The sequence below is a fragment of the Nocardia sp. NPDC050710 genome (assembly GCF_040654375.1).
Lineage (GTDB): Bacteria > Actinomycetota > Actinomycetes > Mycobacteriales > Mycobacteriaceae > Nocardia.
Map to the genome: position 1 here is coordinate 56240 of NZ_JBFAHV010000011.1, position 115343 is coordinate 171582.

General features: G+C 67.1%; 97 protein-coding genes and 4 pseudogenes (1 of these 101 cut by a window edge). 52 read left to right on the forward strand and 49 right to left on the reverse strand.

The annotated features are described in order from the left end of the window. A pseudogene (locus tag AB0H61_RS20245) lies at window positions 1–908 on the forward strand (hypothetical protein); the annotation flags it as partial. A 77-nt stretch (window positions 909–985) separates the two neighbouring features. Beyond that, the gene (locus tag AB0H61_RS20250; RefSeq protein WP_357306634.1) at window positions 986–3997 is read left to right on the forward strand and encodes an ATP-binding protein; all 3012 of its coding nucleotides are present in this window, start codon (window positions 986–988) and stop codon (window positions 3995–3997) included. Between the two features lie 42 nt (window positions 3998–4039). On the opposite strand, the gene AB0H61_RS20255 is transcribed toward AB0H61_RS20250, so the two are convergent. Then, window positions 4040–4657: a TetR/AcrR family transcriptional regulator gene (locus AB0H61_RS20255; protein WP_357306636.1), complete on the reverse strand. Its 618-nt coding sequence runs from the start codon at window positions 4655–4657 to the stop codon at window positions 4040–4042. A 204-nt stretch (window positions 4658–4861) separates the two neighbouring features. On the opposite strand from AB0H61_RS20255, the gene AB0H61_RS20260 reads away from it, so the two are divergent. Beyond that, on the forward strand, window positions 4862–6925 hold the full coding sequence (locus AB0H61_RS20260) for a neutral/alkaline ceramidase (protein WP_357306639.1): 2064 nt from the start codon (window positions 4862–4864) through the stop codon (window positions 6923–6925). A gap of 13 nt (window positions 6926–6938) precedes the next feature. Here AB0H61_RS20260 and AB0H61_RS20265 read toward each other — a convergent pair whose 3' ends face one another. After that, complete coding sequence (locus AB0H61_RS20265) at window positions 6939–7178, reverse strand: DUF2530 domain-containing protein (protein WP_357306641.1); 240 nt, start codon at window positions 7176–7178, stop codon at window positions 6939–6941. 63 nt (window positions 7179–7241) lie between these two features. Between AB0H61_RS20265 and AB0H61_RS20270 the strand changes: the two genes are divergently transcribed. Continuing rightward, window positions 7242–7679, forward strand: coding sequence for a MarR family transcriptional regulator (locus AB0H61_RS20270; protein ID WP_357306644.1), 438 nt, complete (start codon window positions 7242–7244; stop codon window positions 7677–7679). Between the two features lie 7 nt (window positions 7680–7686). Here AB0H61_RS20270 and AB0H61_RS20275 read toward each other — a convergent pair whose 3' ends face one another. Together AB0H61_RS20275 and AB0H61_RS20280 are read right to left on the reverse strand one after the other, a co-directional pair. After that, window positions 7687–8097, reverse strand: coding sequence for a YccF domain-containing protein (locus AB0H61_RS20275; protein WP_357306646.1), 411 nt, complete (start codon window positions 8095–8097; stop codon window positions 7687–7689). Window positions 8098–8206: 109 nt separating this feature from the next. Further along, window positions 8207–9412: a GNAT family N-acetyltransferase gene (locus AB0H61_RS20280; protein WP_357306649.1), complete on the reverse strand. Its 1206-nt coding sequence runs from the start codon at window positions 9410–9412 to the stop codon at window positions 8207–8209. 70 nt (window positions 9413–9482) lie between these two features. On the opposite strand from AB0H61_RS20280, the gene AB0H61_RS20285 reads away from it, so the two are divergent. Next, on the forward strand, window positions 9483–10286 hold the full coding sequence (locus AB0H61_RS20285; RefSeq protein WP_357306652.1) for an RNA methyltransferase: 804 nt from the start codon (window positions 9483–9485) through the stop codon (window positions 10284–10286). A 33-nt stretch (window positions 10287–10319) separates the two neighbouring features. Beyond that, complete coding sequence (locus tag AB0H61_RS20290) at window positions 10320–10637, forward strand: DUF2537 domain-containing protein (protein WP_357306655.1); 318 nt, start codon at window positions 10320–10322, stop codon at window positions 10635–10637. An 18-nt stretch (window positions 10638–10655) separates the two neighbouring features. Here the strand turns inward: AB0H61_RS20290 and AB0H61_RS20295 are convergent, their stop codons facing one another. The 3 genes from AB0H61_RS20295 to serC all read right to left on the reverse strand — a co-directional run bounded on the left by AB0H61_RS20295 (window position 10656) and on the right by serC (window position 14379). Beyond that, window positions 10656–11411 carry a hypothetical protein gene (locus tag AB0H61_RS20295; RefSeq protein ID WP_357306657.1) on the reverse strand — a complete coding sequence of 252 codons (756 nt, stop codon included), beginning with the start codon at window positions 11409–11411 and terminating at the stop codon, window positions 10656–10658. 442 nt (window positions 11412–11853) lie between these two features. Beyond that, window positions 11854–12966 (reverse strand): septation protein SepH, encoded by a 1113-nt coding sequence (gene sepH / locus AB0H61_RS20300; RefSeq protein ID WP_357306660.1) that lies wholly within the window; start codon window positions 12964–12966, stop codon window positions 11854–11856. A gap of 288 nt (window positions 12967–13254) precedes the next feature. Beyond that, window positions 13255–14379, reverse strand: a complete 1125-nt coding sequence (serC, locus tag AB0H61_RS20305; RefSeq protein ID WP_357306662.1) for a phosphoserine transaminase — start codon at window positions 14377–14379, stop codon at window positions 13255–13257. Between the two features lie 469 nt (window positions 14380–14848). Between serC and AB0H61_RS20310 the strand changes: the two genes are divergently transcribed. Beyond that, window positions 14849–15493 (forward strand): hypothetical protein, encoded by a 645-nt coding sequence (locus AB0H61_RS20310; RefSeq protein ID WP_357306665.1) that lies wholly within the window; start codon window positions 14849–14851, stop codon window positions 15491–15493. A 7-nt stretch (window positions 15494–15500) separates the two neighbouring features. On the opposite strand, the gene AB0H61_RS20315 is transcribed toward AB0H61_RS20310, so the two are convergent. Continuing rightward, window positions 15501–16415 carry a polysaccharide deacetylase family protein gene (locus AB0H61_RS20315; RefSeq protein WP_357306668.1) on the reverse strand — a complete coding sequence of 305 codons (915 nt, stop codon included), beginning with the start codon at window positions 16413–16415 and terminating at the stop codon, window positions 15501–15503. Window positions 16416–16583: 168 nt separating this feature from the next. Beyond that, window positions 16584–17732, reverse strand: a complete 1149-nt coding sequence (locus AB0H61_RS20320; RefSeq protein ID WP_357306670.1) for a citrate synthase 2 — start codon at window positions 17730–17732, stop codon at window positions 16584–16586. Window positions 17733–17923: 191 nt separating this feature from the next. Between AB0H61_RS20320 and pdxH the strand changes: the two genes are divergently transcribed. The 4 genes from pdxH to AB0H61_RS20340 all read left to right on the forward strand — a co-directional run bounded on the left by pdxH (window position 17924) and on the right by AB0H61_RS20340 (window position 21932). Further along, a complete protein-coding gene (pdxH, locus tag AB0H61_RS20325; RefSeq protein ID WP_357306673.1) occupies window positions 17924–18652 on the forward strand; it encodes a pyridoxamine 5'-phosphate oxidase in 729 nt (242 codons plus the stop codon). Between the two features lie 67 nt (window positions 18653–18719). After that, window positions 18720–20012: an MFS transporter gene (locus tag AB0H61_RS20330; protein ID WP_357306675.1), complete on the forward strand. Its 1293-nt coding sequence runs from the start codon at window positions 18720–18722 to the stop codon at window positions 20010–20012. A gap of 193 nt (window positions 20013–20205) precedes the next feature. Next, complete coding sequence (locus AB0H61_RS20335) at window positions 20206–21510, forward strand: citrate synthase (RefSeq protein WP_357306677.1); 1305 nt, start codon at window positions 20206–20208, stop codon at window positions 21508–21510. A gap of 62 nt (window positions 21511–21572) precedes the next feature. Continuing rightward, a complete protein-coding gene (locus tag AB0H61_RS20340; protein WP_357306679.1) occupies window positions 21573–21932 on the forward strand; it encodes an FKBP-type peptidyl-prolyl cis-trans isomerase in 360 nt (119 codons plus the stop codon). A gap of 68 nt (window positions 21933–22000) precedes the next feature. Here the strand turns inward: AB0H61_RS20340 and AB0H61_RS20345 are convergent, their stop codons facing one another. The 5 genes from AB0H61_RS20345 to AB0H61_RS20365 all read right to left on the reverse strand — a co-directional run bounded on the left by AB0H61_RS20345 (window position 22001) and on the right by AB0H61_RS20365 (window position 28794). After that, window positions 22001–22699 carry an RDD family protein gene (locus tag AB0H61_RS20345; protein WP_357306682.1) on the reverse strand — a complete coding sequence of 233 codons (699 nt, stop codon included), beginning with the start codon at window positions 22697–22699 and terminating at the stop codon, window positions 22001–22003. Between the two features lie 182 nt (window positions 22700–22881). After that, window positions 22882–24054, reverse strand: coding sequence for a hypothetical protein (locus AB0H61_RS20350; protein WP_357306685.1), 1173 nt, complete (start codon window positions 24052–24054; stop codon window positions 22882–22884). 99 nt (window positions 24055–24153) lie between these two features. Continuing rightward, on the reverse strand, window positions 24154–25995 hold the full coding sequence (locus AB0H61_RS20355; RefSeq protein ID WP_357306688.1) for an ATP-binding cassette domain-containing protein: 1842 nt from the start codon (window positions 25993–25995) through the stop codon (window positions 24154–24156). Between the two features lie 42 nt (window positions 25996–26037). Then, window positions 26038–27249: a 3-oxoacyl-[acyl-carrier-protein] synthase III C-terminal domain-containing protein gene (locus AB0H61_RS20360; RefSeq protein ID WP_357306690.1), complete on the reverse strand. Its 1212-nt coding sequence runs from the start codon at window positions 27247–27249 to the stop codon at window positions 26038–26040. A 78-nt stretch (window positions 27250–27327) separates the two neighbouring features. Further along, entirely contained in the window at window positions 27328–28794 is a 1467-nt protein-coding gene (locus AB0H61_RS20365) for a fatty acid desaturase (protein ID WP_357306693.1), read from the reverse strand. A 441-nt stretch (window positions 28795–29235) separates the two neighbouring features. On the opposite strand from AB0H61_RS20365, the gene AB0H61_RS20370 reads away from it, so the two are divergent. Continuing rightward, window positions 29236–30066 carry an LppX_LprAFG lipoprotein gene (locus tag AB0H61_RS20370; protein ID WP_357306696.1) on the forward strand — a complete coding sequence of 277 codons (831 nt, stop codon included), beginning with the start codon at window positions 29236–29238 and terminating at the stop codon, window positions 30064–30066. A 90-nt stretch (window positions 30067–30156) separates the two neighbouring features. On the opposite strand, the gene AB0H61_RS20375 is transcribed toward AB0H61_RS20370, so the two are convergent. From AB0H61_RS20375 to AB0H61_RS20390, 4 genes are all read right to left on the reverse strand, one after another. Next, window positions 30157–31563, reverse strand: coding sequence for a HAMP domain-containing sensor histidine kinase (locus AB0H61_RS20375; RefSeq protein WP_357306699.1), 1407 nt, complete (start codon window positions 31561–31563; stop codon window positions 30157–30159). After that, entirely contained in the window at window positions 31560–32282 is a 723-nt protein-coding gene (locus tag AB0H61_RS20380; protein WP_357306701.1) for a response regulator transcription factor, read from the reverse strand. Before AB0H61_RS20380 ends, AB0H61_RS20375 begins: the two co-directional genes overlap by 4 nt. Window positions 32283–32437: 155 nt before the next feature. Continuing rightward, window positions 32438–32824 carry a hemophore-related protein gene (locus tag AB0H61_RS20385; RefSeq protein WP_357306703.1) on the reverse strand — a complete coding sequence of 129 codons (387 nt, stop codon included), beginning with the start codon at window positions 32822–32824 and terminating at the stop codon, window positions 32438–32440. A 126-nt stretch (window positions 32825–32950) separates the two neighbouring features. Beyond that, window positions 32951–34984, reverse strand: a complete 2034-nt coding sequence (locus AB0H61_RS20390; protein WP_357306705.1) for an AMP-binding protein — start codon at window positions 34982–34984, stop codon at window positions 32951–32953. Window positions 34985–35285: 301 nt separating this feature from the next. Here AB0H61_RS20390 and AB0H61_RS20395 point away from each other — a divergent pair, with 301 nt between their 5' ends. From AB0H61_RS20395 to AB0H61_RS20420, 6 genes are all read left to right on the forward strand, one after another. After that, on the forward strand, window positions 35286–38903 hold the full coding sequence (locus AB0H61_RS20395; RefSeq protein ID WP_357306707.1) for an ATP-binding protein: 3618 nt from the start codon (window positions 35286–35288) through the stop codon (window positions 38901–38903). Continuing rightward, window positions 38900–39313 carry a roadblock/LC7 domain-containing protein gene (locus AB0H61_RS20400; RefSeq protein WP_011207200.1) on the forward strand — a complete coding sequence of 138 codons (414 nt, stop codon included), beginning with the start codon at window positions 38900–38902 and terminating at the stop codon, window positions 39311–39313. The genes AB0H61_RS20395 and AB0H61_RS20400 overlap by 4 nt, the downstream gene beginning before the upstream one ends. Before the next feature lie 7 nt (window positions 39314–39320). Then, entirely contained in the window at window positions 39321–39695 is a 375-nt protein-coding gene (locus AB0H61_RS20405; RefSeq protein WP_357306709.1) for a DUF742 domain-containing protein, read from the forward strand. After that, on the forward strand, window positions 39676–40278 hold the full coding sequence (locus AB0H61_RS20410; RefSeq protein ID WP_357306711.1) for an ATP/GTP-binding protein: 603 nt from the start codon (window positions 39676–39678) through the stop codon (window positions 40276–40278). The genes AB0H61_RS20405 and AB0H61_RS20410 overlap by 20 nt, the downstream gene beginning before the upstream one ends. Before the next feature lie 114 nt (window positions 40279–40392). Next, a complete protein-coding gene (locus AB0H61_RS20415) occupies window positions 40393–41958 on the forward strand; it encodes a carboxyl transferase domain-containing protein (protein WP_357306713.1) in 1566 nt (521 codons plus the stop codon). Between the two features lie 113 nt (window positions 41959–42071). Next, window positions 42072–42914 carry an aldo/keto reductase gene (locus tag AB0H61_RS20420; RefSeq protein ID WP_357306716.1) on the forward strand — a complete coding sequence of 281 codons (843 nt, stop codon included), beginning with the start codon at window positions 42072–42074 and terminating at the stop codon, window positions 42912–42914. Here AB0H61_RS20420 and AB0H61_RS20425 read toward each other — a convergent pair. Beyond that, entirely contained in the window at window positions 42911–44011 is a 1101-nt protein-coding gene (locus tag AB0H61_RS20425; RefSeq protein ID WP_357306718.1) for an NAD(P)-binding domain-containing protein, read from the reverse strand. The two genes, AB0H61_RS20420 and AB0H61_RS20425, sit on opposite strands and share 4 nt — an antisense overlap. A gap of 90 nt (window positions 44012–44101) precedes the next feature. Between AB0H61_RS20425 and AB0H61_RS20430 the strand changes: the two genes are divergently transcribed. From AB0H61_RS20430 to AB0H61_RS20450, 5 genes are read left to right on the forward strand one after another with little or no spacing between them, the layout of a single operon-like run. Beyond that, window positions 44102–44830 carry an enoyl-CoA hydratase gene (locus AB0H61_RS20430; protein ID WP_357306720.1) on the forward strand — a complete coding sequence of 243 codons (729 nt, stop codon included), beginning with the start codon at window positions 44102–44104 and terminating at the stop codon, window positions 44828–44830. Window positions 44831–44865: 35 nt separating this feature from the next. Further along, complete coding sequence (locus AB0H61_RS20435) at window positions 44866–46008, forward strand: MBL fold metallo-hydrolase (RefSeq protein ID WP_357306722.1); 1143 nt, start codon at window positions 44866–44868, stop codon at window positions 46006–46008. Between the two features lie 51 nt (window positions 46009–46059). Continuing rightward, window positions 46060–46284, forward strand: coding sequence for an antitoxin (locus tag AB0H61_RS20440; RefSeq protein WP_357306725.1), 225 nt, complete (start codon window positions 46060–46062; stop codon window positions 46282–46284). A 49-nt stretch (window positions 46285–46333) separates the two neighbouring features. Then, window positions 46334–48658 (forward strand): ATP-dependent DNA ligase, encoded by a 2325-nt coding sequence (locus tag AB0H61_RS20445; protein ID WP_357306728.1) that lies wholly within the window; start codon window positions 46334–46336, stop codon window positions 48656–48658. Window positions 48659–48666: 8 nt separating this feature from the next. After that, a complete protein-coding gene (locus tag AB0H61_RS20450) occupies window positions 48667–48765 on the forward strand; it encodes an Rv0909 family putative TA system antitoxin (RefSeq protein ID WP_357306730.1) in 99 nt (32 codons plus the stop codon). A gap of 60 nt (window positions 48766–48825) precedes the next feature. Here the strand turns inward: AB0H61_RS20450 and AB0H61_RS20455 are convergent, their stop codons facing one another. Beyond that, on the reverse strand, window positions 48826–49473 hold the full coding sequence (locus tag AB0H61_RS20455) for a cysteine hydrolase (RefSeq protein ID WP_357306733.1): 648 nt from the start codon (window positions 49471–49473) through the stop codon (window positions 48826–48828). A 242-nt stretch (window positions 49474–49715) separates the two neighbouring features. Between AB0H61_RS20455 and AB0H61_RS20460 the strand changes: the two genes are divergently transcribed. Further along, on the forward strand, window positions 49716–50963 hold the full coding sequence (locus AB0H61_RS20460; protein WP_357306735.1) for a lipase family protein: 1248 nt from the start codon (window positions 49716–49718) through the stop codon (window positions 50961–50963). 57 nt (window positions 50964–51020) lie between these two features. Here AB0H61_RS20460 and AB0H61_RS20465 read toward each other — a convergent pair whose 3' ends face one another. From AB0H61_RS20465 to AB0H61_RS20490, 6 genes are all read right to left on the reverse strand, one after another. Further along, window positions 51021–51671, reverse strand: coding sequence for an ammonium transporter (locus AB0H61_RS20465; protein ID WP_357306738.1), 651 nt, complete (start codon window positions 51669–51671; stop codon window positions 51021–51023). Between the two features lie 339 nt (window positions 51672–52010). Further along, window positions 52011–52334: a WXG100 family type VII secretion target gene (locus tag AB0H61_RS20470; RefSeq protein ID WP_357306740.1), complete on the reverse strand. Its 324-nt coding sequence runs from the start codon at window positions 52332–52334 to the stop codon at window positions 52011–52013. Then, on the reverse strand, window positions 52335–52841 hold the full coding sequence (locus AB0H61_RS20475) for a YbaB/EbfC family nucleoid-associated protein (protein ID WP_357306743.1): 507 nt from the start codon (window positions 52839–52841) through the stop codon (window positions 52335–52337). 116 nt (window positions 52842–52957) lie between these two features. Beyond that, a complete protein-coding gene (locus AB0H61_RS20480) occupies window positions 52958–53695 on the reverse strand; it encodes an energy-coupling factor transporter transmembrane protein EcfT (protein ID WP_357306745.1) in 738 nt (245 codons plus the stop codon). Window positions 53696–53717: 22 nt separating this feature from the next. Beyond that, window positions 53718–55856, reverse strand: a complete 2139-nt coding sequence (locus tag AB0H61_RS20485; RefSeq protein ID WP_357306747.1) for an ATP-binding cassette domain-containing protein — start codon at window positions 55854–55856, stop codon at window positions 53718–53720. 55 nt (window positions 55857–55911) lie between these two features. Next, entirely contained in the window at window positions 55912–57402 is a 1491-nt protein-coding gene (locus AB0H61_RS20490; RefSeq protein ID WP_357306750.1) for an NAD(P)/FAD-dependent oxidoreductase, read from the reverse strand. A gap of 81 nt (window positions 57403–57483) precedes the next feature. Here AB0H61_RS20490 and AB0H61_RS20495 point away from each other — a divergent pair, with 81 nt between their 5' ends. Beyond that, a complete protein-coding gene (locus AB0H61_RS20495) occupies window positions 57484–58542 on the forward strand; it encodes an AraC family transcriptional regulator (RefSeq protein WP_357306753.1) in 1059 nt (352 codons plus the stop codon). A 34-nt stretch (window positions 58543–58576) separates the two neighbouring features. Here the strand turns inward: AB0H61_RS20495 and AB0H61_RS20500 are convergent, their stop codons facing one another. Together AB0H61_RS20500 and AB0H61_RS20505 are read right to left on the reverse strand one after the other, a co-directional pair. After that, the gene (locus AB0H61_RS20500) at window positions 58577–59356 is read right to left on the reverse strand and encodes a metallophosphoesterase (protein ID WP_357306756.1); all 780 of its coding nucleotides are present in this window, start codon (window positions 59354–59356) and stop codon (window positions 58577–58579) included. 163 nt (window positions 59357–59519) lie between these two features. Next, window positions 59520–59960 carry a MarR family transcriptional regulator gene (locus tag AB0H61_RS20505; protein WP_357306759.1) on the reverse strand — a complete coding sequence of 147 codons (441 nt, stop codon included), beginning with the start codon at window positions 59958–59960 and terminating at the stop codon, window positions 59520–59522. Between the two features lie 163 nt (window positions 59961–60123). Between AB0H61_RS20505 and AB0H61_RS20510 the strand changes: the two genes are divergently transcribed. After that, window positions 60124–60720 (forward strand): TIGR03086 family metal-binding protein, encoded by a 597-nt coding sequence (locus AB0H61_RS20510; protein WP_357306902.1) that lies wholly within the window; start codon window positions 60124–60126, stop codon window positions 60718–60720. A 15-nt stretch (window positions 60721–60735) separates the two neighbouring features. On the opposite strand, the gene AB0H61_RS20515 is transcribed toward AB0H61_RS20510, so the two are convergent. The 4 genes from AB0H61_RS20515 to AB0H61_RS20530 all read right to left on the reverse strand — a co-directional run bounded on the left by AB0H61_RS20515 (window position 60736) and on the right by AB0H61_RS20530 (window position 65489). Further along, window positions 60736–61500 (reverse strand): RNA pseudouridine synthase, encoded by a 765-nt coding sequence (locus AB0H61_RS20515; protein ID WP_357306904.1) that lies wholly within the window; start codon window positions 61498–61500, stop codon window positions 60736–60738. Window positions 61501–61770: 270 nt separating this feature from the next. Beyond that, window positions 61771–62787 (reverse strand): adenylate/guanylate cyclase domain-containing protein, encoded by a 1017-nt coding sequence (locus tag AB0H61_RS20520; RefSeq protein WP_357306762.1) that lies wholly within the window; start codon window positions 62785–62787, stop codon window positions 61771–61773. Between the two features lie 79 nt (window positions 62788–62866). Beyond that, on the reverse strand, window positions 62867–65194 hold the full coding sequence (locus tag AB0H61_RS20525) for a galactose oxidase-like domain-containing protein (RefSeq protein ID WP_357306764.1): 2328 nt from the start codon (window positions 65192–65194) through the stop codon (window positions 62867–62869). 106 nt (window positions 65195–65300) lie between these two features. Beyond that, window positions 65301–65489 (reverse strand): hypothetical protein, encoded by a 189-nt coding sequence (locus AB0H61_RS20530; RefSeq protein ID WP_357306767.1) that lies wholly within the window; start codon window positions 65487–65489, stop codon window positions 65301–65303. A gap of 469 nt (window positions 65490–65958) precedes the next feature. Here AB0H61_RS20530 and AB0H61_RS20535 point away from each other — a divergent pair, with 469 nt between their 5' ends. The 10 genes from AB0H61_RS20535 (at window position 65959) to AB0H61_RS20580 (ending at window position 70659) form a co-directional block, all read left to right on the forward strand. Then, entirely contained in the window at window positions 65959–66525 is a 567-nt protein-coding gene (locus tag AB0H61_RS20535; RefSeq protein ID WP_357306770.1) for a sigma-70 family RNA polymerase sigma factor, read from the forward strand. Continuing rightward, a complete protein-coding gene (locus AB0H61_RS20540; protein ID WP_357306773.1) occupies window positions 66516–67112 on the forward strand; it encodes an Asp23/Gls24 family envelope stress response protein in 597 nt (198 codons plus the stop codon). Before AB0H61_RS20535 ends, AB0H61_RS20540 begins: the two co-directional genes overlap by 10 nt. Continuing rightward, window positions 67109–67486: an Asp23/Gls24 family envelope stress response protein gene (locus tag AB0H61_RS20545; RefSeq protein ID WP_357306776.1), complete on the forward strand. Its 378-nt coding sequence runs from the start codon at window positions 67109–67111 to the stop codon at window positions 67484–67486. The genes AB0H61_RS20540 and AB0H61_RS20545 overlap by 4 nt, the downstream gene beginning before the upstream one ends. Beyond that, complete coding sequence (locus AB0H61_RS20550) at window positions 67483–67803, forward strand: hypothetical protein (protein ID WP_357306779.1); 321 nt, start codon at window positions 67483–67485, stop codon at window positions 67801–67803. The genes AB0H61_RS20545 and AB0H61_RS20550 overlap by 4 nt, the downstream gene beginning before the upstream one ends. A 95-nt stretch (window positions 67804–67898) precedes the next feature. Then, entirely contained in the window at window positions 67899–68363 is a 465-nt protein-coding gene (locus AB0H61_RS20555) for an Asp23/Gls24 family envelope stress response protein (protein ID WP_357306782.1), read from the forward strand. Continuing rightward, window positions 68364–68549: a hypothetical protein gene (locus AB0H61_RS20560; RefSeq protein WP_357306784.1), complete on the forward strand. Its 186-nt coding sequence runs from the start codon at window positions 68364–68366 to the stop codon at window positions 68547–68549. After that, complete coding sequence (locus AB0H61_RS20565) at window positions 68546–68869, forward strand: Asp23/Gls24 family envelope stress response protein (RefSeq protein ID WP_357306787.1); 324 nt, start codon at window positions 68546–68548, stop codon at window positions 68867–68869. Before AB0H61_RS20560 ends, AB0H61_RS20565 begins: the two co-directional genes overlap by 4 nt. Further along, window positions 68866–69396 carry a DUF6286 domain-containing protein gene (locus AB0H61_RS20570; RefSeq protein ID WP_357306789.1) on the forward strand — a complete coding sequence of 177 codons (531 nt, stop codon included), beginning with the start codon at window positions 68866–68868 and terminating at the stop codon, window positions 69394–69396. Before AB0H61_RS20565 ends, AB0H61_RS20570 begins: the two co-directional genes overlap by 4 nt. 46 nt (window positions 69397–69442) lie before the next feature. Beyond that, entirely contained in the window at window positions 69443–70033 is a 591-nt protein-coding gene (amaP, locus tag AB0H61_RS20575; RefSeq protein ID WP_357306792.1) for an alkaline shock response membrane anchor protein AmaP, read from the forward strand. After that, window positions 69934–70659 carry an alpha/beta hydrolase gene (locus AB0H61_RS20580; RefSeq protein WP_357306795.1) on the forward strand — a complete coding sequence of 242 codons (726 nt, stop codon included), beginning with the start codon at window positions 69934–69936 and terminating at the stop codon, window positions 70657–70659. Before amaP ends, AB0H61_RS20580 begins: the two co-directional genes overlap by 100 nt. A gap of 206 nt (window positions 70660–70865) precedes the next feature. Here AB0H61_RS20580 and AB0H61_RS20585 read toward each other — a convergent pair whose 3' ends face one another. After that, complete coding sequence (locus tag AB0H61_RS20585; RefSeq protein WP_357306798.1) at window positions 70866–71480, reverse strand: PadR family transcriptional regulator; 615 nt, start codon at window positions 71478–71480, stop codon at window positions 70866–70868. 116 nt (window positions 71481–71596) lie between these two features. Here AB0H61_RS20585 and AB0H61_RS20590 point away from each other — a divergent pair, with 116 nt between their 5' ends. The 5 genes and pseudogenes from AB0H61_RS20590 (at window position 71597) to AB0H61_RS20610 (ending at window position 75238) form a co-directional block, all read left to right on the forward strand. Continuing rightward, window positions 71597–72067, forward strand: a complete 471-nt coding sequence (locus AB0H61_RS20590) for a hypothetical protein (protein ID WP_357306800.1) — start codon at window positions 71597–71599, stop codon at window positions 72065–72067. Window positions 72068–72233: 166 nt separating this feature from the next. Beyond that, entirely contained in the window at window positions 72234–72959 is a 726-nt protein-coding gene (locus AB0H61_RS20595) for a ParA family protein (protein ID WP_357306803.1), read from the forward strand. Beyond that, window positions 72959–73819 carry a hypothetical protein gene (locus AB0H61_RS20600; RefSeq protein ID WP_357306805.1) on the forward strand — a complete coding sequence of 287 codons (861 nt, stop codon included), beginning with the start codon at window positions 72959–72961 and terminating at the stop codon, window positions 73817–73819. The genes AB0H61_RS20595 and AB0H61_RS20600 overlap by 1 nt, the downstream gene beginning before the upstream one ends. A gap of 321 nt (window positions 73820–74140) precedes the next feature. Further along, a pseudogene (locus AB0H61_RS20605) lies at window positions 74141–74272 on the forward strand (hydrolase); the annotation flags it as partial. Window positions 74273–74761: 489 nt separating this feature from the next. Then, window positions 74762–75238, forward strand: coding sequence for a C40 family peptidase (locus tag AB0H61_RS20610; protein ID WP_357306906.1), 477 nt, complete (start codon window positions 74762–74764; stop codon window positions 75236–75238). Window positions 75239–75398: 160 nt separating this feature from the next. Here AB0H61_RS20610 and AB0H61_RS20615 read toward each other — a convergent pair whose 3' ends face one another. Beyond that, window positions 75399–76055 carry a hypothetical protein gene (locus AB0H61_RS20615; protein ID WP_357306808.1) on the reverse strand — a complete coding sequence of 219 codons (657 nt, stop codon included), beginning with the start codon at window positions 76053–76055 and terminating at the stop codon, window positions 75399–75401. A gap of 412 nt (window positions 76056–76467) precedes the next feature. On the opposite strand from AB0H61_RS20615, the gene AB0H61_RS20620 reads away from it, so the two are divergent. Beyond that, window positions 76468–77337 (forward strand): alpha/beta hydrolase, encoded by an 870-nt coding sequence (locus tag AB0H61_RS20620; protein WP_357306811.1) that lies wholly within the window; start codon window positions 76468–76470, stop codon window positions 77335–77337. Between the two features lie 162 nt (window positions 77338–77499). Here the strand turns inward: AB0H61_RS20620 and AB0H61_RS20625 are convergent, their stop codons facing one another. The 4 genes from AB0H61_RS20625 to AB0H61_RS20640 all read right to left on the reverse strand — a co-directional run bounded on the left by AB0H61_RS20625 (window position 77500) and on the right by AB0H61_RS20640 (window position 80208). Further along, entirely contained in the window at window positions 77500–78012 is a 513-nt protein-coding gene (locus tag AB0H61_RS20625) for a hypothetical protein (protein WP_357306814.1), read from the reverse strand. Between the two features lie 77 nt (window positions 78013–78089). After that, on the reverse strand, window positions 78090–79316 hold the full coding sequence (locus AB0H61_RS20630; protein ID WP_357306817.1) for a cytochrome P450: 1227 nt from the start codon (window positions 79314–79316) through the stop codon (window positions 78090–78092). A 42-nt stretch (window positions 79317–79358) separates the two neighbouring features. Continuing rightward, window positions 79359–79559 (reverse strand): ferredoxin, encoded by a 201-nt coding sequence (locus tag AB0H61_RS20635; RefSeq protein ID WP_357306820.1) that lies wholly within the window; start codon window positions 79557–79559, stop codon window positions 79359–79361. A gap of 4 nt (window positions 79560–79563) precedes the next feature. Further along, window positions 79564–80208, reverse strand: coding sequence for a DUF4097 family beta strand repeat-containing protein (locus AB0H61_RS20640; protein ID WP_357306823.1), 645 nt, complete (start codon window positions 80206–80208; stop codon window positions 79564–79566). 363 nt (window positions 80209–80571) lie between these two features. Between AB0H61_RS20640 and AB0H61_RS20645 the strand changes: the two genes are divergently transcribed. Next, window positions 80572–83655, forward strand: coding sequence for a BTAD domain-containing putative transcriptional regulator (locus AB0H61_RS20645; protein WP_357306825.1), 3084 nt, complete (start codon window positions 80572–80574; stop codon window positions 83653–83655). On the opposite strand, the gene AB0H61_RS20650 is transcribed toward AB0H61_RS20645, so the two are convergent. Together AB0H61_RS20650 and AB0H61_RS20655 are read right to left on the reverse strand one after the other, a co-directional pair. Beyond that, window positions 83639–84400: an ABC transporter permease gene (locus AB0H61_RS20650; RefSeq protein WP_357306828.1), complete on the reverse strand. Its 762-nt coding sequence runs from the start codon at window positions 84398–84400 to the stop codon at window positions 83639–83641. The genes AB0H61_RS20645 and AB0H61_RS20650 overlap by 17 nt on opposite strands. Beyond that, entirely contained in the window at window positions 84400–85341 is a 942-nt protein-coding gene (locus AB0H61_RS20655; protein WP_357306830.1) for an ATP-binding cassette domain-containing protein, read from the reverse strand. Before AB0H61_RS20655 ends, AB0H61_RS20650 begins: the two co-directional genes overlap by 1 nt. 136 nt (window positions 85342–85477) lie before the next feature. On the opposite strand from AB0H61_RS20655, the pseudogene AB0H61_RS20660 reads away from it, so the two are divergent. Next, window positions 85478–85699 (forward strand): annotated as a pseudogene (locus AB0H61_RS20660) (IS1380 family transposase); the annotation flags it as partial. A 28-nt stretch (window positions 85700–85727) separates the two neighbouring features. Here the strand turns inward: AB0H61_RS20660 and AB0H61_RS20665 are convergent. After that, window positions 85728–85862: a hypothetical protein gene (locus tag AB0H61_RS20665; RefSeq protein WP_357306916.1), complete on the reverse strand. Its 135-nt coding sequence runs from the start codon at window positions 85860–85862 to the stop codon at window positions 85728–85730. Window positions 85863–86206: 344 nt separating this feature from the next. Between AB0H61_RS20665 and AB0H61_RS20670 the strand changes: the two are divergent. Continuing rightward, a pseudogene (locus tag AB0H61_RS20670) lies at window positions 86207–86572 on the forward strand (IS1380 family transposase); the annotation flags it as partial. Between the two features lie 238 nt (window positions 86573–86810). Here AB0H61_RS20670 and AB0H61_RS20675 read toward each other — a convergent pair. Next, window positions 86811–87248: a GtrA family protein gene (locus AB0H61_RS20675; RefSeq protein ID WP_357306908.1), complete on the reverse strand. Its 438-nt coding sequence runs from the start codon at window positions 87246–87248 to the stop codon at window positions 86811–86813. 374 nt (window positions 87249–87622) lie between these two features. Between AB0H61_RS20675 and AB0H61_RS20680 the strand changes: the two genes are divergently transcribed. The 3 genes from AB0H61_RS20680 to AB0H61_RS20690 all read left to right on the forward strand — a co-directional run bounded on the left by AB0H61_RS20680 (window position 87623) and on the right by AB0H61_RS20690 (window position 90052). Beyond that, the gene (locus tag AB0H61_RS20680) at window positions 87623–87850 is read left to right on the forward strand and encodes a hypothetical protein (protein WP_357306832.1); all 228 of its coding nucleotides are present in this window, start codon (window positions 87623–87625) and stop codon (window positions 87848–87850) included. A 754-nt stretch (window positions 87851–88604) separates the two neighbouring features. Then, window positions 88605–89780: a hypothetical protein gene (locus tag AB0H61_RS20685; protein ID WP_357306834.1), complete on the forward strand. Its 1176-nt coding sequence runs from the start codon at window positions 88605–88607 to the stop codon at window positions 89778–89780. Further along, on the forward strand, window positions 89777–90052 hold the full coding sequence (locus tag AB0H61_RS20690) for a hypothetical protein (protein ID WP_357306836.1): 276 nt from the start codon (window positions 89777–89779) through the stop codon (window positions 90050–90052). The genes AB0H61_RS20685 and AB0H61_RS20690 overlap by 4 nt, the downstream gene beginning before the upstream one ends. Window positions 90053–90441: 389 nt before the next feature. Here AB0H61_RS20690 and AB0H61_RS20695 read toward each other — a convergent pair whose 3' ends face one another. Then, complete coding sequence (locus AB0H61_RS20695; RefSeq protein WP_357306838.1) at window positions 90442–91629, reverse strand: alanine--tRNA ligase-related protein; 1188 nt, start codon at window positions 91627–91629, stop codon at window positions 90442–90444. Between the two features lie 765 nt (window positions 91630–92394). On the opposite strand from AB0H61_RS20695, the gene AB0H61_RS20700 reads away from it, so the two are divergent. Beyond that, window positions 92395–92682, forward strand: a complete 288-nt coding sequence (locus tag AB0H61_RS20700) for a hypothetical protein (protein WP_357306840.1) — start codon at window positions 92395–92397, stop codon at window positions 92680–92682. A gap of 305 nt (window positions 92683–92987) precedes the next feature. Here the strand turns inward: AB0H61_RS20700 and AB0H61_RS20705 are convergent, their stop codons facing one another. From AB0H61_RS20705 to AB0H61_RS20715, 3 genes are all read right to left on the reverse strand, one after another. Continuing rightward, entirely contained in the window at window positions 92988–93533 is a 546-nt protein-coding gene (locus AB0H61_RS20705; RefSeq protein WP_357306842.1) for a dihydrofolate reductase family protein, read from the reverse strand. Window positions 93534–93653: 120 nt separating this feature from the next. Then, window positions 93654–94547, reverse strand: a complete 894-nt coding sequence (locus AB0H61_RS20710) for a LysR family transcriptional regulator (protein WP_357306844.1) — start codon at window positions 94545–94547, stop codon at window positions 93654–93656. A 119-nt stretch (window positions 94548–94666) separates the two neighbouring features. Further along, the gene (locus tag AB0H61_RS20715; protein WP_357306846.1) at window positions 94667–95557 is read right to left on the reverse strand and encodes an alpha/beta hydrolase; all 891 of its coding nucleotides are present in this window, start codon (window positions 95555–95557) and stop codon (window positions 94667–94669) included. A gap of 113 nt (window positions 95558–95670) precedes the next feature. On the opposite strand from AB0H61_RS20715, the gene AB0H61_RS20720 reads away from it, so the two are divergent. Continuing rightward, complete coding sequence (locus AB0H61_RS20720; RefSeq protein WP_357306848.1) at window positions 95671–96213, forward strand: DUF3558 family protein; 543 nt, start codon at window positions 95671–95673, stop codon at window positions 96211–96213. Window positions 96214–96253: 40 nt separating this feature from the next. Here AB0H61_RS20720 and AB0H61_RS20725 read toward each other — a convergent pair whose 3' ends face one another. Further along, window positions 96254–96655, reverse strand: a complete 402-nt coding sequence (locus tag AB0H61_RS20725) for a winged helix-turn-helix domain-containing protein (protein ID WP_357306850.1) — start codon at window positions 96653–96655, stop codon at window positions 96254–96256. A gap of 319 nt (window positions 96656–96974) precedes the next feature. Here AB0H61_RS20725 and AB0H61_RS20730 point away from each other — a divergent pair, with 319 nt between their 5' ends. Together AB0H61_RS20730 and AB0H61_RS20735 are read left to right on the forward strand one after the other, a co-directional pair. Continuing rightward, window positions 96975–97226, forward strand: a complete 252-nt coding sequence (locus tag AB0H61_RS20730; RefSeq protein ID WP_327110119.1) for a CopG family transcriptional regulator — start codon at window positions 96975–96977, stop codon at window positions 97224–97226. After that, window positions 97223–97657, forward strand: coding sequence for a PIN domain-containing protein (locus AB0H61_RS20735; RefSeq protein ID WP_062993892.1), 435 nt, complete (start codon window positions 97223–97225; stop codon window positions 97655–97657). The genes AB0H61_RS20730 and AB0H61_RS20735 overlap by 4 nt, the downstream gene beginning before the upstream one ends. Window positions 97658–97691: 34 nt before the next feature. Here the strand turns inward: AB0H61_RS20735 and AB0H61_RS20740 are convergent, their stop codons facing one another. Together AB0H61_RS20740 and AB0H61_RS20745 are read right to left on the reverse strand one after the other, a co-directional pair. Continuing rightward, a complete protein-coding gene (locus tag AB0H61_RS20740; protein WP_357306852.1) occupies window positions 97692–97943 on the reverse strand; it encodes a hypothetical protein in 252 nt (83 codons plus the stop codon). A gap of 280 nt (window positions 97944–98223) precedes the next feature. Further along, window positions 98224–115343: the 3' portion of a LuxR C-terminal-related transcriptional regulator gene (locus tag AB0H61_RS20745; RefSeq protein WP_357306854.1), read on the reverse strand. It continues 13045 nt past the right edge of the window; only the last 17120 of its 30165 coding nucleotides appear in the window; its start codon lies off the right edge, out of view; its stop codon occupies window positions 98224–98226.

The following is a 115343-nucleotide window of genomic DNA, read 5'->3' on the forward strand; positions in this document are numbered from 1 at the left end:
CAGGTGCTGTGGCCGCTGCCGATGAGACGGTGGTCCTGCCGGAGGCCGTGGATGCGGTTGCCGAGGCAGGTGCTGTGGCCGCTGCCGATGAGACGGTGGTCCTGCCGGAGGCCGTGGATGCGGTTGCCGAGGCAGGTGCTGTGGCCGCTGCCGATGAGACGGCGGCCGAGCCGGACACCGCGGATGTGGCCGCCGAGGCGTCCGAGGACGCGACGGTGGCCCCCGTGGGCGACATCGAGTCCGCCGCGACCGAAGTGAACGCTGAGCCGGGCGCCGCGACCGTTGACGGTGGCACCGAGCCCGGTGCTACGACGGCTGTCGCCGACGCACCTGTCGACGCCGTTTCCGATGCGGAGGTGGTTGCCGAGGTTTCCGCGCCGGGTTCGGCTGAGGCGGCCCCCGAGTCGAATGCCGTGGGCACTGGCTCGAGCGTTGTAGACGATCGTTCGAATGCCGTTGTGGCCGAGTCGAAGGTGGAGCCCGCTGGTGCGGGGTCTACCGGTGGTGCGCCGGACGTCGTCGAGGAGTCGCGCGTCAGCGAGGTGGCGACCACCCCGGCCGAAGCGGTAGTCGAGCAGATTGCCGAGGCCGCCGACGACGGTATCGAGCAGGCGAGTGCGGCACCGGTTGCCGAGGGCTCGGCATCGGTGGATACCGCTGGGGAAGGGGCCGGAGCGGCTGGCCCGGACGCGAACCCGGCGGATGTGCGGATGTCCGGGTCCCCTGTCGTCGCGGAAGGTGACGAATCGGCTGTCGCGGAGCCGGAGGCCGAAGTGGCTGCGGCGGAATCGACTTCGGAGGATGTCGACGGCGCGGGCGAAGGCGCCGGTGCGGCCGCTGAGGCGGAGAACGAGGGCGGGCCGGGTTCCGCGGCACAGTCGGGGTTCGAGTCATCGCCACGAAGCTGAGCGACGCCGCCGATCCGTTCGGCACTTCGGCGCTGCGTACGGGTGTCCTTGCCGCCTGGCGTGATTCGCCGACCCGGTTGCGAGAGGATGCGGCCACCGAGGCGGATCTGGTCCGCGCGGGTTACCGCGACCGGCTGCTGACCGAGCTGGCGCAGAACGCCGCCGATGCCGCGGCGAAGGCGGGTGTCCCTGGTCGCCTGGTCGTCCGCTTGGACGGCCGCACCCTGCGCATCGCGAATACCGGTGCGCCACTGGACACCGAGGGCGTGCACGCCCTCACCGCACTGCGCGCCTCCGGTAAGGCGGATCCGGAGGCGACCGTCGGCCGCTTCGGTATCGGCTTCACCGCCGTCCTTTCGGTCAGCGATGACATCGAGCTCCGCTCCACCTCCGGCTCCCTCCTCTTCTCCCGCGCCCTGACCTGGGAAGCCCTGAGCGAGCACGCAATACGTCCTCCCGGTGGGATGCAGTCGGCTGCCTCGGATTTCGCTCCGCCCGTGCTGCGGCTGGTCTGGCCGAACGCGACACCACCCGCGGCGGAGGCCGATACCGAGGTGGTGCTGCGTCTGCGCGATGACGTGGACGCGGATGCCTTGATCGACGGTATGCGTGCCGAAGCCGTCGATCTGCTGTTGGAGCTGCCTGCCTTGCGGAGCATCCGGATCGCCGACGACGAGATCACCTCCACGGTGACCGATCTCGCGCACGGATTGCAGGAGCTCCGGGTGACGAGTCCGGGGCGGGAGCATCGGGTCTGGTGGCAGTACCGCACGGCGCGGGCGAGATGGCTGGTGCCGGTGCGCGACGGCAGGCCGGTCGCCGCCGCCCATGATGTATTGCGGGCGCCCACCCGCTCCGATGAGGAGCTGTCGTTACCCGCCCTGGTGATCGCCGATATCCCCATGCAACCGGATCGCAGGCGTCTGCTGCCCGGTGCCCGTATCTCCGAATTGGCGGTCGGGTACGCGGATTTCGCGAGAGCCCTGCCTCGCCCCGATCGGCTGGTGCTTGTCCCGGCCCCCGGATTCGCCCGCAGCGAGGCCGACGGCCTGCTCCGCGAGGCCATCCTGCGCGACTTGCAGACGCATACTTGGTTGCCGGTCGTCACCGCCGCTCCCGTCGCCGCGACCGAATCCCGTACCGGTGCGGATCCATTCGACTGGGATTTACCCACGCGCACCGCGGAATCGTCACCTGTCGACTCGCACCCGGCCCAACGACACCGCGCGGCCGATCCGCGGGCAACCCTCGAGGCGGGTGTTGTCGAACTGCCCACGCACGCTGCCGATTCGCCACAGGACGGGGTGATCAGTGCGGACGAAGAATCGGCGCGGGCCCTCGGCCGCATCGGTGCCGCCGCGAGTGGTAGTCCGGCCGACGAGCGGCGCTTCGAGGCCGAACTGCCGCTCCCCGGTGCCTCGGATGCGACGGCGGTCCCGACCCGGGCGAGCGTATTGCCCGGGCTGAGCTCGGATTTGGCGGAGTTGCTCGACGATGTGGTCGGGCCGCTGGTGATTCCGGAACTGTCCGCCAGGGCGCATACCGAGGCGCTGGCGGTGCTGGATGTGCATCGGCTGGGATTGGCGCGATTGGCGGAGCTCTCGGCCGGGTTGGAGCGGTCACCGGCGTGGTGGCGGGCGTTGTACGAGGCGCTGGAGTCGTTCGTGGTCGATCCGCTGTCCGCGGAGGAACTGGGTGCGCTGGCGGTGCCACTGGCCGACGGCAGGCTGGTCACCGGGCCGCGCACCGTCGTGCTCGGTGATCGGCTCGAGGTCGCGATTCCGCTGCACTGGGCGCGGCTGGTGCATCCGGAGGCGGCGCACCCGCTGCTGGCGCGGCTGGGGGCCCGCAGCGCCACCCCGGAGGATCTGCTGAACGATCCGGGTCTGCGGGCCGAACTGGAGGATCGTCCGGACGATCCGGATATCGCCGATGCCGTGCTCCGGCTGGCGGAGCGGGCGGATCCGCGGTCGCTGCCGCCGTGGCTCGGTCAGCTCGAATTGCCCGATGCCACTGGCGAATTGCGACCCGCCGACGAACTGTTGCTGCCGGAGGCGCCGCTGTACCCGCTGCTGACCGAGGATGCGCCGCTCGGCACCCTCGATCAGGATGTGGTGGACCGCTACGGCGCCGATGCGGTGAGAGCGGTCGGTGTCGGCTGGGATTTCAGCATCGTCGCCGACATCGATCCGACCGGCCCTGATCACCACCTGGATGACGAAGAGACCTGGTGGTCCACCCTGCCGGAGGATCCGCCGGAGCTGGCCGCGGTCCGCGATCTGGATCTGGTCGACGAGATCGCCTGGCCGGATGCCTTGTTGCAGTTGGTCTCCGAGCCGCGGACCCGCCGCCTGCTGACCGACCCGGACGGCTACACCGCGTGGTGGCTGCGCGCGCACGCCCGTGTCGACGGCATTCCGCTGGGGCTGTATCGCCATCCCGCCGATACCGAATTCGCCGGGCTGCTACCGGAATTCACCTTCGAGGGATTCACCCGCACCGATCTCGACGGCCTGCGCGCGGTTTTCGCGAATCCGGACGTCATCACCCCCGAGTTGGCGACGGCGCTGCTCGACGCCCTCGCCGATCCCGCGAAAACACCTGCTCCCGAGGTGGTTTCGCGTGCACACCACCGTCTGGCCGCCTCCGTCGCCGCCGAACACCTGGACCTCGCCGACCTCGATCTGCCGGAGCGGGTCCGCGCACTGTCCGGCGCGGTGGTCGACGCGGGCGATGCCATGGTGCTCGATCGCCCCTGGTTCGGCCTGGTGCTGCCACCGGATCGTCTGGTGCTCGGCGATATCGACACCGCGTCCGCTCTCGCGCGGTTACTGGATCTGCCGCTCGTCTCCGATTCCGTCACCGCCGAGGTGATCGGTACCGGCCGCCGCACCACCTGGTCCGCGGAGCCGCTCGGTGTCGTGCTGCGCCGAATCTTCGCGCTGCCACCGCAGGACGGCGATCTGGTGCTCCACGACGAGCTGCGCGTGCGACTGACCGGCGCGGTGACGGCCACGATCTCGGTGCCGTGGTGGCACGAGGGAAACACGACGCACGTGGGCGTGCCAAGGGCCCTTGACCACGCCTGAACGGTGTCCCGGATGGGTAGCCGCGCGCTACCCGGACGGTATCTACGTCGTCGAATAGCCCGCGAGCATCTCGCTCAGCAGGTCCAACTGCTGGCGTACCGCCTCGCTGTCGTTGTCGACCAGCCAGCGAAGCACCACTCCGTCGATGACATTGAGGGTGAACCGGCTCAGCGTCTGCACCGAGACCGCCCATTGGGTCGCGGTGGCATCGCGCGCGTGGTCGAGTATGTCGGCCACCGTGGAATCGTTGAACGCGTACTGCTCACGCGCGATGGCGAGTTTCGCGGGGGTCTGTTCCCCTTCGCGCAACGCATAAGTAGTGGTTTCGTAGGTGAGTAGTTGTCGTTCCGGTGTGGCCTCAATGTTGAGCCACATCAGTTCGAGTCCGGCGCGCACCAATTTTTGAAGTGCTTCTTTTCCACTTCCGACGTCTTGCCATACCGTTTCATTGGCGTCGACGGAATCGCGCAATTCCATCGATAGCGCCTTGACCAGCTCGGTCATCAGCGCGTCCTTATTTTCGAAACAGTAATGCACCACACCGAGTGAGACGCCTGCCGCCTGAGCCACATCGCGGGTGGTCACGCCTGCAACGCCCTTTTTTTCGGCAAGGCCGATGGCCGCCTCGATAAGGTGGGCCCGTCGTTCTTCGACGCTCAATCGGGAGGACACCTCAGGGAGTTAAGCGTCCGGGGCGCGCGCAGTCAATTCGCCGGGTCGAAAATCTCGCTCGTGGCGTGAACATCGGGCGGGGAAGGTGATGGAGAAGTATGTCCGTGGATGGGTCCGAGGGCGTCTCCGCTCCTGGACTGGACGATTGTCCAGTTGTGTGGTTCGCTGCCATCCAGACCTAAGGAGACGCGTATGCCTGTGTCACGCAGAACGGTTCTGGCCCGGACCGCGGTCGGTTCGGCCACACTGGCCACGGCCGCCGCGGCGGCCCTGCCCGGCGCGACCGCGGTATTCGGCGCGCCCGCCGCGGCCGCACCCGGCTCGGGCGGCTACCAGATCGGAATCGGCATCTCCGACATCACCGGTCCGGCCGCCGAATGCGGGATGATGGGCTATTCGCAGCTGGAACAGACCACCGCGGGTATTCACCTGCGCCCGCGCGTCAGGGCCTTCATCTTCGTCACGGGCGATCGGCGCATCGCCTATGTGGTGGCGGAGAACGGCATGATCTTCCAGTCCGTGCACCGCGGCGTGCTGCTCGAGCTGGCCCGTCGCTTCGGCGATTTGTATACCGAGCAGAACGTCATGCTCACCTCCACCCACTCACATGCCACCTGTGGCGGCTCCAGCCACGACTACGCCTACAACCTGTCCATTCTCGGTTTCCAGCAACAGGTTTACGACGCCGAGGTGCAGGGCATCGTGGAGGCGATCGAGGCGGCGCACGCCGATCTCGGCCCCGGATCGCTTGCCCTGGGCCGCGGTGAACTGCACGACGCGAGCGTGAACCGCTCCCGCGTCGCATTCGACCGCAACCCGCCCGCCGACAAGCAGTACTTCCCGGCGGGCATCGACCCGGCCGTGACCGCACTGTCGATTGTCAAGGGCGGCAGGCAGGTCGGCGCCATCACCTGGTTCGCCACGCACAACACCTCGATGAGCAATACCAACCGCTTGATCAGCGCGGATAACAAGGGCTACGCGTCCTACGCGCACGAGCATATGGAGCACGGCGTCCGATACCTGGACGGCCAACCGGACTTCATCGCCGCCTTCGCGCAGACCAACTCGGGCGATATGTCCCCGAACCTGAACCTGCGTCCAACCTCGGGACCGACCGAGGACGAGTTCGAGAACACCCGCATCATCGGCGAACGCCAGTACGGGGCCTCGAAAACCGCACTGGCGGGGGCGCGGTCGATCGGCGGCCCGGTCGACGCGCTGCTCTGCTATATCGACCTGGCCGATATCGCGGTGGACGGCCGTTTCACCCCCGACGGCCAACCGCGGCACACCGCTCCCGCCGCCGCGGGCGTCTCGCTGATCGCGGGCAGCGTGGAGGACGGTCCCGGTCTGCCCGGAATTCCCATCCCGGAGGGCGTGCGCAACCCATTCATCGACGCACTGGGCGACCCGAACGCGCCCGCGCCCGCCTGGCTCGCGGATGCCCAGGCGCCCAAGGCGATTATCGCGCCGCTGGGACTGCTGCCGCCGGTGCCATGGGTGCCGAGCGTGGTCCCGATCCAGATCATGCGGATCGGAGAGCTCTACCTCGCGGCGGCGGGCGGTGAGTTCACCATCGTCTCCGGCCTGCGCATCCGGCGCGCGATCGCCGCCGCCCTCGGCGTCGACCTGGAGCAGGTGCTCATGCAGGGCTACGCGAACGCCTACCACGAATATGTGACCACCCCGGAGGAATACGACACCCAGCAGTACGAGGGCGGGTCGACCCTGTTCGGCCGGTATACCCTTCCCGCGTATCTTCAGGAATTCACCCGTCTGGCAACGGCTTTCGCGGCTCGCCAGGCAGTGCCACGTGGTCCCGCCCCGCGCGATGTGTCGAATCTACAGCCGAATTTCGTGGCCGCGCCCGGCCCCGACGCCACCCCGCCCGGCCGCGGCTTCGGCGACGTGCTGACCCAACCCGCACCCTGGTACGGTCGCGGCGCCCAGGCGGCCGCCGAATTCGTCTCGGCGCACCCGAAACACCATCCGCGCCGTAACGGCACCTTCCTGGAGGTGCAGCGCCGCACCGCATCCGGGGACTGGGTGCGCGTCGCGAACGAGGGTGAATGGGCGGTGCGCTACTACTGGAGCAAGCGCGGCGCGGCCGCATCGGTGGCCAGGTTCACCTGGGATATCCCCGGCGACGCCGACACCGGTCGATACCGGTTCGTGCATTTCGCCGACAGCCTCGGCACGGACGGTGCGCTGCATCCGTTCACCGGGACCAGTGCGGAGTTCGAAGTGAGCTGAATCCAGGCGCGGGCTACAGCCCGGTCTGCGCGCCCTTATCACCGCGCCGCGCACCACGGCGCTGGATCAGGAAGATAGTCGTCCCGAGCAGGCCGACCACCAGGCCCATCAGGCATACCGGCAGCGCCGACTCCCAGCGCTCACCACTGGCCCACACCACCACCGTGGCGATCAACCACAGGGCGCTGCCGACCGCGAGCACGGGACGCGGATCGGTGAGGCGCGGCGGGATTTCCGGGACTTTCGGGGTCACGGCTTCAGCGTAGCGGCGAGAACAGCCGTCCCGCAGGGAGCGTGTCCCGTATCGTTTGCCTCTGTGACAACGCCATCGGATGTTCGAGCACTCGCCGGTGAGCTCTCGCTGGCGGTGGTTCGGCTGACGCGACATCTGCGGGGTCGCCGCGCCGACTCGCAGATCTCGCTGACTCAGCTCTCCGCGCTCGCCACCTTGAACCGGGAGGGCGCCATGACACCGGGCGCGCTGGCCGCCAAGGAACGCGTGCAACCGCCGTCGATGACCCGGGTGATCGCCTCGCTGACCGATCTGGACCTGGTCGAACGCAATCCGCATCCGACCGACGGACGTCAGATCATCGTCTCGCTCTCGCCCGCCGGTCGCGCCCTCATCGCCGATGAGACCAGCGCCCGTGAGGCCTGGATGACCGAGCAGCTCTCCACCCTGTCCGCCGATCAGCTGGTGGTGCTGACCCGCGCCGTCGGCATCATGAAGCAGATCGTCGCGGAATCGGAGTAATCGCCGACTACCGGCCCGCGAACGGCTGGTCGCTGGCGACGATGTCCTTGCCGAGCGGGAACAGCGATAGCGGGATGAATTTCAGGTTCGCCCAGCCGAACGGGATCCCGATGATCGACAGGAACAGCGGGATGCTGGTGAGCAGATGTCCGAGCGCCAGCCACCAACCGGCCAGGACGAACCAGATGATGTTGCCGATCAGCGACCCCGCGCCCGCCCCCGGTTTGTCCACGGTGGTCCGCCCGAACGGCCACAGTACATAGGCCGCGATCCGGAACGACGCGATGCCGAACGGGATCGGCACGATCAGGAAGAACAGTAGGAAGCAGATGATTCCCGCCACGATGTAGCCCAGCGCCATCCAGAACCCGGCGAAAATGAGCCAGAGGATGTTGAGGATCAGCTGAATCGGCTTCATACCGTCCAGCATGCCAGCCGACGCGAGGCACCGGCATCCTTTCCGTACCGGCGATCCGGCACCACCCGGGGCGTACCCGCGATGGTGCCGGTCGGCTCCGTGGAACTCCTCAGAAGAACCAGCCGAGCGCCGCGTCCTGCTCCGAGCCGAACGCCTCGTCCAGCGCGCGCAGCCGTGCGGGATCCTTGGCCTGTAGCCGGTTGGCCGCCGCGAAGGCCCGCGCCGGGTACGCGCCCAGGTACATGCCGGCAAGCACATCGATGCCGAGTTCGATGTCGGCGGCGCGGGTCGTCGGCACGCATTCGGCGACGCCGTTACGCACGATGAGTGCGAAGGTGCCGCCCGCGTCGCGGAAAGGATCGGAGACCGTGAGCACCACGTCCAGATCGCATCGGTAACCGCGGGCCGCGAGCGCGGCCGGCACGTCCATCAGGCGCAACCACAGCGCGTCGTAGCGGCTGGTGGTTCGCACCAGCCGGGAGTCGGTCAGCAGGTAGGGGAGCGCCTCGTTATCGCTGAGCACCGCCTCGACATGGGTGACGAGGTCCAGCCCGAGCACGGTGCGCCACAGCGCCGCGTACGCGTCGGCGGTCACCACTCGCATTTCGACCACCTCGACATCGACCTCGCGGCCGTGGTGGTGATAGCGGTACAGCACATACCCGTCCGGATGTACCAATGCGAAAAGGCTTGTGCCACCGCCACGCCAGTCGGCCGGTTCGTCGAATCGCTTCGCCCAGCTCGTCTCCGGTCGTACCTGCGCACCCGGTGTCAGCCTGCGCCACCGGTCGTAGATCGATCTGATCCGATCGGCCGCGGCGTCCAGCAAGACCATTTCCACGCCACCGGGATCCGGTGTGCTCGGCAGGAATTCGGCGAATCGCCGATCGATGCGGACCGCATTCTCGCGGATCGCCGGCCCGTACCCGAACCGCCCGTAGATGGTGGCCCGGCTCGCGGTGAATATCGTGATCGCGATGCCGTCCGCCTCGGTGCGCCGATGCTGCTCGGTGTACATGGCCCGCAGAATTCCGCGCCTGCGATGCGTCGGCGCGACCCCCACCCCGGCGATTCCGCAGGCCGGTACCGTCCGTTCGCCGGGCACCGTCAGCGTCATCCGCATGGAATTGGTGTGTCCGACGATCCGGTCGCCGTCGACGGCGACGAGCGCTCCACCGGGCGCGAATACCGGGGCGAGCCGGTCCTGCTCCGGCGGCTCGTAACCGAATCCGAACGAGGTGGCCAACAGCAGGCGAATCTCCTCCGCATCCGCTTCGGTGGCCGATCGGATCGTGATCCCGGGAACCACTGTCATCCGATGACCATCCCACGTCTCCGCCCACCCCCGCACCCGAATTTCCACCCGCGCCCGGCAGGATGTAGCCGTGGCCGAAGTGATCGATATCGACGACCCCGCCGATGGGAGGGTGGACGACTTTCGTGATCTCTCCTCCGCCGACCGCAGACCGGATCTGCCCGGGCGTAAGGGGCTGGTGATCGCGGAGGGCGTGGTTGTCGTGCAGCGGATGCTCGACTCGCGGTTCCGGCCCGGTGCGCTGCTCGGGTCGGGAAAGCGATATGAGCAATTGGCCGACGACCTGGTCGACGTCGATGTGCCGTACTACCGCGCCAGCGCCGAGGTGATGGCCGAGGTGGTGGGTTTTCACCTCAATCGAGGCGTACTGGCGGTGGCGCCGCGGCCGGCGGAGCTGAGTGTGGACGATGTGCTCGCGGGGGCACGCACGGTGGCCGTGCTCGAGGGCGTGAACGACCACGAGAATCTCGGTTCGATGTTCCGCAACGCGGCGGGGTTGGGTGCGGACGCGATCCTGTTCGGGGACCGGTGCGCGGACCCGTTGTACCGGCGGGCGGTGCGGGTATCGATGGGGCATGTGCTGCGGGTGCCGTTCGCGCAATTGCCGCAATGGCCCGCCGGACTGGAGCTGCTGCGGGACAAGGGGTTCCAGATCATCGCGCTGACCCCGGATCCGGCGGCGATGAACCTGGCCACCGCGATGACGGGGAAGCGGGTGGCGCTGCTGCTCGGCGCGGAGGGCCCCGGGCTCACCGAGGAGGCCATGGCGGCGACCGATATCCGGGCGCGGATCCCGATGTCGCCGGGCACCGATTCGCTCAATGTGGCGACGGCCGCCGCGATGGCGTTCTATGAACGGGTGCGGACGTCGTGAGTACGCGACGGGGCCGAGCAGCGAGGTGCGGTCGTGAGTGACAACGGGGCATATCAGCCCTACCAGAAGTATCCGGAATACCGGGATCCGACGCCGTGGGCCGCCGGTATCACCGTGGCGGTCATGGTCGCGCTGCTCACGGCCGTCGCGGTGTACGCGTTCGGCGATGCGCTGTCCCAGGTGCATCCGGTGCTCGCGGTCCTGGTCAATCTGGTTGCCGCGGGCGGCGCCGCGCCCACCGCCTGGCGTTGGCGGTCGACGCCGGTGACCCGGTGGGTGGTCGCGGGCGGCGCGGTGGGCGTGCTGCTGGCGTGGTTCGCGCTGATCGTCAGCGGGCTGTCCGCTCTCTAGGAAGGTCGCCGCGGTCGGCTAGGACACCCGGTCGCGTCCGCGTAGCCAGCCGAAGAGTCCGCGTCGCGATTTGCCGACGCCGTTCATATGCGTCTGCATGAGGTCGGGCGGTATCAGGTCGGCCGGATCCGGCGCCTGCCCCTTCGGATACAGCGTGAAACCGCAGACGGACAGATCGCCCGGCACGAGCGCGCCGTTCGTGGCCGGGACGCGGTAGTGGAATCCCAGCCATTCGCTATTGGCCGCGTCCGCGAAATCGGGCGGGTCGAAGGGCAGCGTCTGCGGGTCCGGCAGTTCGCCCGGCTGCCAGCGCACCGGACGCTCACCGGCCCAGTAGGGTCGTTCCCACACCAGCGGCAGCCCCTCGTCCTCCAGAATGTTCACCCGGGTGGAGCTGAAGGAACGCCGGAATTCGCCACGCTCCCAGTGCGCGAACGCGCCCCAGCCGTATGCCGTATCGAATGCGATCAGATAGGTGTGCTCCGAGGCCAGCGGCCGGACCAGCAATTCCGGCAGCGCGGTTGGATGCACCTGCGCGGCCTGGGTCGTACACACCACGGTGACACCGGGATAGCAGCCGATATACACCTCGTCCCGGTCCGGCCCCGCGCAACCGCCGAGCGTACCCACCATGATGGGCACCACATCGTGATCGGCGTAGAGCTGCTTCGCCAGTGCCAGTGCGGCTTCCGGGTCGGAGTCGTGGTCAGCGCGGAGCACCGACAGTGGGTCGGATGCGTCGACGTACCAGAGGGACGAAGCTTTGGACAGCATTTCCGGCACCTCCCGAATGGTTGCACGAAATGGCTCCGCGAACTTCGAGCAACTCCCAGTGGCGTCGAATACTCTCGGCGACCGCGAACTGCCCGACGCCGACCCTCACAGGCGACGTCACAGTAAAAATCTACTCGCCCCGAGTCGTAAACGACGGCGCTTCCGCCACCGAACACGCCAAAGGGCCCCAGAAATTCGTGGCCGACTGCTTCCCAGCTACCCCTCGTGGTCGTCAGCAAACTTGATCATGGTCCGGATCGGGTTGCACCACACCCGCGATCCGGGAAGGTCACCGTCCGGGCCGCTCTGAGCTCGCGGCGCCGGACCCGATATTCGCCGAACCGGAAGACGCCCCACACGCAACCGATTTCGCACGTGGGTAACTCGTCCAGGTCGACCAACGCACCACCGAGTCCGCGCCTCGCGGAAGCGGCGCGGCGAATCAGTGACCGGAGCTACGCACCCCGAGCAGCACGTCCTCCCAGGACGGCATCGGCGCTTTGCCCCGCTTGGTGCGGTTGGTCTTCGCGGGCGCGGGCTTGGCGTTGCCCGGCTTCACGGGTTCCTCGGCCTCCGCCGGCGATGTCGAGGATGCGGCGGGAGTGGCCGGGCCGGTGGGCGCGGCGGGAGTGGTAGGCGCGGTGCCGCCCGCGGTCGGAGCGGAACCGGTGCCCGCGGTCGGTGTGGCGGTGGTGCTCGCGGCCGGAATGGCCGCGGCGGTACCACCTGCCGCGGGAATCGCGGCGGAGCTACCACCCGCGGCGGGAATCGCGGCGGAGCTACCACCCGCGCCCACGGCGCGCTGTTCGTAGAACTCGTCCAGGGCCGGCTGCGTCTGCCGCGCCGCGGGGCGCGTGGGCGGGGTGACGGTCTCCTTGGTCGGGCGGGGCGCTTCGACGGGTGGTTCCGGCGCGACCGGCGCCTCGATCTCGGCCTGCGCGGGCAGGATTGTCGCGAGCCCGCGTAGTGCGCGACCGAAGTCCGGATCGATCAGATCGGAGGCGGGATCGTCGAGCGGGGAGACCGAGCCGCCGTGCGCGTCCGGCTGATAGCGCCAATGCGCGGCGATCTCGGAACGTCCGTTCTGCCACTGCAACTGGGCGACCCAGAAGCCCTTCTCGTCCTTCCAGGCGTCCCACTCGGCGTTCTCGAGGGTGTGTCCGCGTTCGGTGAAGGCGGCGGTGACGATGTCGATGAGGGTTTCGACGGCGGGACCGTCGGCGCGCACCGGGTGCGCCTTCTGCGCCAGTTCGGCGGCGCGAGCCCGCTCCAGCAAGACCGGGTAGGCGAAGCGCTCCACCCGGCTGGACGGCATCCCCGATTCCTCGGTGACCTGTTCCACGGAGGCGCCGGCGCGGATACGAGCCTGGATATCGCGAGGACGCATAGTTGCTTCCATTTCGATCTCTATCTGGCCGAATCGGGCAAGGTCTCCGCGGGCCGCGGCTCGAAGTTTGTCGTCGGCGGGCAGCCGGTATTTGTTGCCGGTCTCGGTGTCGATACACACGATGTGCGTGGAGTCGGGCGTCACCCCGATCACTCGAAGTTCACGCACCGTTACCTCCTTATCGCGTCGGCTCGCGACACCGCCCACTCTTTCGAAACAGTAGTGCACAGTTGATGATCTCGAGGCAAGACACGCGGGCCGAAAATCTGCCAATTATGCGCCGCACCCGCTAATCTGCTGTGTTCGATCGAGAGCGCCTGCCGCGCTGCGGGTTCGCGATCGGCTACCGCCACCTGGACGCGAGCCGGGCCGCGAACGGCGCTCGTAGAGCTCGTACCCGTGGGCACGAGTCCGGAGCTGTGTTCGCGGCCCGGAGTTGCTGTGGTGTCGCTGGTATCAGCCCAACTTCTCGACGACCCAGTCGATGCTGCGGATCAGCTGGCTGACGTCCTCGGGATCGATGGCCGGGAACATGCCGATGCGCAGCTGGTTGCGGCCCAGCTTGCGATAGGGCTCGGTGTCGACGATCCCGTTGGCGCGCAGCACCTTCGCCACCGCGGCCGCGTCCACCGAATCGGCGAAGTCGATGGTGCCGACCACCTGCGAGCGGTGTGCCGGATCCGTGACGTACGGCGTGGCGTACTCGCTCGACTCGGCCCACGAGTACAGCCGCGACGAGGAATCCAGCGTCCGCTTGACCGCCCAGTCCAGGCCGCCGTTGCCGTTCAGCCACTCGATCTGGTCGGCGAAGAGCAGCAGGGTGGCCAGCGCCGGGGTGTTGTAGGTCTGGTCCTTGGTGCTGTTGTCGATCGCGATCGGCAGCGACAGGAATTCCGGGGTCCAGCGACCCGAGGCCTTGATCTCCTCGACCCGGGCCAGCGCGGCCGGGCTCATCAGCGCCACCCACAGACCACCATCGGCGGCGAAGCACTTCTGCGGGGCGAAGTAGTAGACGTCGGCATCGGTGATGTTCACCGGCAGGCCGCCCGCGCCGGAGGTGGCGTCGATGGCGATCAGCGCATCACCCGAACCGGCCGGACGCTGCACCGGAATGGAGACACCCGTGGAGGTTTCGTTATGCGCCCAGCCGATGAGGTCGACGGACGGATCGGCCACCGGATCCGGCGCGCTGCCCGGCTCGGACGAGACCACGATCGGGTCGCCGATGAACGGGTTGCCCTTGGCGACCGCGGCGAATTTGCTCGAGAATTCGCCGTTGGTGAGGTGCAGCGAACGCTCGCGGATCAGGCCGAAGGCGGCGGCATCCCAGAACGCGGTGGTGCCACCGTTGCCGAGCACCACCTCGTAGCCGTCCGGCAGCGCGAACAGTTCACGCAGGCCCTTGCGCACCCGCGCCACCACATCCTTGACGGGCTTCTGCCGGTGGGAGGTTCCGAACACCGAGGCGCCGACATTTACCAGAGACTGCAACTGCTCCGGTCGCACCTTGGAGGGGCCACAGCCGAATCGTCCGTCGGCGGGCTTGAGGTCGTCGGGAATCGTCGGGAACGCAGTGGTCATGGGCAACAGGGTAAAGCGTGCCGGACCTGCGGGTTCGAGCGGGTCACCGGCAGTTGCGCGGGTGTTGCCCGATCCGGCCGCGGCGTCGGCTCCGCGGCGGCGGGGCCGATGTCGTCCGGATAGGGTGCGGGGCCAGCGCCTTCCCGTCGGCGCAGCGGGTTGCCCGCCGGGTGCTCCGCGGGTTCGGCGGCCCGGTGTGGGCCGCTGATCGATTATCCGGCGCGGAATGCCTGTGTTTGTTTTCACAGCCGAATCCCGGTGCCCGCCGCCGCGCGGTGTCGTAGTGCCGGGCCTTGCGAATGCCGGTTCGGCACACCCGCATTACGTCCGCGACTCGATTCCGGCCGTCGCGAGAATCATTCCGAGACGGTATTGATGTGGCGTGGGCCACAGTGCCGCTAACGTTAGCTGCCATGAACGGACGCAACGGGCGAGTCATGGCACAGCACGCTCGGTGCGAGGCGCGGGCATGAGTATCGCGTCGGCGGGCTCGGGCTGGCTGCTGCGGGCGCGGCGGCCACGGAACTTCGGCCTCCGGACCGGATCGCTATCCGGCGACGCGAGGCGCGAGCTACTCATCCACGGCACCGCCGGTACGGCGGCGATCCTCGGCGTACGGCCACGCCGCAACGAACCGGGCCATACCTTCTGGATTCGGGTACTTATCGACGACGCGCCGCCGTACGAGACCCGGATCGTCCAGCGGGTCGGCGGCGAAGACCTGGAATGGATGCAGCCGGGCGATGTGGTCTGCTGCCGGGTCGACCCCGGCGACCGGGACCGGCTGGTCCTGTACGTGCCGGATGCCGAGGAGGCGACCGGGGTGAGCATCGCGAAGATTCTCGCCGACGGCCGCCGCGCCGACGCCACCGTACTGGCCGCGGCCCCGGTGGCCGCCGACTACGTCGGCCGCGATGCCCCAGTGCTGCGCCTCGACCTCGAACTGCGCGCCTGGGACGAGCCCAAGCCATGGCGAGTGCGCCTGATCCAACCGGTCCCGCTGGCCGCCCTAGCCCTGGTCGACCTGGGCCAGCACCTGGAGGTCGCCTTCTTCACCGTCGACCGCGGCGCCTCGGTCGCCATCGACTGGGCCGCCTCGCTGGGCGAGGAATAGCGGAACATCAGATCTGCACGAAGGTGAAGCCCGCGGCGCGCAGGGCGGGCAGCGCCGCCATCATGCCCGCGCCCGTGCCGGACCCGGGCCGGTGCAGGTGGGCGAGAACAATCGAGCCGGGCGCGGCGGCTTTCATACTCGACTGGACCCGGCTCGCGGCGGCGGTGGCGCCGTGGTCGGCGTTGACGGTGTAGCCGACCGGGGTTTCGCCCAATTCGGTGGCGATGGCGACGGCCACATCGTCGTAATGCGCGGTGCCCGTGCGGAAGAAGCGCGGGGGTTTACCGGTCAGTTCGGTGAGCCGGACGTGATTGACCCACACCTCGTCGGCGGCCTCCCACGCGGAGGTGGTGCCCGCGATGCCGTAGGCGGCCCGGCCGTTCACCGACAATGGTTTATGCGCCACGCCGTGATTGGCGAGTTCGAACAGTGGATTGCCCGAAAGCTGTGCCACCCGGGCCGGATTGGCGTCAATCCAGCGTTTGTTGAGGAACAGCGTCGCCGGAATCTGCTGGATGACAAGAAAATCCACCAGCGATTGGTCGATGTCGTTATTGCCGTGCCCGCCGCAGGCATCGAAGGTCAGCGCGATCTGCTTACCGGTCGCGGCGAACGAACTGGTGATGCCTGGCATTTCCACACCCCACAGCCGGGGCTGCGCGCCGGCGTGCCGGGCGGCCACGGTGGCGGGCGTCGAAACCGGCGCCTGCGCCGGGACGGCAGCCGTCACGGGCGCCGCCGTCGCCGGGGCTGCCGTCGCTCGGGATGTTGTCGCCGCAACTGCGGTGGTGCTCGTTCCGGCGATCGAATTCCCGTGATCGGTGCCGCAGCCACCGGCGAATCCGCTGACCACAGCGGCGCCGATGCCGAGCAGCCCTCGCCGTGATATCCCTTTGTCCAGCACCCCTCGGACCTTCGTCATCCAGCGTTGTCGCGATGCTACGTGCGGATGACCTGGCGGGAAACCTTTCCCGACGGTCGCGTGCGGGCCGCCCGAGCGGTCGGACGGGCCCGGAAACGAAACGAGCCGGGCACCCGCGACGGGATGGATATCCCGCCGGAGTGCCCGGCTCGGTATGCCTCGAGGCTGTTACTTGTGGGAAATGCTCGCCCAGCCGCCGACCTCTTCCGGGCGCCGCGGCCCGGGGCCGGTGTAGATCGCGGCGGGGCGCACCAGCTTGCCCAGCTGCTTCTGCTCCAGAATGTGCGCGCACCAGCCCGCGGTGCGACCACAGGTGAACATGGCGGGCATCATATGCGCGGGCACCTCGGCGAAGTCCAGGATCACCGCGGCCCAGAACTCGACATTGGTCTCGATCGCGCGGTCCGGGCGACGCTCACGCAGTTCGGCCAGCGCCGCCTGCTCCAGCGCGGCCGCCACCTCGAAGCGCGGGGCGTCCAAGCGCTTGGCGGTGGCACGCAGCACGCGGGCGCGCGGGTCCTCGGCCCGGTACACCCGGTGCCCGAAGCCCATCAGCTTCTCCTTGCGGTCCAGGATGCCCTTGACCAGAGCCCGCGCATCGCCGGACTTCTCGACAGCCTCGATCATCGGGAGCACGCGCGCGGGCGCCCCGCCGTGCAGCGGGCCGGACATGGCGCCGATCGCGCCGGAGAGCGAGGCCGCGACATCGGCGCCGGTGGAGGCGATGACGCGGGCGGTGAAGGTGGAGGCGTTCATGCCGTGCTCGGCGGCCGAGACCCAGTAGGCGTCGATGGCCTCGGTGTGCTTGGGGTCCGGGTCACCCTTCCAGCGGGTCATGAACCGCTCGGTGACCGTGGTGCACTCGTCGATCTTCTTCTGCGGCACCGCGGGCTGGTAGATGCCGCGTGCGGATTGCGCGACGTAGGACAGCGCCATCACCGAGGCACGGGCGAGGTTCTCGCGGGCGGTCTCGTCATCGATATCGAGCAGCGGCTGGTAGCCCCAGATCGGGGCGAGCATGGCCAGACCGGCCTGCACGTCGACGCGCACGTCCCCCGTGTGCACCGGCAGCGGGAAGGGCTCGGCGGGCGGCAGGCCCCTGCCGAACTCGCCGTCGACCAACAGCGCCCACACGTCACCGAAGGTCACCTGGCCGCCGACCAGGTCCTCGATGTCGACGCCGCGGTAGCGCAGCGCGCCGCCGTCCTTATCCGGTTCGGCGATGTCGGTGGTGAATGCCACCACGCCCTCGAGGCCGCTGACGAAATCGCTCGGTACGGCGGCCTGACCGCCGGAAACCGCGGGGCTGGTAGTCATGTTGTGACTCTCCTTGCACTTCGGGTCGCATGGTTCTCGTCGTTGGCGACTGCTTGCAGGTCGCTCGAAACGACGCCGCCAGCGACTGCTTGCAGGTCGCTCGAAACAACACAGCTGAGGATGCCGCTCGCCGAGCACATGCCGATCACCAAAACCTTAACCCGCTGCTACCCCGGAGTAACGTCTGGCCCATGCGTGACCTGGACAATTCACCTCTCGGTCAGGAAACGGCCGACCTCTCCGTGACCAGCGATCTGGCTGCCATGCGCGTCGACTACGGCGCCGCTCATTTCGGTAGCGGCGAGGACACCGATCTGGACGAACACTGGCTGGCCGGTGGCTGGGAACCACTGCTGCGTTACTGGATCGAGCAGGCGACGGCCGTCGGCATCCCGGAGCCGAACGCCATGGTGCTCGCCACCGTGTCGATGGAAGGCGGCACCCCGCGACCGGTCGCCCGGACCGTGCTGTGCAAGGGACTCTCGCCCGACGGTGTGACTTTCTACACGAATTACGACTCTGCCAAGGGGACTCAACTGACCGGTGTCCCGTTCGCCGCGGCCACCTTCGTTTGGCCCGCGCTCGGCAGGCAGGTGCATGTGCGCGGTCCGGTCGAGCTGGTGCCGATCGAGGTCACGACCGTGTACTGGCGCTCCCGCCCCAGGGAGTCCCAGCTCTCGGCCTGGGCATCGCACCAGTCTGTTCCCATCGGATCGCGGGCCGAGCTGGACCGGATGTTGGCCGAGACCACCGCGCGCTTCGCCGAGGTCGACGAGATCCCGGTGCCGCCACACTGGGGCGGCTACCTGATACGACCCGACGAGGTCGAGTTCTGGCAGGGCAGGCGGGGCAGGCTGCACAACCGGATCCGGGTGCGCATCGCCGACGGCGAGCAGACCGTCGACCGACTACAGCCGTGAGGCGGGCACAGAATCGTGACGAATCCAACGCTGTTGTGTCGCTGACCGATTCACTACGCTGCCGCCGGTGAAACTGCTCGCCGACACCACACCGCTCCGATATCCGGACTATCGACGGCTGTGGACCAGCAATATCGTCACCGTTATCGGTGCGCAGCTGGCCGTGGTGGCCGTGCCGCAACAGATCTTCCAGATCACCGGCAGCTCCGGCTACGTGGGTCTGGCGGGTCTGTTCGGCCTGGTGCCGCTCATCGTCTTCGGGCTGTGGGGCGGCGCACTCGCCGATGTAATGGACCGGCGCAGGCTGATGCTCATCACCAATTGCGGCACCGGCCTGACCGCGCTCGCCTTCTGGGCGCAGGCCGCGGTCGGGCTGAACAATGTCTGGGTCGTGCTGGTGCTGTTCGCCGCGCAGCAGGCGCTCTTCGCGGTGAATCAGCCCACCCGCAGCGCCGCCATCCCGCGGTTGCTGCCCACCGAACATCTGGCCGCCGCCAGCGCGCTCAGCATGACGGTGCAGCAGGTCGGCGCCATCGCCGGACCGGTGCTCGCGGGCGTGCTGATCCCGGTGGTCGGCCTGTCCACGCTCTATCTGATCGACGCCATCGCGCTGCTGGCCACCATCTGGGCGGTCTGGAAGCTGCCTGCCATCCCGCCGACCGGATCCGCCCGCAAGGCCGGATTCCGGACCGTGCTGGACGGTTTCACGTACCTGGCAACCCAACGCATCCTGCTGGCCTCATTCGTGGTGGACGTGATCGCGATGGTGTTCGGCATGCCGCGGGCACTGTTCCCGCAGATCGCGCACGAGACCTTCGGCGATCCGGCCACCGGCGGTGTGGCGCTCGGCCTGCTGTTCGCGTCCATGTCGGTCGGTGCGGTGCTCGGCGGGGTGTTCTCCGGGTGGATCTCGCAGGTGCGGCGACAGGGCCTGGCGGTGGTGGTCTGTATCGCACTCTGGGGTCTGGCCATGGTCGGCTTCGGGGTCGCGGTCGGATTCACCGGTCACGGTCTCGGTATCGGTCTCGGGCTGTGGATCGCGCTGGCCTGCTCGGCCATCGGCGGCGCCGTCGATATGGTGTCGGCCGCGCTGCGCATCGCCATGCTGCAGACCGTGACCACCGACGAGATGCGCGGACGGCTGCAGGGCGTGTTCATCGTCATCGTCGCGGGTGGCCCCCGGATCGGTGATGTTGCCCACGGTTTCGCCGCGGCTAGCCTGGGTACCGCCGTCGCCGCGGCGGGCGGTGGAGTGCTGGTCGTAATCGGTGTCGTACTGGCGGCTTTGGCCTTCCCGGCATTCGTGCGCTACACCGTGGGGCGCTCGTACTCGCAACCGTTGCCGCTCGAGCGAGCGTAGTGAGCGAAATCATGTGTCGGAGAGGCACTGCGGTATGCATGAAATCCTCACGTGACAGGAGCGCGTTTGTGAGGTTGTCCGGTGGGCACCCTCGTGGTCGGGCCGCGTGGGCAACGACTAGCGTCTAGGTAATCGCACCGCCGTGCCGACCGCACTCCGATGCCGACGGTCCTAGCCTGAGAGGGATCCTTCCGTGCCCGAGAACGACCACATCAACGACGCCAAGCCGGTATTGACTTACCCCGGCGGCGAATACGCCATGACGATTACCGAGGCCTCCGAAGGCAACGACGGCGTCGATCTCGGCAAAATGCTGGCCAGCACCGGGTACGTCACCTATGACCCCGGATTCATGAACACCGCGCCCACCAAGTCGGCGATCACCTACATCGACGGCGAAGCGGGCATCCTCCGCTACCGCGGCTACCCGATCGACCAGCTCGCGGGCTCCTCGACCTTCATCGAGGTCAGCTACCTGCTGATCTACGGCGAGCTGCCGACGCAGTCCCAGCTGGAGGATTTCACCGACCGGATCCGCAGGCACACCCTGCTGCATGAGGATCTGAAGCGGTTCTTCGACGGCTTCCCGCGCAACGCGCACCCGATGCCGGTGCTGTCCTCCGCGGTGAACGCCCTGTCGGCGTACTACCAGGACTCGCTGGATCCGCGCGATCCCGAGCAGGTCGAGCTGTCCACCATCCGCCTTCTCGCGAAGCTGCCGACCATCGCGGCCTACTCGTACAAGAAGTCGGTCGGCCAGCCCTTCCTCTACCCGGACAACTCGCTGAGCCTGGTGGAGAACTTCCTGCGCATGACCTTCGGCTTCCCGGCCGAGCCGTACGAGGTCGACCCCGAGGTCGCCGCGGCGCTGGACATGCTGCTGATCCTGCACGCCGATCACGAGCAGAACTGCTCCACCTCGACGGTGCGCCTGGTCGGCTCGTCCGACGCCAACCTGTTCACCTCGGTCTCGGGTGGCATCAACGCGCTCTGGGGTCCGCTGCACGGCGGCGCCAACCAGGCCGTGCTGGAGATGCTCGACGACATCAAGGCCCAGGGCGGCAACGTCAAGGAGTTCATCCGCAAGGTCAAGGCCAAGGAAGACGGCGTGAAGCTCATGGGCTTCGGGCACCGCGTCTACCGCAACTACGACCCGCGCGCCGCGATCGCCAAGAAGCACGCCGACGCCATCCTGCAGAAGCTCGGCGGCGACGACGAACTCTTCGATATCGCCCAGGCGCTCGAAGAGGCCGCGCTCACCGACGAGTACTTCGTCTCGCGTCAGCTGTACCCGAACGTCGACTTCTACACCGGCGTCATCTACAAGGCGATGGGCTTCCCGACCCGCATGTTCACCGTGCTGTTCGCCATGGGCCGGCTGCCCGGCTGGATCGCGCACTGGCGGGAAATGCACAGCGAGCCGCTGAAGATCGGCCGCCCGCGTCAGATCTACACCGGATACGGCGCGCGCGACTATTCGGAGATCCACAACCGCTGAATCGATTGCGTTCAGCAATGATTCAAGATCCCACACCATCACCTATCGAAGGGGATAGTCGAATGACCAAGCCGGAGATCGAATTCCAGGAGGGCCCCGCGCCCACCGAGCTCGTGATCAAGGACATCGTCGAGGGCGAGGGCAAGGAAGCCGTGCCCGGTGGCACCGTCGAGGTGCATTACGTGGGCGTCGAATTCGAATCCGGCGAGGAGTTCGATTCGTCGTGGAAGCGCGGCGAGTCCATCAGCTTTCCGCTGCGCGGCCTGATCCAGGGCTGGCAGGAGGGTATCCCGGGTATGAAGGTCGGCGGCCGCCGCCAGCTGACCATCCCGCCGCAGCTGGCCTACGGCCCCGCCGGCGCGGGCCACCACCTTTCCGGCAAGACCCTGATCTTCGTGATCGACCTGCTCAACGCCAACTGAGCCGAAAACGCCGACGCGGCCCGCGTTCCCACTCCGGTGGGGCGCGGGCCGCGCTGGTTTGCGGCCTATCAGGCCTTCACGACGATGCTGCCGACGATCTTGTCGGCGAAGGTCTGGCTCTTGTCGTCCCACAGGGGCCAGAGGAAGCCGAGGTAGCAGGGGAAGGCATCGACCGCATGGCAGATCCTGCGCAGGAATGCCGTGCCGAAACCCAGTGGCTGGCCGGTGGCTTCGCGGATCAGGCGGATGCCGAGCATCTTCTTGCCCGGCGTCTGGCCGGTCGTGCCTTCCCGGTTGGCGAGAAATAGCGCGCCGCCGAAACCGACCACCGCCGCGAGCAGTATGAAGATGATGCCGATGGCATTGAAGCCGCCGCCGGTGCAGGAGTAGTCGAAACTGGAGGAATTCACGGTGCACTCGGCCGTTTCGACGCCCGCGGTGGCCGCGATGATGTACATGAGGCCGGCGGGCAGGCCTACGATCAGTCCGTCGACGAAGTAGGCGCCGACGCGCGCCCCCCAACTCGCGTACTGAGGAGCACCGTATCCCGGTGGGGGAGCGCCGAATCCCGGCTGCGGCGTCCCATATCCCGGCTGCGGCGCGCCGTAAGCAGGCTGCGGCGCACCATATCCCGGCGGCGGCGCGCCGTACGCGGGCTGTGGGGCGCCATATGCGGGTGCGGGCTGGGATGAGTACCCATATCCGGGCTGCTGAGGTTGCTGCGGGTACGGATTGTTCTGGGGATACGGGTTATTCGGGTAGGACATGCGGTTCCTTGCGGGAGTCGAATCAGACGGTGTGGCCCGCGAAGGCCAACCGAACTTTGTACCAGCGCAAGGGCACCCACGCCAAACCCCAAAATATGTGGTGCGGCACCACAGAGCGTTCACACACCCCACAGACGTTGTAACCGTTGTGAGGCGTGTGAACGCTCTGTGGGGAGCGGTTCTTACTCGCGGACGATTTCGACGGGGTCGGTGAGGGCGAGGGCGATGGCGGATTGCTGGGTGCTGCTGCGCATGGGCAGCGCTTCCATGGCCTTGCCGGTTTGGGTGTTCAGGTTGTTGACGATGGTCTGGAGTTGGGTGACGCCGCCGGTCAGCTGGCTCATTGCGTCGATGAGTTGGGCGCCGCCGGTTTCGGCGAGCTGGGGCAGGCCCTCGGCGAGCTTCGCGCCCTCGTTCAATTGGGCGCTCGCGCCCTGCAACCGGCCGACGACGGTGCGTAACAGGGTGCCCAGATCGGTATTCGGGTCGACCGCGCTGCCGACCAGTAGGTCGAGTCCGTCCAGCTGTGCGCCTGCCTGGCCCGAAACATTACGGAGCCCTTGGAGTTTGGTGATGATATCGGCCACGGCCGGATCGCCGGCGAAGGGCAGGGCGCGCAGTAGCGGCAGGATCTGATCCAACCCGGTGCTCACCGTGCTCGCCGTCTGCTGGATCTGGGCGATGGTGACGCCGGTCGAATCCAGCGCGGAGGCGAGCTGATTCGCCTGCGCGGCGGCGCCGTCCACGGTCTGGTTCAGGACCGCGATGGCCGAGGTGAGCTGAGCGGAACCCTCTTTGGCGAAATTCAGGAAGCCGAGCATCTGTTCGGCGCCGCCGCTGAATTGTTCGGCGCCCGCGGCAGCGGCATTCACCCCGGCGCCGAGCAGTTGCGCGGTGAACTGGACACCGGACAGCTGGCTGCGGGCCTGTGTGACGGCCGCGAGCGCGGCATCCACCCCGGCCGCGCCGATTCGGTGCGTCACTTCTTTGGTCGCGCCGTTCACCCATTCCGCGTCCGCGTCGTCATGGGTGGCGACGGTGACCTTGGCTCGTTTGGGGTCGGCGCTGGCCAGGGTGGTCATGGAAGTGGTCAGGTCCGCGGGCAGGGTGATCACCGCCGCGTAATCGTCGGTATTCGCCTCCCCGGGTGCGACCATGGTCCACTCGTACCCGCCGCCGTCCTCCTCGAGCGCCTTCACGATGCGCGCCCCGGTCGGCCCGGTATCGGCATTGACCAGCGCCACCCCCGACGGGGCGCTGGATGACCGGGAACAGGCGGTGAGCCCGCCCCCCACGGCCCCGGCGGTGACAATCGCGACGACGAGCAGTGCCCAGCGGGCCCGTTTTCCGATCACATCAGCAGAGCCTTGCCCACGAAATGCAGGCGTCGCTGGCCTTTCTCTGAGAATTCGATAAGGGCCGCAGGCGTTTTCGGTTGGCCGGATTGTTGCCGGTCACACCACCACTCGACCGAAATCCAGTTTGACGAGCTGATCGGCGCAGTCGAAGTAGCGGTCGTCATGCGTGATCACGATGACCGTCTTCCCGCGTCGCTTGAGGTCCACCAGAATTTCCCGGTAGAACACCTCGCGGAATCGGGGTTCCTGGTCGGCGGCCCACTCGTCGAACACATAGATCTGCCGGTCCTCGAGCAGCGCGGTCAACAGCGCCAGCCGTTTGCGCTGGCCCTGCGACAGCGCGACGGTGGACAACCGCCCGTCCCGGACCGTCACCTTGTGCGCGATCTGCAATTCCTCGAGGTAACGGTGCACCTCACCATCGATCCCCGGGCGATCGAATCCGAGATAGTCCTCGAACAGGTGGAAGTCGGTGAAGACGGCCGAGGAGTTCTGCCGGAACCACTCGATATTCTCGTGGTCGATCTTTTCGCCATTGAGCGCGACGGATCCGGTTCGCGGCACGTACAGACCCGTGATCAGCTTCGCCAGTGTGGATTTGCCGCTGCCGTTGCCGCCCACGATGAAGGTGATCTGCCCGGGTTCGAAGACCAGGTCGAGCGGGCCGAGCCGGAATCCGGACCCGTCGTCGGCCTCCAATGCCGGGACCGCACCCACCGGGACCGGTCTGCCATCGTGACCGCCGTGGTCGATCCGCTGGCGGCCGTTGACATCCGGCGGCGGTCCGCCAGGGCGTCCATGTGGCGGCGGTCCGCTCGGACGACCATGCGGCGGCGGTCCACCTGGACGACCATGCGGCGGCGGTCCCCGATGTCCACCCGGCGGCGGTCCGCCCGGACCCTCCGGGAACGGCGGGGGCAGCTCCATCAGGTAGCTGTAGCTCACATTCGTCAGCTCCAGCCGGGCTTCACTCGCGGCGGGCCGGTCGGTGTAGGGCAGGTGTTCCTCGTTGTGCAGGGTCTCCATCGACAGGTTCATGGCGCGGATCTTCGCCAGTGCCACATCACCGCGAACCAGGTCCGGGAGCCGGTGCATGAAATTCTGCATCGGCATGGCGAGGAATGTGGTCACCAAGACGTAGCCGAACATGACATCGCGCGGCAGGTCGATCGCGACGGCGATCACGAAAAGAATCAGTGCCATCGTGCCGAGCTGTAGCAGCTGCCCGAGGCCCTGGGCCAGCGAGAATTTGGATCCCGCGTCGACGTTCTGCTCCCGGAGGGTCTGGGCCGATCCGAGCAGATGACGATCCATGAAATCCCGGCGCCTGCCGCGATGCAGCTTCAGCTCCTTGATACCCAGCGTCACGGACTGGAACGAGCGCAGCAGTAGATCTTCGTTCTCGCGCGCCCCGTGGTAGATCCGGCGCACCCGCTTGAGAAACAGCTCGACGCAACAGATGCCGACCAGGGTGCCCGCGATGGTGATGGCGAAGATCGGGCCGGACAGCATCGCCAGGAAGACGAAGCAGCCCACAATGGTCGCCACATCGATGCAGATCGCGGGGATCGCCGTCACCGCCTGCGAGAGTGCGCGTACGTCCTCGGTCAGCGTGGCGATGAGGCGGTGCGTACCGAGCCGTTCCAGATGTTCGAGCGGGGCCGAGACGACCCCGGCGCTCAAATCCGCACGCAGCCGGTAGATCGCGTCCTGGGCCAAGCGGATCAGCAGTACCTGTGACATCAGCCCGCTCGCCAATACGACCAGCCCGGTCAGGACGAAGCGCTGCACGAGGTCGTCGGGGTGCGGCTCCGGCGACACGACCTTATTGATCAGTGTCACCAGGTACGTGTTGGCCGCGCCCGCGACCAGGCCGGTGCTGAAGACGGCCACGATCCGCACCCAGGAAATCGAGATGAGGAATCTGATGAGTTGCATGGTTACTGCGCTTTCTGGAACGGCCGGGTTCGTAACCGGTCGTTACGGTCGGCGAATGATGTCGAAGATCATTCCTTCGAGGGTGACTCCCGGCGCGAAGGAGAACGCCACGCCCGTCGAGATCGGAGCGGCCGTCTCGGCCTGCAGCGACACTGCTTTTTCGAGCACGAAGATCAGCGAGACACTCAGCATGTTGCCGTGCCGGGCAAGGACATCCCAGCTCAGGGCGGCGTGATCGGCGGGGATGCCGAGCGACCGCACCGATTCCTCGATGATCTTGGGCCCGCCGGGGTGGATCGCCCACAGGTCCACATCGGACTTCCGCAATCCGTGACCGCGCAGCGCCTCCGTGACGACGGGATCAACCCCGTCGTAGATGTAGCGCGGGAGGTTCTCGGACAGCTCGCAGGTGATCCCGTTGTCATTGACGCCGAGCACGATGCCGTCCTCCGCATCCTCGAACAGATGGCTGAAGCTGCTCCGGATCACCACCTTGCCGGGCGACAGCGGCTGGTGGACCTGGCTGGCGCCGATGACGACCGCGCCGCATCCGTCGCCGAACAGGCTGTGCGTGATCACGTCGTTGACATTGTTGTCGAATACGGCGTTCACCGAGCTCAGCTCGAGGCAGATGACCATGGCCTTCTTATCGGGGTGCGCCCGAACGTAATCCACGGCGGTGCGGATGCCGTTCATGGCGGCCGCGCAGCCCATGAAGTTGACGACGATACGTCCGACCGACGGCGACAGGCCGAGCTGCTTCACGACGGCGACATCCACACCCGGGGCGATGAATCCGGTGCTGGTGACGAATATCAGCAGCCCGATCTCGGCCGTGTCGTCGAGGCCGGCGATTGCGCGCCCGGCCACGTCGACGGCCAGCGGAACGGCATGCCGGTAGAACAGATTCATCCGATCCCGGATCGTCGCGGGTTCCCCGCTGTAGGAGAGGAATTCGGGATCCAGCGGGTCGACCGCCAAGTGGCGGGTATCGATCTTGGTCTTCTGGTAGATCCGCGCGATCCTGGCCTGCTGACGCGGATCGGAGAACAGCTCGGCAACCTGGGCGGCGGCCGCGGACTGGTCGAACACCTGGACCGGCGAGCCCGTCGCGATACTTTCGATCACGCCCACCGTGGTCGGCGGGGCGGGTGGCAACATGCGTTCGGTGAGATCGTGCCCCTGCTCCCCATCCGCCGTGTGGCGGCTTGTCCCCGGGCGGCGAACGCTGCCCTCATCGATCGTTACAGACACGACTCTCTACCTTTCGAGAAAAGTGGTGATACACCGCGCAGTGGTGGATGAAACCGCCCCGCGGTCGATGGAATCGGCTTAAACAGTTCCGATTCCGGTGAATCCCTGAACCGTGTAGACGGCGCAGGTTTTCAATGCCGACGGCGAGCAGTGCTCACGAACGAAGCCCCAATTCCGTTCCTCCGCCTCGTCGGACCGCGAAAGGAGATAGGTTCGAATCTGCTTCGGGAACCGGTCGGTGAAGAAGCTCTTCGCCGGGATCCACTCGACACCGAATTTCGCGGCCTCTTCGCGCAGTACGTCCTCGGTGGCGATATTGGAGAACCCGCTGCGCTGATACGGCAGGACGTGGTGGACGCGATGCGAACTCAGCCCCGCCGAGAGGAAGCAGTCGACGTAGCGGTTGCCGACCACCTTCAGGTCGTAGGCCTGCTCCAACTGGTTGACGCCCCAGTCCTCGGTATCGGATGCGGGCAGTTCCTCGGTCTCCACCTCGAAGTCGTGGCTCGCGACCACCAGGAAGGTGCTGATCCACAGGGTGATCACGAATTGCAGTGCCCACGCCCAGAAGTCGCCTGCCAGGGTGAAGACCACCAACTCGCCCAGCAGCAGGAAACGCACCCCGAAGGACCCGATGAAGTGCGGCAACGCGCCGCCCCACGTCCCGTACATATCCTTGATCCCCACCTTGCGGGTGAGGCGGCAGACGTCGAGCAGGCGGATGGTCATGCCGGTGAGCGTGTGCCCGAATTTGTGGATGGTGTGGATGGGGATCCGGTACAGCCGGGGCACCCGCATCATCATGGTGAAGACGTTCTTCTTGATATCGACTTCACTCTGGGTGTGCGGGTGGTGCAGCAACGCGTGACCGTCGGCGGTGACGAACGCCAGTGCGACGTAGTTGAAGTCGAATGCGTTCGTATAGATCTTGTTCATGCCCTTTTGGGCGCGGTGAATCGCGTAGTGCCCGAACCCGGCGAGGGAACTGCGCAGCAGGACCATCGCGATGACGAAGATCGGCAACGGCATCCACGCGGGTTCGGCCAGCCGCAGACCCTGCACCGCGAAGTACGCGACGGCCAGCACCGCGACCACGATGTCGAAGATCGTGTCCATGCGTTTGATACGTGCCGCCAGCGCAGGCTCTTTCAGCCGCGCCTTCACCTGGTGCAGCAGGTCGTCCTTGTTGTCGAACCGGTACTTCGGGGTGTCGCGCCAGCTGTCGAAGCCCTCCTTGAACAGGAAGTCGGGCGCGTTGGCCTTCGGGTGGATGTCCTCGGGCAGCGCCTCGCGGTTCAGCGCGTACCGCTCGAGCATCCGTCCGATCCGCTCCGGATCGCGGTGGTAGGACCCGATGATCGAGGTGATGTCCCGATTCTTCGTGCGCCCGATGAAGAACTCACCGCCGGGATGCTTTGAGATCCAGTCGCTCAGGTCGTAGGCTTTTCCGTTGTACACCCACACATTTGAGATCGGGGGTCTACCCGGAGGCCCGGGAGGCCGGCGGAAGTCCTGCTCCTCCGCTTCTGGGCGGCTGTTCGTCATTTCTTTCCTTCGTGTCTGATCCGCGGTCGACGGCCGTTGGGGTGCCGGCCAGGTTTATTCAGGGCATGCGTCGCGGACACGCGCGGGGCGCCGCAGCCGCGGATACCGGGCGTTCCCCGAGGTCGCACGCACCGTCTGAGTGGTCATGGACAGTATCGTGTCTGCGGCGCCTAACGTCTCACTAAACAATCCCTTAACCCGAGTTAGCTGGTCGCATCGGGTTTTTCCCCCCGATCTATGCGAGAAGACCGCACACAGGGTAACGTCGGCGCCCGCAGCAGTTCCAGACCGCCGGGTTCGGCCAAGGGTCGGCCAATGGACCCGGTCGAGCGGGAAGGCTTCTCCGCCAGGAGAAGTGCTGCATACTACGACGAACGTGGTAGCAGCAGCTGCCAATCCAACCCGGTCGATATGGACCTCGCACTCTCTGGGGGCAGAAAAATGAGTGACCTGACAACGCGCAATCGAATCTCTCGCCGGCCTCGGCTCGGTCGACTGTCACCTGCGCGGCTCGGTACCGCCGCGGTGGCGGCGTCGTTGCTGGCGGCGGTGGTGGCGGGATGCGGGTCCGACGACTCGACATCCAGCACCGCGGCGACGGCCACCGGCCCGCTGCCGGATGCCGCGCAGATCGTGCAGGAGTCGGCCAAGACCACGCAGACACTGCAGGCCGTGCACCTGAAGCTGTCGGTGGACAGCATCCCGAACCTGCCGGTCGACAGCGTGTCGGCCGATGTGACCAACCAGCCCCAAGGCGCGGGTGCGGCGCAGGGCGAGGCGAAGGTCAGGACCAAGCCGGACGCGCCGTTCATCAAGGCCAAGTTCGTCGTCGTCGACAAGTCCATGTGGGCGCAGCTGGAAGACGGCAAGTACGCCAATCTCGGTCCGTCCGAGAAGATCTACGATCCGGGCGTCATCCTCGACAAGGACAAGGGACTCGCGAACGTCATCGCGAAGGTGCAGAACCCGAAGGTCGAGGGCCGCGAGACGGTCGAGGGCGTGGCTGTCGTCAAGGTGACCGGCACCATCGACGCCTCGGTGATCGATCCCATCGTGCCCAAGTCGGGCGACGGCGGCGGCTCGTTCCCGATCACCCTGTACATCGCCGATGTGGCGCCCCCGAGCGGCTCGGCCTCGGTGCTCCCGTCGGGGGCCCCCTCGACCGGTTCCGGCCCGAACCTGGTCAAGACGGTCGTCAAGAAGGGTGATGGCACCATCACCGTGACGCTGTCCGATTGGGCGAAGCCGGTCACGGTTACCAAGCCCGAGTAGGCAATAGGGCGCAGGCTCGGTAATCCGGCCCGGGAGCGCGGAACGGCGGCAATGTCGTCACCCGCGTCCCGGGCCGGTTTCGTTTTCCGGTTAACGCGGCGCCCGGTTACCCGCGGCGTCGGCATTCGGATCGCTGCCGGTTCGCCGCTGCGGCAGATCCAGCGCCAACCGCACCCCACCGAGCGGGCTGTCGTCGAAATAAGCACGGCCACCATGTAGTTGCGCCTGCTGGGCTACCAGGGCCAGGCCGAGGCCGGAGCCGCCCTTGCTGGCCTGGCTGCCGCGGAAGAAGCGTTCGAAGACGGCCTCGCGCTCCGCGGCCGGGATGCCGCGGCCGTTGTCGTCGATGGTGATCATGATGTGCCCGTTGGGGGTTCGATGCGCGGAGACCAGCGCGTAGGTGGCGCGCCCGTGTTTGACCGAGTTGGTCAGCGCATTATCGACGGCCAAGCGCAGGCCGGCCGGGAGTCCGCGGGTCACCAGTTCGGCGTCGGTGTCGATATGGACGGTGAGACCGGGGAAGTGGCGCATGGCGTCGTGGGCTGCCTGATCGCAGAGGTCGCCGACATCGGTGTCGACATGGTCGCGTTCATGGGTGAGGTCACCGGTGGCCAGGCGTTCCAAGGCGGCCAGGGTGGTCTCCACGCGGCCCTGGCTGCGCTGCAGATCGGCGAGGATTTCGGCGCGCTGGGACTCGTCGAGGTCGAGGGTGCGCAACACCTCGAGATCGGTGCGCATGGCGGTCAGGGGGGTGCGCAGTTCGTGGGCGGAGACGGCGGCGAAGTCGCGCGCGGTCTCCAGCGCGGCCGCGGTTTCGGACTGGGACTGGTCGACCCGCTGCAGCATGGTATTCACCGCCTCGGCGAGTTTCTCGGCCTCCCGCACGCCCGAACCATCCACCGGCGGTTGCGGATTGTCCCGATCGGGGAAGGCGCTCCTGGCGCCGACCTGGCGCGTGAGGTCCACGATCGGGCGGACCGCGCGACCCGCCAGCAACCAGCCGAGTGCGGCCGTGGCGGCCACCGCGAGTGCCGCACCGGCCAGCACCCAGCGCTGTTGCTCCGCGGTAGCGCGGGCCGCGTCCTCGGCGGGGATACCGAGTGAGACGGTCCGGCCCGCCGGCTGATTCTCGGTGGTGGTCAAGATCCGGTAGGGGATGCCGTGCACCTGCTCGGTGTGGAATCCGGTGGGCAGATCAGGTAATTGGGTCGGGCCGCTCGCCACCACCGAACCGTTGTCGCGCACGGTCACCGCGATTTCGTTGGTGAGTCCGGTGAGCCCGACCAGGCCGACGGCGATCACCGGCTCGATCAGCACCAGGCGCGAGGCCAGGGTGAGCTGCTGATCGCTCTGCTGCACATTGTTGCGTTCGATCGCGCGAATGCTGATCAGGCTGAGCAGGGTCACGATGATGATCGCGCCCATCGCCGCGGCCCCCGCCACCCGGGTACGCAGCGAAAATGTCCGACGCGGACGACGTTTCGGAACCGTGGTCATTTGGGCGCCCGCAGCACGAACCCGACGCCGCGGATGGTGTGCAGCAGTCGGGGAGTGTCGCCGACCTCCAGCTTGCGCCGCAGATAGCCGACGAACACATCCACCACATTGGTATCGGCCGCGAAATCGTAGCCCCACACCAGTTCCAGCAGTCGTTCCCGGCTGAGCACCACGCCCGCATTGCGCGCGAGCGTGGAAAGCAGCTCGAATTCGCGCTTGGTGAGCTCGATTTCGTTACCGTGCAGCAATGCGCGATATCCGGCGACATCGACCTCCAGCGGGCCGACGGTGACGGCGCCGGGGGTGGTCGGGGCGGGGATATCCGAGCGCCGCCGCAACAGCGCCCGGATCCGGGCCACCAGTTCGGCCAGTACGAAGGGCTTCACCAGATAGTCGTCGGCGCCGGACTCGAGTCCCGAGATCCGGTCGTCGACCGAGGCGCGGGCGCTCAGCACACAGATCGGCACCTCGTTGCCCATGGCGCGCAGTGCGGTGACCACGCCGGCGCCGTCGAGCACGGGCATATTCATATCCAGCACGATCGCGTCGGGCGCGTGCTCGGTCACGCTGCGCAGCGCCGCGGCGCCGTCACGGGCGACCAGTACGTTGAACCCGGACAGTCGCAGCCCGCGCTCGACCGAGGCGAGCACATCCTCGTCATCGTCGACTACCAGAACGGTCGGGGTCGAGTTGGTCACCTCGTCATTCTGCCGCCCCATGGCGAATACACCTCTCAGTTGGCCGCTGATTTCGCAGGTACACGGGTAACTCGCCGGGTACGGGCCGACCTGCCGACCACCTCGCCGTCAGCCGCGGGCCCAACTCGCACGGCAGTCGAGTCCGGCCCGCGGACGCGGCGAGGCGGACCGATCCGTCAGTACTTGTGGCAGGAGTTCGCGACGGCCTGGATCGTGGTGCGCAGGCCCGCGGATCGCGGATCTTTCTCGGCTTCCTTGGCCGCGTTCGGGTTGTTGTCGATCATCCGCTGGAGTTCGGCGCGGCGCTGCTCGACGGGCTGGTCGAATTTGCGCTGCAGATCGGCCTTCTGGGTCGGATTGGCATCGAGCATCGCGGCCAGCTGTGGGGCCTCGGCGTGCAGCGCGGCGTCGACCTGCGCGAACGAACAGTCGGAGTTCAACAGCGGTCCGGCCAGCTCCATCGGGTCGGCGGCCGCGATGGCCGGGCCGAGGAACACTGCCACACCGGCGACCGCGCCCGCGGCGAGGGCGGCGACGGCGGGGCGGCTGCGGAAACGCTTCATGTAATGCCTCCAGGGCTTGTTTTCGGGGGGGTTGTGCAAACACCCCCACGCTATTGCCGACCGCTGGCATCACGGTGAGCGAACCCTGAGGAACTTATGAGGAGATATTGTTCTCGAAAACGAAAATTACGACGACACAACGGGATCGGTGCCGGGCGTATCCGCCTCGGGCGTCGGCCGTGGCCGCGCGGCAATGATCTGATCGGCCAGCGCGACGAGCACCGCGGGGTCCTCGATGGTGGAGGGCGTGTCGTATTCGTCCCCGGCGGTGATCTGCCGGATGGTCTTGCGCAGGATCTTGCCCGACCTGGTTTTCGGTAGCGCCGCGACGATCACCGCGTCGTGCAGCGCCGCGATCGCGCCGATCTGCTCGCGCACCCGGGCGACCAGTTCCTCGCGTAGCTGTGCCGCGTCCAGCTCCACGCCCTCCTTGAGCACGACGTAGGCGATCGGGCGCTGGCCCTTGAGCTCGTCCGGCAGCCCGATCACCGCACATTCGGCGACCGCGGGATGACCGGCGATGGCGGCCTCGATGCTGCCCGCGGAGAGCCGGTGTCCGGCCATATTGATCACGTCGTCGCTACGGCCGAGGACGTAGAGATAGCCGTCGTCGTCGAAGTAGCCCGAGTCACCGGTGAGGTAGTGGCCGGGGAAGGCCTCCATGTACGAACGGATGAAGCGCGCCTCGTCGTGCCAGAGTCCGGTGAGGGCGCCCGGCGGCAGCGGCAGCCCGATCACGATATTGCCCTCGGTTCCCGGTGCCACCGGATTGCCCTCGGCGTCCAGTACCCGAAGCCGGAAGCCCGGAACCGGTACCGAGGCCGAGCCCGCCTTGATCGGCAGCTGCTGTAGCCCGAGCAGATTCGCGCAGATCGGCCAGCCGGTTTCGGTCTGCCACCAGTGGTCGACGACGGGGCAGTCGGTGCGATCGGCGAGCAGGGTGCCGGTGGCCCACTCGTAGGTTGCCGGGTCGAGTCGTTCGCCCGCGCAGAACAGGGCGCGCAGCGAGGAGAGGTCGTAGTTCTGTGCCAGTTTGGCCTCGGCGTCGGCCTTGCGGATGGCGCGCAGCGCGGTCGGCGCCGTGAACAGCACCCGGACCTTGTGTTCGGCGACCACCCGCCAGAACGCGCCCGCATCCGGGGTGCCGACGGGTTTGCCCTCGTAGAGCAGCGTGGTCGCACCGACCAGCAGCGGCGCGTAGACGATGTAGGAGTGGCCGACCACCCAGCCGACATCGGAGGCCGCCCACATCACTTGGCCCGGCCCGACGTCGTAGATGTTGCGCATGGACCAGGCGAGGGCGACAGCATGTCCGCCGTTATCGCGTACCACGCCCTTCGGCTTCCCGGTGGTCCCCGAGGTGTACAGGATGTAGAGCGGATCGGTCGCGGCGACCGGCACCGGATCGGCCGGCTCCGCGTCGCGCACGGCATCGTCCCAGTCCAGCCATTGGGCGGCGATGGTCTCGGTGGAACTCGGTAGTGATTCGGTCGCTTCCTGGGGCGCGGCGAAGTTGATGGTCGGGAACTGCTTGCGCTGCTTGACGATGACGTGGCGCGGCGCTGTGGTCTCGGCGATATCCAGGGCCTGCAACACAATGGGCGGATATTCGATCTTGCGGCCGGGCTCCAGGCCGCCGGAGGCAGTGATAATCAACACAGGTTCGGCGTCATCGATGCGGGCCGCGAGCTCCGGCGCGGCGAAACCGCCGAAGACCACCGAATGCACCGCGCCGATGCGCGCGCAGGCCAGCATCGCGATGACGGCTTCGGGGATCATCGGCAGGTAGATGACCACGCGATCGCCGATGCCGACCCCGAGCCGGGACATCGCACCGGCGAGTACCGAGACCTCCCGCAGCAACTCGGCGTAGGTGAAAACACCTCTGGTGCCGGTCATAGCGGAGTCGTATATTAGGGCGGGCTGGTCGGCTCGGCCCCCTTCAGCGGCGGTGTCATCGTGCACATGCCGGTCGAGGGCATTGAAGGAGGTGTTGAGGCGAGCATCGGGAAACCACCTGGCCACGGGGCGGGCCGTGGTGTCGACTACCTGGGTCGGAGGCACGTCCCAATCGATGGCCTCGGCCGCGCTGGTCCAGAACTCGGCGGGATCGACCAAGCTGGTCTGATAGACCGGTCGGTACTCGTGCTTCACGTTCAATCCCGTGACTCCCTAGCCTCGCCTCGATGCCCGCCTCGATAGATCTGCATGATTGTGGCAGACTTCACGCGACGCCCGGGCGGGTGCCGCGACCTTTGGTTTTGCCTGGAAAAGGCAGGTCAAGGCCCGTAGCCTTACCGGATGTCACCCAAGCTGTTATTGATCCGTTAGAATCTGATGTCACTTATTTGGGCCGTCGTAGACGCAATTTCTCGGCCAGCCGCAGTTCTCGGCCAGCTCTGCCTGTCGAGCCAGCATGTGATGGCACGTGGTTGGGGCCAGTTTGGAAAGTGAGTGGGAGATGCGTGACGCCGCTAGGTCCGGCAAGAAGCGCTGGGCGCTCGGCAATTGGGACCTTCGCTGGAAGGTTACGGCGGTCCTCGCCGTGCCGCTGGCGGTCGCGGTCGGGCTCGGCGTGTCGAGGATTACATCCGAGTTCTCGAACGCCCAGCGACTCGGGGCCGTAGCCGAGAACACCGAGGCCATACCGGCCGTTACCGGGTTGAGTGCTGCCTCGGCGACGGTCGCGGGCTCGCAGCTGGTCTCGCTGAACGGCCAGACCGTGGTGACCGACAAGGACCTGTCCGAGCTCGACGCGGCGATAGCCAGGGCCGAGAGCTCGGTCGGCAAGCTGAACAATCAGCCCTCGTCCCGGGCCGCGTTGGAGAACATGATCACCAACGCGAAGGCCGTGCGGGCGCCGGGTAAGGCCCCCGCGGCCAGTGCCGCCGCCTCGCTCGCCGCGATCGACACGATCCGTAACGACAGCGTGCGCATCGTGGAGAGCACGGTGTCGCAGGTCAGCGACCCCACCTTGGACGCGGCCAAGCTGCGGCTGGTGGACTCGCTCAACACCCGCGCCACCCTGGTGAGTGAGCTCGCGGCGTTCAGCGAGGTGCTGCGGCGCGACCCGAACGGATTGCAGAACTTCCTCGCCGCGTCCAGCGCCGAACGTCAGATGCTGAACGTGCTGGCGCACCGATTCCCCGACGGTGACGCGTCCATCGCCGATCTGCGGGCGGGCACCGACACCCGCGTCTCGCTGATCACCAGCCCGGACGCGACGGCGGGCAAGATCCCGCTCGGCGATCTCAAGACCTCGCTGACCACCAGCGTCGATGTCTACGAGCGGGTGGTCGCCAAGGCCACGAAGGACATCGAGAGTTCGATGACCACGCTCTCGGCCAAGGCCAGCACCGATGCCTGGACCTACACCGCGGTCGTCATCGCGACCATCCTCGCCGCGCTGTTGCTCGCGGTGTTCGTGGCGCGCTCGATGATCGTGCCGCTGCACCGTCTGCGCCTCGCCGCGCTGCGCGTGGCGGAGAGCGATCTGCCGCACGAGGTCGCCCAGTTGCGTAACGGCGCGTCCCCGGAGGATGTGCCGCTGGAGCCGATGCCGGTGCGCAGCACCGAGGAAATCGGTCAGCTGGCCCGCGCTGTCGACGACATCCACGGCCAGGCGCTGCGTCTGGCGAGCGATCAGGCCCAGATGCGTTCGCAGGTCAACGACATGTTCGAGACCCTGGCCCGGCGCTCCAAGTCGCTCGTCGACCACCAGCTCAGCCTGATCGAGGCGATGGAGTACGACGAGAAGGATCCGCGCCTGCTGGAGAACCTGTTCCGGCTGGACCATCTCGCCGCCCGCATGCGCCGTAACGGCGACAACCTGCTGATCCTCGCCGGCACCAAACAGCGCAGGACGAAGTCCGCGCCCGTCGAGATCTCCGACGTGTTGCGTGCCGCGATCTCCGAGGTCGAGGACTACGAGCGCGTGAAGCTCGGTGCGACACCGCGCGGTTCGCTGCGCGAGCCCTCCGCCTCCGACCTCGCACACCTGTTCGCGGAGCTGTTGGATAACGCGCTGCGCGCCTCGCCGCCCGAGACGGACGTGAAGTTCACCTTCGCCCAGGCACACGACCAGGGCCTGCTGATCGAGGTCGCCGACCGCGGCATCGGTATGCCGCCCGCCGAAATGGCCGATATCAACCGCCGGTTGCAACAGACCGCGGAGCCCGGGCCCGATACCGCCCGGCACATGGGTCTTTTCGTGGTCGGCAGGCTCGCCGAGCGGCACGGCCTCACCGTGCGGCTGCGGCCCACCTTCGACACGGCGCGTGATCCTGGTGTCACGGTCACCGTGCATGTCCCAGTCGGACTGATCATGGGTGGGGAACCGGTCGGTGCGCAGGGCTCGACCCCGCAGACACCACAGGCCGCTGCACCGCAGCGCTCGACGACTCCGTCCTCGATGCAGACGCGGGCGGTCACCCGGACGCCCGGAGGCAACATGATGGTCACCGTCGACCCGGGGGTGAGCGGACCGATTCCGATCAGCAAGCGCCCGGCCGCGAGCAGCGCGGCACCCGCCGCGGCGGCCGATGGCCTGCCGCAGCGGCAGCCGGGTAATTCGATGGCGCAGGGTCTGCGTCAGGACCAAGAGCAGTCCGGTCCGACGCTGCGCTCCGCGTCCGGCGCGGGGCAGCCCCGCGGACCGCAGCGTGGCAAGCTCGCCGCCGCGAATCTGCCCAAGCGCAACCTCAACCCCGGCGGTCCGCCGCCGCGACAAGGTGGACCGAGTGTCATCGGTCCCGCGCCGACCGGTGGTGGTCTGCCGCAGCGCGATGCGAAGTCCGGTGAGCTACCGCAGCGTCAGCCGGGTGCCAACGGCGTGCCACAGCCGGGCCCCGGTGGTCTGCCGCAGCGTCAGCCGGGTGCGAACGGCGCCCCGCAACGCGATGCCGCCGCGGGCGGTCTGTCGGCCCGGGAGCCGGGTGCGGGCGGTCTGTCGCAGCGTCAGCCGAGCGGTCTGCCGCAGCGTGAGCCGGGATCCACCGGTCTGCCGCAGCGGGATGCCGTGGGTGGTCTGCCGACCCGCGAGCCCGGTGCCGGTGGTCTGTCGCAGCGTCAGCCCGCGGTGAACCAGCCGCCGCGCGATGCCGCGCCGAACGCCCTGCCGGCCCGCGAGCGTCTCGCCAACGGTCTGCCGCAACGCGAACCGGGCGCCAACGGTATGCCCCCCCGTGACGCCGGTGCGAACAGCGCCCCGCAGCGGGATGCCGCCGCGGGTGGTCTGTCGCAGCGTCAGCCGAACGGCCTACCCACGCGGGAACCCGGCTCCGGTGGCCTATCCAGCCGGGAGCCGAGTTCCGACAGGGAGCCGAATTCCGGCGGTCTGCCGACCCGGGAACCGGGTCTCGGTGGTCTGCCGCAGCGTCAGCCCGCGGCGAACCAGCCGCAGCGCGATTCGGCGGCGAACGGCCTGCCGGCCCGGGGACCCCTCGGGAACGGCCTGCCGCAGCGTCAGCCCGGTTCTCAGACCCCGAACGGCCTGCCACAGCGGGAGCCGGGATCCACCGGTCTGCCGCAGCGCGAAGCCACCCCGGGAATCGGTCTGCCGCAACGTGATCGCGGTGGGCTGCAGCCCGCGGCGAGCGCGGAACCGTCGGATGCCCTGGACTCGGGTACTCCCGTCGCCGGGCGAGACCCGGGCAAGCACAGCTACCGTTCCAACCCGGAGAAGGCCGCATCGTTCTTCCAGACCCGACTGCAGCCAGCAGTCGAGACCGGGTCGACAATGGACAGCCCGATCTTCGCCGAGATGATGTCGGCGTGGCTATCGGATCCGAACCCGGACCGGTCGCAGGTGGCCGCCGCCTTCGACTCACCGGGAGACGAAGGCTGGCAGGCCGCACGCCGGGCAAGTGAGGCGCAAGCCGAAACAAAGACCGCCGCGGGGTTGCCGCAACGCAATCCGGGAGGAAGGCTGGTCCCCGGTGCCGTCAACGGCGCCGTGGATCGGGCACCGCGCCGAGATCCGGAATCCATCAGGTCAAGCTTGAGTCGTCACCAGCAGGGCGTCCGGGATGGCCGCGCATTGAAGGCAACGAACCTAACCGGAGATAAAGGAGACCGATGAACCCCGATCTAGGTGGTACGAATCGTCAGCTGGATTGGCTGGTTTCGAACTTCGCCAACGAGGTTCCTGGCGTAGCTCATGCCGTCCTGGTCTCGGCTGACGGCCTACTCATGGCTGCGAGTGCCCAGCTGCCCGTCGATCGCGCCGAACAGCTCTCGGCCGTCACCGCTGGACTGGCCAGCCTTTCGGTCGGCGTCTCGAATCTATTCGAGGGCGGTACCGTGCTGCAGTCCGTCGTGGAGATGGAGCACGGCTATCTGCTGCTGATGGCGGTCGGTGACGGCTCCTATCTCGCGGTCCTGACCAACACGTCCTGCGATATCGGACAGGTCGGATACGAGATGGCGTTGTTGGTCGAGCGTGTTGGCCAGACTGTGCAGGCCACTCCACGCGTCACGATGGGTTCCTGATGGTGGGATGGACATAGAAGATCACCGCATGGGGAGCGCCGAGCCGAGCCTCGTACGCCCGTACTCACTGACTGCGGGTCGTACCAGGCCCGCGGTCGAGTTGGCGCTCGAGGCCCTCGTCGCATCGCATCCGGTCGCCCTGGAGCGGCAGTTCGAGCTGACCAACATTGAGACGTCAATCGTGGAGTTGTGCAGAGAATCGCCGTCCGTCGCCGAATTAGCGGCGCGCTTAGGTATTCCGATAGGTGTGGCACGGGTACTCGTGGCCGACCTCATCGAGGCCGGGCATGTGCGCGTTTCGGCGACATTGAAAGAGGATTCCAGCGACGATGAACGTCGCGAGCTGATCGAAAGGGTTCTCAGTGGACTCCGGCGTATTTGATTCGACGGCGCAGGTCGATACCCGCACCAGCAAGCCGACCTCGGCGAAGATCGTGGTCGCGGGCGGTTTCGGTGTCGGCAAGACCACGTTGGTCGGTGCCGTCTCGGAGATTGTTCCGCTGCGCACCGAGGCATTGGTGACCAATGCCAGTACCGGAATCGACAATCTGACGGGCGTCCCGATGAAGTCCACCACCACGGTGGCCATGGACTTCGGCCGGATCAGTCTCGCCGACGATCTGGTGCTGTACCTATTCGGTACGCCGGGCCAGTACCGATTCTGGTTCATGTGGGACGACCTGATCCGCGGCGCCATCGGCGCCGTGGTGCTGGTCGACACCCGCAGGCTCGAGGACAGCTTCGCGGCCGTCGACTACTTCGAAGCGCGCAATCTACCGTTCCTGGTAGCGCTCAACGAGTTCGACGACTCGCCGCGATACCCGGTCGAGGACATCCGGCAGGCCCTGGCGGTCCCCGCCGATGTGCCGATCCTGTCCATCGATGCCCGGCGCAGGGAGCCCGCCAAGCAGGCGTTGGTCTCGCTCACCGAATATGCCCTGCGCAAGGTGATGCAGGGCTACTGACACTCGATCCCGGCGCGGCGGCAGCCCCGTGGCGTCGGGTGAGTGCCTCGACTTCGCTCGGCGAGCGTGGACTGTGGACGGATTGCGTCCTACAGCGCCCGTTATGCTCGCGCGATGCGGATTTCGGCACGTGAGTTGCTCGGGCAACTGCTCGACGCGCAGTCGTTCATCAGCTGGGACCGGCCACCCGTGGCGGTGGCCGCGACCGCGCAGTATGGCGATGATCTGCGCAAGGCGGCGGTCGCGGCGGGCACCGACGAATCCGTGCTCACCGGCGAAGGACTGCTGCGCGGTCGGCGCGTGGCTGTTATCGCGTGCGAGTTCGGCTTTTTGGCGGGATCGGTCGGTGTCGCTGCCGCGGAACGGATCGTCACCGCGGTCGAACGCGCCACCGAACTCGGCCTCCCGCTGCTCGCCTCCCCGACCTCCGGTGGCACCCGGATGCAGGAGGGCACCGTCGCTTTCGTGCAAATGATCAAAATCGCGGGTGCGGTCGCGGCACACAAGTCGGCGGGCCACCCGTATCTGGTGTATCTGCGCAATCCGACCATGGGCGGGGTTTTCGCCTCGTGGGGATCGCTGGGCCATATCACCTTCGCCGAACCCGGCGCCCTGATCGGCTTTCTGGGGCCCCGCGTCTATAGGGCGTTGTACGGCAAGGATTTCCCGGAAGGCGTGCAGACCGCCGAGAATCTGTACCACAGTGGCGTCATCGACGGGGTGGTGCCGGTAATGGTCTTCCGTCGCATCGCCCACCGGGCGCTGAGCGTATTCAGCGGCGTGGTGTTGCAAGATTCCGCTGCCGCGGAACGTGCTCGGCGCGAATCGGGCAGCGGCCGGGTCGAAGGCGCTGTGGAGGAGGTCGTCGGGTCCGATCGCGCGCCAGCCCGCGCAGCGGCCGATACTCCGGCGTGGCGGTCGGTGCTGATCTCGCGGCGACCGGATCGGCCGGGCATCCGCGACCTGTTGCGCCATGTGACGCAACGGGTCCCGTTGAGTGGCACCGGCCAGGGGGAGTCCGATCGCACCGTCGTGCACGCGCTGGCCCGATTCCGCGGTCAGCCGTGTGTGGTCTTCGGGCACGACCGTCTCGGCCAGCAGGGCGAGAACACCATGGGCCCGGCGGCACTGCGTGAGGCCCGCCGCAGCATGGCGATTGCTCAGGAGTTGCTGTTGCCGCTGGTTCTGGTCATCGACACCGTGGGCGCGGCCCTGTCCAAGGAAGCGGAGGAGCGCGGACTTGCCCCGGAAATCGCCCGCTGTATCGCGGACTTGGTGACCTTGGACACCCCGACCGTCTCGGTGCTGCTCGGCCAGGGCACCGGCGGCGGCGCGCTGGCCCTGCTCCCCGCCGATCGCGTCCTCGCCGCCACCCACGCCTGGCTCGCCCCGCTGCCGCCGGAGGGGGCGAGCGCCATCGTCTACCGCGACACCGATCACGCCCCCGGACTCGCCGCCGCCCAACGCATCCGCGCCGCCGACCTACACACGGACGGCATCGTCGACCGGATCGTCCCCGAATTCCCCGACGCCGCCACCGAACCCCACGATTTCGCCAACCGCATGGTCACCGCCATTGCCGCCGAACTGGCCACCCTCCGCACCCGCACCCCCGAGGAACTCGCCCGCTCCCGTCACACCCGCTACCGCCGTCTCGGTCTCCGCGGCATCGCCGACTGATCGGCTGCTCGCGATGCGTTGCGCCCGAAATGGGTGAGCGACCAGCTATTTGATAGTCAACACACCAGGGCTCTTCGTTGACGGTTCGCGTGCGCACTTCTACGGTCGGACGGGTGACATTCCGCAGCGAGACCTCCGCCGTGCCCGCGATCGTGCTGAACGATGGGAATGTGATCCCGCAGCTCGGGTTCGGTGTGTTCCAAGTGCCGCCCGACGGCACTTTCCCGGTGGTGAAGGCCGCGCTGGAGGCGGGATATCGCAGCATTGATACCGCCGCCATTTACGGGAACGAGGAGGGCACCGGGCGTGCCGTCCGCGAGTCCGGGCTGCCGCGTGACGAGGTCTACGTCACCACCAAGCTGTGGAATTCCGAGCAGGGTTACGACTCCACCTTGCGCGCCTGCGACGCCAGCCTGGACAAGCTCGGCTTGGACTATCTCGACCTGTACCTGATCCACTGGCCGATCGCGGCCGCGGATAAATTCGTGGAGACCTTCAGGGCCTTCCAGACACTGAAGAAGGAAGACAGGGTCCGCTCGATCGGTGTGTCCAACTTCACTGTCGCGAACCTGCGGCGGGTCATCGAGGAGACCGGCGAGATCCCGGCGGTCAACCAGATCGAGCTGCATCCGCGCCTGGCCCAGCGCGAGTTACGCGACTTCCACGCCGAGAACGCGATCGCCACGGAGGCGTGGAGCCCGCTCGGCCAGGGCACCGTGCTCGACGATCACACCATCGCGTCGATCGCCAACGAGGTCGGCCGCAGCCCGGCGCAGGTGATCATCCGCTGGCATCTGCAGCTCGGCAATATCGTCATCCCGAAGTCGGTCACCCCGTCCCGCATCACCGCGAACTTCGACGTCTTCGGCTTCGAGCTCACCGGTGAGCAGATGGACGCCATCAACGCACTCGACAACGGCGGCCGCATCGGCCCCGACCCGGATAGCTCGAGCTAGCCCAGATAGTTGGTGAGTTCGATTGCGGCGGCGCGGCCCGCGCGGTTGGCGCCGATGGTGCTGGCCGAGGGGCCGTAGCCGATCAGGTGGATGCGCGGGTCGGCGGCGACCTGGGTGGCGAGGCGGCCGGTCATGGTGATGCCGCCGCCGGGGGCGCGCAGCCGCAGCGGCGCCAAATGGTCGAGCGCGCTGCGGAATCCGGTGGCCCAGATAATGACATCGGCCTGCTGGAAGGTTCCGTCGGCCCAGCGCACCCCATCCGGTTCGATGTGGTCGAACATGGGCAGCCGGTGCAGGGCCCCGCGTTTCTCGGCGGCCCGTAGCCGGTCGTCGAGCCGCAGTCCGGTCACCGACACCACCGAACCGGGCGGCAGTCCGCGTCGCACCCGATCCTCCACGATGGCCACCGCCTCCCGGCCCGCCTCGCTGGTGAACTCGGCGTCCCGCCACACCGGCTCCCGGCGCGTCACCCAGGTCGTCGTGGTGACCTGCGAGATCTCGTCGAGCAGTTGTACCGCGGAGATGCCGCCGCCGACGATCACCACGTGCTTGCCCGCGAACGCCGCGGCAGTCCGGTAGTCGTGTGTGTGCAGCTGCCGCCCGGTGAAGGTTTCGGCGCCGCGGTACCTCGGGACGAACGGATGCTCCCAGGTGCCGGTTCCGTTGATCAGTCCGCGCACCCGAATCGTCCCGGCCGAATCGGTTTCGGCGCTCAATACCTCGCCGCGGCCGTCGCAGCGCTGTCCGTCCGCGGTGCGGTCGCAGACCACGGTGACCGAGACCTGCCGACGTACCCGCAGATCGAAGCGCTTCTCGTACAGCTCGTAGTAATGCGGCACCGCGGTCGCCGCCGGCGCGGTCTCGGAGCCGGGCGGCAACGTCTCGGCGAATGACATACCGGGCAGATCGTGCACCCGGTTGACGGTGCTCAGCGTGAGCGAGGGCCAGCGGAACTGCCAGGCCCCACCGGGCCCCGGCGCATGGTCCACGATGAGAAAGTCGTGCTCCGGGCGTAGGCCGAGGCGCTGGAGGTGATATCCGGCCGACAGCCCAGCCTGACCAGCTCCGATCACCAGGATGTCGAAATCTGTCGGCACAGCGGGTGATCGTATCGCCATCAACGGCTCGTGCTCCCGGCTGTGGCACAGTGAAGGTAACCAAACGACACGGTGAGTTGGGAAGAATGCATGCTCGGAGTTAGCCGTGATGGCGATGTCGTCACCATCGAATTGCAGCGCGAGGAGCGTCGCAACGCACTCAATAACGAACTGGTGACCCTGTTGCGCGACGCCGTGCTGGCCGCGGTCGCGGACGACGCGCGAGTGATCGTGCTGACCGGACGCGGCCCGATCTTCAGCGCGGGAGCCGACCTATCCGGGGTGTACTCCGATAATTTCCTCTCCGGACTGTTGGAGATGCTGCACACCATCGAGTCCGCGCCCATCCCGGTGATCTCCGCGATCAATGGCGGCGCGCTCGGCGCGGGTGTCCAGCTGGCACTGGCCTCGGATCTGCGGGTCATGGAGCCGGACGCCTACATCGCGATCCCCGCCGCCAAACTCGGTATCACGGTGGATCGGTGGACAGTGAGCAGGTTGGTGTCGCTGATCGGTGGCGGCCCGGCCAGGACCATACTGCTCGGCGCGGAGCCGGTGACCGCGGCCGAAGCCTACTCGTTCGGCTTCGCCAACCGGCTCGGATCTCTCGCAGACGCGCAGGCGTGGGCGAAATCCATCGCCCAGCTCGCGCCGCTGTCGCTGCGCCACCTCAAACTGGTGTTCAATGACGACGGCTCGCGCGAGCCGGAGTCCGCGCAGCAGCGTGCGGCCTTGGAGGCCGCGTGGGCCAGTGCCGACGCCCAGGAGGGTCGCCTGGCCAGGCAGGAGAAGCGCAGCGCGAAGTTCTTGGGCCGATGACGGGCAGGATCGCGGAGGACAGGGAGGGCGCGTCGATGAATGTGCGGAAGATCTTCGGTGTCGCGGCGGGAGCCCTCGGCGTCACCTGGGTGGTGCGCGCGGTCTGGGATATCCCGTCGGCCATCGGAGCGTCGATTTCGGCGATCCAGCCGTACGCGGCCGGCGCCGCGACCTACCGCAACCAGCGGTTCCACAACACCGAGCCGAGCACCCAGCTGGTCGCGGGTGCGGGTCCTTCGCTGCTGTATTCGGCGCTGACCAAGCGCAATGTGGGCCGGCCGCGCGTCGCCGTTCCGGTGCAGACGCCCTCGGTGCCCGCCGAGGCGGCGGATCTGGCCGTCACCTGGTACGGCCATGCGTCGGCGTTGATCGAGGTGGACGGCTACCGCATCCTCACCGATCCGGTGTGGAGCGAACGGGTTTCGCCGTCTCCGCTCGTCGGTCCCGCGCGTCTGCACCCGGTACCGACGCCGCTGTCGGAACTGCCGCCGGTGGACGCGGTGATCATCTCCCATGATCATTACGACCACCTGGACAAGGAGACGATCCGGGAGCTGGTGGTCGGCCAGTCCGCCCCGTTCCTGGTGCCGCTCGGCATCGGCGCGCATCTGCGCCACTGGGGTGTGCCGGACCATCGCATCATCGAATTGGATTGGGGCGGGTCGATTTCGCTCGCCGCACTCGGTCGTGAGCGTGACGGAACGGACCTGGTGCTCACCTGTACCGAGGCACGTCACTTCTCCGGTCGCGGCCTGGTCCGCAACACCACCCTGTGGGCTTCCTGGTCCATCGTCGGCCCGACCCGGCGGGTGTACTTCGGCGGTGACACCGGTTACACGAAGGCGTTCGCCGAGGCCGGTGCGGCGCTGGGCCCCTTCGATCTGACGCTGCTGCCGATCGGCGCCTACGACGAGAACTGGCCCGACGTGCATATGAACCCGGAGGAGGCGGTTCGCTCGCACGCCGATCTGTGCGTCGGTGATCCGGGCCATGGTCTGCTGGTGCCCATTCACTGGGCGACCTTCAATCTGGCCTTTCACGGGTGGTCCGAGCCGGTGCGGCGGATGGTCGAGGCGGCGCGGGCGGCCGGAACCACGGTCGCGGTGCCGATGCCGGGCCAGCGCATCGACCCCAATGGGCTCCCACCACGGGATACGTGGTGGGAAGATGTGGGTTGAACCCACGAGTTCGGCTTCACCCCGGTTCGGTGACACGGAAGGAGCGACGGTATGAGCTTGGCAGACAGTCTGAAGGGCTTGGTCGACAAGGGGAAGCAAGCGGCGGCCAAGAATGCCGACAAGATCAACGATGCGGTCGACAAGGCCGGTGACTTCATCGACAACAAGACGCACGGCAAGTACTCCGACAAGATCGAGAAGGGTAAGGCGGCCGCCAAGAACGTGATTCCGCCGGATCATCCCGGACAGCCGCCCCGGTCCGGCCCGCAGGCCTGAGGCGCGACGGGGACCGTTTTCTGTCGGTCCCCGCCACTAGAATCGAAATATGGTGTCCCGCCGGAAGTTCGGTGGTGGTCCGGGCAAACCGAGTATCGAGGTCGAGCTGAGCAACCTCGACAAGGTGCTGTATCCCGAGACCGGGACCACCAAGGGCGAGGTGATCGCCTACTATTCGGCGATCGCGCCTGCCATGCTGCCGCATATCGTGGGTCGTCCCGTGACCAGGAAACGCTGGCCGAACGGGGTCGACGAGCCCTCCTTCTTCGAAAAGAACCTCGCCGCGCATGCGCCCTCGTGGATCGAGCGGCGCGCCATCGAACATTCCGATCGTCGTGCGGTGTACCCGATCATCGATTCGGAGGCCGGGCTGGCGTGGCTCGGGCAGCAGGCCGCGCTGGAAGTCCATGTGCCGCAATGGCGCTTCGACGGCGATGAGATCGGCTACGCCACCCGCCTGGTCTTCGACCTCGATCCGGGCCCCGGTGCCGGGCTGGCCGAATGCGCCCGGGTGGCGCTGCTGGTACGAGATCTGGTCGAGGGCATCGGACTGCATGCCTTCCCGGTCACCAGCGGCAGCAAGGGAATTCACCTCTACGTCCCGCTGGAGCGGGTATTGAGCCCCGGCGGTGCGTCGACGGTGGCCAAGCAGGTCGCCACCAATCTCGAGAAATTGCACCCGGATCTGGTGACCGCGACCATGGCCAAGTCGGTGCGTGCTGGAAAGGTCTTCCTGGATTGGAGTCAGAACAATCCGGCCAAGACCACCATTGCCCCGTATTCGATGCGTGGACGCGACCGGCCCCATGCCGCGGCGCCACGTACCTGGGCCGAGATCGAGGATCGGAAGCGGCTGCGGCACTTGCGCTTCGACGAGGTGCTCGTTCGTTTCCGGGATGACGGCGATCTGCTCGCGGAACTCGATCCGCCGCTCGCCGCGCCGCGGCCCGCCGATGCGCTCACCAAGTACCGCTCGATGCGCGATCCGGACCGCACGCCCGAGCCGGTGCCCGCGGAGCCGCCGACCTCGAGCGCGGGCAATCGATTCGTGGTCCAGGAACATCATGCGCGGCGGCTGCACTGGGACGTGCGACTGGAACGGGACGGGGTGCTGGTCTCCTGGGCGGTGCCGAAGGGCCCGCCGACCTCCCCGGAACAGAACCGGCTGGCCGTGCACACCGAGGATCATCCGTTGGAGTACCTGGACTTTCATGGCGCGATCCCCAAGGGGCAGTACGGCGCGGGGGAGATGACGATCTGGGATTCCGGTACCTACGAGACCGAGAAGTGGCGTGACGACGAGGTCATCGTCGAATTCCACGGCACCCGGCTCACCGGGCGGTACGCCCTGATCCGGACCAATGGCAATCAGTGGCTCATGCACCTGATGCGTGAACAGTCCGGTCGCCCGGCCGATGACACCGCGCGGGCGAATGGGGTCGAGCCGCAGTCGAGCCGGATCTTCACCGTCCCGCGCCCGAACAAGCCGGCGCCGTTCCCGCGCGGTCTCGCGCCCATGCTGGCCACCCGGGGTGATATCGCCGAACTGGATGATGAGCAGTGGTGCTTCGAGACCAAATGGGACGGCTTCCGGCTGATCGCCGAGATCGATTCCGGGACACTGACCCTGCGTAGCCGGGTGGGCAATGTGGTGACGGGCCGATACCCCGGGATCGGGTCGCTCGCCGTCGAACTGGCCGGGCACAGTGTGGTCCTCGACGGTGAGGCCGTGGTCTTCGACGATCACGGCGTCGCGAATCTCGGTCTGCTGCAGGCGGATGCGGCGCGCGCGGTATTCGTCGCCTTCGATGTGCTCTATCTGGACGGTACTTCCCTTGTCCGCAAACGGTATTCGGATCGCCGCAGGGTATTGGAGGCGCTCGCCGCGAATGCGCCCTCATTGCTGGTGCCGCCGCGACTGGACGGTCCGGGCGAGGTGGCGCTGCGCTACAGCCAGGAGCAGGGACTGGAGGGTGTGGTCGCCAAGCGGAAGGATTCGGTCTATCTTCCCGGCAAGCGCGGCCATTCCTGGATGAAGGAACGCAATTGGCGCACCCAGCGGGTGGTGATCGGCGGCTGGCGACGCAGTGCGGCCAGGGAGTTCAAGTCGCTGCTGGTCGGAATTGCGTACGCGGGCAGGCTTTACTATGTCGGCCGGGTCGGCACCGGTTTCGGTGAATCCGAAATGCGCCGCCTCGCCGGGCGGCTGAGCAAACTGGAGCGCAAGACCAGCCCCTTCGCCAATGAGCTCACCGCCGACGAACGTCAGGACGCCGTCTGGGTGACCCCGAAACTCGATGGCACCGTGCGCTTTATGAACTGGACCGAGACCGGACGGCTGTGGCACCCCGCCTGGCTGGCCGAGGCGGACTGATCGGTGGCGTGTCGCAGCCGATCGACAAGCAGACCGGCGGCAAGTTCGCCGGACAGGTCGACGCTGCCCAGGACGCCGCCAAGAAGGCCGTTCGCAAGGAGGGCTGAGCCCGGTTCCCGTTCGTCCCGGCGGTTCGGCCGGAACGAACGGAATATCTCGGGAATGCCTCAGGCCGTGCCGTCCTCCAGCAGCGGTGTGATGGTCGCGGTATCGGTGACGATCGCGTGCCCCTGGAACCGGAAATCGTCGTAGGCGCGCGCCATGGCCTCCTTGTCGCGCCCACCGCAGGCATCGCTGATCACCACCGGAATGAAGCCGAGGTCGGTGGAATGGCTGACGGTCGGCGCGATGCCGATCTCCAGTGCGACACCGACGATGGCATAGGAGCCGATGCCCAGATCGCGCAGCGTCGCGGCGAGCGGGGTGCCCTCGAAGGCCGACATCGTGGTCTTGTCGAAGACGACCTCGTCGGCCCGTGGCCGCAGCTCCGGCACCAGTTCGAAGGCCGGAGTGTCGCGCTGCAGAATCGGTTTCAGCTGGTCCACCGAGTCCACCTGCTGCCAGTTCATCGCCATGCGCAGGGCGAAGGCACCGCTCAACCGGTGCGGCAGGAAGAAGTGCCGCAGGAAGATCACCGGATAGCCGCCGCGACGCGCGGCCTCGACCACCCTGACGACCCGTTCGATGATTTCGGGCCCGTCCGGCAGTTGGGACAGCACACCGACCTGCATGTCGTAGACCACCAGGGCCATCCGGTGTGGCGCGCACACATCGGCATGTCCTTCGGGGATATCCAATCCGTTGCCAAACCGCATCGTCAGCTACTCCTTCTCGACACCGGATCGCCACCGGATCGCCCCGGTCCGGCGATTCGGTTGCGCTGGGGGCACTTTCACCATTGAACACGCCCACCGGACGTCCCCGGCGGTAGGGGTGCCCGGGATTGCCCGTTGCCGGTTGTCCGGAGCAGCAGTACCGTCGAGTGACCTCGACGCAGAGGTCGGTGCCTGGTGAAACGGTGGAGGCCGCGATGTGCCACAGTCGCGAATTGCCGATAATGCCGAGAACAGGGGGATTTCGCGGCGCGGCGCGCCGATGGGCTACGTCCATCGCCCGGGGCGCGGTACTGATTCTGCTGTCCGCGTTGATCGCGGCGCAGCCCGGGGCCGCGGCCGGGGTGCCGCCACCCGACGCGGATCCGTTCTACGCGGCGCCCGCTGATCTGGCCGACCATCCCGACGGCGCGGTGCTCGCATCCCGGCCGATCGCGTTGTTCGGCCTGTCGCTTCCGGTTTCGGCATGGCAGGTGCAGTACCGGACCAATGACTCGGCCGACCGCCCCGTCGCGGGTATGGCCACGGTCATGGTGCCGAATCTGCCCTGGCTCGGGCCGGGTCCGCGCCCGCTGCTGTCGTATCAGGTCGCGGAGGACAGCCTGGGGGTCCGCTGCGCGCCGTCCTTCGCGCTGCGCGGTGGCTGGCAGGGCGGGGTGAACACCCTCATCGATTCCCCGTTCATGGCCGCCGCACTGCTGCGCGGCTGGGCGGTGGTGACCAGCGATTACGAGGGTCCGGATTCCCGATTCCTGGACGGCGTGAACTCCGGGCGCGGGGTGCTCGACGGCATTCGCGCCGCGCGCGCCTTCGGCCAGGGTGCTGTCGGCCCGGCGAGCCCTCTTGGCGCCTACGGGTATTCGGGTGGTGCGTTCGCCACCCTGTGGGCGGCTGAGCTGCAACCGGAGTACGCACCCGACGTCCGGTTCGCGGGGCTCAGCGCCGGGGGTGTGCCCGCGGATTGGACCGCCGTCGCGCGCGGCGTACAGGGCACCATCCAGGCCGGGCTCGCGGTGCTCATCGTGCACGCTATCGCCCGCAATGATCCGTCGGCCGGGATCGTGGAGCTGCTCAACGACCGTGGCCGCGCCATGCTGGTGACCGATGCCGATGCCTGCGGCGAGGATCTGGTGCTGAAGTACGGTGGCGTCCGCGTGGACGATTTCGCGGCGGTGCCGGATCTGCTATCGCATCCGGTATTCCGGGCCGCGACCGATGCGCAGGAGCTCGGTGCGAGCGCTCCGCTGGACCCGATGTACCTGTACCACAGCACCACCGACGATGTGATTCCCGTGGCGGGCTTCACCGGTTTGGTCGATCGCTACTGCGCGCTCGGGGCCGACCTCTCCTTCCGGTACTCGGCGTTGCCGGGCCACAATCCGGCCGCGATCGGCGAGGTGTCCGGCGCGTTCGACTTCCTCTCGGATCGATTCGCCGGGCAACCGGTCGCCCCTGGTTGCCACACTCGATAGCGAAACGACGACGGCGCGTACCGATTCCCGGAATCGGTACGCGCCGTGGCCGGGGCGCTAGTTGGTGCGCGGGGAATCCACCCACTTCGAGCTGCCCGGAGGCGCTGTCAGGGTCTGGATCATCTCGATGCCCGCGACGATCAGCGTGGGCCCACCGACCAGGATGGTGCCGATGATGCCACCGATGGCGGCGCCGGTGACCACCGTGCCGATTCCGACGCCGCCCGCCAGAAATCCGATCAGTCCGATACCCGCGCCGACGATGGTGCCGAGGAAGGTGCCGATGGCCGTGGCGATGCCGAACTGGGACAGGAAGTTGTTCTGTGCGCGCATATTCTCCACGGGCGAGGCGATCGGCGTCACCGGCACCGGCCGGGCCTGGCCGTAGTCCTTGACCGCGGTCAGTTCGAGCACGGTGCCTTCATCTCGAACGGCATGCGGCAGCGGGAATTCCAGCCCGTCCTGGCGGAACGACAGCGGCAGTGTGCCCACCGCGTTGCCCGCCGCATCCTTGACCGTCACCGAGTCGCCGGTGATCTCGAATGTCCCGTCGGTGAGCGTGGTGACGATGGTGTCGCCCACCAGGTGGGTCTCGTACCCGATATCGGGTACCGGTGCGGCGGCCGGCTGTGCGGCGGAGGTGCCCGCACCGACCGCGATGGCGGCGACGAGCGGCACTGCGGCCGCGGTGATTTTGCGAAGCATCATTTCCCGGTCTTCCAATCTTCATCAGGTTGTCAAGCCCACTGAACGCGCCAACGGCCGGAAATACTTCCCCCCCGACGTCCTGTGGAGCTGCGATGTGATCCAGAGAACAGTTACGCCGAAAGACAATTTACCGCGCCCGAGTATGTTTAGACCCCAAAACGATGGGCAACACTCCGGGGCCGATCCAACGTATGCACCCGCGTCACCGGGCCACCGCGATCGAATTCCGGTACCGGAGCCGGAATCTCACCGGACGGCCATGCCCGCGGCCTGCCATCGGCACCGATACCTCCGGCCCGGACAACTCCGTATCAGCCACGCCGCGTGCGGAATCCGGTGCTACTGGACGGCGTTCTCGACCTTCTTCAGAGCCTTGGCGTTGAGATCGTCCTGATCCTGGAACGCGCTCGCGATCGAGTCCACACCGCCGCCGAGCGCGTCCACCGCCTTGCTGAGGCTCTCGATGCTCTGTAGGCCCTCCTCGGCCCCCGGCGTGTAGTCCTTGGCGAAGTTCTGGCCGATCTCGTCGCCGCCCCAGCACTCGCCTTCGGCTTCGACCACGGACTGCACATTCTTGACCACGTCGATCACCTTCTGCGCGACATCGGTGATCCCCGGCTTGGTAGCGCGCAGGGCGTCCGGGTCGACCTTCAACGTGCTCATCTATCGACCATCCAAATATGTGCGGTTGCGGTAGTACTCGTCCTCGGACTCCTCGTCCAGCGGCACCGGATCGGGTTGCGCGGCGGCGGGTTCCGGGAACATCGAGTGCATCAGATCCTTGATGCTCGGTGCGCCGGGAACCAGGTCGGGCAGGTCCGGAATATCGAGGCCGAGCTGTTCGACCGAGCCGAAGGCGCGCTGAGCCTCCGCGCTGGCCAGCCGGGCCGCGGCCTGGGTCGCCTCGGTGATGGAGCGGCCGAGCTTCTCCGGTGTGGAGCGCTTGAACGCCTCCGGCTCCACATGCACCTCGGTGGGCACGCCCGCGCTATTGCTGGTGACCCGGATCAGGCTGTCCGAGGACCACGCGGTGACCGTCGCGCTCGCCAGCCTGGCCTGCGCGTCGGCCAGTTCGCGCCGCTGCTGCTCGAATACCGCGAGCAGTTCGTCGATCTCCCCGCGCAGCGCGGCGTTCTGCGCCAGCTGTGCCTCGCGTTCACTGTCGGCCATCGGCACGCCCCTGCTTCTCCGAATTCGCTTGCGTCATAGGTTTCGACGCAGCACGCCGTGCGTCGGTTCCACCCCAGTCTGACGCCCGCACCGCGGCGCGGTCATCTCGGGCGGTGTCAGATCAGCAGATCCAGCGCGACCGAGCCGAGGCAGACCAGCGCCACCAGGCCGATCGCGAACGCGTCGCGCCAGGTCGGTGAACTGGGGTGGGCGGTGAGCCTACCGGTGCCGCCGCGCGCCGTGATGGCCTCGCCGAGTTCGGTCGCGCGCCGGGTGGCCACGGCCATTGCCGCGGTGAGGATGTCGATGAGGGGGCTGTCCGCGGCCCGATCGATCAGGGGGTTCTTGGGGCGCAGTTTGCGCGCGGCGCGCAACACCCGGATCTCCTCGAGCAGCAGCGGCAGCCCGCGCAGGGTCAGCGCGACGACAACGGCCCATTCGTCCACGGGCACCTTCAGCCTGCGCAGCGGTGCGCCCAATTTCGCCAGGGCCGGGGCGATATCGCCCATCGGGGTGGTCCATGCGATCAGCAATGAGGCCGCCACCAGGACCAGGCCGAACAGCACCACCTGCGCGTAGCGCAGCACCGCCGCACCACCCATCGGCAGATTGAGCACCGCGCCCGCGGCGAGTGTCGCCCAGAACCACCACGGCAGTCGCGGGAGGGTGCCGAGCGGGAGCCGGGCCAGCGCGCCGACGAGCACCAGGAACGCCGCAATGGCGCCCAGCGCCGTCCAGGACGGCCAGAACATCACCAGCACGCTGATGAGGAACGCGCCGATCATCTTGGTACCGGCCCAGAGGTTGTGCACCGGACTGGAGACCGGGACCTGACGCAGCAGCACCGTACTCATGACCCCACCTCGCCGGGTTCGCTCATCGGTGACCTCCATTGTCGAATCGCCATGCGGTATCGCCGGGGCGGGGCATCGGCGCGGGCCGCGAATCGGGGTGGTGTGCCCGGCTATCGGCGGCCCGCGCGATATCGGGAACCGGCTGACTCTCCGGGATCCGCCCGGATTCCAGGTGGACGGTGCGGTCGCAGACCGCGGCCATATCCGCCACATCGTGTGAGATGACGATCAGGGTGAGCCCGGAATCGCGCAGTCGCGCAAGCAGTTCCACAACATCGGCACGACCCTCGGGGTCCAGCCCGGCCAGGGGCTCGTCGAGCACCACCACCTGTGGATGGCTGGCGACGATGGCCGCGAGCACCACCCGTTTCGCCTGTCCGCCGCTGAGCTCTTCGATCGAACGCGCGGCCAGCACGCGATCCAGTCCGACGGCGTCGAGCGCCCGGCCGACCGCGCCGGACCCGTGGGCCCGGCCACCCCAGTCCGCGATCTCCTCGCCAACGGTCTGTTTCTGCAATTGCAGCCGGGAATGCTGGAAGGCCAGCTCGACCCGGCCGATCTGCCTGGTGACCGGTTTGCCCGCGAGCTCGCAGCGCCCGGAACTCGGTTTGATCAGCCCGGCGATGATCCAGGCCAGCGTCGACTTCCCCGATCCATTGCCGCCCACCACCAGCAGAGCCTCGCCGCGCCGGACCGTGAGATCGACCCCGTGCAAGGCCGGTGCTTCCCATGGGGTTCCGTGGTTGTAGGTGTGCCGCACCTCGCGCAGCTCGAGAATGGTCGGACCCATCGGGCGGCGCCTGGCGTCACGCACCGGCCGTGGCCAGGCGGGCAGCCGATCCACCGCACGTCCGGCCGCGAGGTGGACGACCCGATCGGCGGCCGCGGCGTCGGCCTCGTGATGGGTCACCAGCACCACCGCCATCGGGTGGCGACCGGGCAGGTCGGCGAGCAGGGCGACCAGTTCGCGGCGACCGTCCGGGTCGATCATCGAGGTGGCCTCGTCGGCGATGAGCAGAGCCGGCCTGCGCGCCAGGGCGGCGGCCACCGCGAGCCGCTGCTGCTGGCCGCCGGACAGGGTGGCGGTCTCCCGGTCGCCCATGCCCGCGAGCCCGACCTCGCCGAGCAGCGCCTCGACATCGACCTGTTCGGCCGATTCGGCGGTCAGACCCCACACCACGTCGTCCGCGACCAGTACGCCGAGGGTCTGGCTCTCCGGGCGCTGCAATACCAGCGCAGTGCCGCCGAGCTGGCCTAGCCCGGCCGAGCCGGGGCGCAGCACCGCGCCCGAGGTAGGCGGTAGCCCGGCGAGCAGCCTGGTCAGTGTCGATTTCCCGGAGCCGTTATGGCCGACGATGGCCACGAATTCGCCGACCCGAACGGTCAGGTCGATCTCGCGCAACGCCTCGGTGTCGGCACCGGGATAGCGGAATCCAGCCGCCCGCAGCGTCACCGGCAGCGGTTCGATCGGCCGGTCGTCCGCGGGTGCGTCCAGCCGGTCCCGATTGGGCAGCCAGGCCAGCCGGTCCAGCACCGAACCGAGCACCCACCAGGAGACCAGCGCGCTCACCACCACACCCGCCGCGACGCCGCCGCCGACCCAGACCCACCACCAGCGCAGTGCCGAATCGGTGAGTTCGGCGGCGGCCCGTCCGAGCGGTTCCAGCTGTTCTTGGCGCGCAGCGAGTTTCTGTATGCCGCCCGCGGTGCTGCGCACGGCGTCGAAGAACAGATCCCGGGTCCGGGAGAACAGCAGCAGTGAACCGACCGAGAATCCGCCCCAGAGCAATCCGGCCAGCATCGACCACCCGAGCACCGCGAACAGCCCGCCGCCGCGGCGCTTCACCCCGCCGATGATGCCGCCGATGGTGGCCGAGCCGACCACGCCGAGCGCGGGCATGATGCCCGCCGCGACGAAGGTGACCATGGTGGCCGCGACGGCCGCGGTGACCAGCGCGCGCACCCGGTAGCGATGCGCGAGCATGCCCATCGGCACGGCCGCCACCAGTTGCAGCGCCGCGGCGAACGGAATCACCGAGCCGACCGTGATCAGGCCGACCGTCACTCCGCCGAGTACCGCGCCGGTGGCCAGCTCGATCGGGCGCAGCGGTCCGCGCTCGTCGATGCCGGTCGGTCTCGCGGCGATGGGCAGTTCACTCACGGGTCAAGTCTGCCAGCGGCGGCGATGGCCTGTCGTGATGACCGATCGCCGATGGTCAGGCCGCGGGCGTCAGGCGATAGTGGTCGGGGTTCAGCCGCCGGGTGCGACGCCGGTAGCTGCTCACCGTGCCGGGCCAGTTGTTCGTGATGCGGCCCGAGGCGGTGCGGTACCAGCTGGTGCAGAAGTTCCACGGGGTACGGGCCAGACGCTGCTGTAGAGCGGTATTGAATTCCTGTTCCGGTTCGGACCGCACCTCGAGGAAGTGGCCGGGGCGTTCGGCGAGTAATCGCACGGCCTGGCCGATATAGCGGGACTGCGATTCGATCATGTAGATGATGGAGCCGACGCCGAGGTTGGTATTTGGCCCGTAGACCATGAACATATTCGGGAACTCCGGGACCGTGATGCCGTAGTAGGCGTGCGCGCCGTCCTGCCAGGCGTCGGCCAGCTTGCGTCCGCCGCGCCCGAAAATGTGCATGGGCCAGAGGAATTCGGTGCCCTTGAAACCGGTGCCGTAGATGATCACATCCGCTTCGTGCAGCGTGCCGTCGGCGGTGCGCACGCCGTCGGCGGTGATCTCGGTGATCGCCGAGGTCTCGACCCGGACGTTCGGCTGGGTCAGCGCCGGGTAGTAGTCGTTGGAGAACAGCCCGCGCTTGCAGCCGATGGGGTAGTCCGGGGTGAGCTTGGCCCGCAGGTCGGGGTCCTCGACCTGTTTGCGCAGATGCCGCTCGGCGATCCGGCTCACCATGCGCGCGATGGCCGGGAACTCCACCAGACCGAGCGAGACGAATTCGGCGATCGACCACCATCCGAAGCGTTCCATCGCCAGTGCGCCCGGCACCCGCGCGAACAGTTTGTGCTGGATGGGCGAGTAGTCGGTGTCGAATTTGGGGATCACCCAGGCGGGGGTGCGCTGGAACAGGATCAGATGGGCGACCGTCGGCTGGATCTCCGGGATGTACTGGATGGCGCTGGCTCCGGTGCCGATGCAGGCGACCCGCTTGCCGGTCAGGTCGATGTGGTGGTTCCACTCGGCGGAGTGGAAGGCGGGTCCGGCGAAGGTGTCGATGCCGGGGATGGCCGGTAGCGCCGGGCGCGAGAGCTGCCCGACCGCGGGGATCAGCACGTCCGCGGTCCGGGTGGCGCCGTCCGCGGTATGCACGCTCCAGCGTCCGGTGTGCTCGTCGAATTCGGCGTCGGTCACCTCGGCGCCGAAGTGCACCGCATCGAGCAGGTGATGTCTGCGCGCGACCCCGGTCAGATAGTCGTGGATGGCGGCCTGCCCCGAGTAGCGCTGCGGCCAATCCGGTTTCGGTTCGTACGAGTAGGAGTACAGCGGCGATGGCACGTCGCAGGCGGCGCCGGGGTAGGTGTTCTCGCGCCATACCCCGCCGAGGTCGGCGGCCTGCTCCAGAATGGTGAGGTCGCGGAAGCCGTTGCGTCGCAGTTCGATCGCGACGCCGATGCCGCCGAAGCCCGCGCCGATGATGAGGACCGAGGGTCCGGTGCCGGTCGGGGCCGAGGGCCCCGGGACTGCTGTCATGTGATGCTCCTCACAGAGTCTCTGATTCCACTCTAGGGGCCGTCCCACAGTCTGATCGAGAATTTCGGCCATAATGGCCGGATGAGGCGGGTGGTGGATCCCGGAATCCGCGACTGGAACTTTCCGCGCGGAATCGCCAGCGTGGCGCTGATGGTCGACTACGCGGCCGAACACGGCGTGCCCGCCGCGCGGATGCTCGCCGGGTCCGGGTTGGCCGAGGCGACGCTGGCCGATCCCGATGCGCAGGTCGACGCGCACACCGAACTCGCGGTGATCCGCAACCTGGTCCGGGAACTGGCCGACCGCCCCGCGCTCGGGGTCGAGATCGGCCGCCGCTACCGCATCACCACCTTCGGCATCTTCGGCTTCGCCTGCGTGAGCAGCCCGACGCTGGGCGAGGCGATCACCTTCGCGCTGCGCTTCCTCGACCTGAGCTTCACCTTCTGTCTCCCGGTCGTGGAGTGGACGGCGGGCGAGTTCATCGCGTGGGTGCACGACGAGTCGGTGCCCGCGGATGTGCGTCAGTTCCTGGTCGAGCGCGATGTGACCGCGATGCACCAGGTGATGAGCGATCTGCTCGGCAGGCATCTACCGCTCGCGCGCGCCGAATTCATCTTCGACGAACCCGCCTACGCCGATCGGATCGCCGAGGTCACGGTGGTGCGGCCACGCTTCGGCAGGCCGCGCAATCTGTTCACCATCGACCCCGCGGTGCTGGAACAGCCGCTGCCGCAGGCGAATGCGCACACCTGGGCGATGTGCCTGGCCCAGTGCCGGGATCTGGTGGATCGCAGGCGCGCCCGCACGGGGATCGCGGCGGATGTGCGCAAATTGCTGGTGCCGGGCGGGACCGACGGTTTCACCGCACCGCCCGGAATCGATACCGTCGCACGGAATCTGAATCTGAGCACCAGAACCCTGCGCAGGCACCTGGATGCCGCGGGCACCAGCTACCGTGCCCTGCTGGACGAGGTACGTCGCGCACTGGCCGAGGAGATGCTCACCACCACACCGCTTTCGGTGAGCGATGTGGCGATCCGGCTGGGGTACGCGGAATCCTCCACCTTCATCTACGCGTTCAAGCGCTGGACCGGTGCGACGCCCGCGGCTTATCGGCGAGAACGGGTGCCGCGCAGATGATCCGGATTGCTCGGGCAATATCCGCCGGGCGCGGTCAGTTCGGCTGGACGCCGATCCAGCCGCCCATCGGCACCGACCGGAAATGCGTTGTCAGGCCACGATTCTCGTCGATCACATGCAATGCGATGGCCGGATCCGGCGCGTAGTCCATCACGCGGTCGGGCAGTTCGAGCTCCCACTCGCCGCCGAGGACCGATGCGGTACTCGGCGCCACCCGCAGCGGTCGGCCCGCGAATGTCGTCGCGACCGCGGAATGCGCGTGGCCGGTGAGTACGCCGACGATGCGTTCGTCGTTCGCGACCAGTGCGGCCAGTCGACCCGATTCGGCCAGCGCGATGACGTCGACGACCGGGCTGAACAGATGTTGGGGCGGATGGTGCAGCGCGAGCAATACCGGCCCGTCGGCGGGCGCGGTCGCCAGCACGCCGTGTAGCCAGTCGTAGGTTTCGTCGGTCAGCAGGCCACCCGCTTCGCCGGGGACGCTCGAATCGAGGAGGGCGACGGTCAGTTCGCCGACCCGGTGGGCGTGGTTGATCGGGGTGTCCGAGGCGGGTTCGCCGAGCAGGGTGGTCCGGAAGTGGGCGCGGTCGTCGTGATTGCCGGGGATGGCGTAGACGGGGATGTCGGTCCGCAGCGCGGCGCGCGCTTGGGTGTACTGCTCGGCCTTACCGGAATCGGTGATATCGCCGGTCACCAGAATCGCGTCGGGGCGGCGGCGCAGTCCGGCGAGAAAGCTCATCACCCGCTCGACGCGTTCGGCGTTGCGGGCGCCTAGATCGAAGTGTGTATCGCTGACCTGGGCCACCAGGATCATCGGCGTTCGCTTTCTCTGTGGGATCGCTCCATTGCGTCAGAGTGTGCCCGCATCGCGTTCTAGGCACCTTCTCAGGCTAATTGACCTGGGCATTGAGCGTCTCCATGAGGCTCGCCACCGCGACGATATGTCCGGATGATCAGTGACGGCTCTCACATTGTGATCAAACCCGCCGTTCGGCTGTGGCGTTCGTGTAGAGCGTCTGCAATGCGCGCAGGAATGCCTTGCGGTCCGCGGCGGACAGTGCGGCCAGGACGGTTTCCTCTTGTTTCTGAATATCGCGCTGCGCCCGGTCGCGGGTGGTGCGGCCCGCGGCGGTGAGCGAGATCAGATTGACCCGGCGGTCCGCGGGGTCGGGTTCCCGGCGAATCAGTCCGCGCTGTTGTAGTTCGTCGAGTACGCCGATGATGCGGGTCTTATCCGCGCCGACGGCCTTGGCCAGTGCGGCCTGGGTGTAGACGGGTTCGCTCTCCAGTCCGAGTAGTACCGCGTAACCCCACATGGTCAGCTCGTGCCGCTCGAGCACCGGTAGCTCCGCGGCCATCAGGACGCGGCCGAGTGGTACCAGCATTGCGGCGAGGTCGGGGCGGGGAGCTTCGGACATGTCTCGAAAATAGCGGTTGGCATATCGTAGGCGTGTACATACGATATGCATTAGCTTATTAATTGTCGCACGTGCGGGCGCGCCCGCCGGATCGAGAGGACCACCGATGGCGACCGAATCGACCACACCGGCCGTGGCGAGGGAATGGGAAACCCCTGACACCCTGGCCCATGAATCCGACCTGCTCGCCCACCACGCGACGGCGGTTCGCACCAGCATCGACCTGGTCGCGCAGGTCACCGTCGCGGATCTGAGCAGGCCGACCCCGTGCGCCGATTGGACGCTGCACGGCCTGCTCACCCATATGATCGCGCAGCATTACGGATTCGCCGCGGCCTCGCGCGGCATCGGCGACCCGAACCAATGGAAGCCGCGCCGCCTCGGCGACGACCCGGCCGCCGACTACCGTGCCGCCGCCGACTATGTCCTCGAAGCGTTCGCGGAACCCGGCGTACTGGCGCGGAAGTTCCCGCTGCCGGAATTCAGTGCGAGCCACCTGTTCTCGGGGGCGCAGGCCGTCAGCTTCCACTTCATCGACTACGTGGTGCATTCCTGGGATGTCGCACAGACTCTGGGACTTCCGGTGCGGTTCGCCGACGCGGTGCTCGATGCCGCGCTACCGGTGGCGGAGGCGGTCCCCGGCGGTGGTGCGCGCCTGGTTCCCGGCGCCGCGTTCGCCCCGGCCGTGTCGTGGTCGGGTGATCACGCGCTCGACGAGATCGTCGCGATGCTCGGCCGCGCGCCGAGTTGGCCGCACTGAACGGGCCCGGGTCTGTCAGTCGCCGAGCAACCGCGCCGCGCGGTCCAGGAGTTCGGCGGGATCGGATGCGCTGTCGCCCAACGGTTCCCAGAAGTCCGTTCCCGGTGACGCCGACAGCTCGAGTTCCGGCGGGGTGCGCCAGGAGGCGGTCAGCCCGAGCCGCCATGAGTGCAGATGGGTCCGCGGATGCGAGCCGGATCTGTCGAAGAGCGGATCGCCCACGATCGGGTGCCCGATCCAGGCCAGATGGACCCGGATCTGATGGCGGCGACCGGTGATCGGGCGCAGCGCGAGCACGGCCCGATCCTCGGTGCGCGCCACCGTCGCGAAATGGGTGATCGACGGATAGTTCTTGGTGTCGAGCAGATTGTCCTGGTCGACATACCAGCGGCCGGATCCGGATTCGCGGATGGCCTCGCGGGGCGCCGCGATCCGGACCCGATTCTTGCGGCCCACGCTCAGCGGCAGGTCGATGACGCCGTGGTCGGGCAGGTCGGCGTCGTCGACGACCGCCAGGTACGCCTTGCGCGCGGTCTGCTTGTTGAACTGGCGGGTCAGCTCGCCGTGCGCGCCGAGATCGGTGGCAAGCAGCACCAGCCCGGAGGTCACCTTGTCGATCCGGTGCACCGGGTACAGCGTCTGGCCTGCGGCCGCGGCGAGTTCGACGATGTCGGTGTCGTGTCGCTCCCCGGTAACCGAGAGGCCCGCGGGTTTATTCAACGCCAGCACCGCGTCATCGGCGGCGACCAAGTAGCGCTCGCGTAGCTGCGGCCAGTTCATCTCCACCGGGACGAGACTAGTGCGGCCCTGAAATACCTCGGTCCCGGTCGTCGCGGACCTATTCTGAGCCGAGCCCGCTTTTCCGAATTCCCGAGACCTGGTCTCGGCGGCGAGTAGGAGACAGCAGTGATCAGTAGTGGAACCGAAGCGGGGGAGAAGCGGGGCGGGGCGGCGCAGCCGACGAAGCCGCAGGAGTCGGGTACGCGAACCTCCGGGGCCGCGGGCGGGCGACCCAAGCCGAGCATCATGCCGCGGAAGAAGCCCGCGTAATCAGTGTTCCCGGGGGCGCAGTACGTGGGGGCGCAGGCGGTTGAAGCCGCGGACCCGGACGCTGCGCAGGTTCCGGATATCGAACTCCGGATTCCCTTGCAGCGCGGCCGCGGCACCGTCATCGATCATGATGGTGCCCGGCCGGGCCACGCCGGTGAGCCGGGAAGCCATATTCACCACCGAGCCGTAGAGATCACCGAAGCGTTGCAGCACCGGACCGTAGGCGAGGGCGACCCGCAGCTCGGGGGTGCCGCCGACCATCATGGTGGATTCCTGGATGGCCAGCGCGATGCGTGCGGCCTCGGCGGCGGTCTCCGCGGCGAACATGACCTCGTCGCCGACATTCTTGATGACCCAGCCGCCGTTCTCGGTGATCGCGGCCGTCGTCGTCGATTCGAAGGCCTCCAGCAGCATGGACAGTTCGTCCGGGTGCAGGTGCCTGGTCAGCCGGGTGTACCCGACCATATCGGCGAAGCCGACCGCCAATTCCCGGGTGGAATCCTCGGCGGTGCTGCCGCCGTCGATCGAGCGGGCCAGCGCCTCGGCCAGATGCCTGCGCCAGGCATAGGTCTGCAACTCCTCGAGCACCGAGATGGTCTCCTCGGTGGCGGCCCTGGCGATCTCGGCGATCTCGGCCGGGTCGGTGACCGTGCCGTCCGCGGTCGCCGCCTCGATCCGGCTGGCGATCTCGGCGAGCACCAGATCCGACTGCCATTCGGTGAGCCGGGCCATGCCCTGACCGAGGTTCCGGGCGGCGGCGGCCTGCTGGCGCAGGCTGGAGGCCGCGACCACATTGAGTCCGCGGAAATTGCGGACCGCGGACACGTCGGCATCGGTGTAGTCGACGGCGTCGTCGGGATTGGCCGGGAAGCCGAGGGCCGACCACAGCCTGCGCGATACCTCCGGCGATACGCCGGACCGTTCGGCCACCTCGGCACGGGTGTATCTGCGCTCACCGTCGAGCAGATACGCCTCGACGACGGACTGGACGAGCTCGGAGATCTCGGTCGTCACCATGGTTCGTACCTTACGGCTCCGGTCGGCGCGCGCGGCGGCCATATGCGGGCGGTTGGATCACGTCACAAGAGGTGGCTCGTCAGCTGAGATGTAGCCACTGTCCGATCGACGGGATGCCGTCGTCGCTCACCACGAACACCTGGTACCACCCCGGCGGGGCCAAGGCGGGATTCGTCGGGAATGCGATGGACAGCGCATCGGGTGCGGTGCGGGTGTACTCGAGGTCGACAAGGCGTTGCTCGTTGTCGCAGGAATGGGTGCAGGCGCCCGGCCGGATCAGGCTCGCCTCGCGGACGGTACCGGAGACCGTCGCGGTGACGGTGCCGCCGTAGTTCGCGGTAGCGGTGGCCAGCTCGAGCGCGGGCCGGTCGCCGCGGAACAGGTAGGGCGGCCAATAGATTTCGATGCGCAGCTCCTCGGTCTTGCGGGCCGGGTTGGAGCCCGCGGTGACGACCTTGCCGTCGGGGGTGAGCAGCGCGATGGAGTGGTACAGCCGGGGGATCCGGGACGGCGCGGTGTGCATCCAGTCGCCGGTGGCCGGATCGAAGATCTCGGCGTGCGCCGGGGCGGCGTGCGCCATCTCCTCCATACCGGAGCCTCCGGTGGCCAGTACCGTCCGGTCCGGCAGCAGGACGGCGCTCAGGTGCATGCGGGCGTGATCCATCGGCGGCGACGGTTCGTATCGGGGTGTGGGCGCGCCGAAGTCGACGATCCGCGCATCCGCCAATGCCGGTGCGGGACTGTGCATATCGAAGCCTCCCCCGCCCAGGATCAGCACCTGCTGCCGCTGCGCGGGCGGCAGCAGCACGCTGGCGGACTGATTGCGGGAGCCGGGATCGGAGAGTCCGGGCACCTCCACCGTGGCGCCGGTCGCGGGATCCCAGATCGAGGGGCGCATACCGTTGTTCGCGCCGTATTGGCCGCCGGTGTAGAAGAGCCTGCCGTCGGCGAGCAGCACCAGATGGCCGTACATGGGGATCGGGCCGGGCTCGGGCAGCGGAGACCAGGTCTCGGTGGCGGTGTCGAACAGTTCCGGTACCACCGAAAGGAAGTTGTCCGCGCCGAGACCGGAGACCGCGACGACATTGCCGTCGGGCAGCGTGACCAGCGAGGGATACCAGCGGCCGAAGGCCATATCCGGCACCGCATTCCAGGTCAGTGTCGCCGGGTCGAAGATCAACGCGTCGGGCAGGCCGTAGAAGGGGTCGTAGCGTTCGGTGCCGCCCGCGGCGAGCAGCCGCCCGTCCGGCAGGAAGGCCTGGCCGACGCAGAACATATCGATCGGGGTGTCCGGTGCGGCCAGACCCGGATTCGGGTAATGCCAGACGCGAGTGCGGAATTCGTGCGCGTCGTGCCGGTCCGGGTCGTTGCCGGAGCCCGCGAAGAACAGCACGTCGCCGGTATGCAGCAGGGCCGCGTGCACCGGGTTGATCTCGGTGTCGAAATCGAGGATGCGCCAGACGCCGAGGTGCGCGGCATGCTGGAGGTCGGTCTCCAGGTCGAGCACCCGCAGGAGGCCGGTATTGGGCCCATCGGGAGCGTCGATCGTGCACACCACGAGTTCGGGCGTCGCCCCGGTGGTCAGCAGAGTCGTTGCCGCGCCCTGGTTTTCGGTGAATTTCCAGGGCAGCCGCGTCCAGCCGCTCCAGCCGTCGACGGCGTGCCCGGAGCCGTCGAGTCCCCACCCGATGGTGTACACGCCCTCGTTCGTGCCGTCGGGATTGTCCACCGTGAAGACCAGCAGTTCGGGTCGGCCGTCGCCGTCCAGATCGGCCGCCGTGATTCCCGCGCCCTGGTTCTGCCATCCGTACCAGTCGGGCACCGCCACCCACGGCGTCCACTCGGCCACCGTGCCGTCCGCGGTCAGGCCCTTGGCCAGCCGGAACTGTCCGGTGTTGGGGCCGGGGGGATTGTCGACCGTCAGCACCACGAGTGTCTGTTGTCCGTCGATCCGGGTCAGGCAGATATCGGCGCCCTGGTTCTCCCACCCGTACCAGTCGGGCACCGCGAGCCATGGTGTCCAGCCGCCGGTCACGGTGCCGTCCGCGGCCAGGTCGCGCCCGATCCGGTAGTAGCCCTGATTTTGTCCCGGCGGATTGTCGACCACGAAAACCACCAGGTCGAGGCGGCCGGTGCCGCTCAGATCCGCGAGGGCGATACCCGCGCCCTGATTGTCCCAACCGAACCATTCCGGCACCGTCAGCCACGGCCCCCAGGCCCGTACCGTCCCGTCGGCGGCGAACGCGGTGCCGACGCGATACACGCCGGTGTTCTGCCCCTCCGGATCGTCGACCATGAGCACTACGACATCCGGTGTGCCATCGCCGTCGATATCCCCGATCGCGATACCGCAGTCCTGGTTCTGCCATGCGAACCAATCCGGCACCGGCACGAATTCATTTGCCACACATACATACTCGCCCCGCGTCGATGATCGCGCGCGCCATTCGAAACGGTTGTGTGTCGACTTCCGCGCCGCCGCGTCGGTGGCCGACGCCGTGGCGATCGCGCGGTTATCCCTTGCTGGGCAGGATCGCCAGCGCGAGTGCCAGCCCGGCCAGCATGCTCGAGCCCGCCAGGAGCGTGATGCCGGTGGATTGGGTGAGTACGGCTACGGCAATCGTGAAGCAGAGGCCGGTCGTCGTGGCCAGGACTGCGGTCCCCACTTCGACACCGGCAATCCGGGTTGGTCGCTTATCCATCACTCTCATACCTCGCTGACTACCCCGATCGTGTCGTTATGAAACCGTGATAACAGGTCCCGGCGCTTGCGGCATGGCGTGTTGGCGATGAATACACCTGCACACCAAGGTATTTCGCTTGCTTATCGAAACCTTCCCGACCTTGCCGACGGCTATCGCCGTCCATGACATCGCGGACCGAGCGCTCGACGGCGGACCCGATCCGGTCGGCGCGACCCTAGGGGCACAGTCCGTCATCGCCGGTGGCCGCACCCGCGGCTTCGTCGGCCGTGCCGGGTGCTCTCGTCGCTCAGAGATATCGAAACCTCCGCTTCGCTGCGGCGCACCCGGGTCGGATGCGCACGTTCGTAGAGACACGGCTGCACCCGGATTACTCACGCAGCAACCACTGAGACAACTGTCACGCAATAATGATCGTGACGATTCCCCGTCCCCGGTGCCTACCGGGGTGAGCGGTGGAGGAGGTGCTGTGACCACGATCGAAGCGGTGCCCGACACCGCGCCCGACGATGCGACTCTGGTCAGCCGGGCACGTGACGGTGATGTGCGGGCCTATGAGCATTTGGTACTGCGCTATCAGACACGCATGTTCCGTCTCGCAATCAAAATGCTCGGTGACCGGGCCGACGCCGAGGACGCCGTACAGGAGGTCTTCCTGGACGCGTGGCGGCGGCTGCCGCAGCTCGAGGCGGACGCCGCCTTCGTCGGCTGGCTCTACCGCATGACCGTGAATCGGTGTTTGAACGTGATCCGGTCCCGCCGCCCGCTCGTCGACGTGGACCCGGACGACACCGCGTCGCCACGTTCCGACGCCCAGCCCGAGCGCGCCGTGCAGGTGAGCAGCCAGTTGACCGCGCTGAACGCGGCGCTCGGCACATTGACCCCCGAACAGCGGGCGTGCTGGCTGCTGCGGGAACTGGACGGATTGTCCTATGAGGAGATCGGAGACATCGTGGGTGCGAACACCACCGCGGTGCGGGGCCGCATTGCCCGGGCGCGAGCCCAATTGTCCGAGGTGATGAAGCCATGGCGGTGAACAGCACGACAGCGGAACAGGAATATCGGTTGCCCTGCGGCCGCGAACTCGAACAGGTCTGGGATCGGCTCGACGCGGTCGCGGCGGGTCTCGGCGATGAGCACGAGATCGGCTGCTCGCACTGTGCGGCCGCCAGGGAGAGCCTGCTCGCGCTGCGTTCGGCGACCGGGGAACTGATCAACGAGCCGCAGGACACGCCACCCGACCTGGTCGGTCGCATCATGTCGGCGGTCCGCGCCGAGTCGCGCCGCGGCCGCACCCTGGAACTCCGGACCCCGGCGCCGGGTGCGGTCGAGGTGAGCGAGCAGGCCGTCGCCGCGGTGCTGCGCCATGCCGTCGACACGGTGCCGGGGGTGCGGGCCCGGCGCTGCCGGGTGCGCAGCGCCGGATCCGGTCCGGACGGTGAACACCATGTCGAGGTGGATATGTCGATTGCGATCCGGTTCGGGCAGACCACGATCGACGCCGTGCTGCCGGTCGTGCGCGAGCGGGTCACCGCGGCGCTGACCGTGCGCATCGGCCTGGTGCTGGATCGGCTGGATCTGATGGTGGGCGATGTCTACGACGAGGGGGATGCCCGGCAATGACCGGCGCAGCGGCCTCGCAGGTGGTGATCGAAACCCCGGTCATCGCCGCGGTGGCCGCGCGCGCGGTGCTGGCGACGCCCGGCGTGGTGCGGCTGGAACCCGGCGTGCGCGGACTGGTCTCGACGCTGGTGCGGGCCGGCAAGCAACGTTGGACCAGCGCGGATCCGGCGCCCGCCGAAGGTGTGCGGGTGCGGCGCGCCGATGACGGCGCGCTGCACGTGCAGGTGGATGTGGTGCTGTCGACCGAGCGTCAGGCCGCGGCGGTCGGACACGCGGTGCAACGGGAGGTTTCGCGGGTGGTGTCGGAGCAGACCGGGGTGGTCGTGGCCGAGGTATCGGTGACCATCCTCGATATCCAACCGGAGCCGTCGTGACCTCGACCGCGGACACCATCGAGGCGATCATCGATGCGCTGGAGACGATTGCGGGGCTGCGTCCGGCCACTCCGCTCGGCGCCGACGTACCGCAGTGGTGGCCGTGGGACGCCCGTGGTGCGGCGGTGGATCTCGCGCCGGGGCGGATCGACGTGCGGGTGATCGCGGGCGTGCTGCCGCTACCACCGCTACTGGATAAGGCCACCGCGGCCGTGCGTGCCGCGCTCGTCGGCACCGAATGGTCAGGAGCGCGCCTGCGTCTGGTGGTGACGGAACTGGACGCCGCCGCCTTCGACACCGAGGAGGACGCCACCTAGTCACGAGGCGCCGGCCGTGACGATCGGACACCGCCGGTGTCATTCCGGAAAGAGCCCTATATCCGCTGTATCCGAATGCCGAATCAGGAGGAACCATGAGCACGACGACGACTGAGAAGGCCACCGCCGGGCAGGAGCCGAGCGCCCCGGCCAAGCGGGAAAGCGCCCTGGCCAGCGAGCTGGGAACCACGAGCATCGCCGATATCGTGGTGCAGAAGGTCGCGGGCCTGGCCGCCCGCGAGGTGCGCGGCGTCCACGATCTCGGCGGCGGCGCCACCCGTGCCTTCGGCGCGATCCGGGACCGCATCCCCGGCGCCTCCGCCAGTGTCGGACAGGGTGTTACGGTCGAGGTCGGCGAGACGCAGACGGCCGTCGATCTGGAGATCGTCGTCGAATACGGTGTGGCCATCGCCGAATTGGCGCGCGCGGTGCGCCGCAATGTGATCAATGCGATCGAGCAGATGACCGGACTGACCGTGGTCGAGGTCAATATCAATGTCAACGACGTCTTCATCCCGGGCGAGGATGAGGACGAATCCGCCCGCAGCCGGGTGCAGTAGATGAGTGCCACAGCGATCTGTCTGGTGGTGGGATTGGCGCTCGGATTCGCCGCCGCCTTCGGTGGTTTCGGCGCCTTCACCATCGTATTTCTGTTCGGCCTGGTCGGGTTGGTGGTCGGGCGCTGGCTCGAAGGCGAGCTGGACGTGGCCGGGGTGATCCGGTCGGTGCGCCGGGGTACACGATGACCGCCGCCGTCGCCGCGGAGCTGCCGGGTTCCACCACGGTGTCCCGGCGGGCGGTGCGGCGGATTGCCGCCCGGGCCGCGCGCGAGGTCGCGGGTGTGGAGCCCGGGGTGACCGTGCAGGCCGACATCCACGGTGCCCGAACAACTCTGGACGTACGATTCGCCATTCGGTATCCGCAGCCGATCGATCGGATCGCCGAGGCGTGCCGGGCCCATCTGATTGATCGGACGACGGAGCTCACCGGCCTCGAGGTAGCGGGCATCGATATCGAGGTGGCCGCGCTGATCACCGAAACCGTTGCCGTAGTGAGGGTTCGGTGATTCGCCGGTCCCGCCGCGTGCTGCCCGCCACCGTGCTGGCGGTGCTGGTGTTCGCGCTCTGCGTCGCGGTGGTGGTGTCGCTCGTCCAGCGTCTGGTCGGCGCGCACGAGTATCTGTCCTACGACACGATCGCCACCGAATTGCACGGCCGTGCCTGGGATGACCTGCCCGTGCTGATAGTCGGCGTGGTCCTCGCGGCGCTCGGCGTGCTCCTGCTCGCCGTGGCGGTGTGGCCCGGTCGCCCCGCGGTGCTGCCGCTCGCGGCATCGGATGAGCTGAAAGCGGGGGTCAGCCGCCGCGGGTTGCGCGCCGCATTGCGCAGCACGGCGGGTTCCGTGGACGGTGTCGACACGGCTCGGATCCGATTGCACCGCAAGACGATTACCGTCTCCGGCCGGGCGATGGGCCGAAAGGCCGACGGCGTGGCCGAGGAAGTCTGCGCCACCCTGACCCGCCGCGTCCAGGAGATCGGCCCACCCGTGCGGCTGGTGCGCGCTCGGCTCCGCGGAAAGAGGGACGGTACGTAATGCGCGAACCGCTGGTGTTCCCCCTCGGCGTCGGCGAGTTGGCCGCATGAGCCGAATCAATCGCCCGGCCGCATTGAACCGGAGCCTCATCGGCCTGACCGGACTACTCCTGTTCGCCGCGGGTGGCCTGGTGGTCGCCGCCCACTTCGGTCTTCTCAGCTGGGTCGCGACCGACGCGACCCTGGTCCCCGGCACCGCCGCGCCACCCACCTGGGTGTTCTGGGTGGTTGTCGCGGTCGCCGTCGTCCTGGGCCTGCTGTGCCTGCGCTGGATGCTGGCCCAGTTGTTCCGCATGCCGAAATCGGTCACCTGGTACACCCGCGACACCCAGCGGGCGGGTACCACCATTCTGGAATCCGCGACCGCCGCCGCCCCTGTCGCCACCGATATCGAGACCTACGAGGGCGTCCGATCCGCCTCCGCCTCGCTCGGCGGCGCTCGCACCGCCCCCGAACTACACCTGGTCGTGACCGCCGAACCGGCCGCCGACGTGGCCCAACTGCGCCGCCGCATCCTCGACCACGCGGTTCCCCGGCTGTGCGAGGCGCTCGAGGTCGCGGTCATCCCGGTTACCCTCGAACTCCGCTTCGAGGAGGACCGGCGTGCCTCCCGCCGCCGCACCTCCCGCGTCGACTGACTCCGCCTGTATCGACTGGCTGCGCCCGCGTCGGCTGGCACTGGTTCGATGAGGTCGCGCGACTGCTCGCCGCCGCCCACCGGGTGGTTCGTGTCGACCTGCGTGGGCACGGCCGCACCGGCGGTGATGTGGGGCTCGACCCCGAATCCCAGGCCCGCGCCCTCGGTGGCGTGCTCGAATCGCTCGACGTCACCGGGGTCACCGCGGTCGGCCACTCTTTCGGCGCAGATGTGGCGCTCGCCCTCGGCGGGCGCTCCGAGCGGGTCCGCGCTGTCGCGATCCTCGGCCAAGCGCCCGATTACAGCTATGCGAACCTGCCGCAAGGCGGCGTCGTCATGACGCTGCCGGTGCTGGGCCCGCTACTGCACAGGTTCGCGCCGGCCGCCGCGATCCGCCTCGGCTTGCGCACCGGGTTCGCACCGGGTTTCCCGGTCGACAATGCCTTCGATGACCCGGACCGTCCGGTCCGCGATCACCACGCGATGAGTCCGTCCATGTATCGCGTGGTTCTCACCGAGCGACGGTCCCGGCTCGCCACCGACCCGCTCGACGCGCAGGTGCGCAGGCTCGGCAAGCCGACGCTGGTGCTGCACGGCGACCGCGACCGGATGTACGACTGCGCGTAGACGGTGGCCCGGTACGAGACTGCCGGTGCGCGCGTGGAAATCGTCGCGGGAACCGGGCATTCGCCGAATATCGAGCGCCCCCACGCGGTGGCCGAACTCATCGGAGCGTTCGTCGCCGGACGAGGCGTGGCGGCCGCGGGCTGAACTCGAGCCGCCCGCTACGGTGCGCAGGCCGTAAAGGCGGCCGGGCCGCGCGGTCCCGAGCGCTAGGTGGATTCGGAGTCCCGATCGGGGACCAGCGATTCCAGTGACCAGGTCAGTGCGCCCGCCGTCAGGTCGGCGACGACGCCATCGACCCAGCGCAATTCGGCATCGGTCACGGCGCGCAGGTATTCGTCCTCCAGGACCACCACCCGGGGCAGGTTCATGATCGCGGCCTGGGCGGCGTCGGCATCCATCTCGGTGAGCCTGGCGCGCAGGGCTTGTGCGCGCCGCTCCAGTTCTGCTCGCGCGGCATCGGGGCCGAGCAGCATCAGAAATGACAGCGCCGCGGGAAACTCCGGGTATTCGTAGCGCGCATCGCCGATCATGGCGCCGATCCATCCGGCGCAGGCCGCCCGGCCCGCCTCGGTGATCTCGTAGACGGTGCGCTCGGGGTACTGCTGATCGCGTGCGGTCTCGCGCACAGTCACCAGTCCGGCTTCCTGTAGCCGGCCGATGGTTTTGTAGAGCGCCGCGCGCTGGGCGACGTTGACGACCTTGTCTTTGCCCCATTCCTTGATCCGCCGCTGGATGGCGTACGGGTGCATCGGCTCCAGATGCAGGATGCCGAGCACTGCCATCGCCAAGGGGGAGCGCTTGAACTGCGCCGATGCGGTCATGGATCCCATCCTACTGGTGGTTGGACAACTAGAGTTTGAAAAACTAGTTGCCAAAACACTAGTGATGATGTCACTATTGGTGCATCGACAGCACCACTCCCGAAAGGACCATCGAAATGACCGCCTCGCTGACCACCGGCCCCACCCGCATCCACGTCGACCACGACACCGCCAAGCGCCTCGGCGACTGGACCGACGCCGACGCCTTCGACGTCACCGCGCGCTACGGCACCGTTGTCATCGACCTGCGCTCGCCGCAGATCGCCGGCGACGGCGTGATCGAAATGCACGCCACGCTCGACCACGCGATGGTGAAACTTCTGGTGCCGGACGACGCCGTCATCGACCAGACCGGGCTGGAGTGGACCGGCCGCGGCCAGGTCAAGGACTTCGCCCGGCCGAAGGATGCCGCGGGCCGCGTCATCCGCCTCACCGGCACGTGCAAGACCAGCGAGTTCCGCGTGCACCGCGCGGGCGTCGCGGTCCTGTCCGCCCTGTTCTCCCGCGAGTTCTTCGAGGACGCTCGCCGCGCCCGCCACGAGGGTCGCACCCCGACTCTCGTCGATCCGGCCAACGCCGAGCGTTGAGGTCGCGCGACGCCGGGCCGTGTCCAATTGGACACAGCCCGGACTCGTCGCCGATGCGGCGCGCCCGGGTATCGGGTGTTGTCGCGTGGATCAGCGGTTATATGCCACGGCTATGTCAAACTGGCTGACGCACAGTACTGCACTCCTCATCCACGGAGGATTGTCCATGACGAATTCTGTTGCGCCACTCGATCTGCCCGAGCCCTTCGTCATCACGTTGGGGAATCTCAAGGGCGGTGTCGGTAAGACCACCTCGGCCTTCTTCCTGGCCTCCTATTTCGCGCAAATCCACAGACTGCGGGTACTGGTAATCGATGCGGACCCGCTCAGTCAGACCGGGTACTCCTGGCATCGGCGACTCATCAAGGGCGATATCGCGGTGCCCTTCGAGCTCATCGCCTTCCCGTCCCGGCATGTCGGCGATTGCATCACCGACAACGCCAAGTCGTTCGACGTCATCATTGTGGACGCGGGCGGCGAATCGGCCGAGATCTTCAAGGCCGCCATACCGCTGAGCGATGAGCTGATCCTGCTGACCAGTGTCAGCCCGTCGGAGGTGAAGCGGGTGCCGAGCACCTATCGCGCCGCCGAGGAGGCAGCCGCGGGCAGTGATCGCCAGATCCGGGTGCGGGTGCTGATGACAAAGGTGCCGGTGACCATGAAGAAGGGCGTGAATGTTTCGACCGAATACCGCACGCAGCGCGGGAATCTGGAGGACGCCGGATACGAGGTGTTCGCATCGTATTTGAGCGGATGGAAGTGGTATCGGGAGGCGGCCGATGGGGAAGTCGGAGACGGCGCCGAGAACCCGATCGAGGATCTGGGGGAGTACCGGCAGGTCGGCGATGAGCTGGTCAGCCCCTACCGGATCGCGGTGGAGGTGTCGGCCTGATGCCTCCGCAACGCAGAAAAGGTTCGATCGGCGGATCGGCGAATCCCTTGGCCGACACCGCCGAACATACGCCGCCGGTCTCCCCGTTGCGCGACGCCGAGTGGCGCTCGACGGTCGCCGAGCCTGCCGATATGGGGCGTTCGCCAGTCGCCGAGCCCGCCGATGCGGGGCGTTCGCCGGTCGCCGAGCCCGCCGATGTGCTGACCATGCCGCTGCCCGACGATGCGGGTGAGGGGCCGCTCAGTGATCGTGAACAGTCACAGTTGGATGCCTGTGAATCCTCGATCGATGGCCTGCGTATCGCGTTCTGGGCGGCCGGGCGGGCGCTACAGATCGTGCGGGACGGGCGGCTGTACCGCGACGCACACGCCACCTTCGACGATTATGTGGAACAGCGCTGGGATATGCAGAGGTCCTACGCGCATAAGCTCATCCGGGCCTGGCCGCTGGCCGCGCGGCTGCATCCGGTCGCACCGGGCATCAATGAGGGGCAGGTGCGGGAGTTGCTGGCGGTTGCGGCCGAGCACGGCGAGGATGCGGCGGTCGCCGTGTACACCACGCTCGCCGATGAACCCGATGTGAAAATCACCGCGGGTAAGTTGCGCGAGGCGGTGGCGGTGCTGCCGGAGCGTTTCGACGAGCGCGAGGTGAAGCGGCGGTTGCAAGCCTGGCTGCGTGGCGAATTGCCGTTCGAGACCGGCGAGCGGCCGGTGGATCTGTTCACCACCGTGGAGTCCCGGCTGGCCGCGCTGACGCGCCGGGTGGTCCGGGGATCGAATGACGATCCGGTGGCCGCCCGCGAATTCGCGGCGCGCCTGCGCTCCCTCGCCGAACAGATCGAGGAGCAGATCACCGCTTGAATCATCCCCGGCAATGCCCCGCGGCTATCGGAAATCGGCCGCGGGGCATTTCTGTATCAAAAACCGATTGTTAATAATGTTGCGATTATTTATTTGTTCGTTATCATAATTCGGTGTGTTCGGCTTTGTAATGTGCGTTTTCTGGTGAAACATGGTCGCTCGGATCCGCTGTACTGAAGAGATCACCGTGATGTTTTTCGAATCAATTCGAAGGCCGTGGTGAACACAGCACGTCCGCCATCGGCCTCGATCTGAGCATCGGAGGACCGCATCATGGCTTCAACCGAAGACGTTCGATATTCCCGCTGGCTGCGTCGCACAATGTTGCTACTGCTCGGCGGCGCAGCCACCGCCCTGGGAGCCCTGCTGTTGACCGCCGGACCGGCCTCGGCGCAACCGCTGAACATTCCAGGAATCGGTACTTTCGAAATTCCCGGACGCGTTCCGGTGCCGGCGAAGGTTTACCCGGCCGTGCAGAATATTCCAGAAGTATTGGATATTTCCGAGGGTGATATTCCAGCGTCTCCCGCAACGATCGGCCCCGAATTCGCCGACCTGTCGCGACCCACGCTCACGCTGCCCACCGCACCGGGGTTCACGATCCCCCTGCCCGGCGGCTTCGAATTCGCACTTCCCGCGGGGCTTCCTGCCGGACCCGTAGTGCCCGCAGGACCGAGTGCCGAGCTCGCCGCACTTGCCGCTCCGGGAGTCCAGCCCGCCGCGCCCGCGACTCCGCGGATCGAACTGTCCGTTCCGGGGATTCCGGGAATCGGCATCGCCGTATCCGCCGCTCCGGGAGACCAGCCCGCCGCGCCCGCGACTCCGCGGATCGAACTGTCCGTTCCGGGGATTCCGGGAATCGGCCTCGACACATCCACCGCTCTGGGCGCATGGCTGGCCGCTCTCATCACCCCGGGAGCCGGTCTCCCCGCACCCCCGGCAATCCAGCCCTCGAGCCCGCCCGCGGCCGGATTCTCGTTGCCCACGACGCTGTTCGGCATCGAACTCCCGTTCCTGTCGGGTATCCCCGGCGTCCAGCCTCCGGCCACCCCCGGGCCGAGCGTGGCGCCCCAGAAGTCCAAGGGCGCCCTGGCGGTCGAGGCCGCGCGAGCCAAGATCGGCTCCGGCTACCGTATGGGCTCCGTGGGCCCCGACGCCTTCGACTGCTCGGGCCTCGTGCAGTGGTCCTACAGCCAGGTGGGCGTAGATGTGCCGCGCACCAGCTACCAGCAGCTCGCCTCGGGAACCCCCGTCTCCCAGGATGATCTACAGCCCGGCGACGTGGTCTCCTTCTACGGCGGCGGACACTCCGCCCTCTACGCCGGTGACGGCAAGGTCATCCACGCTGGCACCTACAGCACCGGGGTCACCGAAGCCCCCATGGCGTCCATGCCTTTCGCGGGCGCTCGCCGATTCTGAGCCGGGACCCACGATGAACCCACTGCGTATCGCTCGACGCCGCATGCTCGGTGTGCTCCATCTCGGGGAGCGCCTCGATCATCGCCCGCTACGCCGTTTCCGCCGCCGCAGGAGCCGGCCCCACATCGGTCGCTCGCGTCCGCAAGGCCGCCGCGAACGCTCAGGACAGGGGCGCGGACTTCCACCATTCGATCAGCGACCGCATACTGGTCGAGCCCCTGCTGTACATCAGGTAGGTCGAACGGTTCGCATCGTCGGGGAAAGTGGTGGCGATCTTCGGTCCGGCATAACAGCATCCGTACAGCTCATAGCTCGTGTACTGAACGCCGCCGTTGATCTCGGTGAATTCCTTCTTGGGCGTGAGCCCGTCGACGACCGACCGGACAGCCTTCGCGGACCGGTAGGCGTAGATCAGGTAGTCCGGGGTGGCGAAGCCGTCCCCCTCACATTCCCAGCCCCCGATCCACCGGCCGAAATCGTTCTCGCCGCTACGGGCACGTTCGGACTTCTTCGGATCGAGCCGGGTGCACGGCGCGCCGTTGTACCCCTTACCGCCGTCCTCGACGGGCAACAGCCGCGGAAACGCCTGGCTCATCGCTTTGTACGGTGGATCCACGGCATCGGCGCGATTCGACAAGGCAGCGGCGACGACGACCGCCGCGATGACCAAGACCAGCGCCGCCCCGACCGCCCCGACGATCAGCCCCGTACGCGAACGGCGTACCGGCGGAGGATATCCCGGCGGGCCCTGATGCGCAGGCTGCTGCCAACACGGCGGCGGCTGTTGCGGTTGCCACCCGTACGGTTGACCGTTCATCCCGGAATCGCGCCGCCCGGCGCTTCCCCCTTCTCGTCACGCAGCTCCCCACCCTCCGATCGTCGATCACCGCCGGAAACCGGCCGCGGTGACGAGCGCAATGTCGTGCGGCGTAAGAATAGTCAAGAACCGAATCCGCTACGGCCCCGCAGCATCTCCTGCCGTGCAATCCGCTATCGACGCGGCACTATCCTGCCGTCCGGAACGAATCGACGTCGTCGTTACGCCCGTGGTCGACGGCGAGCGACCCTGCGACCACCACGATCCAGTCCACGCGTTCCCCTGCCCACCGCGCCACCCGGCGGCCCGCGCCGATCGACCTGACGCGGTAGACGGCGCAGACCCTTCGTATGCCCGACAGCCATTGCGGCCGGACCGATGAGTTTTCGGCACCGAGGGCGTCGATAGTGGCATGACGACACATACGCTCGAAACCGCCGAAGCCGACATCGTGTACGACGTCCACGGTCCGCTGCCCACAGCGGCGGGGCGACCGCCGGTGTTCATGATCGGTCAGCCGATGGATGCCAGTGGTTTCGCCACATTGGCCTCCCACTTCCCTGATCGCACCGTGGTCACCTACGACCCGCGCGGTATCGGCCGCAGCATCCGGAAGGACGGCCGGGTCGACCATGTGCCCGCGGTCCAGGCCGGCGACGTGCACGCCGTGATCGATGCACTCGGCGGCGGCCCGGTCGAGATGTTCGCGAGCAGTGGCGGTGCGGTGACCGCGCTCGCGCTGGTGACGGCCTACCCCGACGATGTGGTCACGCTGGTGGCGCACGAGCCGCCGCTCATCCCGGTGCTCCCCGACGCCGCGGCCGCCGAGCGCGCCCGCGCGGGATGTCGCGACGTCTACGAGGCCAAGGGTTTCGGTGCGGGAATGGCGGCCTTCATCGCGATGACGTCGTGGCAGGGCGAATTCACCGACGACTACTTCGCCCAGCCCACGCCCGATCCCGGCCTGTTCGGGATGCCTACCGAGGACGACGGTTCTCGTGACGACCCACTGCTCTCCGACCGTTCCTGGTCGGTCAGCGACTATCGCCCCGATGTCGACGCGCTGGCCGCCGCGCCGACACGTGTCGTGATCGCCGTGGGCGAGGAGTCCATGAACACCTTCACCGGCCGTACGGCCGTGGCCGCCGCCGAACTCCTCGGTCAGCGGGCAACCGTATTCCCGAGCCACCACGGCGGATTCCTCGGCGGCGAGTTCGGGCAGTCCGGACAGCCCGAGGCCTTTGCCCGCACGCTGCGTGATGTTCTCGACGCAACCGACTGATGTCGTGCCGCGCGACGGATGTGCACTTGTGCGAAACCTACGGTGGAAGAAGGTAATTGGATATCGTTGACCCAACTCGGCGGTGCGCTGGGCAACCTTACTGTTGTCACGAAAGATGTTGTGCGCCAAGCTATTTAATATGTTCTATCCTGCGAACTGCCCTCAATCGAACACACCCTCACGCAGGACGAACAGGTCGTTCTCACGGCCGATACCTGCCGCCAGCTCGGTGATCCGCTCTGCCGCGTCGGCGTTCGCGAAACAGACCTCGTACGAATCGCCGACCGGAAAACACATCAACGCAACCCCGACCCGCAAACACTGTTCACCGACTTCGGGAAGAAGGCCTTCCATGATCTCGCCTGCATGCCATTCCAATTCGACAAACTCGGCGACCGATGGCTCGAACCAGTCCCAGGTGAGTGCGGCCGGATACGAGCTCAGCGTCCGCAAGTATTCGGGGACGTTGCCGGGGTCTTCCTTCCAGTCGAAGCCCACCGTCAGCGGCGGACCGTCGTCGTCCGGTTCCCGCAACTGTTCGTACAAGACATCCCAGGCGGAGTCTTCCGAAGTACCTTCCGTGGCGCGCCGGACAGCCGCGACGATCTGCGGCCGACCGGGCGCCAGAAGCTCCGCCAGCGCGACCAGAACGGCGGGCTCGGACTGCGATTTCACTTGTACGCCGCTACCTTTCAGCCTTCGATCATGTTGCCGTCGAGCCTATCTCCGTATGCGAGTTGGGTAGGGCAGCTCTACCGGTCCGCTTCCGTCCAGGTGACCGGCAGTTCGTGGACGCCGTAGATATTCATGTCGGTCCTGAGTCTCACCTCGTCGGCGGGGATGGCGAGCTCGAGGGTCGGGAAGCGGCGCAGCAGTCCGTCGAAACCGGCACGCATCTCGATGCGTGCCAGTTGCTGGCCGAGGCATTGGTGAACGCCGTGGCCGAAGGACAGGTGACCGCGGGCCTTGCGGTGAATGTCCAGGGTGTCGGGGTTGTCGAAGCGCTGCGGATCGCGGTTGGCGGCCAGCAGTGAGACAACGACGGTCGATCCCTTGCCGATTGTTTCGCCGCCGAGTTCGATGTCGTCGGTGGCGTAGCGATAGAAGATGTCGGTGACCGACAGGTAGCGCATGAGTTCCTCGACGGCATCGGGGATCAGATCCGGGTCGGCGCGCAGTTCGGCCAGCTGCTCGGGGTGCTCCAGTAGCGCGAAAGTGCCGAGTGCCAACATATTCGCGGTGGTCTCGTGGCCCGCGAGCAGCAGCAGGAAGGCGATGCCGATCAGCTCCTCGATGGTGAGATCGTCATGGCGGGCCAAGTCGGACAGTAGGTCGTCGCCGGGTTCGGCGCGTTTGCGCGTGACCAGTTCGGCCAGGTAGGTGGTCATTGCGCCGTACGCGGCCATCTTCTCCTCGAGCGTCTGGTCCTTGACCAGGAACTTGGCGGAGTTGCCCTGGAAGGTCTCCCGATCCGCGTAGGGGACACCGAGCAGTTCGCAGATCACCAGCGAGGGCACCGGCAGCGCGAACTCTGCGACCAGGTCGACCGGCGGGGTAAGGCGGGCCATCTCGTCCAGTTGCCGCTCGGCGATGTCGATGATGTGCTCTTCGAGCTGCTTCATGCGCTTGACGGTGAATGCGCCGATGAGCTTGCGCCGCAATCGGGTGTGATCCGGCGGGTCCATGGCGATGAACAAGCCCGGGATCTGCGGGGAAGGTTCGGTGGCGACGGGCATGCCGGGGGTCTCGTACGGCACGTGGACAATTCCGATGTCCTGGCGGGAGCTGAATCGGGTGTCGGCCATGAGCTGGCGGACCGCGTAGTAGCCGGTGACGACCCAGCCTTCGTGGCCGTCGGGGAAGACCATGGGACTGACCGGGCGAGCCTCGCGCAGCCGGGTGATCTCGCGGGGCGGGTCGAAGGGGCCCGCATTGCGCCGCATGGGAAGGCCCTGCGGGACGGGAACCGTTTGACTCATCGGATTTCCTTTTCGTAGCGGTTGTTGCGACGGAGACATGGCCTAATTGCCGGGAATGACGGTGATCGCGCCGGACGGGCACATCTGGGCGGCCTCGCGGACGGCCGGCTCCCACTCGGGTGCGGGCGTGGGGTCCAGCGGCACCACCCGGCCGTCCTCGGCGTCCTGGTCGAATACTCCGGGGGCGGTCAGTACGCACATGCCGGCGCCGATGCAGCGCTCCCGGTCGATTCCGAGTTCCATTGCGCTAGGCGGCGGTGGCGTGCCGGATGATGATGTTGCCGAACGAGTTTCGGGCATACACCTGCACCGTGTCCTTGTTCTCCGGTGTCCGGTCGACCGGCTCCATCAGGTTCCGCACACTGCCGTGCGCGGCATTGGTTTCCACCCGCACCGCGCTGCCCGGGTGGATACCGACCTCGAGTTCGCCCATGGATGTCTCCAGCCGGAGCTCGCCGCGCGCGGCTTCGCCGATGCGAATATCGCCCTTGGCGGCTTTCGCGGTCACCGAGCCGAGCGGGCGCTCGACGGTGATGTCGCCGGCGGCGATCTCCAGGTCGCACTGGCCGAGTCCGCCGACGGCCAGCAATCGGCCGACACCGGCGGTGCCGGTCAGCCGGGAGCCGGTGGGCACCTCGATGGTCACCTCGATCGACGGGTTACCGCCGAACGGGGTATAGGTTCGCCAGGTCTTCGGCGCTTTCACGGTCAGGGTGCCCGCGGCGAAATCGACCCGGGTCTGCTCGGCGGCGCGCACGTCACCGGTCTTGGACGCATCGGCCGGCCGGACCTCGACGACGGAGTCGGTACGGTCGGAGGCGATCACCGTGACGGTGGCGGAGAGCACGTCGATGGTGACGGCGATCGGTTCCGGGGTCTGGAATGCGGTCATGGCTGTACTCCTGAAGCGTGTGAATTGGTTGGTGTGTGAACTGGGGATCGTGTTGTCCCACCGGGCCTCCCGTGGCCCGGAAGCCGCGGTCGCCGTGCTGTTCACAGGAAGAACTTTCGCGAGCCCGGCTGATATCGACCTGATGCCGACCTGACACGCCCGCTGACACGGTGTTGGACCTGTTCACAGCGGACAGGTGGGCGCATCGACGGAGCGTTTGCCATCCGAGGGCGGGTGGCCCGCCGATTGTCGGGCCTGCACGGCAGAATGGGCCGGGTGTTAATCGGGATGCTTGGACCGCTCGAGATCCGAACAGATGATGGGGAATCGATCGAGGTACCGGGTGCTCGGTTGCGTGGGCTGTTGATCGCACTCGCGCTCGAACCCGGTCGCGCGGTCCCGAAGACGACGCTGGTCGACTGGATCTGGGGTGAGCGGCCGCCATCCGATGCGGCGAACGCCCTGCAAGCGCTGGTCTCCCGACTGCGGAGGCTGCTGCCGGACGGGTCGATCGACGTGCAGGCGGGCGGATACCGGCTGACGGTGCAGCCCCACGCTGTCGACGCCGTGCGGTTCGAACAGCTTCTCGACCAGGCCCGCGGCGGTGCGGACGCGCAACAGGCCCGGCTGCTGCGCGAGGCGCTCGAATTGTGGCGCGGTGCGCTGATGCAGGACGTCGGGGCGCCGGACAGTGCGGTTGTCGACGCGGTGGTCGCCCGGTTCGAGGGGCTGCGCCTGGCCGCCATGGAGGATCTCTACGAAGCGGAGATCCGGCTCGGCCGGGGTGCGGAGCTGGTCTCCGAACTGACCGAGCTGGTGAACCGGCATCCGGTGCGGGAACGATTGGCCGCCGCGCTGATGCGTGCGCTCGCCTTCGCGGGCCGTGGCGCCGAAGCATTGATCGTGTACCAGCGTGTCCGGGAGGCACTCGCCGACGAACTGGGCGTTGACCCGTCACCGGAGCTCTCCGCACTGCACGTCGCGCTACTGCGTGGTGAAGTGGGTGCGGAGGAAGACGACCGCAAGACGAACCTGCGGGCCGAATTGACCAGATTCGTCGGCAAATACGCCGATATCGCCGCCGTGCGCGAACTCATCGCGGACCATCGGCTCACCACATTGACCGGGCCCGGCGGCTCGGGGAAGACCCGGCTGGCCCTGGAGACCGCGCGGACCCTGCTCGACGACCTGCCCGATGGGGCCTGGCTGGTGGAGCTGGCCTCCGTCGGCGCGAGCGGCGACGTGGCACAGTCGGCGCTCGCCGCGATCGGGCTCCGGGACCCGCTGCTCGGCAGCGGATCGCAGGCCGAACCGATGGACCGGCTCATCGCGGCGATCCGGGACCGCGAAACGCTGTTGATCCTGGACAACTGCGAGCATGTGATCGAGGCCGCGGCGGCCTTCGCCCATCGGGTGCTCGGCGAATGCGGGCGACTGCGGATTCTCGCGACGAGCCGGGAACCGCTCGGCATTACGGGTGAGGCGTTATGGCAGGTCGAGCCGTTGACATTGCCCGCCGAGGACGCGAACCCCGGTGAGATCGAGTCCTCTCCGGCCGTACAGCTGTTGCGGGACCGGGCGGGTGCGGTCCGTAAGGACCTCGCGGACGATGCCCACACCCTGTCGACCATGGCGCGCGTCTGCCGGGCGCTCGACGGGATACCGCTGGCGATCGAATTGGCCGCGGCCAGACTGCGCACCATGTCCCTCGATCAGCTCGCCAACCGCCTCGATGATCGGTTCCGCCTGCTGACCGGCGGCAGCCGTACCGCGCTGCCGCAGCACCGGACCTTGCGAGCGGTGGTCGACTGGAGCTGGGAGCTGCTCACCGACGCCGAACGCTCGGTCTTGCGCAGACTCGCGGTGTTCTCCGGCGGCGCGAGTCTGAATGCGGCCGAACAGGTTTGCGCGGATACGGTGGACGAGCTCACGGGCGGCGGGAAGAACGTGGCGGTCGAGCCGTGGGAGGTGCTGGAGCTGCTGACCGCGCTGACCGAGAAGTCACTGCTGCTCACCATGGAGGACAACGGGCCGCGCTATCGCATGCTCGACACGATCAAGCAGTACGCGCGGGACCGGCTCATGGAGTCGGAGGAATCCGAGCCGGTGCGCCGCGCGCATCTCGCGTACTTCACCGAACTCGCCGAAACCGCGGAACCGCAACTGCGCCGCGCCGACCAGTTGAAGTGGCTCGCCACCCTCGACACCGAGCACGACAATATCGCTGTCGCGATGCGTGGCGCGCTCGCGGGCGGCGACGCGACCGGGGCGATGCGGCTCGCGGCGGCCGCCGGCTGGTACTGGTGGTTGAGCGGGCGCAAGGCCGAAGGCATGGAGCTGATCACCGCGGCCGCCGACCTGCCCGGCGAGGTGGACGACGAGACTCGGGCGCTGGTGTACGGGCTGGTCGTGCATTTCGCGACCTCCGGGCGCAATGACGAACACTACGTGCAGGAATGGATCCACAAGGCCTACCGGTGCAGCCGGGGCAGTCGGGCCGCCCACCCCGCGATCCGCTTCGTCGCCGCGCTGGAGCACCTCTTGCAGGGGCCGGACGCGATGCTGTCGGCATTCGAACCGCTGGTCACCGACGATGATCCCTGGGTGCGTGCGCTGGCCCGGCTGCAACTGGGCAAGATGCGGATCATGGTCGGCCAGGAAGGGCGGAGAGCGGACGAGTATCTCGAGACCGCGCTCGCCGAGTTCCGGACCATCGGTGAGCGATGGGGGATCTCGTTCGCACTGACCGAGGTGGCGAATCGAAGCGCCGCGCGCGGCGAATTCGCTGACGCCTGCGAGCTTTTCGATCAGGCGATCGCGGTGGTCACCGAGGTCGGCGCGATCGAGGACGTGGTCCGACTCCGATCGCGGCAGGCCCAGCTGTACTGGCTGATGGATGACGCGGAGGCGAGCGCGGCCGCCATGGCCGAAGCGCAGCGGTGCGCGGATCAGGTCGCCTGGCCGAACGCACTGGCCGAACTGGCCCTGGCGCGGGCCGAACTGGCCCGTTGGAGCGGCGACACCGAGCAGGCACACCGCCAAATCGGCATCGCGACAACCATGTTGGACGGCGACGCGGAGCAGCCGCACATCAGCGCGGTGATCCACGACCTGCTCGGCTACCTCGCGGACGATCTCGACGAAGCCCGCGAACAACACGCCGCGGCCTTCCGCGCGGCGTCCGCGGCGGGGCATGCTCCCCTGGTTGCCCAGATACTTGTGGGAATCGCGGATCTGGCGCTACGTGCGGACGAGAACGAGCAGGCCGCACGACTGCTCGCGGCGAGCGACGGAGTACGCGGACTGCCCGATCGTTCCCAGCCGGATTCGGCCCGGATCGAGCGGACAGCACGACATCGCCTCGGTGAAGCTGGCTTCACCGAGGCGATGCGGGAGGGTGCGGAGGCGAACTGGGCCGACCTGGTCGCGACTACGCTCGCTTGCTGAATGTGGCACGCGACCACAGGTATCCGACAATGGCGAACCCGGCGCACCAGGCGAGTGCCGCTGCGGTGTACCCGCCCGACGGGTGGCCGGTGAGGAATCCGCGCAGCGCTTCGATGATCGGCGTGAAGGGCTGATACTGCGCGAACTGCCGGATGCCCTGTCCCATCTGGTCAGCGGGCACGACCGCACTGCTCAGGAAGGGCAGCATGATCAGCGGCACCACGGACATGCCCGCGGATTCCGGAGTTTTCGCGGCCATTCCCAGTGCGACCGTGAGCCAGGAGGCCGCGAAGGCCGTCGCCGCCATGATGCCGATCGCGCCGAGCCAGTCGAGGGCGGTCGCGGACGGCCGGAACCCCAGCGCGAAGGCCACGCCGATGACAGCCACGATGGCTATCGCATTGGTCAGCATGGTGGCCACGACATGGCCGGTCAGTACCGCCCCGCGGGAGACATCCATGACCTTGAACCGGTTGATGATGCCCTTCGCCATATCGGAGCTCACCGATACCGCGGTCCCCGACAACCCGTAGCTGATGGCCAGCAGGATCATTCCAGGTGTCGCGTAGTCGATGTAGTGCTCACCGACACTGAATGCGTTGCCGAACACGTACACGAAAATCAGCAGCATGACGACCGGCATCAGAGCCGCATTGAATATCGTGACGGGATTCCGGGCGGTGTGCTTGAAGTTGCGGCGCAGCATGATCGACGAATCGGCCAGCGTGGCTGAAATGGTGCTCATTATGCGTTGACCTCCGTGGTTGCGTGACCCGTCAGGGCAAGGAAAACATCATCGAGATCGGGGGTGTGGACGGAGACCTCCGCCGCCTCGACCGAGTCTTCGGCGAGCCGATTCAGCAGGCCCCGTAGGAATTTCGTATCGCCGTCGCCCGGAACTCGCAGGGTGAGAGCCTCGTCGTCGCGGGTGGCGTCGGGCAGGATCCGCGCCGCCGCATCGAGTTCCGTAGCGTGGGTGAACCGGAGCCGGATGTGGCTGCCGGGTATGCGGCGCTTCAGGTCGGCGGCAGTGCCCTCGGCGACGATGCGGCCCTGGTCGAGTACCGCGATCCGGTCGGCCAGCTGATCGGCTTCCTCGAGGTACTGGGTGGTGAGGAAGATCGTCACGCCATCGGCCGTCAACTCCCGGACGATATCCCACATCGTGCGGCGGCTACGCGGATCCAGGCCCGTGGTCGGCTCGTCCAGGAAGATGATGTCCGGCCTGCTGACCAGTGTCATCGCCAGGTCCAGCTTCCGGCGCATACCCCCGGAATAGGTCGCCGCCCGCTTTTGTGCCGACTCCGCCAGATCGAATCGTTCCAGCAGCTCGGTGATCACCCGATTGCCTTCGGCGCCCCGCAGCCGGTGGATATCCGCCATCAACCGCAGGTTCTCCTCCCCGGTCAGCAAATCGTCCACCGCCGCGAACTGCCCGGTGACCCCGATCGCCTTGCGCACCGCTTCGGGCTCGGTCTCGAGATCGTGCCCGGCAACGTGCGCCGTGCCACCATCGGCCTTCAATAGCGTGGTCAGCACGTTCACCGTGGTCGTCTTCCCCGCCCCGTTCGGGCCGAGCAGAGAAAAGATCGTGCCGGCATCGATATTCAGATCGATGCCGTCGAGGACGCTCTTGTCCTTGTACGCCTTCCGCAACCCCGAAGCTGCGATCGCTGTGTTGTTCATGTGAACGACTGTCGTCAGCCCGGCTGATACCGACCTGATACCGACCTGACACGTCCACTGACACGGTGTTCGACCTGGTCAGCGCCCCGCCGACGCACAGCGAGGCCAGCGGTACGTGACGTGATCATCGGCCTGCGCATGGACTCCCGCCTACAACGCCGACGGGCACGCGCGACGGAGCGTGGGTGGCCGAGCTGACCGGGCTGATCGATCTGACCGAGTGGCCCGAAGGGATGCGGGTCATCATCGGCATAGAACGGCCCCACCCTGGCGCGCAGCTGCGGTTTACCTGCGGTTGACCGCGTTCGCCACCAACAGCGTCAAAGACCAGCTCCACGACCTCGAACTACGACACCGCCCGACGAGGATCATGTCATCGAGTGACGTTACTGCTGATCGCGTCGCTCACGCAGCCCCGCATACTGCTCACGCAGCCGCGCATACCCCTCGTCCAGTTCACGGCTCCGAGCGGCGAGTTCCTCCGGTGAGAAGGTTTCCGGCCGAGCGGGCTTCGACCGCACCGGCGGCACATTCCAGAATTCGATTGCCAGACAAACGATTTACCCTACGATTCCCACAACACTCAGGACCCATTGGCCAGACCAGCCAAGGCTCCGGGGACCATTCCTCAGCCCACTCCAACATCGAGGCCCCGATAAAGTGGGAGACCACCGCCGCCCCGAACCATCGCGCGTCCATCAATCCCCCGTTGTGGCAGTACGAAACATTGGCCTGTATCGAGGGTAAGTCGGACCACCGGGCCGGTCCACCAAGGAAGGGGCTGGTCGACCGTGGCGTCGACGATCGCCGGGCCGGCCGCCGACGCCCCGAAAGTGTTGGCAGCCCAGTTGCCGTGGCAGGTCGGTACCGGGTTGGCGAGAAAGTGCTGGTGCACACCGACTCCGGCGGCGGCACCCACGAATTCCTCAACTACCTCACAGCCCGGCATCCGCAGTTTTGTCGGATTCGGTTGACCGAAACAACGACGGCTGCAGTCGATCGCATCCCGGCCGACGCGTGATCCGAGGCCTACGACGTCAGCGGGAAAGTGCGTGACGGGGCCTGGGCCGAGCTCACGGGTCTGGCCAACCTCCCGTTGCGGGGGTTCGACCAGAACCGGATCTGGATCGAGATCGTCTGCCTCGCTCGCGAACTCACCGCCTGGATGCAGACGCTCGCCATGCACGACCAGCCAGCGCGACGCTGGGAACCGAAACGGCTGCGTCTGCGGTGTTCTCGGCCGCGGCCCCCGCATCGCCCGCCGACCGCAAAACCCAACCCGAACCCGATCAGGCCGGCACATCAGCCGCACGAAAGATCCGGGTCAGCGCGCCCAGCATCTTTATGGCAGAGATCTGCACGCTGTCCGAACCGGCCGCGCCGCTCCCGGAAGATCAACGGGCCGAGATGATCTCGGGCAGTCGTATGACCGCCGGAACGCACAGAACTGGCGAATGGCGGTCGGACTTTCAGAAGACGAAGCCGCGCAGTGCCAGGAAACGCATACCGCCGACCGCCGCCATGATGGCGATCACGGCGCCCGCCTGCGCGATCTCACCGAGGCCGGATGCCCAGAACTCGAGACCTGCCAGCGCCGCCGTGCTGATCAGCAGGCCGATCAGCGCCAGCCCGCCGCCTTCCCACTGTGCGGTGAACCAGCCGACCCGCCCGGCCGCGCGGAAGGTGAGTTGCCGATGCAATTCGTTCGCGATGATCGTGCTGACGATCGAGCCGACAATATTGGCGACCAGCGGCCCGAAATCATTCATGGCCATGAACAGCAGGACATAGGCAATATTGCTCGAGCCCCCGACCAGGGCGAAGCGGAACAGCTGGGCGAAGGCGTGATCACCGCGCAGATACCGCATCACGCGGGCGAGGCGGTCGAGCCACTCCGTGCGCAGCATCGGGTAGGGGCCTGCACCGATGGTCAGATCGATGCCATCGAGGATCGTCGTGTCCCCGTATGCCTTCCGCAGCCCGGAAACTGCCATTGCTGTGCTGTTCACAGGAATACTGTGGCCAGCCCCGCTGACACCGGCCTGACGCCGGCCTGACAGCCCACCGACACGGTGTTCGGCCTGGTCACAGCGGATAAGGGTGCCGGACCTCGTCCGGATTGCGTAAACGAATTTCCGCTGACGTTCGGCCGTACGTGCCCCCGGAGCCATGGGCCACGGAACCGGGGTCTGTGAGCTGAGCCAATGCCCGAATAGCGTGATCATCGCTGCTCGGGGGGCAGTTGGACAGTTCGAAAAGCTCAGAGCAGAAGGAATTTCCGATGAGACGATCCCTCGCCGCAGCCACCCTGGCAGGTGCGCTGACGCTGGCCCCGCTCGCCACCGCACAAGCCGCCACCGAACAAGCCGTCACTGAACCGGTTGCCCCGGTCGCGGGGTGCGTCGAGTTCCCAATCGGCGCGCCCGGCGGGTGCGACTTCTTCCAGAACCTTCTACAACTTCTGAGCACCGGTTCGTCCAGCCTCAGCGGTGGCTCGAAGACATCCTGAACCGAATAAATGCGAGCGACCCGGTAACCCTCGGGGGGTGACCGGGTCGCTTCGCGCGGTCAGCGGCAGCGGTTCTGCGGCATGTCCGGGTGACTGCAATGGCGCGACGCAGGTTCGGCTGATTTCGTATCGTCGGATGACCGAAACGGCCGGGTCGAATACGCGACGCTCAATGGTTTGCTCATCCGGGCGGTGGAGTAGTCCACAATGCGCTGATCGGTATGCAGGACAGGTCGTCGCCGAAAGGCAGTTGTTGGTCGCCGCAGTAGAGGACGAAGCCGGCGTGGAATCGGTCGCCGATGCGGCGTTGCAGGCTTCGGAGGGATCGACGCCGTGGATCTGCCGGTGGTTTCGCCGTGGATCTGCCGATGGTCTTGCCGTGGATCTGCCGGGGGCTTCGCCATGGATCTGCCGATAACTTGCTTCGGGAGAGCGGTTCATGCCCGGTGTGCCCAGGCTGATGAGTGTTGGCGCCGACCTTCGCACTACCGCTCGAGCGGGAAGTCGAGATTGCGCCACGTCACACGTGGGCGGCTTTGTCCGCGAACCTTTTACGACACTCGTAGGCGAGTGGTGCCGTCGCCCAGCGGGTGTATGGGCGAGCTGTACGTGAATGTTGTTGGTGTGCAGTTGGTTCGGGCGTCCAGCGCTACTGGCGGATGGGGGGTGCTGGCGACCTTTCGTGTTCACGGCCGATCACGTCGAGGGCGGTTCTCGTGCTGTGTGCGGTGAGGTAGGGATGTACGTTCGGGTCATGGGGAGTCCGACCGGCCCGGTGCGTCGGTTACATAAATTTCGTCGTCCGCTCGCGATAGTGATCGGCATCGTGGTGGCCGTTTTGGTCGCGGGCTTGTTGCCGAGATGGTGGTGCGGTCGCGACGCCGACGAGTGGTATCGAGGGGATCCGGCACGGGTGCGTGGGCTCGCCGAGGAAATGGTGGCCTTCGAAACCGAGGACGATCATCGGCGTGCCACAGGCGCGGGAGAGACTCTCGCCGGCATGTGGGGCCTGCTCGCGCACCAAATGACGGCGCTGGGACTGGCGCAAGTGTGTCTGGAGCACCCCGAATGGCGGGGACGCTACGCCCCGATCATGACCCGCGCGGCAGCCAAGAGTCTGCTGCCCGAGATGCGCGCCGAATTCACCGCGGCCTGGCACGGCCAGGACGGGTTGGCGGATCTCGACAGTCCGAACGGCCACGCGTATCTCTCTTATCCCGCTCTCGCGCTCGGGATGGCGCGCCTGGTCGATCCGGCGTTCCCGCCCGACCTCGCGTTCCAGCACGACGCGCTGATTACCTCCTACGAGCGGCGGCTGCTCGTCTCGCCGACCGGGCTGCTGGATACCTTTCCCGGCGAGGCATACCCGACCGATGTGGCAGCCGTAGCCGCTGCGATCGCGGTGCACGGCCGGGTGACCGGCGCCGACCACACGGCGGTCCTCGCGCACTGGGCGCAACGGGTACGCGCGGTACAGATCGATCGGGACACGGGACTGGTGTTGCAGCGCATGGGTGTCGACGGGCGGATGCACGACGCCCCACGCGCTTCGGGAACCGGCTTGGCGGCCTACTTCGCCGGCTTCGCCGACCGGGCGCTCGCCGAGGAGTTGGCGACCGGGTTGTTCCGCCAGGAGCGGAGCGTCCTCGGCTTCAGCGCGATCCACGAGTACGGCGATGGCTATGACGGTGTCGGGGATATGGACAGCGGTCCCCTGATACTCGGGATATCGGTGTCGGCCACCGGATTCGCGCTGGCCCCGGCCCGTTCCTTCGGTCACCGCGACATGTTCACCCGCCTGTTTCGCACCACGGACCTCTTCGGTCTGTCATTGCGGAGCGGGACAAGGTTGCGTTTCGCGACAGGTGGGGTGATCGGCAACGCCCTACTGCTCGCATTCCTCACCTCCGGACCGGAGCTGGCGCGATGAGACTTCCCGGCACCTCGCGGCTGCTCGCCGGGTGGCGGCTGATCCGCATGCCGGTGATCCTGCTGGCGTTGTACCTCGCCCTGTATCCGGTCTTGGCGGCCTTGTCGGCGAGGCACGGGTTCGGTTCGCCCGACGGCCTGGGCCTGGGCTACACGACCGTCAGCGTCGTGCTGGTCGCACTGCGCATAGTGCTGCTGGTCGTCGTGCCCGCTGTCCTCACCTACCGTGTCGTGGCGTGCGTGGTCACGCACATCCTGCGCCGGGGCGGTTAGCCGACCTTGCCCGGCGGCACGGCTGGATCGAATGGGCGGCGGGACGATCGTTCATCGGGATTGATGACGAGATCGGTGACGGGGACCGGTCGGTAGCGTGCGGTGCTCGCGGCCGCATCGGCAAGTGATGATCTGCAATGCGGGATGGTCCGGATCGGGGGCACTGTAACTGACCTGAACGTGGACGTGGGCCGCCTCGAGGGATTCAGGCTGGATCTTCAGGATATCGCGACGAATTCGACATCCAACGCTGGCCGCTGCGAAATCCCACCCACATCGGACTCGAGGCCGAAGTCCACAGTTCCCACCCGTCCAGGCTATGGAAAGGTGGGGACACCGCTATCGCTCACGCAGGCCCGTCCGTTCGGACGATGTCGACTCCTGATATGTCAACTGACACCGGCCTCGGTGTTCAGATACACCACGAGATCGCGGGGCAGGCCGTGGGTGTCGTGCAGGTAGTGGTATTCGTCGTCGGTCAAGGGCCGCCCGGTGAAACGGCTGTGGGACAGGACCTTTCGTCCGCGCTGGAGCAGCAGATCGAATTTGCGTTCCTCGTCGAGCAGGATGGTGCGCACCTCATGGGAGTGAACCGATTGCCGGAAGTGCCCGAGGGTGTGTTCCACCAGCTCGATCGGCAGGTCGGACAGGGTGCGGGTCGGATCGTCGCGCCACAGCGTGGTCAGGGTACGGCGGATCAAACGGCGGAGTACATGACCGCGACCGGACGGGGATGGGGTGACCCGGTCGCCGAGGACGACGATGCTGGATCGCAGATGGTCCGACAGCAGTCGCAGCGACCGTTCGTTCAGCGGGCCCCAGATTCGGGGCAGGGTGGTCAGCCAGGGCTGGAAAACGTCGATCTCGAAGACGGACTGCGTGTTCCGCAGGATTCGCACCAGCCGTTCCACGCCCAGACCGGTGTCGATGCCGGGCCGACGCAGTGGTTCGAGGCTGCCGTCGGGATGCCGGACGTATCGCATCATGACGTGATTCCACACCTCCACCCACCGGTCGTCGGATGTCGGTGTGCCCTGCGGCATTTCGTCTCCGGTCCAGACGAAGATCTCCGAATCGGGTCCGCAGAGTCCGGTCGGGCCGTTGGACCACCAGTTCTCGTCGGTGGTCGGTTCGACCGGTAAACCCAGCTCATCCCACGTGCGCCACGACTCGTGGTCGGGCTCGACCTGTTCGTCACCGCCGAACACCGTGACGTGTATCCGGCCGGGGTCGATGCCGAAGCCGTCGCGCAGCAGTTCGAATCCCCAACGCAGGCTCTGTGGGCCGCCGTAGTCGCCGAGTGACCAGGACCCGAGCATCTCGAACACGGTGAGGTGGGTGTCGTCACCGACCTCCTCGAGATCGGTGGTGCGCAGGCAGCGCTGCAGACTGGTGAGCCGATGGCCCAGCGGGTGGGGTCGGCCCATCAGATATGGGGTCAACGGGTGCATCCCGGAGGTGGTGAACAGCACCGGATCCCCCGGTGAGGGAATGAGCGATCCACCCGGCGTGAGCTCATGCTCGCGTTCGCGGAAGAAGTCGAGGAAGGTCTGAACGGTCTGGTCTGTCGTGATCACGGTGGTTGCTCCATCGAATTGAATCGACCGGAAGCGACCGCACATGGCAAGTCCGGCAAAAGACCGACACACACCAGCGGACCGTTTCCGGTCGCCGGCAAGGGAAAGAGGTCAGGCGGGCGCGACCGGCGAGCTGAGAGCTCGTGCGGCCGCGGCAGCGATTCGTGAATTGACCTTCATGGCTGCACGGTAGCAACCAGCCCGTGCCGAGCACGACCGATTTATCGGCCAGTGGAGATCAGGCGCCAGCTTCGACAGGGCGGTTTCGCTGGGCTCGCCTGCTTGCAGCGCCCGAAGGATGGTGGAACTTCGCCTGAGACTCGATCGCCCGTCGGCGAAGTTCTGGGTCTAGCGGGATGAGGCCAATCCGCTTCTGACGCGTCTCGATCCCGAACTCGGGCTGCTGCTGTCGGCCCTTTCATGCGGGTTGGTATGGGCAACGACATTTGGACCGGTCTGGTCCAGGAACCGCCTGCCACGGATGCAGTGAAGCAGGTTCTCGCGCGCTACCGGGAGAGCTGGTCGGACGCAGTCCAATTCGGCCGAAGCCCTTGTCTGCCGCCTGGACCTCCGTCTCGGGAACTGGACAGGGAGTGCGAAATCTCAGTTCGCCCACCTCGTATCACCGGAGCCTTCGGGCATCGAATTCCATGGGAAATACGTTGTCCGCGAAGTGCTTTCAGTTTGACTTTGGTGATCCCGAGTCGGTAATATCCGACGGTTGTAGATGATTGCGGTGAGCCGCGCACATCTCGGGGGAAATCGTTGTCCGTTCTCAAGACTTTGGTGAAGTTCCTGTTCGGGACGGACCTGGGGTTGATCATCATCGCCGTACTTATTGTCCTGGTGGCCACGGCATTGCTGTGGGATGTGGTGAGCGCTGGGGTCAATCGGGTTCTGGCTCGCGGACGTGGCGACGATCGAGCCGAGGTCGCGGAACCGAACGCGCCATCGGAGAGCCGTCGCAGCGCCGAGAGCCGTGAACGCCGGGCATCCCGGCTCGCCGCCCGCAGCGCAGCCCTCCGCGCGAAGCGCGACGACACCCCGGATTGACAGTCATTCGGTCGGCCTACCCGGCCGGGTATTCGCGAACGGGTGTGTCCTGTACAGGGTCGTCCACGAGGCGTCACGGTGGTCGGTTTCTCGACGGCGATAGTTCACGGCACGCGGCCGATGTCGGACCGAGTCCGCCTCGTGCGGTGCGGGGCCTGGTTGTCAGCCGTGGGTCATTGCCTCGAAACCCCTAGCGCAACTGCAAAACCCGGTAGGTCCCAGCTGCTGGCCTGCGAAAGTACTGTTCTGGCAAGCCTCGCGGGTGCCCATGGCGCAGGGGGACTACCCGGGGGATCCATTGGTGATCAGCGCGGGGCGAGGCGGTGCACGACGATGCCGGATTTGAAGGTAGTCGTCCCGAGCAATTCGAGGTGGGTGAGGTCGGCGTAGCCGTCGAAGAGCCGCTCACCTGCGCCCGCAATGGCAGGGAAGATCCAGAAATGGTATTCGTCGACCAGCTTGGCCTCTAGCAACGTATGCGACAGCGACCCGGTACCGAACTTGAGAATGTCACCACCGTCCTCCGTCTTGAGGACACGCACCGCGTCGACGATATCCCCTTGCAGGACAGTAGCGTTCCACGTCGCGTCCTGCTGCGCGAGTGTGTGGGACGCGACATACTTGGGCATCGCGTTGATCCGAGCCGCATACGGATCATCAGAGGGGCGAGTAGGCCACACCTCCGCGAATCCCGCATAAGTTTCCCGGCCGAGCAAGAGCGCATCGGAGGCGAACAGCAGCTCGGATGCGTACTCGCCATGCTCGGCATCCCAGTACGGCCCACCCCACTTGTGTGGCTCGCCGATAACTCCATCGGTCGTGACGAAGGTGGATTCGATGATCCTGCGCATTGACTACCTTTCGAGTCTGAGTGGATGTTCACTCAGCATCGCCATCCGAAAGCGGCCCAACAAGCGGTATTTCGGCAACGCATCGCTAAGCGACACTCAACGCTGACTCGCGCGTTCCCGTCAACGCGATACGGCGGCCTCGGCGATTGTCGCCAGGAACGGCTCCACGAGGGGGTTCCTTCCCGCTGCCGGCCACATGAGACCGTAGTCGATCGGGGGCGCGTCGTGGACGGGCACGAAGACCATGTGTGGACGGGCATGGAAGTCCGCGGCCCGTAGAGCGACGGTACTGACGCCGATGCCCTGACTGACGTGAACCAGCACCTCGGGCCAGAAGTTTGTAGCGGGACCCTGTGGTATCGGCCGCCCCGATGGTGTCCGCCGCGGAAAGTAGTAGTCCATCCAGTAACGCGGAACGAGTTCGTCGGCGATGGTGACCAATGTCGCGTCAGCCAGATCCTCCATCGATACCGACTCCCGTACCGCGAATGGATGCCCTTCGGGCACCATCAGTCCACGCGGTTCGGAGAAAATGATCGAACCCGTAGTTATATCGGGTTCGACAATAGGGAACTCGGTGAGCTGCAGATCCACTGCGCCCGAACGCATGCGGCCGAGCGGATCGATCAGCTGGATTTCCTCGATATCGACAACGGCGTGCGGATACCGGATCCGGAAGGCATCCGCCGCCCGCACAATCAGATTGCCGCACCACGGCGCGGTAAACCCCGCCGTGATGGCCTGTTTTACGCGACTGCCCTTACTCGCCGCGATGATACTGGCCGAGATCTGGTCATAGGCGGGCCGCAACTCGTCGCGCAGCTGTTTGCCGAGCGGTGTGAGCCGCACGATGCGGCTGTTGCGCTCGAACAACGGTGCGCCTATGCGGCGCTCCAGCTTGCGGATTGTCTGGCTGATTCGGCTCGTCGTCACGCAAAGACGCTCCGCCGTCCTGCCGAAGTGCAATTCCTCGGCGAGGGTGAGAAATGCCTCCAGTTCGAGACGTTCCAGCATGCACATCCCCAGTTCGTGAAGCGGCGCTCATATAGCGGTAGTCGTGACTGGACGGGGCGGCCCATGAGGACCAGTGACGAGAAAAGTCATACTCGGCGGCTGGCGCGCCGGTCGGTCCGTCAGTGCCTTGCCGATGCCTGCATGACCGTTTCGCGGACGGCGTCGGCGACCGCGCGGAAGTCCTTGCGGAGGATCTTGGAGTGGTTGCTCGGAACCTTCGCGCTCACGGTGATATTCGGATTGCGGGCGAGCACCGGGTCGAGCGAGGCACGCACGGCCTCCATTTCCTCTTGGCCGCCACCGAGATTCGCACCCGTGGCGAGCACGTACCGCACCGGGTCGACGACCCGGTCGAGCACGGGCGCGATTGCGGCAACAAGCTCGTTGATCTCGATATTGACCTCGGCATGCTCGTCAGCGCTCATCCGCGCGGCCATGCCAAGCGGGCGGGCCAGCGGGAGTACGAATCGCATGCGGCGGAACAGCTTTCGGATGCGTTCGCGGCCCTCCTCACCGGTCAGGCCGTAGGGCATCGCACCGTCCACGCAGACCACGCCCAGGGTGCGGCCGGGGTTTCGCTCGGCGAAGTGCACCGCGGTCGTCGCGCCGTAGGACCAGCCCACCAGAATCGGCCGGTCGGTCACCCCGCGGGCGGCCAGGACGGCCTGGACATCGCGCACACAGCCCTCGAAGGAGTAGTCGGCCGAGGTCTTGGACTTGCCCCGGGCCCGTTCGTCGAAGGTGATGTGCCGGAAGCCGGTGCCGAGTTCGGCAATCACCGGCCGCCAGTGCGACTGGTCGGCGTAGGCGCCGTTGAGGTAGACGATGGTCCGGCCGGTGCCGCCGGTATCGGTCACCGCGAGCGCGGTGTCGTCGACGGTGACCATTCCGGTCCAGGCGGAAGTGGTCGAGGTCGAGGTGGCGACGGTGTTCATCAGGGTGCTCCGTGTGGGTGAGGTGTGGGTGGACTTCGAGGCTGGGTTGACGGTGCCGGCGTGTGCGCGGGTCATGTGCACTCCTCCATTCATGAAACGAGACGTTGCGTCTCGTTGATGGGTAGAACTATGCACTGCGTCGGCCTTCGTGTCAAGACGAGACGTATCGTCTTGTTTAGACCGATGTCATGACCCCGCGGATCCCCTCGCTCCCGCACGCCGTCGCCCGCGCTCTCGCATCGCGATCCTCGACGATCGAAAGGTCCGCGGGCGTCACCAACCTGCGGCAGGTCAGCTCCCCGACCATCTGCTCCTGGACCGGGTTATCCACCTCTGAACACGGCGGAATAGTCGATATCTCCTACGGATGGCTGAAAAAGAACTCGCTGATGTTCGATCGCGAAATCGCCATACAACTCGGCTATCACACCGAGAACATGGTCACCGAAAGCTTTGGCGGTTTCTATTGGCACGACCCCGACGACCCCGGCACCTGCGGTGTATCAGCCGCCGACTGCGGCACCGTCACCTGGTGGATCCACCACCGCAACCACTCACCCCAGCCCGACGCCTGCGCCACCGCCTGGCAACTGATCTTCGACACCGTCGAACTCGTGGCTGATTGCTGCGCAAGGCATTCCGCGACACAGAACTGTTGCGATCTGCGATCGGCGGCGAAGAAAGCCGACGCAGTCGTGCGCAGCAGGTCAGGGTGCATACTCGCCCGATAAAGACAACAAATAGGAAGAGGATTGATGACTGAGCGTGAGTTCAAAGGGCGAAGCCGTTCCGGTGTAGTAGCAGCGCAACACCTTTCACGGTGTAGGAGATGTGGAACCGCCGACCGATCACGGTCTTGATCCGCGCGAGAGTCCATTTCTGGTCCGGCCAGCCGTGCTCGGCGGGGCCTTTGGCCAGCTCTCGTTCCAGCACCCGGAACTGCTCGTCGGACAGCAATGGTAGCGACGCAGGCCCCTTGGACCGCAACGCTTCCCGGCCGCCGGTCCGCCAGTCGCGGCGCCACTGTTGCACCGACCGCACACTGACCCGTAACTGTTTGGCGATCACCGTGTTGGTGTCGCCGCGGGCGAACCCGGCCGCGGCCTGAAACCGCAACCGCTCCCGCATCTCTCGACGCTGCGCGGTCAGCCCACCGCCTTGCGGGTACCTCACCTACCAAGTGAACCGCAACCACAGATCAACAACGTCAAGCCTAGCGACAACACGAATTCAACCGCTGTATGCAGCCGGACCCATCCCTTCAGAGTCCCCGGCGGGGCTCTATAAGGATGGGACCCGTTCTGACCGGCGATTCTTCTGGTGAACGCTGACAGTTGAAGTGGGATTCGACTGTCTGAAGTCCGGTCGGCGAGTCCCAGTTTCGGGCTGCCACCAGGGCCTTGCCGCCCAGCCGATGTGGGGGATTCTGGTCTATCGTGAACGGCCGTGCGTATGGGTCGCCAGGATGTTATGGTGCGGGTACCATAACCCTATGGGCTTGAAGAAGACGACGGTCATGGTCGACGAGGCCGACCTCGAGTTGGTGAAGATGGCCGCGGCCCGCGAAGGGCGGCCGGAGTCCGAGTATTTTCGTGAAGCTTTTCATCTGGCCGCGATACGCACTCGCCGATGGGATGAGGCATGGGATATCCCCGTTCTCGACTACGGGCATGCGGTGACGGCGGATGAGATCGATAGCGCTGTGCGAGAAGCGATCACCAACACCGAAGCCGATGCTGGATGATCGTGATCGGCGACACCTCAGGTCTGGTCGCCGCTTTCAACTCCGCGGATCCCGAGCACGTCGACGCGCGCGCAGCGCTCCAGCAGGCGGCGCTTACCATCGTTTCTCCACTCGTCTTGCTAGAAGTCGAACACATCACCACCCGAAATCTCAATCGTCAAGCCGCTTATGCGGTTAATGATTGGTTGTTGGCACAAGAGCACACCGGACGCATCGAAGTGCCCACGATCTCGGCGGACCTGTTGCGGGTCGCGCGCAAGGTGCAGAACAGATACATGGCCATGCGCCTGGATCTCACCGACGCCACCAATGTTTCATTAGCCGAGCGATACGAAACTGTGGAGGTGTTGACACTCGACCGACGTGATTTCCGCGCAGTTACCCCGCTCACTGGTCATGCCGCGTTCCGCCTGCTGCCCGACGATCTCTAGCCGATCTGTCGGTGCTCACATCGAACCCTCTCTGTCACCCCTTGCCACCAGCATCGTAGGCCTCATAAGCCACCGCGGTCACGAATTCCACCGGCACGCCATGCTCGTGAGAACCCATCAGGGCAACTCCCAACGCAACCCTCACAGCGATCGTCGAATTATCGCAGCGGTCGTTGAGGTCATCGTGCACGACGACGCGATCGTGGACGCGATAGCGCAGATCACCGAGCGGATGCCCGAAGTGGCGCGGCAGATTCGAAACGAAATAGCCAGGGGTACTGCCCAAACAGAATCATCTCAGACGTAGACGGTAACGGTTCCGGAGGCGTCGAGATCGAAGAGCAACTCCATATCGCCGAACTCGGCCTGATTGATCATCATCACGGTGCGCATGCGTATACGCTGCGTCCCCTCGCCGGTGGGGTCCGGCTCGTAGGCGGCACGAGTGACATTCAGTCTGTGCGTTCTACTCTGCGAACGGCAAAGGGCGGAGGCCTCGTTCAACCGGTGTCCACTCGGCTGCCGGCAATTCACGAATCGAATGCCCGAGCCGCGGTGGCAGCGGCTCATCGATTACGGGTTCCATGGGCATCGAGCGTCGATGGCGACCCCTGCGCCCCGCGGTTCGCGAACGCTTCGAGCACGCGCCGACGTTGGCTCTCGGGCATCGGCCGGTGTTCTGCTTCCCGGTGCGCGATGGCCGGATCGTTTGCCGGTTTCCCTTCCGGTTGCTTACTCCACGGCGTTGAGATCGGCGCCGGACGGGTGCCGGGCTCGTCCGGCGGTTGGGGGTCGCCGCGGCGGCCGAACCCGCCGCCGTCGATGTCGACTGTGCCGAGCGGCTCTGTCTGCTTGTTCCGCGGTACATGTTTGCGGCCGCGGTTCCAGGGTGTGCCGAGAGGTTCGTCGGGGTTGTGGAAGCCCATGGACCCGGCCGGCGTCGTCGGCGTGTGCGCTTCGTCTGTCGTGTTCGCGGCGATTTCACCTGGAGTCGCCGCGTGTGCCTGCCGCCCGTCTGCGCTCGCGGCCGTTGCTTCCGGGGCGGTGGCGCCTCGGACCGCAGCGCCGAGTTCCTCGATCAGCCCGAGTGCCGTGGATTTGTCGGATTGGGATGCATCCGGGTTGGCGCTCAACCATTTTCGCAGCCGGTCAGCCGCCTCGGCGGCCTTGATGTGGTGCCGGCTGAGACGGGTGGCGCGACCGGTCGCGGTCTCGTTGCGGACCGAGTCCATCAGGGTGTCGTCGCCGACCCGGTTCGGGTCGGCGACGGCCTGATAGATGTAGTCGAGCACTCGGTCGAGCGCCGCATCCGCGGTAGCAGGTCGGATGGCCGGTGGCTTTCGGGGTATGGCCCCCTGCGCCGGAAGCGGCTCGGTGCGGTCCTCGGATGAATCCGGCGATTCCAGCCCCTCGGCGGAGCCGATCAGGCCGTGGACGTTGCGGCCCTCCCGCCACGCTCGAAGCCGGGCCGCGACGGAGTTGCCCAGCGGCTGGTCCGGCTTCCCGTCGACGAACGCTATACCCACGAACGGGCCGAGGGCATCCAGATCCAGGCCGTATTCGTGACGGAGGGTCTGCTGGCGATCCGCCAAAGGCTCCCATTCGTGACGCCGTGCCGCGTCGTGGGTGTGGAACGATACCCACACATCGGGCTCGCCGACCCGTTCGCTCTTGTTGTGCAACACCATCAGGTGATTCGCTACCTCATTGCGTCCGACCGGACCCGGGCGTTGCAAGACCAGCGTCACTACTGATCCCGGACGTTCGGCCATCCAGCCCTCGACGGTCCGCTCCTGCTGCGTCGTCGAGCTGCCCGGCCGGCTCACCGAGTCCCAGCCGCCGCGGTGCAATGCGGCGTCGAAGATTCGCTGCATCGTCCGAACCCGAACAGCTCCCTTGCCGATCCGCTTCGCCGCACGCTCCCGGATGCCCTCGTCGCCGGTGAGGTCCGCGACCAGCTCCCCCGAACCGACCACGCAGAGCTCGGAATCGTTCGTGAACTCCGGCCACGTTTCCGGATTCACCGGAACCGAGGTCGCAATGGGAGAGTTCGGAGCCGGCTGCGTGGGTTCCGGCTCGTCGGCATCGGCGGTAGCCAGGAGCTCTCCCGGTCGTGCCCGCTGGAAACCGTTATCCCGCAGGACCACTTGGCCGCCGACGATGACCGCGCTGACCCCCGCAGCGGGTTGCCGCGGATCGGTGAGGGTGGCGACCTCGGCCCGGAAGGCCACGGGATCGAAGAGGACGAGGTCCGCGATTTTCCCTTCCTGGATGACGCCGCGATCGCCGAGCCCGAACCGTTGCGTGGGCAGCGAGGTGATCTTGCGAACGGCCTCCTCGAAGGGGATTCCGAGCCGCGCCGCCTCCTCGAAGTATTTCGGGAAGGTCCCGTACAGCCGGGGGTGCGGCTTTTCCGCATCGGTCGGCAGGCCGTCCGATCCGATCATGCTGTACGGCTTGCGGAGCACCCGTGCCATGTCCTCGGGGCTCAGGCACAACGAGACGAAAGTGAGGTCACCCCTTGTCTTTTCGAGCATATGGCAGACCACCTCGGTGACCTCCATGCCGAGAGCTTCCGCCGCCTGCTCCAGGTTGAGACCCTCCAGCCGCTTGAGTTCGACCAGACTCCTGAGCTCTTCCTCGTGGCGGAGATGTTCCAGGCGCTCGAGTTCTTCCTGACCCGCTGCCCGACGCAGGCGTTCGAGTTCCTCCTCATGTCTGCGGACTTCGAGGCGCGCGAGTTCCTGGTCCGGAACGAATGTCAGGACAAGCGCCGCAGGTGTGTCGCCCTGGAGGATGTTCTCCCAATCCGGCGAGTGGGGGTCGCCATGGGCGAGGTGGTCGCGGATCCGCGCGCGCGCCTCGGGATCGCGCAACCTCGCCACCGTCTCGTCCATGCCGCCTTGCAGGGCCCAGGGCGGCAGCAGGTAGATCGGGATGAGGCCGGTACTCGGGTATGGGTAGACGTCGACGGTGACATCCAAGCCTTCGGCAACGGCGTCGTCGATCATGCGAAGTGCCTCGGCCATCGTCCCCCAGTTCGCGGGACCGGTGGCTTTGAGATGGCTGAGGTGGACGGCCACCCCGCTGTGCCGGGCTATCTGCAACATCTCCGCGATGGAATTGAGCAGGCCCTCACCTTCGTTTCGCATGTGGGCGACGAGCAGGCCGTCATGGCGCCCGACGACGGTCCCGAGACGAATCAGTTCCTGGGTGGTAGCCGTGGCTCCGCCGTAGATCAGCCCCAGGGAAAGCCCGACCGCACCGGCCCGCATGGCCTCCTCGACGTGCTCCTCCATCGTGCGGATTTCGTCCTCGGTGGCCGCGCGGGCGTCGTGTCCCATCGCGGCAACCCGCACCGAGTTGTGTCCGAGCAGTGGACGGACGTTCTGCCCCAATGCCTTTCGGCCCAGCATGTCCAGCCAGGCCCGCATTGTCGGCCAGTCCCATGGCTTGTCGATCACGCCGAGTACCGCGGCGGCTTGTTCGGCAAGCTGTGTCGCATCCTCCGGATCTACGGTCGGGAACATGCTGAAACCGCAGTTGCCGGTGACCACGGTCGTGACGCCCTGGCCGACCTTGAAGTCCAGCGCGCCCCACTTCGCGACGGCTACATCGTCATGGGTGTGCGTGTCGACGAAGCCGGGGACAAGGACCAGCCCCTTCGCAGCGATGACCGGGGCGGTGGCCCGACGGGGGAGGCCGGGGCCCGTGGCCACAATGTGTCCGTCCCGCACCACCACATCGCCGACGAACGATGCGGCGCCGGTTCCGTCGACGATGGTCGCCTCGGCGATGACCACATTCTGCGTCAGGAGGTCCGTCAGTTGCTCTTGCAGGGGCCGGGTGTCCGCGGAGTCGGCATGGCGGAGTTCGAGGGCGGACTGTTCGAGTTCCGTCACCCAGGCGTGCACGGTCTCGTACCACCCACGCCGGTGCGGCTCGTCGCGCCGATGGTAGGCATCCGCGTACCACCGCTCCAGTTCGAAGAGGTCGCCGCGCAGCCGCACGGCAGAGTTGAAGTCGTCGGCATAGGCCCGCAAAGCATGCAGCCGCAGCAGCCGCCGGCCCGACCGCACCAACACGCTGCGGTCACGCCGCCCGATCATCGTGCGCACGTGGTGGCTCGTCGCGAGCGCATCGACGAGGGCCCGCACGCGTTCGGCGGGCGCGTCCGGAGGCAACAGCCCGATTTCCGCCCGCAGTTCGGCGGGCAGTGCCCGGATCCGCGCGGCAAGTAGCTGGGCCAGAGCGTGGCGGCGCTGTTCGAGCCGCATACCCGCCGGACGGTCCGCGGCGAGCTCGTGCAACCGGACCACCTCTGGCTGACCGTGGCCGATCATGCGCGCAACCGATCGGCGACGCCATTGCCGCCCAACCGGATTGCGGTCGCGCATGCGCCACACGTCCGATTCGCCCACCGCGTCGGCAACCGCGAGGAACTGCGAAGCGACCCGCTGCCGGAGCTCGGTCAGAGCGGGACCGAGCCCGGGTGCGGTGTTCTCGGCGCCAGGCTCCATGATCGTCCGGGACTCCGACGGAATCGGGTTTTCCGTGGATTCCTGCTCGTCGGGGTCGAGGTTCATCGCGACAGGGTCGATGCGGTTACCGGAGGATGGCGGCTTTGCGGGCTCGAGCAGGGTGTTTTCCGGCTGAGGCGCTGTGTCTGCGTCTGCGTTCAGCCCGTCATGTAGTGATCGGTCGACGATTGCCAGTACCTGCTCGTCGGTTTCGGGGAGCGGCGCGTCCGACAGCAGCGTGGCCAGCAGCCGCTTGCAGGCGAGAGCATCGGGTCTTTCACCCGGGACGAACGGTGCGGGCTTGCCACCCATGCGCTGGTAGCGTTTCCTCGCGTCGGCAAGACCGAGCAGCGATACCGGATCCGCTGTACCCCCGGATTGTTCGACCTGGGCTTTGAGCAGTCGATACCGCAGGCTTCCCGCCTTGACAGTTTCCACCCAGTCGTCCCGCATGGTGAGGAGATCTTCTTCGAAATCCGGTATGGCACTGGCTGGCTTCCCTTGTTTCTCGAGCGCCCAATGCAGCAGGATCCGGGACAGCCGACGGTGATGGTCGCCCTTCCCGTGGTGCCCGGAAATGCTCCGGAGCTGCAGATCTGTGGCCACTTTGTAGGGGTCTCTGTCGGGCCTCTGTACTGCGGCGTTGAACCACTCGCACATCACTGCTACGTCTGCGGCCGTCCCGTCCGGCACCCCGAGCAGCTCATGCAATGTCAGGATGAACTCCACGCTCAGCTCGTCTCTGAGATGCTGCTCGGTGTAGTGACGAGCTTCCAACCAGCTCAGCCACTCCTTACGTCCGAAGAGCAACTCGGGCCGATCCACACCCGCCGCGATGGCCACATCCCGGAATTTGTCCTCCATGTACAACGTCAGCTCGAGTGTGCGCTCGGCATCGGTCTCGATGCCGAGCGCACGCTCCAGCTCACGTATTTCGGCGTCGAGCGCCGCCTCTTCTTCGGAGATCACGGGCGGCGCGGTCGCTTCGGTAGGCCGGTTCCGCTCGGCCGCCTGACCCTGGGCGGTCTTTTGCGGAGCCTGCAACCAAGCCCGCGAACCGGGCGGCAGTATTTCGGACAGGCTCGCCATAGCGCGGCGCTGTGCCATGCCGACGGCCCCGCGGCTCTTGCCCAGACGGTTTGCCACCGCAGCGCTCGAGTGCCCCTCGACGAGCTTCTGGCGCAGGCATTCCCGCTGTAGGTCAGGGAGTTTGTCGACGCGTCGAGCCAACGCATGCCGGTGATCGCGAACGGCGGTCCTTACCTCGACCGGCAGCCAGTCGGCGTGCTCCAGAGCCGAAACGACCTCGGATGCCGCCTTGCTCGCCTGAGTAACCGCCGTCGGCGCGGCCGGCGGTTCAGCGGAGGAGGCCGACCGGATCGGTCTTTCGTTCACCTCCGGTGCGTCGTTTGTGTACGGCTCGCCGGGGTCGCCGAGGTCGATCGCGACGGGGTCGATGCCCCTTCCCGGTGTTGTCGGCTTCTCGTCCTTGGTGGCGGAATCTACTGTTCCGGACCGGGGATTTGCGGGCGGCTCGATGAGGTATGCGCAGTTGCTGACGTCGTAGTCGTTGAATGTCGTGTTCGTCGAATTGATCCGGATCCGTTTCAGTTTCTTGCGCTCTGCGGTCAGGTGCCCGAACAGCGCGGGACGATTTGTCGCGGCGCCGCCCGAGTGATTGTCGATGACAATGGCGAGCTGACATCCGCGGGCGGTAGCAATTTCTTGCGCCCAGTCCGTGAATTTTCGGTAGAAATCCGCGACGGAGACGTGGTTGATATAGTTCTCGACGGGATTGAGACCGCGTATCAGCAGAATGGGTTCACCGAATTCGCTGGTGGTCTCGAGGAGAAGGCAGGCCCCAGCAAACGCGGTACGGCCCGGGTCGTCCGGATTCCGGACCATGATAACGGCCGTCATATTCGGCATCGCCTCGGCGACCGAACGATACTTGCCCGCCCAGCAGGCATTGGCGATATTCCCGGAAAGTTCGAGCAGTGGTCCCCGTGTCGGAACGAACTGAAGTCGAGTGGTATCGCTGGAGACCCCGACTCCTTGGGCGCGTAGTATCGCTTCATTCAGTGCCATAACACTTGTCATCCGGCGGAATTGGTTCGCACTCTTGCGGCTCGAGAAGTAGCGCGCAAATACTTCTTGGTTGGTAGTGTGATCGACAAATTCCCGGACAAGACCTACGTCCTCGAGGGTGGGTTCCTCGGGTCGGAGGTTTTTCAACCGATCGACCCATACCGGATGCTGATGCATCGCCCATGCGAAACATATGGTTCGCAGGTCGTCATGCAATTTACCGACACGCACCAGTCGCTGAAAATTCTTCTCGAAATCTTCGAGTGATCGTAGCGCCAGGAACTGCCGTGATCCTCCTGCATCCGGTGCGATGAGTTCCTTCAGCTCATGCACTCGCGCTATCATATTCCGGCGTGCTTTGTCGTTCATGGGCGTACCGTCGGCCAGCGCGTCCGAAACGATGCAGCGGTCCAATTCCTCGATATGTTCAGCGATACCGCGTCCGAGTTTGCCGAGTAGATAGGTGAACGGTCGCGGCTCGCTCGTCAAAGCCGAGAGTGCATCGTGCAGATTCTTCGCCAGCCTCTCGAATCGGGTCAGCAGGTCCTCCGTCCATTGCGACCCGGACCCACTGTCGCGAGACCGTAGTTTGGCGATTTCGAGTACACCGCTGGGTTGATATGCCGCAGGAATCGGTGCGATGCGCCCTGCCGCCGTTGCCTGTTCGTGGTAGCTGAGAAGTTCACGCAGAGACGCCGGGCTACGAGATCCCCAATCCGACATGTCATAGCGGGTGACGGTGATCAGCAACCGTGCCAGGAATTCCGACGACTGCACCTTCGCCAAACTATCGGCCGAGATATTTGCGCTTTTGACCTCGGCCACGAAGGAGCGCGCGATCTCCTTCAGCTCATGAATTACTGCGTCGCCGGTACGCCGCAAACCGAGGGTCTTTCGCTCGGTTTCGTGGATCCTGTCTGTCATCAGATCACGGACGCATCGGGCAAACTCCGGCGTCGCCTCCCGCATGATCTCCATCGCCGCACGAACCGTTGGCGGCCGCTTGGCGGGAGGTAGCTCAACTACCTTCGTGATATAGCAGGTGAAATCCGAACCGGATGGCCCATCGACGTAGATGTCCTCCACTTCACGCAGCTGCTGCGGACTGAACGTCACCTCTGCACGCACATCGTCCGGGATATGCGAGATCTGGCCGGACCGCAGGAGCCTGTCCGCGAACTCATGCTGGACAGAGCTGGGCGAGAAGTCCTCGAGCGAGGCCATGAATTCCCAGGCAATATCCTTGCCATTCGACCCGTCGCTGAAACATCTGTCGAGGGTCTCGAGCAAACGCGAATCCACGTTGCCTGGCGGTATTTCGGCAATCCGGTGCAACTCCCGACCGCACCTGTCGAGGTCTGCAATTCGACTCGGCATTCCTGCGGTGACATAGGGTGCGAAGTGAGCATTGTTCTGATGAATCTTCCGCAATGCGGCAGCGATCGGGGGGCTCGCCAGAAGTTCGATCCCGTCGGCGACGGTGGCGGCACTCCAATTCTGGTTGTGCACCATTTCGTGCAGGATTTCGGACGCCAGCGGAGTCGGGATCGCGTCCTCGATATCGGGATGGGCGGCGATGAGGAGCCGAATCTGCTGCTGGTTCAAGCTATTGCCGAGTCGGTCCTCGGGCCCGTTGTCGGCGTAGTACTCGACTCCCACCTTTGTCAGCTCGAATTCGGCCGTGAGGTCACGAAAGTAGCCGACGATCGCTTCCTTCGCGTCGGCTGGTCGCCCGGCGAGTTCGTGCACGAGGCGTTCGATAGTGTCCGTGCTCAACGAAAGGCGGGATCCGAGCTGCGCGAGTTCCTCGGCAGCATCCGCCGGTGGGCGCACCCGATCGAACGCCTCCAGCGCGGCGGAAACACGTTCTGTGAATCCCCTGGGCACATGCCGATTGGTTTGTCTGATATCCAGCTCATCAGGGGTCAGCCACTGAACATCGTGGAGTCGTGTCCCGCCGACGGCGCCGGCACCGAATCGCTCGGACACCTCTACCACCGCAATACCGTTTCGCGTGGTGGTCGATGAATCCGAGGCACCCACATTCAACGCGGCCGTCTCGTGCGCGGAAGGCAGCCGCCACAGGCCTGGCCGACCGTCGTCGCCGGCCGCCTTGACCACTAGGACCCGCTCGACGCCTGCGGCGTCGACATGCCGGGCCAGCACCTCGGCAGCCGGTAACGGTGCGGCGTCCTCGGCGACCCGGCGTACGTTCGGTGGGAGTGGGTCGACGTCCGAGCGGGTGTCGCCGCTATCGGGTGTGTCCGGTTCCTCGGGCTCGAGGTCGATGGCGACGGGGTCGATGCCACGGTGCTGGTCCGGCGAGCGCTCGGGTTTGTGAGACCGGGGCTCGGCGGTGCCGGGCGCCGGGGCTGCCTGCTGCTCCGTCTGCTCGGTGACCTCGACGGTGTCGGTCCCCAGGATGCGGTCGCGCAGCCGGTTCGCGAGGTTGTGTACCAGCGCTCGGCCCTCGGCGCGCACCATGCCGAGCAGGTACCGGTCGATCACCCTGAGCATGTACTCGTCGACCGACCGGCTGCCGAGCAGTGAATAGAGCCGGGCGGCAAGGTATCTGGTGCGCAGGTACTCCGGCGATTCGCGGTCGAGGCCGCGGCAGCCGGGGAAGTGCAGCGCCGACCAGAGGTCGTTCTTGAGGTGACGATCCCAGAACTCGTACTCCTCCGGCTCGAGCACTGCCCGCATCCGGTCGCGGTCGCCGTCGAGCATCGGCCGGCCCGACAGGTACGACATGATTCCGGAGGCGATCGACAACAGCTGCGGCAGCTCGTCCAGCGATGTGTTGCGCAGCAGCTGCTGGACCGGGCCGGACTGGTCGGCGGCGTCGTGGCCGGTGGGTCGTTCCGGTACGCCTTCCGGCATGGTCCGGAACTTCCAGACGGTGATCGTCTTATCGCCCTGGATTCGCTTCTCCTGTTTGAACAACAGGGAACCGGGGTCGGAAAGACCCAGCAGCTGTTCGGCTTTCAGCCCTGCCGCGACGGCGAGACCGAGCGTCAGGTAGATCGGCGAGCGGCGCAGGAAGCGCTTCAGCTCGAACATGTCCTTCTCGGTGAGTTCGATAGTCCGCAGCTCGGTGAGGTTTCCGGAGAGCAGCGCGCGGAACCATCCGTGCCGGTTGCTGATCCAGTCCGCCCCGCGCGGCTCGCCGGGCTTCGGTATCGGCAGGTCCTCGATGTAGTCGAACGGATGGCCACCGTCGGTGCCGCGGACCTCACTCAGTTCGGCGATGAGGTGTTCGATCTCCGCGATCTCTTCGGGGGTGAACCCGGCGGCCAGGGCGCGGGCCCGGGCGGCGCGCTGCCGCTCCGGATCCGTGGGCCGCCAGGCCGTCCGGCGACGCGCGTCCGTCGTCCGGTGTTCGGCGCGGGCCGCCTCGTCGCCGCGGCCCGCGGTGATGAGGCCGATATTGTTCAGGGCCTCGGTCGGCTCTCTTGTCTCGTTGTCGGCGAAGGAGTTGTAGCCCTGATGAATCTGCGTGGCCTTGCGGAACTCCCGAGTCTCGGGAGGTTCCGCGGTGATCCGGACCGCGCCCCAGGCCTCGTTCGCGGGATCGGCGCCCAGGCCGCGGTTGAAGTATCGGCCGTCGTGGCCGGGAGTGTCCGCACCGAGCTTGGCGACGGGATCGCCGCTCGAGGTCAGGACATAGACATTCTCCGCGCCGATGCCGAAGTCCGAGGCGTGCGTCAGGGGGCCCGCCCCGGGTGAGGCGGTCAGGATCACCTGGTCGACCTCGCCCACCAGACGGTCCTCGTCGCCCGCGTAACAGACCGTCGTCGTGCCGTAACTGTGCCCGAGGAGGGTGCGCAACCGCGGCGGTGCGATCCCCCGATGCCGGGCCTGTGCCTCGCGAGTGGCGTTGTAGGAAACAGTATCTCGGGCCACCACATAACCACCGGCCTCGGCGAACCGGGTTTGCGCGGGATCCAGCGGCACGACCGGCGCCGTCCCCTTCAACAGATGGCCCGGATGGTGGTAGCCGATATCGATGATGGCCGCTACCGTCTCGCCGGGTGCGTAGCGCGAGGTCATCTCGTACTGCGGGCCGGCGAATCCGTACCGGTACAGCAGCGACCGCAGCGTGGTGCCGAAGCCGCCGATGTGGCGGGTCACATTCGTCGCCGTATCGGCGTCACCGACGGACACGGTGATCCGCCCGTTGCCCCGGTACTTCCGCGGGTCGAATGCCATGAGCTGTACCGGCGGCGAACCGAGGTCCCGTGCCTGGCGCTCGATCTCGGCGAGCTGATCCCGCGCGATCTCCAGGTTGCGCAGCTGCGCCCGCTCGGGGGCGGTGAGCTTCCGATGTGCTCGGATCTGTTCGAGCCGCGCCAGCTGCCGGGTCATCGACCGTCGATTCGCATAGTCGCGCACCGAGTACGGGACGCCGTCGGCATTGCCGATCAGCTGCGGATGCACCGCCGCCAGCGCCCGCTGCTGGTCATCGGTCAGCGAGAACCACCACTGCGCGTTGCGCAGGGCACGAGTTCGGGCGGCCGCGGTCACCCGTTCCGGGTCGACCCGCGAGAACAGCGAATTCAGCGTCGCCCCCGCCCCCAGCTGCCTCGTCAGCTCGGCGACAGCGGCGGCGACGTGCTGTTTCTCCTCCGCCGTAGGCTCGGGATCCGCACGCAGCGCGGAACCGGGGACCTGGGCGTCCGGCCGGACGGCTTCGTCGTCGGTGACCACGTCGTCGCCGAGGTCGATGGCGACCGGATCGATGCGGTTACCGGATGCGGCGTCGCCGCTGGTGGGTGACGTGGTGTTCCGCCACGGAGTCGGACCGGCGGTTCCGGTGTGACCGGATGCGCTGTCGCGCTCGCCGACATCGGTATTCATGCCGCCGGTGCGTTCGGGGCCGAACCGCTCGTTGAGGGCGCGGTACATCGACTCGAGGTCGTGGCCCATCGAGCGGCCCGCCATCTCCAGCCCCCGCACGAATTCGTACACGCTGTGGTGGTGCGGCAGCATGAAGGCGATCATCGCCGCGATGAAGTCGTGCTCGGAGACGCCGGGCGGGCGCAGCCAGTCGAAGCGCGTGAGCATCCGCGTGGTGGTGCCGGAGATGCCCGCGTTCGTCGGGATCTGTTGCTCGACGAGGACCTCGCGGGCGTAGTCGTCACCGAGGTCGAGCCCGACCAGCGCCACGCCCGGCCGCCACGGGAGTTCGATGACGTATTCGGAGGAATCGAGGCGGTAGGCGGTCGCGGCATCCACCGTGCCCGCATGACGGTAGACCTCGATGGTTTTGACGAGGCAGTCGCCGTTCTCGTCGCGAATCCGTCGTCCGCGTTCGTCGAGCATGTAGTTCGGGACGACGTAAGCGACGGAACTGTCGTCGTGTCTCAGCCGGTTCTCGAGCAGGGAGATGTCGACGCGGCCGTCCTCCTCGCGCGGAATCACAACGTCGGGCTCGAGTTTGCCGACCCGGAGGACCTTTCGCTCGGGCAGGTCGGCGAATTCGCGCAGTGACAGTGGCATTCCCAGCGTCGCGAAGTCCCGTGACGTGAATGCGCGCCTCCGTTGTTCGTCGGCGGCCCGTTCGGGGAAGGCCGTTTTGCGCCGCGAGTACTCCGCGAACGCCGCCTCGGCGATATCGTCGTGCGCCCGCACGTACTCGACCTGGATGAGGTCTTTCCAGGTGATCGGCCCGCCGGGGTTGTCGCGCAGGACCGCCGCACGCACCTGTGCCAGCCTCTCGACGTCCAGCCTCAGATCGCGCGCCCGCTGTTCCCAGTCCGCCCGGTTCAGCAACCGGGCGATGCCTTGGTCCAGCGTCACCCCCGAGGCCGCCGCACCCAGTTCGGCGTTCCGGATCATCCCGTTGAGCACGGCGGACAACAGCTCACGCGGATTTCCGTCGCGAATCAGCTCGTCCATCGGCACGGACCGCGACACCATGCCGCCCCACAGCGTGTTCTCGCTCGCCCCGAACACCGCGCGGATCTGCTCACCCGTGGCCCCCGGGAACAATCCGTGGATGACCTTCCGCAGATGCTCCAGCACCCCCACCGCCGCGGCCCTGACCTCCGGGCGACCGTAGAGATACCGGGCCAGCTCGACCTCCTGCACCCGGTACCGGAGGTTGCCGGATGCCGAATCCTCTTCTGGGGCGCGTGATTCGCTGACCTCGTCGCCGAGGTCGATGGCGACGGGGTCGATGCGGGGGTCGGATGGGTTGTCGCGGTTGCCGGCATCGGGCTCCGGTGCTTGCGGCTGTGCCTGTTCGCTCAGCCGGGATAGGACGGCGTTGAGGAGATCGAGATCCGCGTCGGTGATTCCCGTGGCGGTGGCCCGCCGTTCCTCCTCGGCCTCCCGGCGGCCGCGCTGGAAGGCGGTTTCGCCGGGTGGGGCTTGGGTGACGGTTCGGGCCGCCGGTACTTGCCCGAAAGACCTTGCCCGCGAACGCTCGTCGTGCACCGGCTCGGTGACCGGCAAGCCGAGGAGATGCATTCCCAGTTGCCGGACGGCGTTCGCGATGAACAGCTCGGCCGTGGCCTCGTCCCGGTAGCCCAGCCCGGACACCATGGTGCGGATGGACAGCCTGCGCGTGAACACGCCGCGGAGGATCCCCCGCTGTTGCGGCGTGAGGCGGCCGAGCGCCGCCTCCAGCCGTTCCGGAGAAACCTCCGCCAGCACCCGGGCCAACCGGATATCCAGTATCCGCTGCTCGGTCGCGAGGATCGACACCAGAGGCTGTGCGGCGGCGACGGCCGGTCGAATATCCGGATGCCGGGCGACGGGCTGCCTGTGCCGCAGCATCGTCAGCGTGTGCCGCCCCGCCGGGCCGAGCTGGGCGACGGCCTTCGCGAACTGCTCGGGGGTGGTCCCGGTCAGCACGGCGATGGGATCCACGTTCTCGTTCCCCTGGGCCAGGACGTTCGCCAGCGCGGCACGGTAGGCGTCGAATCCGCCAGGTGTGGCGCTCTCCGGCTGGGAATTCGGCCTCCCGGCGGTCAGATCTATCCCTCTGCCGCGCGCCACCTCGAGCATCTCGGCCCAATGCGAGGTGCCGAGTTTCGTTGCGATCGAATGCATCACGGCTTGGACCTCGCGGTGCGTCAGCGCCAGCGTCGTTGCGATCTCGCGATTGGGGAGACCGTCCGCAACGAGGGCCAGTGCCGCTGTCTCGCGGTCGGACAGTCCGGGATGCTCTGTGGCAGAGGGAGGTTCGTCGACGACACTCGTCGGCGCGGGCGGCGGCGATACCGAGTCGTCCGGCTCGATCCGCGCGTCCGCGACCCGCGCCAGAGCGTTCTTCGCCGAGCGTGGCAGCGAATCGATGTCCCGGCCGGACCGCACGTGGTCGACGGCCTCCAGGAAAGCCCAGCGCGCGGTGGGCCCGAGCTGGTCGAGGTACTGCCGCAAGCCGGTGATGCTCATGCCGGCCACCCGGCCGTATCGAGGGTCCTTTTCCGCGACCCCGTCGACGCGAAGCACCGCCAGGATTCCCGCGCGGAGCGGATGGAACCACATCTCCTCCGCTATCGCCCGCGCGGCGCCCCGCAGCCGGTCGGCGACGTCGCCCTCCCGGGTGATCGCGGAGAAGCGGAAGACCTCGTCGTTGATCTCCATGGCCAGCTGCACGGTGCGGGCGATCCGTTCGCTGCGCCGACCGCCCACGGTCGTCGACACCCCCAGCAGCGACAGCACATACCGGAATATGTCGAGCCCGCACCGTTCGCGCAGTTCCGCCGAGGTCACCGGTGGCAAGGAGGCAGCCTCGGGAGCATTCGGCATGATGCCGGTGCGGAGGGCGATCGCCACGGCCTCCGGACGGTTGCGGGCGCCGAGTTTCCGGCGGATACGAGCGAGATCTACCTCCACCATGCCGGCGGTCGTCTCGAGGTCGTCCGCGATATCGGCATTCGTCTCGCCGTTCGCGATCCGCGTGAGCAGGTCGTATTCGGCGGTGGTCAGGTTGGGAATCCGCCCGTTCACGGGGGTGATGTCCGGCAGGAGGTCGTTGCGGAGCGCGACGGCCACCATCGCCGCCCGGTTGTGCACCCGCAATTTGCGGCCGATGCGCATCAGGTAGTCGTCCACGACTATCGAGGACAGGCCGCGCGCCTCTGCGATCTCCTTGCTGGTTTCGCCGTTCGCGATCCGGGTGAGGACGTCGGTTTCGTAGTTGGCCGGCCGCATGGGGGCGGTACCGGGGACGGCGTCGGCAGGGTCGGCGAGTTCGAGATTGCCGGTGCGGACGGCGGCCGCCAGGATACCCGGACGGTTGCGTGCGCCGAGCTTGCGACCGGCGCGATATACCTGCTTGTCCACGGACTTCGGGTCGATCTCGAGGTCCTGTGCGATGTCGTTGCTGGTGTCTCCATTGGCGATCCGAGTGAGCAGGTACATATCGAGACTCGTCAGCCGGGGCCCCTCGGAGGCGGACGTTTCGTCGCCGACCCGGTCGGAGCCGGGAAGGATGCCGGTGCTCAGCGCGATGTACACCGCTTCCGCCCGGGTGCGCGCGCCGAGCTCGTGGCGAAGCTGGGTCGTGTAGCTGCCCACGGTTCCCGGCGACAGCCGCAGTTCCTCGGCGATCTCGGGAGCCGTCATATCCGCGGCTATCAGCTGGAGCACCATGAACTGGCGGTTGGTCAGCCCGCTGTCGCTCGGCGCCGTCAGATCGATACCGCTCGGGTGCTTGTCCTCGGCCACCAGATCGCGCTGCCCGGCCTGCACCAGCCTGTCGAGCGCGCCGCGCTGCACCACCGTCAACTTTTCGCCGTGTCGCATCGCGGCGATGGCCGCGGTGACGTGCTGGCGCTGGGTGGCGTTCATCCCGAACCAGCCGGCCACCAGATTGCCCACGATGCCCTGCAGCCACTCGCGGGGGTCGGCGCCTTCGATACGCCAGCGGTGCGTCTCGGCGATCCGGAACGCCATGCGGCTGAGTTCCTGCGCCACCCCTACCAGCGGCCGCATCTCCGGCGCGACGGCCCTCGCCGGAATCCCGAGCTCGGCAAGCACTTTCGAGAACAAGTCGCGCCCGTACCGCTCGCGCAGCTCGCGGAACGCCTCCGTATCGTTGAGCCGGGCACGTTGCAGCGCGGTGTCGGTAGCGGGCCGACTGCCGGTCGGTTGTGCCTCGCTCGAACCGTTGCGCTGCTGTTTCCCGGTGCGCGACGGTGTTCCGGAAGAGGCCGGCTCGCTCGCGGCTCGCCACGGATTGCCGCGTGCCGGATTCTGGTCGGCGGCCCGCGGACCCGAGGATTCGCCGGTGTTCTCCTGCGATGCGGTGCGATCCCACTTACCGGCGCCGGTATCCGGCGAGTCGGAATCCTCGTCGCCTAGGTCGATGGCGACGGGGTCGATGCGGTTGCCCTTCGCCCTTGCGTCCCGGCGTGCCGGTGTGGCGGTGGTCGATTCGTCGGGGAGGACGTATCCGTACGCGTGCGCCAAGCCGTCGTCGTCGTCGACGAACGCGCGCGTCACCAGGGAGCGGAGGCCGTGGAGGGCGAGGACTTCCGGGACGCCGGTCATGGCCTCGGTGCTGAGCATCGGGGTCCCGGCGGGGACACGGAGATATCTGCGGTCGGAGTCCTGCATTCGGGCGGACGGTGTGCTGCCCATCTCGCCGTGCAGATAGCCCCGTTCGATGCAGAGCTGACCGCGCATGCCTGCCGGATCGTGGGCGTCGATCTCATCCAGCTCGAGCGGGGCCACGATCCAGACGTCCTCACGGGTCCGGTTGGACAGGATCGCGGTATCTATGTGTACGACATGTTCAGGAGTGGGGTTGTCGTATGCCCGGTCCTGGGGCGGGGTGGCCAGATAGCGGTTGACCCCCGTATAGCCGAACAGGCCGGTCCCGTTCGGATCCCGTTTGGCCCACTGCACCGACTGGACGCGTTCCGCCGGTTGCCGGGCGGTGTCCAAGGTTTCCCGGGCGTAGGACGCGCCGTCGGCCGGATCGGCGAAATCCAGGGCGCCCTGGGACAATTCGGACTTCGCGACGGCATGCTTCTCCGACGCCGGTAGGGCGTCGAATTCCTCGGCGGACAGCAACGGGCGGTAGCCGAACTGCCGGGTTCCGGTCGGCAGCTCCTGAGCGTGGGGCTCGATTCCCTGCACGCGGAGGCTTTCGTCGGCCGCGGTGACGAGGACGTCGAGTTCCTGGAAGTGTTCGATCAACTCGATCGCGGGCTCGGTCTCGGATGCCGGTCTCGCGCTGGTGCGCTGCTGGTCGAGCAGGCTCAGGAGCAGCAGTTCGACGGCCCTGCTGCCGAACGGCCGGAGCGCCGCGCCGCCCAGCTCCTCGAGCTGTGCCCGCAGCTCGTCGCGCTCCGCGCGCAATCGTGCCAGTCTCGGCCGATCCTTGATCAGCTCGTGTGCGGAGGGCAGCGCGTCGCCGGGGTCGTCGTCGAGGTCGATGGCGACGGGGTCGATGCGGTTACGGGATGCTCCGGCCTGCTTCCAGGGTGAGGACGGCGTCGCGGAATTCGACGGTGGCGCGACGGTGTGCTCCGGGCCGTCGGTGGTGGTCTGGGCCGGTGCCGAGGTGGTGGCGCCGGGTACGGGAAGGAATGCGGCGGCGACGGTGATGTCGTCGTCCGATCCCGCTTCGATGGCGGCCCGCACCAGCGCGCGCGAGCCCGCGGCCAGATCGCCGGGGGCCCGTGTCAACGACTCGAGGAGGATGGCGGCGATGGGCCGGGGGTCGTCCGGGCCGATCATCTCCCACATGCCGTCCGTGGTAGCCAGGAAGACACCCGGGCCCGATACCTCGTCGACGGTCTTCGCATGCGACTCCAGACCCTCCAGGGGGCGGCCCAGGCAGTAGGCGAGCCCCTTGCCGTAGGGGGAGTGCCGGGCCTCTTCGCGCTCCCAGCCGAAGGTGTCGATGACGTCCTGGATATTCGAGTCGTCCCTGGTGAGCAGTACAGGAGGGCGGCCGTCCAGCGGTATCCAGTACGCGCGGCTGTCACCCACCCAGTCCGCGGTGACTCGCCCCGCGCCCAGCAGCCCGACCACGATCGTGCAGGCGGGCGGCTTGGTCGTGCCCTCGTACCCGGATGCCAGGGCGAGGACGGCGTCCTGGGCGGCCGCCACGGCTC

Coding starts and splice junctions, on each gene's coding strand:
- AB0H61_RS20260 (WP_357306639.1), top strand. CDS start 4,862: ATGCCTGTGTCACGCAGAACGGTTCTGGCCCGGACCGCGGTCGGTTCG.
- AB0H61_RS20275 (WP_357306646.1), bottom strand. CDS start 8,097: ATGAAGCCGATTCAGCTGATCCTCAACATCCTCTGGCTCATTTTCGCC.
- AB0H61_RS20280 (WP_357306649.1), bottom strand. CDS start 9,412: ATGACAGTGGTTCCCGGGATCACGATCCGATCGGCCACCGAAGCGGAT.
- AB0H61_RS20295 (WP_357306657.1), bottom strand. CDS start 11,411: ATGCTGTCCAAAGCTTCGTCCCTCTGGTACGTCGACGCATCCGACCCA.
- serC (WP_357306662.1), bottom strand. CDS start 14,379: ATGACCACTGCGTTCCCGACGATTCCCGACGACCTCAAGCCCGCCGAC.
- AB0H61_RS20310 (WP_357306665.1), top strand. CDS start 14,849: ATGAGTATCGCGTCGGCGGGCTCGGGCTGGCTGCTGCGGGCGCGGCGG.
- AB0H61_RS20315 (WP_357306668.1), bottom strand. CDS start 16,415: ATGACGAAGGTCCGAGGGGTGCTGGACAAAGGGATATCACGGCGAGGG.
- AB0H61_RS20320 (WP_357306670.1), bottom strand. CDS start 17,732: ATGACTACCAGCCCCGCGGTTTCCGGCGGTCAGGCCGCCGTACCGAGC.
- pdxH (WP_357306673.1), top strand. CDS start 17,924: ATGCGTGACCTGGACAATTCACCTCTCGGTCAGGAAACGGCCGACCTC.
- AB0H61_RS20340 (WP_357306679.1), top strand. CDS start 21,573: ATGACCAAGCCGGAGATCGAATTCCAGGAGGGCCCCGCGCCCACCGAG.
- AB0H61_RS20345 (WP_357306682.1), bottom strand. CDS start 22,699: ATGTCCTACCCGAATAACCCGTATCCCCAGAACAATCCGTACCCGCAG.
- AB0H61_RS20355 (WP_357306688.1), bottom strand. CDS start 25,995: ATGCAACTCATCAGATTCCTCATCTCGATTTCCTGGGTGCGGATCGTG.
- AB0H61_RS20365 (WP_357306693.1), bottom strand. CDS start 28,794: ATGACGAACAGCCGCCCAGAAGCGGAGGAGCAGGACTTCCGCCGGCCT.
- AB0H61_RS20370 (WP_357306696.1), top strand. CDS start 29,236: ATGAGTGACCTGACAACGCGCAATCGAATCTCTCGCCGGCCTCGGCTC.
- AB0H61_RS20375 (WP_357306699.1), bottom strand. CDS start 31,563: ATGACCACGGTTCCGAAACGTCGTCCGCGTCGGACATTTTCGCTGCGT.
- AB0H61_RS20380 (WP_357306701.1), bottom strand. CDS start 32,282: ATGGGGCGGCAGAATGACGAGGTGACCAACTCGACCCCGACCGTTCTG.
- AB0H61_RS20385 (WP_357306703.1), bottom strand. CDS start 32,824: ATGAAGCGTTTCCGCAGCCGCCCCGCCGTCGCCGCCCTCGCCGCGGGC.
- AB0H61_RS20395 (WP_357306707.1), top strand. CDS start 35,286: ATGCGTGACGCCGCTAGGTCCGGCAAGAAGCGCTGGGCGCTCGGCAAT.
- AB0H61_RS20400 (WP_011207200.1), top strand. CDS start 38,900: ATGAACCCCGATCTAGGTGGTACGAATCGTCAGCTGGATTGGCTGGTT.
- AB0H61_RS20405 (WP_357306709.1), top strand. CDS start 39,321: ATGGACATAGAAGATCACCGCATGGGGAGCGCCGAGCCGAGCCTCGTA.
- AB0H61_RS20415 (WP_357306713.1), top strand. CDS start 40,393: ATGCGGATTTCGGCACGTGAGTTGCTCGGGCAACTGCTCGACGCGCAG.
- AB0H61_RS20430 (WP_357306720.1), top strand. CDS start 44,102: ATGCTCGGAGTTAGCCGTGATGGCGATGTCGTCACCATCGAATTGCAG.
- AB0H61_RS20435 (WP_357306722.1), top strand. CDS start 44,866: ATGAATGTGCGGAAGATCTTCGGTGTCGCGGCGGGAGCCCTCGGCGTC.
- AB0H61_RS20440 (WP_357306725.1), top strand. CDS start 46,060: ATGAGCTTGGCAGACAGTCTGAAGGGCTTGGTCGACAAGGGGAAGCAA.
- AB0H61_RS20445 (WP_357306728.1), top strand. CDS start 46,334: ATGGTGTCCCGCCGGAAGTTCGGTGGTGGTCCGGGCAAACCGAGTATC.
- AB0H61_RS20455 (WP_357306733.1), bottom strand. CDS start 49,473: ATGCGGTTTGGCAACGGATTGGATATCCCCGAAGGACATGCCGATGTG.
- AB0H61_RS20460 (WP_357306735.1), top strand. CDS start 49,716: ATGCCGAGAACAGGGGGATTTCGCGGCGCGGCGCGCCGATGGGCTACG.
- AB0H61_RS20465 (WP_357306738.1), bottom strand. CDS start 51,671: ATGATGCTTCGCAAAATCACCGCGGCCGCAGTGCCGCTCGTCGCCGCC.
- AB0H61_RS20470 (WP_357306740.1), bottom strand. CDS start 52,334: ATGAGCACGTTGAAGGTCGACCCGGACGCCCTGCGCGCTACCAAGCCG.
- AB0H61_RS20475 (WP_357306743.1), bottom strand. CDS start 52,841: ATGGCCGACAGTGAACGCGAGGCACAGCTGGCGCAGAACGCCGCGCTG.
- AB0H61_RS20480 (WP_357306745.1), bottom strand. CDS start 53,695: ATGAGTACGGTGCTGCTGCGTCAGGTCCCGGTCTCCAGTCCGGTGCAC.
- AB0H61_RS20490 (WP_357306750.1), bottom strand. CDS start 57,402: ATGACAGCAGTCCCGGGGCCCTCGGCCCCGACCGGCACCGGACCCTCG.
- AB0H61_RS20495 (WP_357306753.1), top strand. CDS start 57,484: ATGAGGCGGGTGGTGGATCCCGGAATCCGCGACTGGAACTTTCCGCGC.
- AB0H61_RS20500 (WP_357306756.1), bottom strand. CDS start 59,356: ATGATCCTGGTGGCCCAGGTCAGCGATACACACTTCGATCTAGGCGCC.
- AB0H61_RS20505 (WP_357306759.1), bottom strand. CDS start 59,960: ATGTCCGAAGCTCCCCGCCCCGACCTCGCCGCAATGCTGGTACCACTC.
- AB0H61_RS20515 (WP_357306904.1), bottom strand. CDS start 61,500: ATGAACTGGCCGCAGCTACGCGAGCGCTACTTGGTCGCCGCCGATGAC.
- AB0H61_RS20520 (WP_357306762.1), bottom strand. CDS start 62,787: ATGGTGACGACCGAGATCTCCGAGCTCGTCCAGTCCGTCGTCGAGGCG.
- AB0H61_RS20530 (WP_357306767.1), bottom strand. CDS start 65,489: ATGGATAAGCGACCAACCCGGATTGCCGGTGTCGAAGTGGGGACCGCA.
- AB0H61_RS20540 (WP_357306773.1), top strand. CDS start 66,516: ATGGCGGTGAACAGCACGACAGCGGAACAGGAATATCGGTTGCCCTGC.
- AB0H61_RS20545 (WP_357306776.1), top strand. CDS start 67,109: ATGACCGGCGCAGCGGCCTCGCAGGTGGTGATCGAAACCCCGGTCATC.
- AB0H61_RS20555 (WP_357306782.1), top strand. CDS start 67,899: ATGAGCACGACGACGACTGAGAAGGCCACCGCCGGGCAGGAGCCGAGC.
- AB0H61_RS20560 (WP_357306784.1), top strand. CDS start 68,364: ATGAGTGCCACAGCGATCTGTCTGGTGGTGGGATTGGCGCTCGGATTC.
- AB0H61_RS20565 (WP_357306787.1), top strand. CDS start 68,546: ATGACCGCCGCCGTCGCCGCGGAGCTGCCGGGTTCCACCACGGTGTCC.
- amaP (WP_357306792.1), top strand. CDS start 69,443: ATGAGCCGAATCAATCGCCCGGCCGCATTGAACCGGAGCCTCATCGGC.
- AB0H61_RS20585 (WP_357306798.1), bottom strand. CDS start 71,480: ATGACCGCATCGGCGCAGTTCAAGCGCTCCCCCTTGGCGATGGCAGTG.
- AB0H61_RS20590 (WP_357306800.1), top strand. CDS start 71,597: ATGACCGCCTCGCTGACCACCGGCCCCACCCGCATCCACGTCGACCAC.
- AB0H61_RS20595 (WP_357306803.1), top strand. CDS start 72,234: ATGACGAATTCTGTTGCGCCACTCGATCTGCCCGAGCCCTTCGTCATC.
- AB0H61_RS20600 (WP_357306805.1), top strand. CDS start 72,959: ATGCCTCCGCAACGCAGAAAAGGTTCGATCGGCGGATCGGCGAATCCC.
- AB0H61_RS20615 (WP_357306808.1), bottom strand. CDS start 76,055: ATGAACGGTCAACCGTACGGGTGGCAACCGCAACAGCCGCCGCCGTGT.
- AB0H61_RS20620 (WP_357306811.1), top strand. CDS start 76,468: ATGACGACACATACGCTCGAAACCGCCGAAGCCGACATCGTGTACGAC.
- AB0H61_RS20630 (WP_357306817.1), bottom strand. CDS start 79,316: ATGAGTCAAACGGTTCCCGTCCCGCAGGGCCTTCCCATGCGGCGCAAT.
- AB0H61_RS20635 (WP_357306820.1), bottom strand. CDS start 79,559: ATGGAACTCGGAATCGACCGGGAGCGCTGCATCGGCGCCGGCATGTGC.
- AB0H61_RS20640 (WP_357306823.1), bottom strand. CDS start 80,208: ATGACCGCATTCCAGACCCCGGAACCGATCGCCGTCACCATCGACGTG.
- AB0H61_RS20650 (WP_357306828.1), bottom strand. CDS start 84,400: ATGAGCACCATTTCAGCCACGCTGGCCGATTCGTCGATCATGCTGCGC.
- AB0H61_RS20655 (WP_357306830.1), bottom strand. CDS start 85,341: ATGAACAACACAGCGATCGCAGCTTCGGGGTTGCGGAAGGCGTACAAG.
- AB0H61_RS20675 (WP_357306908.1), bottom strand. CDS start 87,248: ATGCTGCGCACGGAGTGGCTCGACCGCCTCGCCCGCGTGATGCGGTAT.
- AB0H61_RS20680 (WP_357306832.1), top strand. CDS start 87,623: ATGAGACGATCCCTCGCCGCAGCCACCCTGGCAGGTGCGCTGACGCTG.
- AB0H61_RS20685 (WP_357306834.1), top strand. CDS start 88,605: ATGGGGAGTCCGACCGGCCCGGTGCGTCGGTTACATAAATTTCGTCGT.
- AB0H61_RS20690 (WP_357306836.1), top strand. CDS start 89,777: ATGAGACTTCCCGGCACCTCGCGGCTGCTCGCCGGGTGGCGGCTGATC.
- AB0H61_RS20705 (WP_357306842.1), bottom strand. CDS start 93,533: ATGCGCAGGATCATCGAATCCACCTTCGTCACGACCGATGGAGTTATC.
- AB0H61_RS20710 (WP_357306844.1), bottom strand. CDS start 94,547: ATGCTGGAACGTCTCGAACTGGAGGCATTTCTCACCCTCGCCGAGGAA.
- AB0H61_RS20715 (WP_357306846.1), bottom strand. CDS start 95,557: ATGACCCGCGCACACGCCGGCACCGTCAACCCAGCCTCGAAGTCCACC.
- AB0H61_RS20720 (WP_357306848.1), top strand. CDS start 95,671: ATGACCCCGCGGATCCCCTCGCTCCCGCACGCCGTCGCCCGCGCTCTC.
- AB0H61_RS20730 (WP_327110119.1), top strand. CDS start 96,975: ATGGGCTTGAAGAAGACGACGGTCATGGTCGACGAGGCCGACCTCGAG.
- AB0H61_RS20735 (WP_062993892.1), top strand. CDS start 97,223: ATGATCGTGATCGGCGACACCTCAGGTCTGGTCGCCGCTTTCAACTCC.